The organism is Microbacterium istanbulense (genome assembly GCF_037204145.1).
Classification (GTDB): domain Bacteria; phylum Actinomycetota; class Actinomycetes; order Actinomycetales; family Microbacteriaceae; genus Microbacterium; species Microbacterium istanbulense.
In genome coordinates this window covers 1-113,087 of sequence record NZ_JBBDGN010000009.1, presented here as the reverse complement: position 1 = coordinate 113,087, position 113,087 = coordinate 1, and the positions used below count along the sequence as shown (strand labels likewise).

109 protein-coding genes and 7 tRNA genes (1 of these 116 running past the window's edge) are annotated in these 113,087 nt (G+C 69.0%); 42 read left to right on the top strand and 74 right to left on the bottom strand.

What is annotated here, in order from left to right; all coding sequences use genetic code 11:
- Positions 1–167, bottom strand: partial view of a hypothetical protein gene (locus WDU93_RS10690; protein WP_337320421.1) — the 5' portion only. 607 nt of this gene lie to the left of the window's left edge; only the first 167 of its 774 coding nucleotides appear in the window; its start codon is at positions 165–167; its stop codon lies beyond the left edge, outside the window.
- A gap of 112 nt (positions 168–279) precedes the next feature.
- Here WDU93_RS10690 and WDU93_RS10685 point away from each other — a divergent pair, with 112 nt between their 5' ends.
- Positions 280–1,470: a hypothetical protein gene (locus WDU93_RS10685; RefSeq protein WP_337320419.1), complete on the top strand. Its 1,191-nt coding sequence runs from the start codon at positions 280–282 to the stop codon at positions 1,468–1,470.
- A 34-nt stretch (positions 1,471–1,504) separates the two neighbouring features.
- Here the strand turns inward: WDU93_RS10685 and WDU93_RS10680 are convergent, their stop codons facing one another.
- From WDU93_RS10680 to nadE, 3 genes are read right to left on the bottom strand one after another with little or no spacing between them, the layout of a single operon-like run.
- On the bottom strand, positions 1,505–2,407 hold the full coding sequence (locus WDU93_RS10680; protein ID WP_337320417.1) for a polysaccharide pyruvyl transferase family protein: 903 nt from the start codon (positions 2,405–2,407) through the stop codon (positions 1,505–1,507).
- Positions 2,408–2,454: 47 nt separating this feature from the next.
- Positions 2,455–5,958 carry a TM0106 family RecB-like putative nuclease gene (locus WDU93_RS10675; RefSeq protein WP_337320416.1) on the bottom strand — a complete coding sequence of 1,168 codons (3,504 nt, stop codon included), beginning with the start codon at positions 5,956–5,958 and terminating at the stop codon, positions 2,455–2,457.
- Between the two features lie 55 nt (positions 5,959–6,013).
- On the bottom strand, positions 6,014–6,838 hold the full coding sequence (nadE, locus tag WDU93_RS10670) for an ammonia-dependent NAD(+) synthetase (protein ID WP_337320414.1): 825 nt from the start codon (positions 6,836–6,838) through the stop codon (positions 6,014–6,016).
- Between the two features lie 43 nt (positions 6,839–6,881).
- Between nadE and WDU93_RS10665 the strand changes: the two genes are divergently transcribed.
- On the top strand, positions 6,882–7,439 hold the full coding sequence (locus WDU93_RS10665) for a phosphorylase family protein (RefSeq protein ID WP_337320412.1): 558 nt from the start codon (positions 6,882–6,884) through the stop codon (positions 7,437–7,439).
- Between the two features lie 9 nt (positions 7,440–7,448).
- On the opposite strand, the gene WDU93_RS10660 is transcribed toward WDU93_RS10665, so the two are convergent.
- The 3 genes from WDU93_RS10660 to WDU93_RS10650 are packed head-to-tail and all read right to left on the bottom strand — an operon-like array spanning position 7,449 to position 12,087.
- Positions 7,449–10,559, bottom strand: coding sequence for an AAA family ATPase (locus WDU93_RS10660; protein WP_337320411.1), 3,111 nt, complete (start codon positions 10,557–10,559; stop codon positions 7,449–7,451).
- Positions 10,559–11,728, bottom strand: a complete 1,170-nt coding sequence (locus WDU93_RS10655; RefSeq protein WP_337320410.1) for an exonuclease SbcCD subunit D — start codon at positions 11,726–11,728, stop codon at positions 10,559–10,561. The genes WDU93_RS10660 and WDU93_RS10655 overlap by 1 nt, the downstream gene beginning before the upstream one ends.
- Before the next feature lie 50 nt (positions 11,729–11,778).
- The gene (locus WDU93_RS10650; protein ID WP_337320408.1) at positions 11,779–12,087 is read right to left on the bottom strand and encodes a GNAT family N-acetyltransferase; all 309 of its coding nucleotides are present in this window, start codon (positions 12,085–12,087) and stop codon (positions 11,779–11,781) included.
- A gap of 335 nt (positions 12,088–12,422) precedes the next feature.
- Here WDU93_RS10650 and WDU93_RS10645 point away from each other — a divergent pair, with 335 nt between their 5' ends.
- The 3 genes from WDU93_RS10645 to WDU93_RS10635 all read left to right on the top strand — a co-directional run bounded on the left by WDU93_RS10645 (position 12,423) and on the right by WDU93_RS10635 (position 14,473).
- Positions 12,423–13,124 carry a winged helix-turn-helix domain-containing protein gene (locus WDU93_RS10645; RefSeq protein WP_337320406.1) on the top strand — a complete coding sequence of 234 codons (702 nt, stop codon included), beginning with the start codon at positions 12,423–12,425 and terminating at the stop codon, positions 13,122–13,124.
- A 168-nt stretch (positions 13,125–13,292) separates the two neighbouring features.
- Positions 13,293–14,237 (top strand): DNA-3-methyladenine glycosylase family protein, encoded by a 945-nt coding sequence (locus tag WDU93_RS10640; protein ID WP_337320405.1) that lies wholly within the window; start codon positions 13,293–13,295, stop codon positions 14,235–14,237.
- A gap of 17 nt (positions 14,238–14,254) precedes the next feature.
- Entirely contained in the window at positions 14,255–14,473 is a 219-nt protein-coding gene (locus tag WDU93_RS10635; RefSeq protein ID WP_337320403.1) for a hypothetical protein, read from the top strand.
- A gap of 22 nt (positions 14,474–14,495) precedes the next feature.
- Here WDU93_RS10635 and WDU93_RS10630 read toward each other — a convergent pair whose 3' ends face one another.
- The 4 genes from WDU93_RS10630 to WDU93_RS10615 all read right to left on the bottom strand — a co-directional run bounded on the left by WDU93_RS10630 (position 14,496) and on the right by WDU93_RS10615 (position 18,326).
- Complete coding sequence (locus WDU93_RS10630) at positions 14,496–15,251, bottom strand: iron ABC transporter ATP-binding protein (RefSeq protein WP_337320401.1); 756 nt, start codon at positions 15,249–15,251, stop codon at positions 14,496–14,498.
- On the bottom strand, positions 15,248–16,264 hold the full coding sequence (locus tag WDU93_RS10625; RefSeq protein WP_337320465.1) for an iron chelate uptake ABC transporter family permease subunit: 1,017 nt from the start codon (positions 16,262–16,264) through the stop codon (positions 15,248–15,250). Before WDU93_RS10625 ends, WDU93_RS10630 begins: the two co-directional genes overlap by 4 nt.
- A gap of 16 nt (positions 16,265–16,280) precedes the next feature.
- A complete protein-coding gene (locus tag WDU93_RS10620) occupies positions 16,281–17,270 on the bottom strand; it encodes an ABC transporter permease (RefSeq protein ID WP_337320462.1) in 990 nt (329 codons plus the stop codon).
- 63 nt (positions 17,271–17,333) lie between these two features.
- On the bottom strand, positions 17,334–18,326 hold the full coding sequence (locus WDU93_RS10615; protein ID WP_337320399.1) for a siderophore ABC transporter substrate-binding protein: 993 nt from the start codon (positions 18,324–18,326) through the stop codon (positions 17,334–17,336).
- A 102-nt stretch (positions 18,327–18,428) separates the two neighbouring features.
- Between WDU93_RS10615 and WDU93_RS10610 the strand changes: the two genes are divergently transcribed.
- The 4 genes from WDU93_RS10610 to WDU93_RS10595 all read left to right on the top strand — a co-directional run bounded on the left by WDU93_RS10610 (position 18,429) and on the right by WDU93_RS10595 (position 20,980).
- Positions 18,429–19,196 carry a siderophore-interacting protein gene (locus tag WDU93_RS10610; protein WP_337320397.1) on the top strand — a complete coding sequence of 256 codons (768 nt, stop codon included), beginning with the start codon at positions 18,429–18,431 and terminating at the stop codon, positions 19,194–19,196.
- 72 nt (positions 19,197–19,268) lie between these two features.
- Complete coding sequence (locus tag WDU93_RS10605; protein ID WP_337320395.1) at positions 19,269–19,679, top strand: VOC family protein; 411 nt, start codon at positions 19,269–19,271, stop codon at positions 19,677–19,679.
- Positions 19,676–20,476, top strand: coding sequence for an alpha/beta fold hydrolase (locus tag WDU93_RS10600; protein ID WP_337320393.1), 801 nt, complete (start codon positions 19,676–19,678; stop codon positions 20,474–20,476). The genes WDU93_RS10605 and WDU93_RS10600 overlap by 4 nt, the downstream gene beginning before the upstream one ends.
- Positions 20,477–20,569: 93 nt before the next feature.
- Positions 20,570–20,980 carry a VOC family protein gene (locus WDU93_RS10595; RefSeq protein ID WP_337320391.1) on the top strand — a complete coding sequence of 137 codons (411 nt, stop codon included), beginning with the start codon at positions 20,570–20,572 and terminating at the stop codon, positions 20,978–20,980.
- 282 nt (positions 20,981–21,262) lie between these two features.
- On the opposite strand, the gene WDU93_RS10590 is transcribed toward WDU93_RS10595, so the two are convergent.
- From WDU93_RS10590 to thrC, 7 genes are all read right to left on the bottom strand, one after another.
- On the bottom strand, positions 21,263–22,780 hold the full coding sequence (locus tag WDU93_RS10590) for a PucR family transcriptional regulator (RefSeq protein ID WP_337320390.1): 1,518 nt from the start codon (positions 22,778–22,780) through the stop codon (positions 21,263–21,265).
- Complete coding sequence (locus tag WDU93_RS10585) at positions 22,777–23,826, bottom strand: S-methyl thiohydantoin desulfurase domain-containing protein (protein WP_337320388.1); 1,050 nt, start codon at positions 23,824–23,826, stop codon at positions 22,777–22,779. The genes WDU93_RS10590 and WDU93_RS10585 overlap by 4 nt, the downstream gene beginning before the upstream one ends.
- A gap of 25 nt (positions 23,827–23,851) precedes the next feature.
- Positions 23,852–24,952, bottom strand: coding sequence for a DUF917 domain-containing protein (locus WDU93_RS10580; RefSeq protein ID WP_337320386.1), 1,101 nt, complete (start codon positions 24,950–24,952; stop codon positions 23,852–23,854).
- The gene (locus WDU93_RS10575; RefSeq protein WP_337320384.1) at positions 24,949–26,043 is read right to left on the bottom strand and encodes a DUF917 domain-containing protein; all 1,095 of its coding nucleotides are present in this window, start codon (positions 26,041–26,043) and stop codon (positions 24,949–24,951) included. The genes WDU93_RS10580 and WDU93_RS10575 overlap by 4 nt, the downstream gene beginning before the upstream one ends.
- Before the next feature lies 1 nt (position 26,044).
- Positions 26,045–27,592 carry a hydantoinase/oxoprolinase family protein gene (locus WDU93_RS10570; protein ID WP_337320382.1) on the bottom strand — a complete coding sequence of 516 codons (1,548 nt, stop codon included), beginning with the start codon at positions 27,590–27,592 and terminating at the stop codon, positions 26,045–26,047.
- Between the two features lie 35 nt (positions 27,593–27,627).
- Positions 27,628–28,965 carry a purine-cytosine permease family protein gene (locus tag WDU93_RS10565; protein ID WP_337320380.1) on the bottom strand — a complete coding sequence of 446 codons (1,338 nt, stop codon included), beginning with the start codon at positions 28,963–28,965 and terminating at the stop codon, positions 27,628–27,630.
- A gap of 323 nt (positions 28,966–29,288) precedes the next feature.
- Positions 29,289–30,692: a threonine synthase gene (gene thrC / locus WDU93_RS10560; protein WP_337320379.1), complete on the bottom strand. Its 1,404-nt coding sequence runs from the start codon at positions 30,690–30,692 to the stop codon at positions 29,289–29,291.
- 277 nt (positions 30,693–30,969) lie between these two features.
- Between thrC and WDU93_RS10555 the strand changes: the two genes are divergently transcribed.
- The 3 genes from WDU93_RS10555 to WDU93_RS10545 are packed head-to-tail and all read left to right on the top strand — an operon-like array spanning position 30,970 to position 33,088.
- Positions 30,970–31,134 carry a hypothetical protein gene (locus WDU93_RS10555; RefSeq protein WP_337320378.1) on the top strand — a complete coding sequence of 55 codons (165 nt, stop codon included), beginning with the start codon at positions 30,970–30,972 and terminating at the stop codon, positions 31,132–31,134.
- A gap of 5 nt (positions 31,135–31,139) precedes the next feature.
- The gene (locus WDU93_RS10550) at positions 31,140–32,807 is read left to right on the top strand and encodes an FAD-dependent oxidoreductase (RefSeq protein WP_337320376.1); all 1,668 of its coding nucleotides are present in this window, start codon (positions 31,140–31,142) and stop codon (positions 32,805–32,807) included.
- Positions 32,804–33,088 (top strand): metal-sensitive transcriptional regulator, encoded by a 285-nt coding sequence (locus WDU93_RS10545; RefSeq protein ID WP_337320374.1) that lies wholly within the window; start codon positions 32,804–32,806, stop codon positions 33,086–33,088. Before WDU93_RS10550 ends, WDU93_RS10545 begins: the two co-directional genes overlap by 4 nt.
- A 196-nt stretch (positions 33,089–33,284) precedes the next feature.
- On the opposite strand, the gene WDU93_RS10540 is transcribed toward WDU93_RS10545, so the two are convergent.
- From WDU93_RS10540 to WDU93_RS10530, 3 genes are all read right to left on the bottom strand, one after another.
- Positions 33,285–35,366: an MMPL family transporter gene (locus tag WDU93_RS10540; RefSeq protein WP_337320372.1), complete on the bottom strand. Its 2,082-nt coding sequence runs from the start codon at positions 35,364–35,366 to the stop codon at positions 33,285–33,287.
- Positions 35,367–35,639: 273 nt separating this feature from the next.
- A complete protein-coding gene (locus WDU93_RS10535; RefSeq protein ID WP_337320370.1) occupies positions 35,640–36,242 on the bottom strand; it encodes a response regulator transcription factor in 603 nt (200 codons plus the stop codon).
- A complete protein-coding gene (locus WDU93_RS10530) occupies positions 36,239–37,441 on the bottom strand; it encodes a sensor histidine kinase (protein WP_337320368.1) in 1,203 nt (400 codons plus the stop codon). Before WDU93_RS10530 ends, WDU93_RS10535 begins: the two co-directional genes overlap by 4 nt.
- 177 nt (positions 37,442–37,618) lie before the next feature.
- Between WDU93_RS10530 and WDU93_RS10525 the strand changes: the two genes are divergently transcribed.
- Together WDU93_RS10525 and WDU93_RS10520 are read left to right on the top strand one after the other, a co-directional pair.
- Complete coding sequence (locus WDU93_RS10525; RefSeq protein WP_337320366.1) at positions 37,619–38,185, top strand: small multidrug efflux protein; 567 nt, start codon at positions 37,619–37,621, stop codon at positions 38,183–38,185.
- Between the two features lie 96 nt (positions 38,186–38,281).
- Complete coding sequence (locus WDU93_RS10520) at positions 38,282–39,115, top strand: oxidoreductase (RefSeq protein WP_337320364.1); 834 nt, start codon at positions 38,282–38,284, stop codon at positions 39,113–39,115.
- Between the two features lie 67 nt (positions 39,116–39,182).
- On the opposite strand, the gene WDU93_RS10515 is transcribed toward WDU93_RS10520, so the two are convergent.
- Complete coding sequence (locus tag WDU93_RS10515; RefSeq protein WP_337320362.1) at positions 39,183–39,779, bottom strand: TetR/AcrR family transcriptional regulator; 597 nt, start codon at positions 39,777–39,779, stop codon at positions 39,183–39,185.
- Between the two features lie 114 nt (positions 39,780–39,893).
- Here WDU93_RS10515 and WDU93_RS10510 point away from each other — a divergent pair, with 114 nt between their 5' ends.
- Entirely contained in the window at positions 39,894–40,247 is a 354-nt protein-coding gene (locus tag WDU93_RS10510; RefSeq protein WP_337320360.1) for a DsrE family protein, read from the top strand.
- A gap of 105 nt (positions 40,248–40,352) precedes the next feature.
- On the opposite strand, the gene WDU93_RS10505 is transcribed toward WDU93_RS10510, so the two are convergent.
- Both WDU93_RS10505 and WDU93_RS10500 read right to left on the bottom strand, forming a co-directional pair.
- A complete protein-coding gene (locus tag WDU93_RS10505; RefSeq protein ID WP_337320359.1) occupies positions 40,353–40,829 on the bottom strand; it encodes a MauE/DoxX family redox-associated membrane protein in 477 nt (158 codons plus the stop codon).
- Positions 40,826–41,302: a DM13 domain-containing protein gene (locus WDU93_RS10500; protein WP_337320357.1), complete on the bottom strand. Its 477-nt coding sequence runs from the start codon at positions 41,300–41,302 to the stop codon at positions 40,826–40,828. Before WDU93_RS10500 ends, WDU93_RS10505 begins: the two co-directional genes overlap by 4 nt.
- A gap of 132 nt (positions 41,303–41,434) precedes the next feature.
- Here WDU93_RS10500 and WDU93_RS10495 point away from each other — a divergent pair, with 132 nt between their 5' ends.
- From WDU93_RS10495 to WDU93_RS10485, 3 genes are all read left to right on the top strand, one after another.
- Positions 41,435–42,127 carry a response regulator transcription factor gene (locus tag WDU93_RS10495; RefSeq protein WP_337320355.1) on the top strand — a complete coding sequence of 231 codons (693 nt, stop codon included), beginning with the start codon at positions 41,435–41,437 and terminating at the stop codon, positions 42,125–42,127.
- Positions 42,124–43,311 (top strand): sensor histidine kinase, encoded by a 1,188-nt coding sequence (locus WDU93_RS10490; protein WP_337320353.1) that lies wholly within the window; start codon positions 42,124–42,126, stop codon positions 43,309–43,311. Before WDU93_RS10495 ends, WDU93_RS10490 begins: the two co-directional genes overlap by 4 nt.
- A 73-nt stretch (positions 43,312–43,384) precedes the next feature.
- Positions 43,385–44,851, top strand: a complete 1,467-nt coding sequence (locus WDU93_RS10485) for an alanine/glycine:cation symporter family protein (RefSeq protein WP_337320351.1) — start codon at positions 43,385–43,387, stop codon at positions 44,849–44,851.
- Positions 44,852–45,397: 546 nt separating this feature from the next.
- Here the strand turns inward: WDU93_RS10485 and WDU93_RS10480 are convergent.
- Entirely contained in the window at positions 45,398–45,802 is a 405-nt protein-coding gene (locus WDU93_RS10480) for an arsenate reductase ArsC (RefSeq protein WP_337320350.1), read from the bottom strand.
- A 109-nt stretch (positions 45,803–45,911) separates the two neighbouring features.
- Here WDU93_RS10480 and WDU93_RS10475 point away from each other — a divergent pair, with 109 nt between their 5' ends.
- A complete protein-coding gene (locus WDU93_RS10475; protein ID WP_337320348.1) occupies positions 45,912–46,595 on the top strand; it encodes a type 1 glutamine amidotransferase domain-containing protein in 684 nt (227 codons plus the stop codon).
- Between the two features lie 18 nt (positions 46,596–46,613).
- Here WDU93_RS10475 and WDU93_RS10470 read toward each other — a convergent pair whose 3' ends face one another.
- Complete coding sequence (locus tag WDU93_RS10470) at positions 46,614–47,402, bottom strand: aspartate dehydrogenase domain-containing protein (RefSeq protein ID WP_337320346.1); 789 nt, start codon at positions 47,400–47,402, stop codon at positions 46,614–46,616.
- A gap of 100 nt (positions 47,403–47,502) precedes the next feature.
- On the opposite strand from WDU93_RS10470, the gene WDU93_RS10465 reads away from it, so the two are divergent.
- The gene (locus tag WDU93_RS10465; protein ID WP_337320344.1) at positions 47,503–47,901 is read left to right on the top strand and encodes a hypothetical protein; all 399 of its coding nucleotides are present in this window, start codon (positions 47,503–47,505) and stop codon (positions 47,899–47,901) included.
- 13 nt (positions 47,902–47,914) lie between these two features.
- Here WDU93_RS10465 and WDU93_RS10460 read toward each other — a convergent pair whose 3' ends face one another.
- Entirely contained in the window at positions 47,915–48,496 is a 582-nt protein-coding gene (locus tag WDU93_RS10460; protein ID WP_337320342.1) for a TetR/AcrR family transcriptional regulator, read from the bottom strand.
- A gap of 114 nt (positions 48,497–48,610) precedes the next feature.
- Between WDU93_RS10460 and WDU93_RS10455 the strand changes: the two genes are divergently transcribed.
- Complete coding sequence (locus WDU93_RS10455; RefSeq protein WP_337320340.1) at positions 48,611–49,537, top strand: NAD-dependent epimerase/dehydratase family protein; 927 nt, start codon at positions 48,611–48,613, stop codon at positions 49,535–49,537.
- A gap of 12 nt (positions 49,538–49,549) precedes the next feature.
- Here WDU93_RS10455 and WDU93_RS10450 read toward each other — a convergent pair whose 3' ends face one another.
- Both WDU93_RS10450 and WDU93_RS10445 read right to left on the bottom strand, forming a co-directional pair.
- Positions 49,550–50,317 (bottom strand): GNAT family N-acetyltransferase, encoded by a 768-nt coding sequence (locus WDU93_RS10450; protein WP_337320338.1) that lies wholly within the window; start codon positions 50,315–50,317, stop codon positions 49,550–49,552.
- 226 nt (positions 50,318–50,543) lie between these two features.
- Entirely contained in the window at positions 50,544–51,338 is a 795-nt protein-coding gene (locus WDU93_RS10445; RefSeq protein ID WP_337320336.1) for an inositol monophosphatase family protein, read from the bottom strand.
- 146 nt (positions 51,339–51,484) lie between these two features.
- On the opposite strand from WDU93_RS10445, the gene WDU93_RS10440 reads away from it, so the two are divergent.
- The 4 genes from WDU93_RS10440 (at position 51,485) to WDU93_RS10425 (ending at position 55,214) form a co-directional block, all read left to right on the top strand.
- On the top strand, positions 51,485–52,231 hold the full coding sequence (locus WDU93_RS10440; protein WP_337320334.1) for a DUF3626 domain-containing protein: 747 nt from the start codon (positions 51,485–51,487) through the stop codon (positions 52,229–52,231).
- Positions 52,232–52,505: 274 nt separating this feature from the next.
- Complete coding sequence (locus tag WDU93_RS10435) at positions 52,506–53,030, top strand: P-loop nucleotide/nucleoside kinase family protein (protein ID WP_337320332.1); 525 nt, start codon at positions 52,506–52,508, stop codon at positions 53,028–53,030.
- Between the two features lie 48 nt (positions 53,031–53,078).
- Positions 53,079–53,507: a MarR family winged helix-turn-helix transcriptional regulator gene (locus tag WDU93_RS10430; protein ID WP_337320331.1), complete on the top strand. Its 429-nt coding sequence runs from the start codon at positions 53,079–53,081 to the stop codon at positions 53,505–53,507.
- A gap of 102 nt (positions 53,508–53,609) precedes the next feature.
- Positions 53,610–55,214 (top strand): SPFH domain-containing protein, encoded by a 1,605-nt coding sequence (locus tag WDU93_RS10425; protein WP_337320329.1) that lies wholly within the window; start codon positions 53,610–53,612, stop codon positions 55,212–55,214.
- 66 nt (positions 55,215–55,280) lie between these two features.
- Here WDU93_RS10425 and WDU93_RS10420 read toward each other — a convergent pair whose 3' ends face one another.
- The 8 genes from WDU93_RS10420 to WDU93_RS10385 all read right to left on the bottom strand — a co-directional run bounded on the left by WDU93_RS10420 (position 55,281) and on the right by WDU93_RS10385 (position 61,719).
- Positions 55,281–56,015, bottom strand: coding sequence for an ABC transporter permease (locus WDU93_RS10420; RefSeq protein ID WP_337320327.1), 735 nt, complete (start codon positions 56,013–56,015; stop codon positions 55,281–55,283).
- A complete protein-coding gene (locus WDU93_RS10415; protein ID WP_337320326.1) occupies positions 56,012–56,782 on the bottom strand; it encodes an ABC transporter ATP-binding protein in 771 nt (256 codons plus the stop codon). The genes WDU93_RS10420 and WDU93_RS10415 overlap by 4 nt, the downstream gene beginning before the upstream one ends.
- 78 nt (positions 56,783–56,860) lie before the next feature.
- The gene (locus WDU93_RS10410) at positions 56,861–58,354 is read right to left on the bottom strand and encodes an L-serine ammonia-lyase, iron-sulfur-dependent, subunit alpha (protein WP_337320325.1); all 1,494 of its coding nucleotides are present in this window, start codon (positions 58,352–58,354) and stop codon (positions 56,861–56,863) included.
- A 90-nt stretch (positions 58,355–58,444) separates the two neighbouring features.
- Positions 58,445–58,517, bottom strand: a tRNA-Arg gene (locus WDU93_RS10405).
- Between the two features lie 74 nt (positions 58,518–58,591).
- A complete protein-coding gene (locus WDU93_RS10400) occupies positions 58,592–59,212 on the bottom strand; it encodes an asparagine synthase (protein WP_337320322.1) in 621 nt (206 codons plus the stop codon).
- 54 nt (positions 59,213–59,266) lie between these two features.
- Positions 59,267–59,926: a GntR family transcriptional regulator gene (locus tag WDU93_RS10395; protein WP_337320320.1), complete on the bottom strand. Its 660-nt coding sequence runs from the start codon at positions 59,924–59,926 to the stop codon at positions 59,267–59,269.
- Between the two features lie 61 nt (positions 59,927–59,987).
- A complete protein-coding gene (locus WDU93_RS10390; RefSeq protein ID WP_337320318.1) occupies positions 59,988–60,827 on the bottom strand; it encodes a universal stress protein in 840 nt (279 codons plus the stop codon).
- 88 nt (positions 60,828–60,915) lie between these two features.
- On the bottom strand, positions 60,916–61,719 hold the full coding sequence (locus tag WDU93_RS10385; RefSeq protein ID WP_337320316.1) for a phytanoyl-CoA dioxygenase family protein: 804 nt from the start codon (positions 61,717–61,719) through the stop codon (positions 60,916–60,918).
- Between the two features lie 98 nt (positions 61,720–61,817).
- Here WDU93_RS10385 and WDU93_RS10380 point away from each other — a divergent pair, with 98 nt between their 5' ends.
- On the top strand, positions 61,818–62,678 hold the full coding sequence (locus WDU93_RS10380) for a helix-turn-helix transcriptional regulator (RefSeq protein ID WP_337320314.1): 861 nt from the start codon (positions 61,818–61,820) through the stop codon (positions 62,676–62,678).
- Between the two features lie 22 nt (positions 62,679–62,700).
- Here the strand turns inward: WDU93_RS10380 and WDU93_RS10375 are convergent, their stop codons facing one another.
- Genes WDU93_RS10375 through WDU93_RS10350 form a run of 6 tightly spaced genes read right to left on the bottom strand, consistent with a single transcriptional unit; the run spans position 62,701 to position 68,908 of the window.
- Positions 62,701–64,182, bottom strand: a complete 1,482-nt coding sequence (locus WDU93_RS10375; RefSeq protein ID WP_337320313.1) for an NAD-dependent succinate-semialdehyde dehydrogenase — start codon at positions 64,180–64,182, stop codon at positions 62,701–62,703.
- Positions 64,179–64,976, bottom strand: coding sequence for an N-acyl homoserine lactonase family protein (locus WDU93_RS10370; protein ID WP_337320312.1), 798 nt, complete (start codon positions 64,974–64,976; stop codon positions 64,179–64,181). Before WDU93_RS10370 ends, WDU93_RS10375 begins: the two co-directional genes overlap by 4 nt.
- A 3-nt stretch (positions 64,977–64,979) precedes the next feature.
- Positions 64,980–65,387 (bottom strand): carboxymuconolactone decarboxylase family protein, encoded by a 408-nt coding sequence (locus WDU93_RS10365; protein WP_337320310.1) that lies wholly within the window; start codon positions 65,385–65,387, stop codon positions 64,980–64,982.
- 44 nt (positions 65,388–65,431) lie between these two features.
- Positions 65,432–66,319, bottom strand: coding sequence for an NAD(P)-dependent oxidoreductase (locus WDU93_RS10360; protein ID WP_337320307.1), 888 nt, complete (start codon positions 66,317–66,319; stop codon positions 65,432–65,434).
- Entirely contained in the window at positions 66,319–67,578 is a 1,260-nt protein-coding gene (locus WDU93_RS10355; RefSeq protein ID WP_337320305.1) for an alpha/beta fold hydrolase, read from the bottom strand. Before WDU93_RS10355 ends, WDU93_RS10360 begins: the two co-directional genes overlap by 1 nt.
- On the bottom strand, positions 67,571–68,908 hold the full coding sequence (locus tag WDU93_RS10350) for an MFS transporter (protein WP_337320303.1): 1,338 nt from the start codon (positions 68,906–68,908) through the stop codon (positions 67,571–67,573). Before WDU93_RS10350 ends, WDU93_RS10355 begins: the two co-directional genes overlap by 8 nt.
- Positions 68,909–68,987: 79 nt before the next feature.
- Between WDU93_RS10350 and WDU93_RS10345 the strand changes: the two genes are divergently transcribed.
- Positions 68,988–69,917 (top strand): LysR family transcriptional regulator, encoded by a 930-nt coding sequence (locus tag WDU93_RS10345; RefSeq protein ID WP_337320301.1) that lies wholly within the window; start codon positions 68,988–68,990, stop codon positions 69,915–69,917.
- Here WDU93_RS10345 and WDU93_RS10340 read toward each other — a convergent pair.
- Positions 69,825–71,204: a hypothetical protein gene (locus WDU93_RS10340; RefSeq protein WP_337320299.1), complete on the bottom strand. Its 1,380-nt coding sequence runs from the start codon at positions 71,202–71,204 to the stop codon at positions 69,825–69,827. The two genes, WDU93_RS10345 and WDU93_RS10340, sit on opposite strands and share 93 nt — an antisense overlap.
- Before the next feature lie 314 nt (positions 71,205–71,518).
- Here WDU93_RS10340 and WDU93_RS10335 point away from each other — a divergent pair, with 314 nt between their 5' ends.
- On the top strand, positions 71,519–72,553 hold the full coding sequence (locus WDU93_RS10335) for a tocopherol cyclase family protein (RefSeq protein WP_337320297.1): 1,035 nt from the start codon (positions 71,519–71,521) through the stop codon (positions 72,551–72,553).
- Positions 72,554–72,574: 21 nt separating this feature from the next.
- Here WDU93_RS10335 and WDU93_RS10330 read toward each other — a convergent pair whose 3' ends face one another.
- From WDU93_RS10330 to WDU93_RS10320, 3 genes are all read right to left on the bottom strand, one after another.
- On the bottom strand, positions 72,575–72,940 hold the full coding sequence (locus WDU93_RS10330; RefSeq protein ID WP_337320295.1) for a DUF1801 domain-containing protein: 366 nt from the start codon (positions 72,938–72,940) through the stop codon (positions 72,575–72,577).
- A gap of 46 nt (positions 72,941–72,986) precedes the next feature.
- Positions 72,987–73,301: a YciI family protein gene (locus tag WDU93_RS10325; protein WP_337320294.1), complete on the bottom strand. Its 315-nt coding sequence runs from the start codon at positions 73,299–73,301 to the stop codon at positions 72,987–72,989.
- 181 nt (positions 73,302–73,482) lie between these two features.
- Positions 73,483–73,574: transfer RNA gene (locus WDU93_RS10320), tRNA-Ser, on the bottom strand.
- Between the two features lie 323 nt (positions 73,575–73,897).
- Between WDU93_RS10320 and WDU93_RS10315 the strand changes: the two genes are divergently transcribed.
- Genes WDU93_RS10315 through WDU93_RS10305 form a run of 3 tightly spaced genes read left to right on the top strand, consistent with a single transcriptional unit; the run spans position 73,898 to position 75,198 of the window.
- A complete protein-coding gene (locus tag WDU93_RS10315; protein WP_337320292.1) occupies positions 73,898–74,152 on the top strand; it encodes a FitA-like ribbon-helix-helix domain-containing protein in 255 nt (84 codons plus the stop codon).
- Positions 74,149–74,568: a type II toxin-antitoxin system VapC family toxin gene (locus WDU93_RS10310; protein ID WP_337320290.1), complete on the top strand. Its 420-nt coding sequence runs from the start codon at positions 74,149–74,151 to the stop codon at positions 74,566–74,568. The genes WDU93_RS10315 and WDU93_RS10310 overlap by 4 nt, the downstream gene beginning before the upstream one ends.
- 21 nt (positions 74,569–74,589) lie before the next feature.
- Positions 74,590–75,198, top strand: coding sequence for a class I SAM-dependent methyltransferase (locus tag WDU93_RS10305; protein WP_337320288.1), 609 nt, complete (start codon positions 74,590–74,592; stop codon positions 75,196–75,198).
- A 47-nt stretch (positions 75,199–75,245) separates the two neighbouring features.
- On the opposite strand, the gene mobF is transcribed toward WDU93_RS10305, so the two are convergent.
- The 5 genes from mobF to WDU93_RS10280 form a co-directional block, all read right to left on the bottom strand.
- Positions 75,246–78,677, bottom strand: coding sequence for a MobF family relaxase (mobF, locus tag WDU93_RS10300; protein WP_337320286.1), 3,432 nt, complete (start codon positions 78,675–78,677; stop codon positions 75,246–75,248).
- Positions 78,678–79,213: 536 nt separating this feature from the next.
- Positions 79,214–80,464, bottom strand: a complete 1,251-nt coding sequence (locus WDU93_RS10295; RefSeq protein ID WP_337320284.1) for an alpha-hydroxy acid oxidase — start codon at positions 80,462–80,464, stop codon at positions 79,214–79,216.
- Between the two features lie 13 nt (positions 80,465–80,477).
- Positions 80,478–81,815: an MFS transporter gene (locus WDU93_RS10290; protein WP_337320282.1), complete on the bottom strand. Its 1,338-nt coding sequence runs from the start codon at positions 81,813–81,815 to the stop codon at positions 80,478–80,480.
- A gap of 190 nt (positions 81,816–82,005) precedes the next feature.
- Complete coding sequence (locus WDU93_RS10285; RefSeq protein WP_337320280.1) at positions 82,006–82,713, bottom strand: FadR/GntR family transcriptional regulator; 708 nt, start codon at positions 82,711–82,713, stop codon at positions 82,006–82,008.
- 356 nt (positions 82,714–83,069) lie between these two features.
- Entirely contained in the window at positions 83,070–83,780 is a 711-nt protein-coding gene (locus WDU93_RS10280) for a hypothetical protein (protein ID WP_337320278.1), read from the bottom strand.
- 106 nt (positions 83,781–83,886) lie between these two features.
- On the opposite strand from WDU93_RS10280, the gene WDU93_RS10275 reads away from it, so the two are divergent.
- Together WDU93_RS10275 and WDU93_RS10270 are read left to right on the top strand one after the other, a co-directional pair.
- Complete coding sequence (locus WDU93_RS10275) at positions 83,887–84,099, top strand: helix-turn-helix transcriptional regulator (protein ID WP_337320276.1); 213 nt, start codon at positions 83,887–83,889, stop codon at positions 84,097–84,099.
- Positions 84,096–85,211 (top strand): tyrosine-type recombinase/integrase, encoded by a 1,116-nt coding sequence (locus WDU93_RS10270; protein WP_337320274.1) that lies wholly within the window; start codon positions 84,096–84,098, stop codon positions 85,209–85,211. The genes WDU93_RS10275 and WDU93_RS10270 overlap by 4 nt, the downstream gene beginning before the upstream one ends.
- A gap of 55 nt (positions 85,212–85,266) precedes the next feature.
- Here the strand turns inward: WDU93_RS10270 and WDU93_RS10265 are convergent.
- The 5 genes from WDU93_RS10265 to serS all read right to left on the bottom strand — a co-directional run bounded on the left by WDU93_RS10265 (position 85,267) and on the right by serS (position 89,126).
- A tRNA-Ser gene (locus WDU93_RS10265) sits at positions 85,267–85,355 on the bottom strand.
- 72 nt (positions 85,356–85,427) lie between these two features.
- Positions 85,428–86,690 carry an LCP family protein gene (locus tag WDU93_RS10260; protein WP_337320272.1) on the bottom strand — a complete coding sequence of 421 codons (1,263 nt, stop codon included), beginning with the start codon at positions 86,688–86,690 and terminating at the stop codon, positions 85,428–85,430.
- Between the two features lie 21 nt (positions 86,691–86,711).
- Positions 86,712–86,796, bottom strand: a tRNA-Ser gene (locus WDU93_RS10255).
- 261 nt (positions 86,797–87,057) lie between these two features.
- The gene (locus tag WDU93_RS10250; RefSeq protein ID WP_337320270.1) at positions 87,058–87,858 is read right to left on the bottom strand and encodes an HAD family hydrolase; all 801 of its coding nucleotides are present in this window, start codon (positions 87,856–87,858) and stop codon (positions 87,058–87,060) included.
- On the bottom strand, positions 87,855–89,126 hold the full coding sequence (gene serS, locus WDU93_RS10245) for a serine--tRNA ligase (RefSeq protein WP_337320269.1): 1,272 nt from the start codon (positions 89,124–89,126) through the stop codon (positions 87,855–87,857). The genes WDU93_RS10250 and serS overlap by 4 nt, the downstream gene beginning before the upstream one ends.
- Before the next feature lie 63 nt (positions 89,127–89,189).
- Here serS and WDU93_RS10240 point away from each other — a divergent pair, with 63 nt between their 5' ends.
- Positions 89,190–90,188, top strand: coding sequence for a diacylglycerol/lipid kinase family protein (locus WDU93_RS10240; protein ID WP_337320267.1), 999 nt, complete (start codon positions 89,190–89,192; stop codon positions 90,186–90,188).
- Positions 90,189–90,219: 31 nt separating this feature from the next.
- On the opposite strand, the gene WDU93_RS10235 is transcribed toward WDU93_RS10240, so the two are convergent.
- From WDU93_RS10235 to WDU93_RS10220, 4 genes are read right to left on the bottom strand one after another with little or no spacing between them, the layout of a single operon-like run.
- The gene (locus WDU93_RS10235) at positions 90,220–91,716 is read right to left on the bottom strand and encodes a glutamate-cysteine ligase family protein (RefSeq protein WP_337320265.1); all 1,497 of its coding nucleotides are present in this window, start codon (positions 91,714–91,716) and stop codon (positions 90,220–90,222) included.
- Between the two features lie 54 nt (positions 91,717–91,770).
- Entirely contained in the window at positions 91,771–92,493 is a 723-nt protein-coding gene (locus WDU93_RS10230; protein ID WP_337320263.1) for a hypothetical protein, read from the bottom strand.
- A 44-nt stretch (positions 92,494–92,537) separates the two neighbouring features.
- The gene (gene cls / locus WDU93_RS10225) at positions 92,538–94,055 is read right to left on the bottom strand and encodes a cardiolipin synthase (protein ID WP_337320261.1); all 1,518 of its coding nucleotides are present in this window, start codon (positions 94,053–94,055) and stop codon (positions 92,538–92,540) included.
- Between the two features lie 58 nt (positions 94,056–94,113).
- Positions 94,114–94,290: a hypothetical protein gene (locus WDU93_RS10220; protein WP_337320259.1), complete on the bottom strand. Its 177-nt coding sequence runs from the start codon at positions 94,288–94,290 to the stop codon at positions 94,114–94,116.
- 153 nt (positions 94,291–94,443) lie between these two features.
- On the opposite strand from WDU93_RS10220, the gene WDU93_RS10215 reads away from it, so the two are divergent.
- Complete coding sequence (locus WDU93_RS10215) at positions 94,444–95,541, top strand: DUF4192 family protein (RefSeq protein ID WP_337320257.1); 1,098 nt, start codon at positions 94,444–94,446, stop codon at positions 95,539–95,541.
- 12 nt (positions 95,542–95,553) lie between these two features.
- Here the strand turns inward: WDU93_RS10215 and lysS are convergent, their stop codons facing one another.
- Entirely contained in the window at positions 95,554–97,080 is a 1,527-nt protein-coding gene (gene lysS / locus WDU93_RS10210) for a lysine--tRNA ligase (protein WP_337320254.1), read from the bottom strand.
- Positions 97,081–97,298: 218 nt separating this feature from the next.
- Here lysS and WDU93_RS10205 point away from each other — a divergent pair, with 218 nt between their 5' ends.
- Positions 97,299–99,107 (top strand): DUF2207 domain-containing protein, encoded by a 1,809-nt coding sequence (locus tag WDU93_RS10205; protein ID WP_337320252.1) that lies wholly within the window; start codon positions 97,299–97,301, stop codon positions 99,105–99,107.
- 134 nt (positions 99,108–99,241) lie between these two features.
- Here the strand turns inward: WDU93_RS10205 and WDU93_RS10200 are convergent, their stop codons facing one another.
- From WDU93_RS10200 to hpt, 10 genes are all read right to left on the bottom strand, one after another.
- Complete coding sequence (locus WDU93_RS10200; RefSeq protein ID WP_337320460.1) at positions 99,242–99,943, bottom strand: DUF2520 domain-containing protein; 702 nt, start codon at positions 99,941–99,943, stop codon at positions 99,242–99,244.
- Positions 99,943–101,772, bottom strand: coding sequence for a PH domain-containing protein (locus WDU93_RS10195; protein ID WP_337320249.1), 1,830 nt, complete (start codon positions 101,770–101,772; stop codon positions 99,943–99,945). Before WDU93_RS10195 ends, WDU93_RS10200 begins: the two co-directional genes overlap by 1 nt.
- Before the next feature lie 20 nt (positions 101,773–101,792).
- Positions 101,793–102,335: a PH domain-containing protein gene (locus WDU93_RS10190; RefSeq protein WP_420064065.1), complete on the bottom strand. Its 543-nt coding sequence runs from the start codon at positions 102,333–102,335 to the stop codon at positions 101,793–101,795.
- Between the two features lie 109 nt (positions 102,336–102,444).
- A complete protein-coding gene (locus WDU93_RS10185) occupies positions 102,445–102,909 on the bottom strand; it encodes a DUF3180 domain-containing protein (RefSeq protein WP_337320242.1) in 465 nt (154 codons plus the stop codon).
- Complete coding sequence (gene folK, locus WDU93_RS10180; protein WP_337320239.1) at positions 102,909–103,457, bottom strand: 2-amino-4-hydroxy-6-hydroxymethyldihydropteridine diphosphokinase; 549 nt, start codon at positions 103,455–103,457, stop codon at positions 102,909–102,911. Before folK ends, WDU93_RS10185 begins: the two co-directional genes overlap by 1 nt.
- The gene (folB, locus tag WDU93_RS10175) at positions 103,457–103,822 is read right to left on the bottom strand and encodes a dihydroneopterin aldolase (protein WP_337320237.1); all 366 of its coding nucleotides are present in this window, start codon (positions 103,820–103,822) and stop codon (positions 103,457–103,459) included. The genes folK and folB overlap by 1 nt, the downstream gene beginning before the upstream one ends.
- On the bottom strand, positions 103,822–104,625 hold the full coding sequence (folP, locus tag WDU93_RS10170) for a dihydropteroate synthase (protein ID WP_337320234.1): 804 nt from the start codon (positions 104,623–104,625) through the stop codon (positions 103,822–103,824). The genes folB and folP overlap by 1 nt, the downstream gene beginning before the upstream one ends.
- Positions 104,622–105,221 (bottom strand): GTP cyclohydrolase I, encoded by a 600-nt coding sequence (gene folE / locus WDU93_RS10165; protein ID WP_337320231.1) that lies wholly within the window; start codon positions 105,219–105,221, stop codon positions 104,622–104,624. The genes folP and folE overlap by 4 nt, the downstream gene beginning before the upstream one ends.
- 1 nt (position 105,222) lies before the next feature.
- Positions 105,223–107,235 carry an ATP-dependent zinc metalloprotease FtsH gene (ftsH, locus tag WDU93_RS10160; RefSeq protein ID WP_337320228.1) on the bottom strand — a complete coding sequence of 671 codons (2,013 nt, stop codon included), beginning with the start codon at positions 107,233–107,235 and terminating at the stop codon, positions 105,223–105,225.
- A gap of 131 nt (positions 107,236–107,366) precedes the next feature.
- Positions 107,367–107,918, bottom strand: coding sequence for a hypoxanthine phosphoribosyltransferase (gene hpt / locus WDU93_RS10155; RefSeq protein ID WP_337320226.1), 552 nt, complete (start codon positions 107,916–107,918; stop codon positions 107,367–107,369).
- 110 nt (positions 107,919–108,028) lie between these two features.
- Between hpt and WDU93_RS10150 the strand changes: the two genes are divergently transcribed.
- Positions 108,029–108,652, top strand: a complete 624-nt coding sequence (locus tag WDU93_RS10150) for a DUF937 domain-containing protein (protein WP_337320223.1) — start codon at positions 108,029–108,031, stop codon at positions 108,650–108,652.
- 214 nt (positions 108,653–108,866) lie between these two features.
- On the opposite strand, the gene tilS is transcribed toward WDU93_RS10150, so the two are convergent.
- Positions 108,867–109,847 (bottom strand): tRNA lysidine(34) synthetase TilS, encoded by a 981-nt coding sequence (gene tilS, locus WDU93_RS10145; protein WP_337320221.1) that lies wholly within the window; start codon positions 109,845–109,847, stop codon positions 108,867–108,869.
- 87 nt (positions 109,848–109,934) lie between these two features.
- Here tilS and ppa point away from each other — a divergent pair, with 87 nt between their 5' ends.
- A complete protein-coding gene (gene ppa, locus WDU93_RS10140) occupies positions 109,935–110,426 on the top strand; it encodes an inorganic diphosphatase (protein ID WP_337320218.1) in 492 nt (163 codons plus the stop codon).
- A 73-nt stretch (positions 110,427–110,499) separates the two neighbouring features.
- On the opposite strand, the gene WDU93_RS10135 is transcribed toward ppa, so the two are convergent.
- Positions 110,500–111,930: a M23 family metallopeptidase gene (locus tag WDU93_RS10135; protein ID WP_337320216.1), complete on the bottom strand. Its 1,431-nt coding sequence runs from the start codon at positions 111,928–111,930 to the stop codon at positions 110,500–110,502.
- Between the two features lie 244 nt (positions 111,931–112,174).
- On the opposite strand from WDU93_RS10135, the gene WDU93_RS10130 reads away from it, so the two are divergent.
- The 4 genes from WDU93_RS10130 to WDU93_RS10115 all read left to right on the top strand — a co-directional run.
- Positions 112,175–112,247, top strand: a tRNA-Glu gene (locus WDU93_RS10130).
- A gap of 27 nt (positions 112,248–112,274) precedes the next feature.
- A tRNA-Asp gene (locus WDU93_RS10125) sits at positions 112,275–112,348 on the top strand.
- Positions 112,349–112,415: 67 nt separating this feature from the next.
- A tRNA-Phe gene (locus WDU93_RS10120) sits at positions 112,416–112,488 on the top strand.
- Between the two features lie 469 nt (positions 112,489–112,957).
- On the top strand, positions 112,958–113,087 hold a 130-nt coding region (locus WDU93_RS10115; RefSeq protein ID WP_337320458.1), incomplete at its 3' end, for a type IV toxin-antitoxin system AbiEi family antitoxin domain-containing protein.

The window sequence follows — 113,087 nt, the reverse complement described above, 5'->3', positions numbered from 1 at the left end:
ACGGTGGCAGCATCCGCATCAGAGGCGACCTGCGAGCCTCTCACTCCCCCGCCGAGGCGCTCCGGGTAGCGCACGAGCTGCAGGTGCCGGCGATCTTCGTCGCTGTCGCGCGGGAACCAGACCCAGGCCGCGGCAGCGCGCAGGATGTCGTCACGAGAGTGGGGCATATCCGGATGCTACCGCCGCGCACCGAGTCGACATTCCGGTTGCACCCCTGCTATCCAGGGATGGGACACGGAAGGCGACCACGCCGCCGACCGTGAGAACTGGGGAGAGATCGTGGCAGAACTGCGCACGTCGGCGCCGCGCAGGGAACGCGGCACCGGCACACGCGTGATCGTCGACGTCGATGGGCAGGAACCGCTCTGGTTCAGCGTCGCGCACGAGCACTCCGCACTGTTGAGTGACCGAGCGGATCATGTCGCCCTGGCGATGCTGATGCCCGCGATGAAAGCCGGCCGCGACCTGCATATCGGCGGTGTCATGACCGACGTGCTGCTGCACCAGATCAACACCGACCTGCAACCTCTGCTGCAGGCGATCCACCCCGAGTTCACGATGATCCGTGTGGATGCCGAGGAGCTCGCCCCCGCCGGACCGCCCCGACCGGGCGTGGGGACCGGGTTCTCGGGCGGAGTCGACTCGCTGGCCGCTGTGCGCACCTACTTCCTCGATGCGGACGTACCCGAGGCGCTGCGCCTGACGCACCTGGTGAACTACAACGTCGGCGCACACGGCACCGACGGCCGGGGCCTTTGGCACGCGCGCTGCGCGCCACTGGCCGAGGCTGCGGCCGACTGGGCGCTGCCGTTCGTGCGCGTCGACAGCAATCTGGATGTGCACTATCCGCAGATCGGCTTCCTCGAATCGGTGTCGATGCGCAACGCCGCGGCCGCACATGTCCTCGCGGGCGGGTTGGGCCGGATGCATGTCGCGTCGGCCAAACAATGGGCGTTCGCCGGCGTGGACAGCGGTGGGGACATCGCCAGGGCGGATGCGATGTTACTGCCCGCCGTGTCGACGCCGGCGCTGACCCTGTCGTCGGCGAACTCGGGCATGACCCGCGTCGAGAAGACACTGGCGCTCGTCGGTCGACCTGAAGCCCGCTATCTCGACGTCTGCGTGAGCTTCGACACCAACGGGCGCCGCAACTGCGGGGAGTGCGACAAATGTCTCCGCGCCGTGGCCACCTTCGAGATCGCAGGACACCTGCACGACGTCGTGCCGCGCATCTTCCCCGCCGAGCCCTACGCCCGCAGGCGGGCTGCTTTTCTCGCCGGAGTGCTCGCCTCGGATGATCCGTTCGCGCTCGAGATGCGCACCCTGGCCAGAGCCAGGGGGTGGCGCTGGGGTGTACCCACACGCACCCGTGCGGTGATCGAGCGCGCGCGGCGTGGAGGAGATGTGAACCTGCGCCGCGCCGCTCGGACACGGCCGGGCATGGCTCTGCGACGGATGCTGCGCGGCTGAGTCGCCCCACTGATCGGATACGCGACTCGCTGGATCAGCGGCGCCGCACCGCGCGCACAATCCCTCGCGGAAACGGCACCTGACCGACATCCATCGACGCCAGCCGGGCGAGGGATGACTCCAACGCATCGCCGAGCTGCGCGATCCGCGCGGGATCCGCTGCCCAGGCATCCGCCGTCAGCTCATCGAGGGTCGCCCCGTCCGCGAAGGCGCGGAAGCGGGTGCGCCCCGGGGTGACCGCCGCCTCGTAGTCGCGGAACTTGAAGTCGCCGCCATCCAAGGCGGGTTCGAGGGTGGTCCACACGGCGGGGATGCCGAACGCGTCGGCAGTGATCAGCCCGTGCAGTGAGGTCGTCAGGATGACCGAGCCGGCGGCGATCTGACGCAGGGCCGGTGCGGCACGCTGGTGCACGTTGACCACGCGCAGCGCGTCACCGGAGCGATGGATCAGGCGGGCGAGCGCCGGACTCGATCGGTGGTGCCCGTGCGGGACGAGCACTGGCATGCCGCTCGGACGCGGCTGGGGAAGATGGCGGGCCACAAGGATGCCCGGGTCGCCGTAGGCGGGCTCCGCACTCAGGCCGATCCGCTCCGCGGTGAGCGGTCCGCGCACCGCGAGCGCGGTCACGTACGAAAGGCGATGGGCGTGGTCTTCCATCAACCCCGCACCCCAGACGACACCCGTGTGGTCGGGGGCGAGGAACTCCAGCAGACTCCCGACGCCAATCAGGCGCGCCTGTCGGGGCTCACTGTACAGCGGCATGACACCGTAGCGCGGCAGCAGCCAGGGGGTCAGATCGTCGCCGAAGTTCGGATGCCCATCCCACCAAAAAGTCGGCACGATCACCCCGCCCTGCCGGGCTGCGGGGACGGCGGATGCCGCGACGAAACGCCGAAGCTGCCGGCTTCGGCGGCGAAGGGTGCCCTCGTATCTCATGTACGGCGCCGTCGGGTTGGCAACGGCATCACCGACACCGTATCGGATCAGTCCCGGTCAGCGCCGACCAATCTCGCAAAGGCACTCAGCCGGGCGACACCCTCGGGCGTGTACGGCAGATCGTCGAGCAGGGCCGGCGAATGCACGAGATACGCCACCGCCTTCGCCCGCGAGACCGCGACGTTCAACCGGTTCTGCAACAGGAGGAAGTCGGAGCCACGCGGCGCATCCTTACCACTGGAGGCGGCCAGCGAAGTGATCGAGACCACCGCCTCTTTGCCCTGGAAGTTGTCGACCGTGCCGACCGCCACGTCGCCGAACCCCGCGGCGGTCAGCTCGTCGTGGATCAGCTGCTTCTGGGCGTTGTAGGGCGCGACGACGATGATGTCAGACGGCGCGAGCGGGCGCGCCGCAGCGTCGTCCATGCCATCGACATAGGGACGACCCACGAGGTCACGCACGATCTCGACCACCTCGGCGGCCTCTTCCGGCGACTGGGTGCTGTTGCCCTGGTGGCGGACCGCGCGGATGTGCAGCCCCGGCTCGATACCTTCGACGACGCGGCGTTCGGTGCCCGGTGCCGAGGCGAGCCGGCCCGCATACGCCAGGGTCGACACCGGTGCCGCGACAGCCGGATGCATCCGCCACGAATCGCGCAGGAAATACCCGTGTGCGGGGTCGATGACCGCTGTGCCCTGCATCACCCAGCCGAGCGCCGACGTGTTGACGGGTTCGGGGTGGGTGCCCTGGCTGACCTGCGGCAGCTGCTGCGGATCGCCGAGCAGCAGCAGCCGTTGCGCGCCGGCCGCGACCGCGATGGTCGAGGCGAGCGAGAACTGCCCGGCCTCGTCGATCACGAGCAGATCGAGGCCGCCGCGATCCACCCGACGCGTGTTGCTGAAGTCCCAGGCGGTGCCGCCGACGACAACACCTCGGCCCGTGTTCTCGGCGAGGAACCCGGCCATGCCGTCCTTGCGGATCACGGTATAGCTGGGTTCGGCGTCGGCATCCTTCGGTGCCTTCGCGACCTGCGCCGCCGGGACGCCGTCGGCGACGACGCGTTCGAGCAGGTTCTCGACGATGGCATGCGACTGCGCCACCACACCGACGCGGAACCCGTGGTCGCGCACAAGGCGCGCGATCACCTGCGAGCCGGTGTAGGTCTTGCCGGTGCCCGGAGGTCCCTGCACCGCGAGATAGCTGTGGTCCAGATCGAGGATGCCGCGGACGATGGCGTCGATCGTGTCGTCGCCTACCGGAAGCCCGGCCCCCGAGAGGGTGCGCGGCACGGCGCGCAGCAGGATGTCGGTCGCCGCATCGTGCGGGAACGCGGGCGCCGCATCGTGCACGGTCTGCGCCCACTGCTCGATCGCACCCTGCTGCGAACCGACGCTAGGAGGAGCGGCGGGGGCGAGCGCGAGCGGCAGCTCGCTCCAGGTCTGTCCCTGCACGGTGCGCTCACGCACCACGTACCCGTCGTCGAGCACCTCGAGAACCTCGACCTCATGGGGCACGTGGATCACCCGCGAGGGAGCATCGACCTCGAACGGCGTGGGTACGGCGTACAGCGCGAAGGGGCGGGCTCCGACCCCGATGGTGCTGCCGGGGGCTACTTCGCCGCGCAGACGAACGGTGCGGGTCTGTGCCCGGCGCCCCTCATCGATGGCCCAGTCGCCCTCGACGCGGCTGCGCGCCGCATCCACACGCAGCACATCTCGTGTGGACTCCCAGACCGAGACCGGCTCGCGCAGGCGCTGATAGTGGCCGACCCAGAAGCTCTTCGCCTCACGTGGGTAGTAGTCGATCGCCGCAGCCGCGACGCGGAACGGCTCGCCGTCGCGGCCCTCGTGCTCGGCGTGCAGCGCCTCGGCCTGCAGGGCCAGTGATAGCGGCGACGGTTCGTAGGTGCGCGTCTCGGGGTCGTCCGGCGGCGCGGGCAACACACCCTCGGCGCGGGCGATGCCGATCAGCCAGTCACGCAGCCCGCGGGTAGAGACGCAGTCGTAACGGTTGTAGTCGGCGAGGTCGTCGAGGATCTCCTGCGCCTCGGCATCCTGCCCGGCGGCAGCCAGCGCCCGCGCCTGCACGTACTGGACGATGGAGTCATCACCCTTCTGCACGTCGCTCTCGCGTACCTCGTCGCCCATGTACAGCGGCTCGAGCTTCTTGATCGAGTACGACCGCGAACCCACCCGCACCGATCGCAACACGATCGGGTAGAGGTCGACGAACACACCCTCGCGCAGCAGCCGGTCGACGTCGGCCTCGCCGACACCGTGCCGGGCTGCCATGGCTGACAGATGCGAGGTCTCATAGGGGGCGTAATGGTAGATGTGCATGTCGGGATGCGTCTGCCTGCGCAGGGTCACGAAAGCCAGAAAATCGAGCAGCGCCTGCTTCTCATCGGCGAAGTTATGGGCCCACAGCGCCGAGTACTGGTCACTGTTGTCGGTCCATCCGAACAGGTAGTCGATCCCCCACAGGGGCGTCTCGCCGCCCTCCGTGTAGAGCGGGTCGCCCTCGAAATCGAAGAAGATGTCGCCGCGGCTGGGCCGAGGCATCATGCCGATGGCGTTCGCCGAGACCAGTTCGAACGGCGGCACCTCGCCGGGTTCGACGGGGGCGTCGACCTGCAGGCGTGCCTGAGCGCGCAGCGCCGTGAACGTGTCGCTGTTCATGCCGGCCGGGGTCTCGGTTGCGGTGACGAGCTCGTCGATCGTGCGGATGCCGGCTGCTCGGAGCCGCTGCCGCTGCACGGGCCGCATGCGCGCGACGAGCAGCAGGTCTCGGTGTGCCGCGACCTGCTCTTCGCAGGTGGCGCAGCGCCCGTCGGCACTGATCTGCAGGTCTCCCCTGTCATCGCCCCAGGCGAGTGGTTCCCCCGCCGCGCCCAGGTCGATACGACGATCGGCGATGATCGCGCGCAGCCGCGCACGCCGCACCCGGAACAGGGGCAGCAGGTCATCGACCGCATGCGTGCTGAGCGTGCCGTCGCCGAGGATCAGATCGACCTCATCCGAGCGAGGGATGCCGAGCTGATCGAGCTGATCGACATATGCCGCCAACTGCATCAACGCGGTGGAGCGGGCAGTGCGGGCGAGCTTGCTGTCTTGCACGCGCCAGCGGCCCACCGCCTCACCGGGCAGCGGCTCATCACGCAGCAGGAAGTCGGCGAAGCCGACGAACTCCGGCGTCGCGAACGCGGCCTGAAAGACGACATCGGCATCAGAGAGCAGCGCAGCGCGGGTGGCGCGGACGGCATCCGCCAATGCCTGGGGATCTGCCGACGACACCTTCGGCAGCACGGCGACGCCTCGCCCGGCATCCTGCTGTTCCCCGAACCGGTCGAGGTAGGCACCCAGCACGGCCTCCTCGTGCGCATCGCCGAGGCGGGCCGCACGGGCGAGCGTGGCGTCTTCAGGATCTTCGACAGCAGGTACTCGGCCGAGTTTCGCGTCGAGGGCGCGCGCCCAGGCGAACTCGCATTCGGCCGCAGCCTTCAGGTCGCTGGCACTCCAGATGACGCGCTGCGCGTCGGGATCGAACCGCACGGATGCTCCTGCCTTGTCGGTGCTTCGACCCTAGCCGCGCCCTCCGACATGCCGGTCAGCGCCACCAGTCGTCGCCGGGCGTGACCGGGAGGTGCCTCTTGTGCCTGGTGGCGCGGTACTTGGCCTCGATGCGCTCGGCCGCGGCGGGATCGATCTGCTTGCCCTCGAGGTAGTCGTCGATCTGCTCATAGGTCAGCCCCAGCTCGTCTTCATCAGCGCGGCCGGGCTGCCCGTCGAGCAGGTCGGCGGTCGGCACCTTGTATGCGAGCCGGTCCGGGGCTCCCAGAGCGAGAAGCATCGACCGCCCCTGTCGCTTGTTCAGCCCCGACAGCGGCAGCAGATCGGCGGCACCGTCGCCGAACTTCGTATAGAAGCCGGTGACCGCTTCGGCCGCATGATCCGTGCCGATCACGAGCAAACCGTCGTGGCCGGCGAGCGCGTACTGGGTGACCATGCGCAGACGCGCCTTGATGTTGCCGCGGTTGAAGTCGCTGATGTCGCTGCCGAAGGCCTGCTCGATGTCCTGCTCGACTCCGTCGACACCGTGTTGGATGTTGACCTCGACCGCGCGGTCGGCGGCGATGAACGCCAGAGCGGCATCCGCGTCGGCGGCATCCTGCTGCACCTTGTAGGGCAGGCGCACGGCCAGGAACGTCGCCGCGCCGCCGTTCGCGCGCACGCGCTCGACCGCAAGCTGCGCGAGCCGCCCGGCGAGCGTCGAGTCCTGCCCGCCGGAGATGCCCAGAACGAAGCCCTTCGCGCCCGTGGCCGCGAGATAGTCGATGAGGAACTGCACCCTCGACTCGATCTCGGCTGCCGGGTCGATCTGGGGGCGCACCTCCAGGGCCTCGATGATCTCCTGCTGCATGCTCACGGGCATCCTCCTTCGCTCGCCTCCAGTCTCCACCTGAGAGGATGGATGCGTGAAACTTCTCGTCGCCGCTCTCGAGTCCGAACTGCAGGCCTTCCCGGCTGAGATCCCCGGGTTCGCCCGCCTCGTGACCGGACCGGGCAAGCTCAACGCCGCCGTGCGACTGGCCAGGGCGCTAGATGCCGCGCACTACGACGAAATCGTCGTCGTCGGCACGGCGGGCGCGGTGGACGATGCGCTCGATGCCGACGTGTACGAGGTGACGGCCGCGATCCAGCACGATGTGCAGGACCTGGACGGCGTCGTGGGGCAGCACGTGTCGTTGCCGGCGCGGGTAGACACGGGGCGAGATGGACTGGTCATCGCGACCGGTGACAGCTTTGTCGACGATGCGGATGCGGTCGCTCGCATCCGCTCGCTGGGTGGCGTGCTCGTCGACATGGAGACGTTCGCGTTGATCTGGGTGGCGCAGGAGTTCGGTGTGCCGATCCGCGTGCTGCGCGCGGTGTCGGATCGCGCACAGGATGGCGCGACGACCCTGTGGGACGACATGGTCGCCGCGTGCAGCGCACAGCTGTGGGCGCGGTTCCAGACCGAGTACCCGGCCTGAGCCGGGGTATCAGCGCCCGCTGACGCGCGGGCTTTCGATGACGCTCGGCCCGTCGGGGAGCGCCCGCACGGTGAGTTGCGCAGGAATCTGCTCTTGCATGGCTTCGACGTGGCTGATGATGCCGACCGTCCGGCCGCCCTGGCGCAGTTCGTCGAGCGTGCGCATGGCGATCTCGAGGGTGTCGCCGTCGAGCGAACCGAACCCCTCGTCGATGAACAGGGTGTCGAGCTGGATGCCACCGGCGCGGGCGGTGACGACTTCGGCGAGACCGAGAGCAAGGGCGAGGGAGCTGAGGAAGGTCTCGCCGCCGGAGAGTGAGCGGGCGGGGCGGGTCTGGCCGGTGAAGGCGTCGAAGACGACGATGCCGAGCCCGGATGCGGCTCCGCGCGCGACGAGCGCGTCGGAGTGCCGCAGCTGGTAGCGACCGCTTGACATGTCGGCGAGGCGCAGGTTGGCGGCGGCGACGATCTCTTCGAGCTCGGCGGCGAGCACGAAGGTCTCGAGGTTCATCTTGTGCGTGTTGCCGGCACGGCCGGCGAGTGCGTCGGCGAGGGCACGGATGCTGTCGTACGCGGCGTGGTCTTCGGCGGATGCCTCCTGTTCGGCAGCGGCGCTGCGCACCGCGGCAGCGAGAGCGTCGCGCACGCTCTCGGCTCTGGTCGCGGCGTCGACGGCCGCGCGCCACGCACTCCGGGCGGTGCCCGCGACCTCGGTGCTGACGGCGAGGTCGATGGGTTCCTCGGGCAGGGTGCGCAGTTCGAGGTCGAGCAGGATCGCCCGTTCCTTCTCGCGTTGCACAGCGTGGGCGGTGACGCGGTCGTCGAGTGCGGCGACCTCGGCAGCAGGCAGGAGTGCCGCGGCGGCGGCGTCCGCAGTCTCGAACGGTGAGCCGTCGAGCGTGTCGTCGAGATCGGCCCGCGCCTCCTGCGCCGTGCGGATACGGCTGGCGTGCTCATCGATGGCGTCCGCTGCAGCGGTGGCCAGGGCGATGCGTTCCGTCGCCTCTCGGAGCCGATCGGCGACCGTCTGGTGTTCGCCCCTCGCGGCGGCGACCTGCTTGTCAGCGGACGCGACACTTGCCTCGACACGCGCGAGGTGTTCCCGTGAAGAGGCGACCTGGGCGATGGCGGCGTCAAGCCGGGCGGTGAGCTCTCGGTGCTGGCGCTCGCGTTCGGCGATGGCGCTGGCGGTGTCTGCGGCGCGGGCTTCGGCGGTCTGCGCGGCCGCGAGCTCGGCCTGCGCCTGGGCGATCGCGGCGGAGGCTTGGTCTGTGGTGAGCCCGCCGGCGCGGACGGTGGCGGCGGCGAGGTCGGCGTCGAGCCGTGCCTGCGCGGTGGAGGCGGCCTTCTCTCGTTCGGCGGCGAGATCGCGGGCCGCCTCGGCGGCGACGACGTCGTCGGCGGAGACCGGATCGACGTGCTCGGCCGGTGCGGGGTGCGCGGTGGAACCGCAGACCGCGCACGGTTCGCCATCGACGAGAGCGGTCGCCAACTCGCCGGCGAAGCCGTCCAGGCGGCGGCGACGCAGTCGCGCGAGGTCGGTCTGGGCCCGCTGGTGAGCGTCGGTGCGGTCGGCGAGCAACCGTGCGGCGGCGGCGAGCTCGGCAGTCAGGCGATCGACGTCTGCCGCGCCCTTCTCATGATCCTGCGCTGCCTCGAGGGTGCGGGCGAGGTCACCGATGCGGACCGCCGTCTGCAGGTCGGCGTCGCGCTCGGCGGTGAGCTTCTCGATCTCGGCGGGGATCGCGACGCGGTCCTTTTCGAGGTCGGCGACATGGGCGGTGGCCGTCGCGACCGCGGTCTGCGCGTCGGCGAGGTCGCGCTCGCGTTGGGGCGCGGACTTCTCGAGTGCGGCGGCGCTGTGCCAGGCGCCGCTCGCCTGGGTCTGTTCGGTGACCCAGGCACGGAGGCGGGTGGCCGAGGTGGACGGGGAGGCTTCGACAGGCTCAGCGACCCAAGACGACTCGGGGCCAGGAGGCGGGGACGCTTCGACAGGCTCAGCGACCCAAGAAGACTCGGGACCGGCGACCCAGGAGGGGGCGGGCTCCGCGCCCCACGGGAGGGCAGACCAGGCGGCGAGGGCGGCATCACGCGCCCGTGTCGCCGTGGTGACGGCGGCATCCGCTTTGGTCGCCGCGGTGATCACCGCTCGCACCGATTCAGCTGCCCGGGCGTCGTCCCGCCGCTGGACGGCGGCCGCGATCTCATCGGCAGCGGCATCGAGGGCGGCGAGCGCCGCACGGGCGCGATCCCGCTCCCCTTGCGCCTGGCGCATCTCGCGTGCGGTCGCGAGCGCGGCATCCGCCTCGGCCAACCTCTTCTCGGCGTCGTCGCGTTCGGCACCCAGACGTTCCTGACGATAATCCGCGCGCGCCGACGCGCGGGTGAGTGCGTCGATGCGCTCCGCGGTCGTCGCCTCATCGGCTGTGGGCGCCTCTCCCGCGAGGTCGGCATCGGCGACGAGCCGCTCGGCTTCGTCGAGCCGAGCGTCGATGCGCGCCAGACGTCCGCTGAGCGCCTCGTGCGCGGCACGGCGACGCTCGTCGAACCGCGCCTGGATGTCTTCGAAGCGTTCGGTGTCGAACAGCCGGCGCAGCAGCTTCTGTCGTTCCCGGCTGTCGGCGAGCAGGAAGTCGGCGAAGCGGTTCTGCGCCAGCAGGATAACCTGCAGGAACTGCTCTTGCGTGAGCTGCAGGATGTCGGCGAGCAGGTTCCCCACGTCGACAGCCCGCGCCCCGCGCCCCACCCAGCCGTTCTCGGTGAGCTCTTCGAGCATCGCGGAAGCGGCTTGTGTCGTCATGCCGCTGCCGCGCTTGGCCGGGCGCTCATACGCGGGCGACCGCGTCACGCGGAAGCGCCCCGCGGTCGTGCTGAACTCCACGGTCACCGCGGTGGCGTCATCGGGCTCGCTGTGGTCGCTGCGCAGCCGCTTATCGCCGGAGTCGTAGCGCGGCACGCCGCCGTAGAGCCCGAAGCAGACGGCATCCAGGATGCTCGACTTGCCCGCACCCGTGCGCCCGGCGATGAGGAAGATGCCGTCGTCGGCGAAACGGTCGAAGTCGACCTCCTGCCGGTCTCGGAACGGACCGAACCCCTCGACCGTGAGACGGTGCAGACGCATCAGACGAGCGCCTCGGCCCGGACACGGTCATCGAGCACCTCACGGATGAGTTCGCTCTCACGCTCGGTCGGTCCGTGACCTGCCCGCACGTGCACGAGGAACGCCTCGATCCGGTCGGTATCGGTCACGGCCGTACGGAGCCGCTGCGCGTAGGAGTGCTCGGCCGCGTCGGTACGCTCAGCCGGCGCGTGCTGCACCATGGCGCAGAACGGGAAGCGCTCGCGCAGGCGGCGCATCGGCTCGTGCTGCGGCACAGCGTCGGTGTAGACGGCGCACACCCAGCTCTCGGCGTACTGCGCCGCATCGGGGTGCGCGAGGATCTCGTCGAGCGTTCCGGTGAGGGTCACCAGCGGGCGCGGCACCGGCAGCGCGATCCACTCCGTGCTCACCAGGCCCTCGGCGTCGAGCTCGACCAACCACGAGCCGCGCTCCTTGTGCTGCTCGCCGAAGCTGTAGTGCAGCGGCGCACCCGAGTACCGCACCCGATCGCTGAGCTGCTGGCGCCCATGGATGTGCCCCAGCGCCACATAGTCGGGGCCGTCGAAAGTCGTCAGCGGCACGACATCGAGGCCGCCCTGACGTACCTCACGCTCGAGGCCGACCGTGGCGTCGACGCCGGCGGCGAAGCAGTGCGCCACCGCGACGGAGCGGCCAGGGTGCGCATCCATACCCGCACGCACCAGATCCATTGCGTGAGCCATCGTCTGCGCCTGCGTGCGCAGCGTGGGGCCGGCGCCGTCAGCATCCACCCAGTGCTGACGCACGATCGCCGGCTCGAGGTAGGGGATGCCGAAGAACTGCACGGGACCGTGCTCGTCGTGCACCGTGACCGGTGTGGCGATCGCGCGGGGATCGGTGAGCACGTGGATGCCGTCGCGCAGCAGCCGGGAATGGAATCCCAGGCGGGCAGCCGAGTCGTGGTTGCCGCTGGTGACGATGACCGTGGCGCCGGTCGCGTGCAGGGCCAGCAGGGCCTCGTCGAGCAGCGTGTAGGCCGAGGCGGCGGGTGTGGCCGAGTCGAAGACGTCACCGGCGACGATCACCACGTCGACCTCGTGCTCGCGCACCTGCGCCACCAACGCGTGCAGCACCTCGGCGAGCGCGTCGAGCGTGGAGTGCCCGTGGAACGTGCGGCCGATGTGCCAGTCGGAGGTGTGCAGGATTCGCATACCCTCACGCTACGGAGGGCCTCCGACATCGGCGCCGAGGCGTGCCGTGATCAGCGTCGACGCAGCAAGTGCGCGTGTTCGGGGTGGGCGTCAAACCAGTCGGCCACGTACCAGCACACCGCATCCACCTTGCGATCGCCGCGTGCGGCGAGATCGGCAACCGCACCCTCGACGATCTGGGCCGCATAGCCATGGCCGCGATAGGTCGGCACCGTGTACGCGCGGGTCATCGCGATGGTGCTGCCGTCATCGCGATAGTCGAGTGCGCTGACAAGGTTTCCGTCCCTCATCAGGGTGTACCGCGAGGCATCCTTCTCGTCGGTGATGACGAATCCACTGCTGTTCAACGACGTGGTCACGCTCCAAAGTTACGTCAGATGACGACGTCCGCACCTGACACGTTTTGACATAGGGCGACACGGTCGGACATAATCCCCCCATGACCACCAACGCAAGCCCCTTGTCCGCCCAGGAGGCGAACGGGACTACCGGGATGATGATGCCCGGTCGCGTTGGCATGTGTTGCCGAATGTGTTGCTAAGGCGCAACCGAACCCTCTGACCGGATATTCCACGATCTGTGGCATCCGTGTCCTGAGCACCGCACCCGTGTGCTCCCCCTTTCCGGCTCCGCCCGGTCTTTCGTGCAACGCGTTCAGAGCCTCAGGCTCGCCTCCCCGCAAGGACCCATCATCATGTCGAACTCCGCACTCCTCGAGCGTCCCGTCGCCGCCGCCACCCGCACCGTTCCGGTCCGGCCCATCGCCGACCCGACCGCTGCCGACCTGCCCTCCGTCCGCTCGCCGCGCGGCTTCGCCCTCTACGTCGGCCTCGACGAGATCAAGGCGGCCGCTGCCGGTGTGAGCCTGCCGCTGCTGGTCGACGCGCTGCGTCGCACGCTGGCCGAGCTGGCCCCCGGCGCTGAGACCCACGCCACCGTCGCCCTCGCCCCGCACGGCTCCGGTGGCCGCGACCTCGACGTCGTGCGCCTCGCCCTGCAGGAGCCCGGCGCGATCGCCCGCTCCAAGGCGGCTACGGAAGAGACCGACAGCGACGAGGAGTCTGGCGTCGTCGTCGACATCTCTCGCAAGCGTGTGCTGCTCGACGGCGAGTCCGCCGCCTTCACCTACAAGGAGTTCGAGCTGCTGCAGTATCTCGTGCTGCGCGAGGGCCGCACGATCGAGCGCTCCGAGCTGGTGGGCGCCCTGTGGCAGGCATCCGACGACGAGGCTCCGGGTGAGCGCACGATCGACGTGCACGTGCGTCGTCTGCGCGCCAAGCTCGGCCGCCACGAAGACATCGTGCGCACCGTGCGCGGCGTCGGCTACCGCTTCGACCGGCACGCAGACGTCGTCATCCGCTACGGCGTCGGCACCCCCTCGCCCGACCGCTTCTGACGCTCGCTCCTTCTCGCTCCTTCTCGCTCCTCGCCTCTGCTTCGCCGAGACCCCGTCTTCGCGTCGACACCCCGTGCTGCGGGCGTCGATAGCGCGGGGTGTGGGCGACAGCCCGGGGTGTCGGCGAAGGAGGGGAGCTCTGTCAGACCCTGCACGTAGGGTGAGCGCATGACCTTGACGGATGCCGCACCCCCTGGTGCGCCGGCGCGCGAGAGCGTGTATCGCCCGCAGCATCCGCTCGACCTGCACGCGACGGTGGGCATACTGCGCCGCGGCGGCACCGATCCGACGATGGTGATCGATGCCGGCCGCATCTGGATCGCGCTGCGGACGGATGCCGGCATCGCCACGCTCTGCCTACGACCCTCTACCGACGGCGTACACATCACCGCCTGGGGGCCCGGCGCCGCCGAGGCCACCGACCAGGTGCCCCGGCTGTGCGGCGCCGACGACGACGCGAGCGGATTCGACGTGTCGCAGCATCCGGCGCTCGCCGAGGTCGCTCGCCGCAATCCCGGCATCCGGCTCGCCCGCACCGACCGCGTCTTCGACGCCCTCGCGTCATCGATCCTCGAGCAGAAGGTCACCGCGATGCAGGCGTTCGGCGCCTGGCGCTACCTTGTCATCCGGTACGGCGAGCGGGCACCGGGGCCGACCCCCCGACCGATGTTCGTCGCCCCGACTGCCGCGCAGTGGCACCGCATCCCGTCCTGGGCGTGGCACCGCGCCGGGGTGCAGCCGCCGCAGTCACGCACGCTCGTACGCGCCGCCGAGCGGGCGCCCTCGATCGCGCGAGCACTCGCGCGCAGCACCGACGGCGCAGGCCGCGACCGGGTGCTCACCAGCCTCCCCGGAATCGGACTCTGGACCTCAGCCGAGACCCGCATTCGCGCCCTCGGCGACCCGGATGCCGTCAGCGTCGGCGACTTCCACCTCGCGCACGAGGTCGGCTTCGCCCTCACCGGCAGCCGCACCGACGACGACGGGATGCTGGAACTCCTCGCCCCGTGGGCCGGTCACCGGCAGCGGATCATCCGCCTCATCTTCGCGTCGGGTGCGCGCGAGCCACGGCGCGGCGCGCGCTTGGCGCCCGAAGACCACCGCGACCGCTGATCGCCTAGGGTGGGGCCATGCCTTTCCCTCAGCAGCGCCGCCGTCATCGCCTGATCTGGCTGGTCTCGTCGATCGGGTTGTACATCGTCGGCGCCATCGTCGGTGCGGCGCTGCAGAATGTGTGGCTGGGTCTGCTGCTCGCGACCATCGTGTCGCTGGTGTGGTTGATCGCGGTCGAGTCGCGCAAGGGCGGCAATGTGGGACTCGACGACCCCGACCGCGGCGTCGAACTCTGACCGCGCCGCTCACGCACGACGCTCAGTAATAGACGGCCAGCGGCCCGGAGGGCCCGTCGACCACCTGCACCTCGGTGTCGAAGACGCGGGTGAGCACGGCATCCGTCATGATCTCGGCGGGCGCACCGAACTCGACCACCTGACCGTCCTTCATCGCGCAGATGCGGTCGGCGTAGCGGGCGGCGAAGTTGATGTCATGCAGCACGATAACGATCGTGCGCCCGAGCTCGGCGGCCGCGCGGTGCAGGTGCTTCATCATCTGCACCGCGTGCTTCATATCGAGGTTGTTCAGCGGTTCATCCAGCAGCACCACCTCGGTGTCCTGCGCGAGCACCATCGCCACATACGCCCGCTGGCGCTGCCCGCCGGAGAGCTCATCGAGGTAACGGCCCTCTAGGGCGGTGAGGTCGAGGAATTCGATCGCGCGGGTGATGATCTGCTCGTCGGTGCGGTTGAGCCGCCCCTTCGAGTACGGGAAGCGCCCGAATCCGACCAGCTGGCGCACGGTCAGCCGGGTGATGAAGTGGTTCTCCTGTCGCAGGATCGAGACGATCTTCGCCAGGTCCGCCGATTTGGTCGACGACACGTCGTAGCCGGCGATCTCGATGCTGCCGGCATCCATCCCCATGAGCCGGCCGATCATCGTCAGCAGCGTGGATTTGCCCGCGCCGTTCGGTCCGATCAGGGCGGTCATGCCGCCCTCGGGGATGACGAGATCGACCGGGCCGATCGCGACCTCGTCGGTGTAGTCCCGGCGTACGCCGGAGATGGTGATCACAGTCGCCCCTTTCGAAGGATGACGATGAGAAAGACGACGCCGCCGACGAACTCGATGAGGATCGAGACGACGCCCTGCGCCGAGAAGATATGGCGCATCACGAAGTACGCGCCGGTGAGGATCGTGAACGCGGTCAGCACGGCGACGGGGAACACGAGGCGATGGTCGTACGTGTCGGCGAACTGGTACGCGAGGGTCGCGACGAGGAAACCGAGGAACGTCATCGGCCCGACGAGCGCGGTGGAGGTCGCCATCAGTACGGCGACGAGGAACAGCGTGATGAGCAGTTCCCGGCGGTGGTTCACGCCCAGCGAGTTCGCGGTGTCGGCGCCGAGCGCCATGACGTTCAGCCGCCGCGAACGCATCCACAGCAACGCCGCCGCGGCCGCGCACAGCGGGATCGCGAGAGGCAGGTAGCCGGCATCGGCATTGGAGACGTTGCCGAACAACCGCGCGGCGAGTACATCGAACTCACTCGGAGTGAGCAGGCGCTGCATGAACGTGGCGATCGCGCCGAGTCCCCCACCGATGATGATGCCCACCAGCAGCATGATCTGGAGGTTCGCGTAGCGTCCGGTCAGCAGCCAGCCGTACAGCAGCATGGCAAGGGCCACCATGATGACGATCTGCAGCCCGAACTGCCACAGCCCTTGGATGGCGATGAGGCCGGTCACCCCGAACAGGTACACCGATCCGGTCTGCACCACGCGGTACAGCGACTCGAAGCCCATGATCGAGGGGGTGATGATGCGGTTGTTCGTGACGGTCTGGAACGCGACGGTCGCCACCGCCTGCGCCACGGCGACCACCGCGATCACGGTGACATTGGTGACCCGCAGCTGGGCGATGCGCCAGAAGCCGTCCGATCCGACGGGCATCGGGTTGTCCCAGGCCAGCAGGCCGAAGGCGAACACGATAGAGAGCACGATGAGGATGCTGATCACGATGACGTAGCGTCGACGCGCCCGCGGGGTCGGCAACGCGCCGGCGTGACGCACGGCGGCATCCGGCATCCGGGTCTGCACCGCCTCAGCCACGGCGACGCTGCCTGAGCAGGAGCAGGATGAACACCACGGCGCCGACGATGCCGAGGATGAGGGAGACGGGCACCTCGAACGGCATGATGATGGTGCGCCCGATGATGTCGCAGACCGTGACGATCGCGATGCCGAGCAGGCAGACCCAGGGCAGGTTGCTGCGCAGATCGTCGCCGCGCACCATCGAGACGATGTTCGGCACGATGAGTCCGAGGAACGGCAGGTTGCCGACGACGACGGTGACAACACCCGTGACGACTGCGATCAGCGCGGTGCCGAGCAGGATCACTCGGTTGTAGTTCACGCCCACGTTGGTCGCGATCTCTTCACCGAGGCCGGCGACGGTCAGGCGGTCGGCGACGATGAAGATGAGGATGCCGACGATCGCGACGATCCACAGCAGCTCGTACTGGCCGCGCAGCACCGAGGTGAAGCTGCCGGCGAACCAGATGCCCAGGCTCTGCAGGCTGTCGGTGGCCAGGGCGATGTACGTCGACACCGAGCCGACCACGGCACCGAGCATGATGCCCACGATCGGCACGATGAGCGAGGAGCGCAGCGAGACGCGACGCAGAAAGAGGAAGAAGATCATCGTTCCGATGAACGCGGCGATGATGGCGCCCAGCATCCGGGCGGGGATCGGCGCCTGCGGAGCGAGGAGCATCACGGCGAGCAGGCCGAGCCCGGCCCATTCGGTGGTGCCGGTGGTGGTGGGTTCGACGAAGCGGTTCTGGGTGAGCAGCTGCATCACCAAGCCCGCCATGGCCATGGCGGCGCCGGCGAGCATGAGGGCGATCGTGCGGGGCACCCGGGTGATCTGGAACATCTCGGCGCCGTCGGGAGCGCCGGTGATGTCGTACACCCCGATGAAGAGCGAGGCGATGAGCAGGGCGGCGACGACGAGGATGCCGAGAAGGAGCTTGACGTCGAAGAGCCGCCCGGCGCGGCGGCGGGGCGGCGAGGTGGTCAGCGCGGAGGTCATGGCGATGGTGCGGACCGTGCGGCGACGGCATCCGATGGGGTCGGATGCCGTCGCCACCGGCTTTTACTTCGCTGCTGCCTCGAGCGCGTCGGCGAAGTCGTTGAAGAAGGTCGTGTACGTCTGGATGCCCTCGTTCAGGTACGTGTCGGTGGGCATGTAGACGATCTGGTCGTCCTTGACGGCGGTGACAGATGCCAGCGCCTCGGAGTTCTCGAGGACCTCGGCGGCCTGCACGTAGTCGGGGGTCTCGGCGGCGAAGACCGCGTCGCGGTCCATCACGACGATCCAGTCCGGGTTCGACTCGGCGATCGCCTCGACGGAGATGTCGTCGCCCTGGTGGTCGTCGGTGGCCTCGGGTACCTCGAGGGCCGGGGTGAGGCCGATGATGTCGAACACCGGGCCGAGCGTGCGGCCCACGGTCGGGGCGATGTAGCCGATCTCGCCGCCGGAGGTCGTGACGGCCATGACCGACTCGGCGTCGTCGTAGGCCTTCTGGGCGCGCTCGATGGCGGCCTCGAAGTCGTCGACGAGCTTCTGGGCTTCGTCCTGCTTGCCGAAGATCTCACCGAGCACGGTGGTCTGACGGATGAGCTCGGCGTCGAGAGCCTCGCCCTCGCGCGGGTCGAGCTCGAGCACCGTGGCGTCGGGCACGAGGCTCGTGAAGTCGTCGTGGTACTGGGCGAAGCGCTGACCGTTGATGATGAGGTCCGGCTGCACGGCGACGACGGCCTCGAGGTCGGGCTCGTTGTGGGTGCCGAGGTCGACGATCGTGTCGTCCTTCGTGTAGGGGTTGCCCTCGTCCATGAGCGAGACGGCAGCGGCGCTGAGTTCGATGCCCCAGTCGCTGAGGGTCTGGAAGGTGCGGTTGTCGGTGGCGACGACGGATGCCGGCGGAGTCGCGATCTCCTGCGTGCCGTTGTTGTCCTCGACCGTGACGGTGCTCGCCGCGGGCGTCGTCTTCTCGGGTTCGGCCGCGGCCTGGCCACTGCAACCGGCGAGCGAGAGGATGCCGACGAGGCCGAGCGCGGTGCCGCCGAGGATTCTGGGCATGGACATGGAGAGACTCCTGTTCTGCAAGGGAAGGATGCGCGAAAGCGCTGGTCGCTGCGTGGTTAGGATGCCCTAACCTGACCTCCAATGTAGGTTAGCCTTACTTTCATGGCAAACGCGAATCCGGGATTCATGATCGAACGCCGCGGGCTGGACCTGCGCTTCCGCACTGTCACGTTGGAGAGCCGGGAATGGCTCGCGCCGAACTACGTGAAGGTGCGGCTGCGCGGCGCGGAGCTCGAGGGTTTCGACTCCCCTGGGTCGGACGACCACATGCGGCTGTTCTTCCCCGACGGTCCCGTCTCGTCGGTTGACGAGCTGCGCTCGTACCCCAACCGCGAGTACACGCCGCTGTCGTGGGGCGGCGACTGGCTCGAGGTCGAGTTCGCGGTGCACGGCGACGAGGGTGTGGCCGCGCCGTGGGCGGCATCCGCTCCCCTCGGTTCAACGATCGGTGTCGGCGGCCCGCGCGGCGCGGGGGTGATCATCGGCCGGCCCGGGTCATGGTTGCTCGTCGGGGACGAGACCGCGATCCCGGCGATCCGCCGGTTCGCCGCGCTGATCCCCGAGGGGGTTCCGGCGCGGATCGTCATCGAGGTGGCATCCGAAGCCGACCGGGTCGAGATCGAGGCGCCGGTCGAGATCGAATGGTTGCATCGGGGTTCGGATGCCCCCGCTTCGCACCTCATCGCCTTCGTCGATGGGTTGGATGCTGCGGATACCGTCGGCGACGACCCGTTCTGCTTCATCGCCGCCGAGCAGCAGATCGTCAAGCCGGGCCGTGCGCTCCTGCAGCGCTGGGGCGTGGATGTCGCGAAGGCCGTGGTGAAGGGCTACTGGAAGCGCGGCGAGGCGGAATACCACGCCCCGCACTGAGCCTTTGGGTCCCTGAGCCTGTCGAAGGGCCCTGAGCCTGTCGAAGGGCCCTGAGCCTGTCAGACTGAGCCCGTGCCTCTCCTCGACCACCTCGGCCTCTCGGTGCTCGACGCCGCCCGCGGCAAGGAACAGTTCCACCCCGTGCTCACGGCTCTCGGCTACACCCTCGGCGCCGAGGCGCCACACGGAATCTCGTGGGACAAACACGGCGAGACCGAGTTGATCATGTTCGAGATCCGCGACGAGGCGGATGCCATCCCGCACCGCCACGGCGAGGCCGGTTGGCAGCACCTCGCGTTCGCGCTGGACTCCCGAGCCGAGGTCGATCGGCTGTACGCGCTCGCGAGGGATGCCGGCTGGACGGCGGTGCGCGAGCCCAAGTTGTATCCGCGCTTCAACGAGAACTACTACGCCGCCTTCGTCGAGGAGGACAGCGGCATCCGGCTGGAGTTCGTGCACAATCCCCCGCGCGAGGCGGAGTGACGGCACCCGCAGACGTCTACGACGCGCTCCCCGCGGAGCCGTCGGGCACGGCCGTGCTGCTGCTGGCCGGGTCGAGCGGGCGCCTCGAGCAGGGCCGCGCCGATCTGCTGGCGGCGCACGGCGCGCGGGTGCGGGCGATGCGCTGGTTCGGTGGGCTAGGCCAGCGTCCCGCACCGCACGAGGTGCCGCTCGAGCTGTTCCTCGCAGAGATGGACCGGTTGCGCGGCGACAGCGACCGCGTCGCCCTATTCGGCACTTCCTTCGGCGCCGAGGCGGTGCTGACGGTCGCATCCGTCGCCGAGGTCGACGCGACGATCGCGGTCGCCCCGAGCTCGGTCGTGTGGGCCGGCGAGACAGGCGGTGACTGGTCGTCGCACTGGACTCTCGACGGCATCCCGCTGCCGTTCGTGCCGTTCGAGCCGAGCTGGCGGCCATCCACCGACCCGCCCGAGTACCGGTCGCTGTACCTGCAGAGCCTGCGGCGCGACCCGGTGGTGACGGATGCCGGGCGCATCCCGGTCGAGCGGATCGGCGGCGAGGTGCTCCTCGTCGTCGGCGGCGACGACCGCGTGTGGCCGAGCGACGCGTTCGCCGAGCAGATCGTGCAGGCGCGGCAGGCGGCAGAGCTAGCGACGACCGTGGTGTCGCATCCGGATGCCGGTCATCGGATGCTCCTGCCCGGCGAGACGGCCATGCCCGGCGGCATCCGCATGGCGCGCGGCGGCGGCGCGACGGCCGACGCCGCGCTCGGCGCCCTCGCCTGGCCGGAGATCGTGCGGATGCTGCACCTGCGCTGAAACGGCGATCGCCCTTGTGCGGCGCGCCGGGACGGGACGACAATTTCCCTGCCACGGCGGATGCTGCGGCATCCACTTCCCGAAGGAGTCGCCGTGCCCATCCTCAACCCGTACCTGTCCTTCCGCGACACCGCCCGCCAGGCGCTCGAGTTCTACCACGGCGTGCTCGGTGGCTCGCTCGAGATCGACACGTTCGGCTCGTACCCCGACATGGGCTTCGAACCCGGCGAGGGCGATCTGGTGATGCACGGCCAGCTCACCACCGACGACGGCCTGACCCTGATGGCCTCAGACACGCCGAGCTCGATGGACTATCAGCCGGCACAGGGCATCTCGGTGTCGCTCAGCGGCAACGAGTCCGATCGCCTGCATGCGGTCTGGGATGGCCTGAGCGAGGGCGGCATGGCCATCATGCCGCTGGCCCCGGCTCCGTGGGGCGGCGAGTTCGGCATGCTCGTCGACCGATTCGGCATCACCTGGATGGTCAACGTCAACGGCGAGTGAGGCGCTCAGCCGCCACGCGGTGAGCAGAAACGCCTCTCCGCACGCGGATTCCGCAGCGTTTCTGCTCACCGCGTGACCGGCGGAAGCGCCCGCACCGGTTCGGGGGCGGCGGACGGTCCGGGAACCCCTGCTTCGGGTGCGCCCGCCGAGACCCCGTGCTGTCGCCGAGACCCCGTGCTCCGGGCGCCCACAGCACGGGGTGTCGACGGGTACCCGGGGTCTCGGCGAAGAGTGATGAGCGGGAGGGCGACGCAAGAGAGGGGATGCGACGGGCGGTGCATGTCACGCCCGCGGGCGCACCGCCCGGCAGGCCAGATGCAACGCGAGCCGCGCCTCGGGGTCGGTCATGTCGATGCCGAGGAGTTCCTGCACGCGGCGGATGCGGACGGCGATGGTGTTGCGGTGAAGCCCCAGCGCTTCGGCGGTCGCGGCGATGCCCGACTCGTGGTCGAGGTAGGCCGACAGGGTCGTGAGCAGCTCGCCGCCGCCGTCCTGCAGCGGGGCGAGCAGCGACTCCGCCGCCGGCACGAAGGTGTCATTGCCCGTCCAGGCCAGCAGCAGCTGCTCGAGCCCCAGGCTGTCCACGCGCACGAACCACCCGGTGGCCGAGCGCGCGGCCGCGATGCGCGCCGCGTCTCCGGCCTCGTCGAGCGTCGCGACCAGTCCCTCCGGACCGCTCTGGACGGACCCCACGCCGGTCGCGATCGCGAAGGCGCGCAGGGCGTTCGTGTGCAGGTCGCGCAACGCGGCGACCACCCGCTCGCCCTGTTCGGGTGAGGGGGCGACCGCGAACGACACCCACCCGCTCACCCCGCGGCCCGCCGTCGTCGCGTGCGCGTCGGCACCGACCATGCCGAGTCCGGCGCTCACCGTGCGCAGCAGTGAGAAGGGATCCAACCGGCCGCGGGCGACCATCCGGAAGCCGACGTGATGGCCCGACGAACGCCAGCCGCGCTCGGCCATGCGCCGCTCGACATCGGCATCCGCCACCCCGCGCACATCGAGAAAGTCGCGCAGCAGCGCCGACGAGACGGTCACCTCGTTGACGGCTGCGACCTCGTCGATGAGGATCCGCGCGGCGACCGCCGGCATCGCCACCTCTGCCGCGACCGACAGGGCCTGCAGTTGCGTCTCGCCGAGACCGCCACCGAACAGCACAAGCCGCAGCCCGCTGCGACCAGGGCTGTCCACCCGCACGGATGCCGCCGCGGCGTCGCCTGCGCGGGCATGGTCGATCCACGAGTCGAACCCGATCGCCGAGCGCAAGTCGGCGCTGAGCCGGCCACCGGCCTCGTGCAGCACCGATGTGGCGTCGATCAGCGCCACGCCCCAACCCAGATTCGCGGCGATGTGACGCAGCAGGTCGGGAAGATCATCGGCGGTGTACTCGAACGACTGCGCGACCTTGCGCACCTGACTCAGCGCGAGCGCGTCGCGCGCCTCGATCAGCATCCAGCACGCCCGCGAGAGTTGGATGGGCCGCAGCACGTCGAGCAGGGTCAACCCGATGCGGTCGGCCAGGCGGAACGCCCCGCGGTCGAGAGCAGCCGCCCCGGTCAGCGCCAGTCCGGTGTAGCCGCGGTCGCGCACACGACGCAGCATGGCGTCTTGCTGCCAGGTCGAGCGCGGAGCGGGACCGGTGAGGATCGCCAGTCGGTCAGCACCCTGCGCCGCCAGATCAGCCTCGTCGGATTCGATGACGACCTCGTCCCACGAGGCATCCGCCGGGCCCGCGACGTGCCGCAACCCGCCGTTGTCGGGTTCGGCGAGCAGCGCCCTCAGCGGCAGGCGGGCGCTCACGCGGCATCCTCTTCGCTCGGCGCGACATCCAGACCATCCAGGCCGTAGGCCGACGGCAGCACCCTCGCCCGCCGTTCGGCGCTGCGGTTCCACCAGGCGGGCGCCGGAATGGCCAGCACCGCGACGTTCTGCGCGGCGACGAGGTCGGCAGCCTCGAGCACCTCGCGCGAGATCGCATCGATCACGACCAGCACGGTGGGGGCCGACGCCACGAGCCGGCCGTCGCTGAGCAGCGCCAGCGTCTCGGATCGCATGACGAGGCGATGCACCGTGCCGTCCACGTCGCTGATCTCCGCGGTGCTCACATGCGGATCGGCCGGGTGCGTGGTGATCTGGGCGATCCGCCCCTCGGCGAGCAGCACGGCGTCCAGCGCGGCGGCCAGCTCCGGCAGCGGTGCGGATGCGGCGCGCAGAAACGCCCGGCCCAGGGCGAGCGCGTGCGCCAGGTGCCCACCGATGGCGTGCTCGCGCAGGTCGCCCACGGTGAAGCCGGCGAGCACGGCGCATCCGACTCCCCCGGCCTGCACGATCGCGGAGCGCACCACATGCTCGGCGTCGATACCGCGCGCCGCCTGCACGAGGGCGACGCCGCCGGCACCGGTCTCGCACGCGAAGACGAGATCGGGCACCTGATCGACGAACAGCGACATCTGGTCGAGGCCGGGCACGGCGCGTCCGGTGCAGTCCGCGTCCACGATGGTGTGCGTGCCAGCGAGGGTGAGCGGTACGAGACCGTTCATGCCTCCGCCTTCGAGCGAGCAGACGGCGGGCACCGGATGCCCGATCCAGCGCTCGACGGCCTCGAGCAGCGGACCGAACGGGTCGAGCCCCGGCATCCGCTCGCCGAGCAGCATCGTGGAGCCGACGAAGGCGACGCCCAGGCATGGGGTGTCGTCGGGGAGCGCGTCGATCGCGGTCACCTCGATCGGCCATCCGTCGTCGGCGGCGAGCATCAGCTCGAGCATGGTGGTCGATCCACCGCCACCCGACCCCAGCAGCGCGTATCCGCGGGCGAGCGCCGTCACGTCGTCGCGCTCGAGTCTCATGCGCTTCAGCCTAGGACGCGGCGGGCTACGACGCGGCGAGCACCTCGACAGGGACGAACTGCTCGTCGAGTCCGAAGGCCACCGGACCGAACGTCGCCAGCGCCTCAGGCGTGCGCATCATCTCGGGCGTGGAGATGCCCAGCACCCGCACCCGCTGTCCGTAGCGGAGTCCCTCGGTGGTAATCGGCTCGGCGGTCTCGTGATCGACGACGCAGATGAGGTCGGGCACGATCGCCACCAGTCGGCCATCGCGGTGTGCGGTGAGGTTCTCGTTCTGGAAGGCGATCTCCAGCGTCGCGCCGGATCCGTCGAGCCCCGCGATCGTGGCCCGGCCCTTGGCGAATCCATCCGTGGTGCGCCGCTCCACATCGACGACCTTGCCGACGAACAACTCCCGCAGGTGCGGGTAGAGGGTGGTGGCGAGCGTGTCGGCGATGGCCGTGAACGGCGAACGGTGCTCCTCGCGAGCCAACCGGATGGCGCGACCGAGTGCCAGCGCCATCGAGATGGTGCGGGGAACCGCGGTGCGGCGCACGTCGGCACCGCTCATGGCGTACTCGGCGATGTGCCCGACACCACCCAGGCGGATCGTGATGCCGCGCGCGAGCCACTCCATCTGCCGGTCGTCGTCACCGGTGTCGATGATGACCTGCTCGCCGCGCTCACCGGCCAGCGCCAGGGGCGACCCGTGCACGCCGTAGACGGCGAACGTCTCCATCGACAGCTCCGGGAATGCCCGCCCCATGCCATCGGCGTCGACCACGGGCAGGCCGGATTCCGCGGCCACGATGAGCGGGATCATCGAGTTGATGCCCCCGCACTCGATCGGCATCGTGGCGTCGGCGGAACGCCCGAGGTGTTCCTCAAGGGTGCGCAGGGCGAGCGAGGGCTCGGTACCGGCCGGGATCTTCTCGACCATCACCGTGGGGGCACCCATCTGCGCGGTCGGGATGACGAACAGGTCGTCGCGGATCTCGACGGGGTCGAGGATCGTGATCTCGCGATCGCCGAGCACCCGCTCGACCAGCATCTTGCCGATGTAGGGGTCGCCCCCGCCGCCGGTGCCGAGCAGGGTGGCGCCGCGCGCCAGATCGGGCAGGTCGGCGGCGGTGAGCTGCCAGCTCACCGGGCCACCGCCGCCGATGCCTCCGAGACCGTGCCGTCGTACCGGTACGCGGGCATGTCGTATCCGAAGTAACCGGGGCCGACCATGGCCAGCGCCTCCTCGGAGTGCCAGCGCTCATCGGCGGGGCCCGCGATCACGCGGACCCGCTGCCCGTAGCGCAGCGCCTCGGTGGTGATCGGCTCGCCGGATTCGGCATCCAGCACCATGATCAGATCCGGCGTGGTGGCCAGCACTTCGCCATCGGACTCGGCGACGAGGTGCTCGTTCTGGAAGCCCAGCGTGAGCGCCGCCCCGCCGTCGCCCTCGATCCGCGCACTGCCGCGCGCGAAGCCGGTCGTCGTGGCGCGCTGCACATCCACGACCTTGCCGCCGAACAGTTCACGACCACCCAGCAGTTCGACGGCAGCCGACACCGGGTCGGTCTTCGCGTCGCGCGCCTCGGTGATGCTCTGCCCGATGCGCACGCAGCGCGACAGCGAGCCCGACACGAGCGACTCGCGCGCCTGAGCGCCCGACATCGAGAAGCCGGCCATCATCACCGAGCAGCCCATCTCGACGAGAGCGACCCGGGCGATGCGCTCGGTCCACGAGTTGTCGATCGTGTTCAGCACGCCCGTGTTGCCCTTCTCGTCGGCGTACGCGAACGGCGATGCGGTGATGCCGTAGAGGGTGGGCAGCACCATCTGCAGCTCAGGGAACGCCCGACCCATGCCATCGGCATCCAACACCGGCAAACCGAGGGCGGCCGCCGCGACGACAGGGATGGTGGAGTTCACGCCCCCGACCTCGGCACACGCGATGTGCGTGACGGGGCGGCCGAGCTGCACACCGAGAGCGTGCACGGGCGCGATGACCTCGTCGAGGCTCGGCAGCTTCTCGACCATCACGGTCGGCGCGCCCATCATCGCCACGAACAGCACCAGCGCGTCATCGGGAACCTCGTCGAGGCCGACGACGGTGACTTCGCCGTCACCGAGTGCCTGGCGCGCGAGCAGCGATCCGATGTACGGGTCGCCACCTCCGCCGGTGCCCAGCACGGCGGCACCGCGGGCGAGACCCTCAATGTCAGAGGCAGTGATCGTCCAGCTCATCTCAGGCCCCCATGTCGAGGTCGCCGACGGCCTTCGCGCGGATGCGCGTGGCGTTGCCGGGCAGGTACGGGATCGGTACTTCGTCGAAGTCGATGATCGACACCGTCGACGGCTTCGCGCCGGCGGCGATGGCCTTGTCCACCGCCTCGGCACGCACCTCGGCGATCGTCTCGTCGCGCTGCCCGGGGGCGATCGCGTAGACCTTGTCGATCTCGCCGCCGACCTGGGCGATCGAGGCGCCGATGGCGTTGGCCACCGCATAGTTCTCGGGGCGGTGCACGGTGCCGAACAGCGGCAGCTCTTCGGGGAGCAGGATCGACCCGCCGCCGACGGCGACGACGGCGATCGGCTCAGGCGAGGTGCGCATGCGGTCGACGGCCTCGGAGACGCGCTCGGCGATGCGGTCGAGCACGCGGGCGACGAAGGCAGGGTCGAGGTGGGCCACCTTCGAGGCGTCACCGACGTCGGCGCGACCGGCGGCCACCGCGATGTCGGTCGCGGTGAGCGTGGATCCGCCGAAGACGAGAGCCTCGGTGGTGAGGCGGTACCCGACGGATGCCGGACCGACCTCGGCCGTCTCCTCATCGACGATGCTGCCGCCACCGATGCCGAGCGAGAGCACATCGGGCATCCGGAAGTTCGTGCGGATGCCGGCGACCTTGACCTCGTTCGCCGTCTCGCGCGGGAAGCCGCCGATGAGCAGGCCGATGTCAGCCGTGGTGCCGCCGACATCGATCACGGCGCAGTCGGTCAGGCCGCTGGTCGCGGCCGCACCGCGCATCGAGTTCGTCGGCCCCGAGGCGAAGGTGGCCACCGGGTAACGACGCACGTACTCGTCATCCATCAGCGTGCCGTCGTTCTGGCTGAGGAAGATCGGCGCCTCGATGCCCTGCGCACGCACGGCGGCGGTCAGGCCGTCGACGATCTCGGAGGCGAGCTCGCGCAGCGCCGCGTTGATGATCGTCGCGTTCTCACGCTCCAGCAGACCGATCCGGCCGATCTCGTGCGAGAGCGAGATCGCGACATCCGGCCCGAGCACGTCGCCGACGATCTCGGCGGCCTGGGTCTCGAGGTCGTGGTTGACAGGGCTGAACACCGACGAGATGGCGACCGAGCGGATGCCGTTGGCCTTCATGTCTTCGGCGGCGGCGCGCAGCTCGTCCGGGTCGATCGGCGAGATCGGACGGCCGTCGAACTCGTAGCCACCGTGCGCGAGGTAGCTGCGCGCCTTCGTCGCCTCGACGAGCACCTCGGGCCAGTCGATCAGCGGCGGCAGAGCGCGGGTGGCGGGCAGCCCGAGGCGCAGCGCGGCGGTCGGAGCGAGGCGGTTGGCCTGCACGAGCGCGTTGATGAAGTGGGTCGTGCCGATCATCACGGCGTCGATCTCCGACCCCTCGAACGGATGCCGCGCCCGGAGGTCCTCGATGGCCTGGACGATGCCGTCCGTGACGTCGGGGGTGGTGGAGTGCTTGACCCCGGCGAGGGTGCGGGTGCCGTCCATGAGGACGGCGTCGGTGTTGGTTCCGCCGACATCGATTCCGATGTGCATGGTTCTCGTTCCTGTCGTGGAGGTCGGGAGCTGGATCAGATCACGGCTGCAGAGTCGGCCGGGTCGGCCTGCCGGGTCGTGGCCTTGCCGACACCCCGCACCCAGCCGAGCTTGCCGGCGACGATGTACAGCGCCATCGAGAGGAACAGGCTCAGCAGCGACGGGATACCCCAGGTGACGAAGTAGCCCACGAGCGAGGAGACGGCCCAGATGATGAGCGTCGCGGGGACGATGCGCGGGGCGGTCGCGGGCAGCACACCGGCGTCGCGGGTGGCGTCGAGCTGGCCGCGCCAGTGGCGCACGATGTAGTACTCGGCGACCATGATGCCGGCGATCGGCGGGAAGGCCACCGAGAGCACGATGAGGAACTGGGTGAACTGGCCGAGGATGCCGACCGCGGCGAGGATCGAGCCGACGACGCCGAGCACGATCGTGGTGCTCACCCGGTGCAGGTTCTTGCCGAACGCGGTGGAGATGAAGTTCACCAGGCCCAGCGTCGAGGGGTACAGGTTCCAGTCGTTGATCTTCAGCGTGCCGGTGAGCACGATGAACAGGCCGATGAACCCTACCGACGAGGTGACGATGGCGACGATGTTGCCGCTGGCGGCGGCGTGGGCAAGGAGCACACCGGCCAGGCCGATGACGAACTCGCCGAGCGACACGCCGACGACGGTCTGCTTGATGACGTCGGCGCGGGAGCGGTTGAAGCGGGTCATGTCGCCGGTGATGATCGCGCCGACGATGAGGCCGCCGGCGACGATGCCGGTGCCCACCCAGACGCTCATGGTCGGGCCGGGGGCGGGGCCGGTGAGCAGTTCGCCGATGTCGTGGCGGGTGAGCTCGGTGATGACCGACCAGCCGACGAGGATGAGGAACAGCGGCACGGTGACGTTGGCCAGCCACTGCATGCCGACGAAGCCGAAGGCGACGATGCCGGTGACGATGAGGCCGAAGATGAGGCTCCAGGCCCACACCGGCAGGGCGCCGGGCATGAGGGCGTCGAGCGACTCGGCCGAGATCGCGGACTGGATGCCGAACCAGCCGATCAGACTGATGCCGATCGCGAGGCCGCCGAGCGAGGCTCCGATCTCGCCGAAGCCGGTCCAGCGGGCGAGCAGCGAGGTGTTCAGGCCCTCACGCTGACCGATGAAGCCGACCACGCACATGATCACTTCGAGGATGATCGAGCCGAACAGGAAGGCGAGGAAGGCCTCGCCGAAAGTCATGCTGTAGCCGAGGGTCGCGCCGAGGAGGAACTGCGAGAGGGCGGAGACCTGCCCGAATCGCTGCACGGCGATTCCGAACCAGGGCTTGCGCGCCTCGGGAGTGACTCGGGAGAGCGCGAAATCGTCTGCGTGCGCCATGCGTGCCATGTTGTTCCTTCGAGAGGAGGGGGACGGGTTGTGGCCACAGTAGCCACGCCCCGCGGCGCATGACATATGCAATCCGCATGAGATGGGCGCCTCATTGTGCAGAACGCACATTCATCCCGCATTCGCGCATCCGCGCATCCGCGCATCCACGCATCCACACCCTGCGCCCCCGCCACACTTCCGCCGAGACCCCGCCCTATCGCCGAGACCCCTGCCTATCGACGCCCACAGCGTGGGGTGTCGACGAAAGACAGGGGTCTCGGCGAAGGGTGACGCGGGTCACGCGGGGGCGCGGGGTGACGCGGAGCGCGACAACGCAGGGGTCAGTGCAGGGCGTTCTCCTCGATGAACGCGCGCAGTGCGGCCTCGTCGTCTGCCATCTCGACGACCCGCTGCGGGGCATCCAGCATCTGCTGCAGCTCATCGGAGTACGCGACCTCGACGCCGACCGCCTCCTGGATCGTCTCGGCGAACTTCTCGGGCTTGGCCGTCTCGAGCACGAGCATGGGCACGCCATCCTCGACGTACTCGCGGGCCACCTTCACGCCGTCGGCCGTGTGCGGGTCGATGAGCTCCCCGGTCGCCTCGTATACCGCGCGGATCGTCGCGAGCCGGTCGGCGTGGGTCGACGTGCCGCTGACGATGCCGAACTCGCTCTCGAAGCGCGGCTGCTCGGCGGAGAAGTCAAAGTACCCCTGCGCGTCGAGGTCAGCCCAGGCGCCTACGACGCCCACCGGGTCGCGGTCGACGAGGTCGAAGATGAAACGCTCGAGGTTCGACGCCTTCGAGATGTCCATCGACGGGCTCGAGGTCGCGAGGGTCTGCGCGGCCGAGCGCGGACGGTAGACACCCGTGCGGAAGAACTCATCGAGCACGTTGTTCTCGTTGGCGGCGAGCACGAGGCGACGGATCGGCAGCCCCATGCCCTTGGCGAAGTATCCGGACAGGATGTTGCCGAAGTTGCCGGAGGGCACCGTGAACGACACCGCCTGCGGTCCGGTGGTGTCGGTGGCGCGCAGCCACGCCCAGAAGTAGTACACCGTCTGCGCGGTGATGCGCGCGAGGTTGATGGAGTTGACGGCGCCGAGGTGCTGGGTGCGCTTGAAGTCGAGGTCGCCTGCGAGCTGCTTCACGAGGTTCTGGCAGTCGTCGAACACGCCCTCGACGGCGATGTTGTGCACGTTGGCATCCTGCAGCGAGAACATCTGCGCGCGCTGGAACCGGCTCATCCGCCCCTGGGGCGACAGCATGAACACCGAGACGCGATCCTTGCCGCGCAGGGCGTGCTCGGCGGCCGAACCGGTGTCGCCCGAGGTAGCGCCGAGGATGTTCAGCACCGACCCCTTCTTCTCGAGCGTGTACTCGAGCACCTGTCCCAGGAACTGCATGGCCATGTCCTTGAACGCCAGCGTGGGGCCCTCCGAGAGTCCGACGAGGGTGAGCCCGCCGTCGATCTCACGCAGCGGCACGACCGCCCCGGGGAAGTCGGCGTAGGCGGCATCCGTCATGCGCGCGAGATCTTCGCGGGGGATGTCGGTGGCGAACAGGCCGAGCACCTCGGCCGCGAGCTGCGGGTAGGTCAGTGCACGCCAACGCTCCAGCGTCTCGGCGTCGACCTGGGGCAGCTGCTCCGGCACGGCCAGGCCACCGTCGGGCGCGAGTCCCTCGAGCAGGGTCTCGCTGAACGGCTGCGGCTGCATGCCGCCGCGGGTGGAGATGTACTGCACGGGTGCTCCTCGGTTCGATCCGACGCGGGGATTCCATTCTCGCAGGCCGCCGCCTGCACATCCCCCCGATGACATCCCCCACCGCCCTCCCTCCCCCCCGCGTCCCACTTTTCGCAGACCGTGTCCCACTTTCTGCTGTCAACCACCGGTTTTGACAGCAGAAAGTGGGACATGGTTCGGCCGGGGGTGGGGCGGGAAGGGTGGATGCATGGCCCGAGGCATCCGCATGATTAAATACCCCTGGGGGTATTTTCCACCGACCCCAGAGGAGTACGGAATGTGTAGAGCAGTCGCCTGCAAGGAGTGCGGCAAGACGACGTGGGCCGGATGCGGGCAGCACGTGGACAGCGTGATGCGGGGCGTCGCTCCGAAGGATCGCTGCCAGGGCCACGAGCGCACCGCCCGCCCTGGTCTGTTCGGCCGACTGTTCGGGAAGGCCTGACGACCATGCGCGTGCTCATCATCGGTGGCGTCGCCGGCGGCATGTCCGCCGCCACGCGACTGCGGCGCCTCGACGAGACCGCCGAGATCGTCGTCTTCGAGCGCGGCCCCTATGTCAGCTTCGCGAACTGCGGCCTGCCGTACCACGTGGGCGGGGTGATCGCCGAGCGCGACGCCCTGCTGCTGCAGACCCCGGAGTCGCTGCGCTCGCGCTTCGCGCTCGATGTGCGCATCGGCACCGAGGTCACCACCATCGACCGCGCCGCGCAGACCGTCACGGTCCGAGAAGTAGCGACCGGTGAGACGACGACCGAGAACTACGACCGGCTGATCCTCGCGATGGGGGCCGACGACCGCTCGCGGCTCTCCCCCGCGCCCGAGGGGCCGGTCGTCTCGACCCTGCGCACCGTCGACGACGTCGACCGGATCGTCGCCGCCCTGCCGGCGGGCACGACAGATGCCCGCGCCGTCGTCGCCGGGGGTGGATTCATCGGGCTCGAGGCCGTCGAGAACCTCGTGCACCGCGGGCTGCAGGTCACGCTCGTGCAGCACGGCGCGCATCCGCTCAGCGGCCTGGATATCGAGATGGCCGCTCCCCTGCTCGACACCCTGCGCGCGCATGGTGTGCACGTGCGTACCGGCGCGACGGTCGCCGAGGTGGATGCCACGGGCGTCACCCTCGCCGACGGCACCCACATCGCCTGCGATCTCGTCATCGACGCCCGCGGCGTGACACCAGCGACCGGGCTCGCCCGCGACGCCGGACTCCAGATCGGGCCGGCCGGCGGCATCCGTGTCGACAAACACCAGCGCACGAGCGACCCGCACATCTTCGCCGTGGGCGACGGGGTGGAGAAGACGGATGCCGTCACCGGCGAGCCGGTGCTGGTCACCATGGCCGGCCTCGCGAACCGCCACGGCCGGCACATCGCCGACGTGATCGCGTCCGAACGCACGGGCGTCGATCCCGACGCGATACCCCCTGCCCTCGGCACCGGAATCATCCAGGTGTTCGAGACGACAGCGGCGATGACCGGGTGGAGCGAGCAACGCCTGCGTGCCGCCGGACTGCCGCACCGGGTCATCCACACGCACCCCTCACACCATGCGACCTACTACCCGGGGGCGGAGCGGATGTCGATGAAGCTGATGGTCGATCCCGAGAGCGATCGGATCCTCGGCGCACAGATCGTCGGCGGCCGCGGGGTCGACAAGCGCATCGATGTGATCGCCACGGCGATGCACGCGGGCATCACGGCGTCGGGACTGAGCCGGCTCGAGCTCGCCTACGCACCTCAGTTCGCCTCGGCCAAGGATCCCGTGAACCTCATCGGCTACGCGGCCGACAATCTGGTGACCGGGCTGACCGCGGGCATCCAGTGGCACGAGCTCGACGCCGCGCTGAGCGATGGGGCGACGCTGATCGACGTGCGCTCCGCCGAAGAGTATGCCGGCGGCGGCATCCCCGGCAGCGTCAACGTGCCGCTTGACGAACTGCGCGACCGACTCGGGGATCTTCCCACCGGAGAGCTGATCGTGCACTGCCAGGTCGGCCAGCGCGGGCACACCTCGGCGCGACTGCTGGCGCAGGCCGGCCGCGCGGTGCGCAATCTCGACGGCGGATATCTCACGTGGCGCGACGGCGCCCGGATGAGCGGACAGGAGCAGCGATGAGCGAGAAGAAGCGCCCCGATGAGGCCGAGCTGCGTAAGGTCGTCAACCGCCTCAAGCGCGCCCGCGGTCAGCTCACCGCCGTGATCGACGCGATGGAGACGGATGCCGACTGCCGTGACGTCATCATCCAGCTCGCCGCCGTCGGCAAGGCCATCGACCGGGCCGGTTTCGCCGTGATCAGCTCGGCGCTGCAGACCTGCCTCGCCGGCGACGACGCCGATGCCGGCGACGACCGCCCCACCGTCGCCGAACTGGAGAAGCTGTTCCTCACCCTGGCCTGAGACGACCGCCCCTCCCGGCGCCGCCTCCCCGCCCGGCATCCTTGTCCCACTTTCCGCAGAGCATGTCCCACTTTCCGCAGACCTTGTCCCAAAATCTGCTGTATATGGGCCGCTTTAACAGCAGAAAGTGGGACATGGTCGGGGGTGGGGGTACATAGTCGGGGGCGGGGTGGGACGAGCTGCAACAGGCGGCGCGTCAGGAGGGGACGGATGCTGAATCAGCCGCGGCGGCACCCACCCGCGGCACCCGCCCCGGCCACCAGATGCGATCGCCGAGCAGCCCGAACACGGCGGGCACGATGACCGTGCGCACCACCAGCGTGTCGACGATGACGCCGACGCCGACGATGAGCCCGAGCTGACCGAGCGTCACCAGGGGCAGCACGCCGAGCGCGGCGAAGACACCAGCCAGCACGATGCCGGCGCTCGTGATCACGCCACCGGTGTGCGCCACGGCTCGCACCATGCCCGTCCGAGTGCCATAAGTGTGCGCCTCGGCGCGGGCGCGGTGCACGAGGAAGATCGTGTAGTCGATCCCCAGTGCCACCAAGAACAGGAACGACAGCAGCGGCACCTGCAGATCCAGCGCATGCTGGTCGAACAGCATCCGACTCAGCCATGCCCCCGAGCCGATCGCGGCGAGCGCGCTGGCAATGTTCAGCGCGAGCAGCACCACCGGGGCGACCAGCGACCGCAACAGCACAAGCAGCACGATGAAGCTCACCGCCAGCACGAGCGGCGCGATCAGCCACAGGTCGTGGCCGTTACCCGCGCGGGCATCCACATCCGTCGCCGTGGCACCGCCGACGAGGGCATCCGCTCCCGGCACGGCGTGCACGGCATCGCGCAGCTCGACGATCTGCGCCAGGCTCTCCTCGCTGCCTGGCGCATACTCGCCGGTCACCATGATGGTCGTGAGCGTGCCGTCATCGGTCTGCGCGGTGGGGTGCGCGCGCAGGATGCCGTCGACACCGTCGACCGCGTCGATCACGGCATCCGTCTCATCCGTGTTCGCGACGACGAGAATCGGCTGCGCCTCCCCGGCCGGGAAGTGCGCGGAGAGCACCTCGAGCCCGGCCGCTGATTCGGACGGCACACGGAACTTCTCGAGCTGGTCGAGTCCGACGGTCGTGCCGATGAGCCCGGTCGCCATGACGGCAAGCAGAACGAGCCCCGCGACGAGGCTGCGGCCGGGGCGACGCATGACGCCGGCGGCCAGGCGGTGCCATAGGCCCGGGCCACGCTCGGGCTCGCCGGGTCGCGGGACGAACGGCCAGAAGATGCCGCGCCCGCACACGGCGAGCAGCGGGGGCAGCGCGAAGAGGACAGCGGCCAGAGCGACGAGCAGCCCGGCCGCTGCCGTGACGCCGAGGCCCCGAGTGCCGGGGATGACGGCGAAGACGAGGGTGAGCAGGGCGAGCACGACGGTGACGTTGGATGCCAGGATCGCCGGCGCCGTTCCCCGCCAGGCCGTGCTCAGCGCGCGGCGGTGGTCGTCGTCTCGGCGCAGCTCCTCGCGATAGCGGGAGATGAGCAGGAGGGCGTAGTTGGTGCCGGCGCCGAAGACGAGCACGCTGATGATCCCCGCGTCGAACTGCAGCTCGAAGGCCTGGCCGAGAGCGGATGCCACCTTGCCGGCGAGCTGATCGGCGAAGGCCACGACAGCGAGCGGGATGAGCCACAGCACGGGCGAGCGGTACGTGACGATGAGCAGCACCGCGACGATGAGGATCGTCACGAGCAGCAGGGTGAAGTCGGCGCCGTCGAAGGCTCCGGCGATGTCGGCTCCGAAGGCGGGCCCGCCCGTGACCTGCACCGTGAGCCCGTCCGGGGTGAGGCCGGCGAGGTCGGCGCGCAGCGCCTTCAGATCGTCGGCGGTCTCGCCATTGCTGTCGCCGACGGTGAGCGGGGCGACGATCACGGCTGCCTCGCCGTCGTCGCTGATCACCGGCGGGGCCGGCGTGCCGTCGTCGTCGAGTGCCGGGGTGAGATCGGCCAGTGCCGCGGCATCCGTCTCGGTGAGCTGTCCGCCGTCGTCACGGGTGACGACGACGAGAACCGATGAGGTGTCGGCGTTGGGGAACGTCTCGAGCAGTTCGGCGACCTGCGCGGATTCGGAATCCGCCGGCGCGGGGTCGACGCCCTCGGGTGCCTCCGCGCGCCCGAACAGGCCGAAGAGGATGGTGAAGCCGAGCAGCACGACGCCGAGGGCGATCCAGGCTCCTCGGCGTGAGGTGAGGCGGTCGGAGAAGCGGGTGCGCGGGCGTGGATCTGGCATGGTTCCAGTCCAGTGCGCGGATGCCGATCCCCCATCGCCAGAAGGATCGAACCTGGTCTCCACCTTTCGATGGATCCCTGCCCCCCCGGCCCCTTGTCCCACTTTCCGCTGACCGTGTCCCACTTTCTGCAGAGCTTGTCCCAAAATCTGCTGTCAAACCGGGTGGATAACAGCAGAATTTGGGACATGGTCGGGAGGGGTGCCGGCCAGGGGCGGGAGGTGTGCAGGCCAGAGGCCATCACCACATCCGGCCCACTCACCCGACCCGCCGTACTAGATCCAGCCGCGCTCCTCAGCGAGCAGCACCGCCTGCTGGCGCGTGGCCACGTGCAGCTTGGCGAGCACGGCAGAGATGTGGTTGCGCACCGTTCCCGGCGCGAGCGACAGCGCGCGGGCGATCTGTCCGGTCGTCTCGCCGCGCCGACCGGCCCGCAGCACATCGAGCTCACGGTCGGTGAGCGGGGAGCGCTCGTCGCTCAGGGCATCGGCCGCGATCTCCGGGTCGACATACCGCCCGCCGGATGCCACCCGCCGGATGACCTCCGCCACCTCATCGGCGCCGCGCGATTTCGGCAGAAACCCGGAGACGCCGGATGCCAGTGCACGCCGCAGCACCCCGGGGCGGGCGTGCCTGGTCACCACGACACACCGCGTCGCGATCTGCCGGTTCAGTCGCTCGGCGACCTGCACGCCGTCCAGGCCGGGCATCTCAAGGTCGAGCAGGCAGACGTCCGGCTGCACGCGCAGGGCCTCGGCCACCGCCTGCTCGCCGTCCTCGCACTCGGCGACGACCTCGATGTCGTCCTCCAGCCGCAGCAGCGCGGCCAGCGCAGAACGGATCATGCCCTCGTCATCGGCGATGAGCACCCGGATCATCGTTGCGGCCCCTCGCCGGCATCCGGAACCCGCACTTTGACGACGAACTCGCCCTCACCGCGGCGCACCTCGAGCGTCCCGCCGGCCTCAGCGATCCGACGCCCGATGCCCTCCAGGCCCGACCCGTCCGGGCTCGGCACGGTGCCAGCCGACACGTCGTTCGCGATCTCATACCGCCAGTCGGCACCCTCGTGGGCGAGCGTGAGCCGCACCTTGCCGCCATCGCCATGTCTCAGCACGTTCGTCGTCGTCTCGCGGATCACCGGCCCGAGAGCCGAGCCGGGCGCGGCAGCAGCATCCGGTGCGATGGCTGTCGTCACCGTGAGCCCCGCAGCCCGCAGCAGATCGGCAGCATTGGCCAACTCGTCACCGAGCGGCACCGAACGAAAGCGCGTGGCGAGGTCACGGGTGCCCTGGCGGGCCTCGTCGACGCTGGCCCGGGCAAGCCGCACCTGTTCCAGCGCGGCCTCGGGGTCACGGGCCATCAGCCGCTCGGCCAGCTCGAGCTGGAGGGCGATCACCTGCAGATGATGCCCCTGCAGGTCGTGCACATCTGTGGCGACCCGCAGTCGCTCCTGCGTCGCCGCCAGGCGCGCCTCGGATGCCCGTGCCCGGTCGAGCGTGACGAGCACGTCCCACCACCAGATCGAGCTGACCGTCGCGACCGGCAGGAACAGGCAGTAGATGGCGACCGCCCACCAATACTCCTCCGCCCCCTCGAACACGCCTCTCGCATCGACTACCCACGCCACGATGAGGGTCAGTTCGGCGCCGATCATCACCCGCAGGCGGATGCCACGCGGCCAGGTCAGCAGCACGAGTCCGAGCAGCAGCGGGGTGATGCTCAGCATCCAACTGCCCGAGACCAGACCCAGCGCCAGACCGTAGGCCGCGCACACGGCGAGCGGCACCATCCAGCTCGCCCGGCTCGGCGCCACATCGGCCCGCACCGACAGACGGTGCTGCAGGGTCAGCACGACGCAGGCGGTGACCCAGGCGAGACCGCCCAGGCCGCTGACGAGCAGCGTCGGTGTCGGCGCGCCGGTGCCGAACAGTGTCACCGTCCAGGCGAAGACGATCGCCACGGCGAAGAATGCCACCCCGCTGACCGTGTACCACCACGTGGCGCTGATGCCCCGGTTGAGCGCGCCCGCACCGGGGTGATCGGTCGGGACGAGCGGGGTGGGGGCAGCGGTCATGCGACCCACCATAGGGCCATGACAGATGTCACGGATGCCGCGTGCAAACCGCCCGGCAGCAGGTGACGCTCCGACACTGCCGCCGAAGAACGCCAGGCGGTGAACTGAATACATCGCGACGGACACACCGATCGCCGCACAGACCAAGACAGACCAAGACACCACCAAGGAGTAGCCATGAACCTCATCGAGATGTTCCAGAACCTCGTCGCCCAGGTGCCCGAGCTCGTGCAGCCGGTCATCGTCGCCCTCGCCGGGGCCGTGCCCTTCATCGAGGGTGAGGGGGCGGCGACCATCGGCATCGTCGGCGGCATCCACCCCGTGGTCGCGGCGCTGGCGGCCATGATCGGCAACTTCGCGTGCGTCACCATCCTCGTGCTGCTGAGCGCTCGGGCCCGCACCGCGATCGTCATGCACCGTGAGCGCACGCGGGAGCTGGCGCTGGTGGGCGCCGGCGGCGGCACTCTCGTCGAGACCACCGAGGCCGCGGCATCCGACCAGGCGCCGGAATCCAGCCGCAAGGCAGCCCGCCGTGAGAAGTTCCAGCGGGCGTTCACCCGCTACGGCGTTCCCGGTGTGAGCCTGCTCGGCCCGATGCTGCTGCCGACGCAGTTCACGGCGACCATGCTCGTCGCCGCGGGCATCAGCAAGGCCCGGGTGCTCGCTTGGCAGGGCGTCGCGATCTTCCTGTGGACCACGGTGCTCACCGTGGTGATCAGCACCGCCGTGCACATCGCACACTGACACCGCCGCTGCTCCGACTCGACGGAATCCCGTTCATGCTGAAACATGGACGGGATTCCGTCTGTCGCGTCCGCGACCCCCTGTGAGGAGCCGCCCATGCCCACCAAGACCGCCCTCGTCACCGGCGCCTCCTCCGGCATCGGAGAGGCCACCGCGCGACGCCTCTCGGCGCTCGGCTACACCGTCTACGGCGCGGCACGCCGGGTCGATCGGATGCGGGAGCTCGCGGCATCCGGCATCCGCACCCTCTCCCTCGATGTCACCGACGACACCTCGTTGCAGGCAGCGGTCGACCAGATCATCGCCGAGACCGGACGCATCGACGTGCTCGTGAACAACGCCGGCTACGGCTCATATGGCGCGATCGAGGACACGGCCATCGACGAGGCACGCCGCCAGTTCGATGTGAACGTCTTCGGTGCCATGCGACTCACGCAGCTCGTGCTGCCGCACATGCGCGCGCAGCGCGCGGGCACGATCGTGAACATCTCGTCGATGGGCGGCAAGATCTACACCCCGCTGGGCGGCTGGTACCACGGCACGAAGTTCGCCCTCGAGGCCCTCAGCGACGCGTTGCGCCTGGAAGTGCAGGGATTCGGTATCGACGTCGTGATCATCGAGCCGGGCGGCATCGCCACGGAGTGGGGCGGCATCGCGGCCGAGAATGTGCTGACGACCTCCGGCTCCGGCGCCTATGGTGCGCAGGCCGCTGCAGTGGCGAAGACGCTCGGTTCCCCGGCCGCGGCGCAGCGCGACTCGTCGCCGTGGGTGGTCGCGAATGCGATCGGCCGTGCCGTGACGGCGCGTCGTCCGAAGACCCGCTATGCGATCGGCTTCGGCGCGAAGCCGCTGATCGCGCTCCGCTGGTTGCTGCCCGACCGGGCATTCGACGCGCTCATCCGCTTGGCGACAGGCACGCCCCGACGGTGAGGCTGTGTGGCGCGCGGCGTGCGTGGCTGCGCGGGGACGCCGAGGGGCGGATGCCCCCGGGGCGATCTCACGCCGAGATCAGCCGGGCCAGCAGGTAGCGGCCCCCCGCCTCGGCAGTGGGGGCGTCATCGGTCTGGGCGGTGACGAGACTGGCGTCGTAGACCATGGCGAGCGCCTGCGGCAGCTGCGGATCGACAAATCGCGAGCCCCCACCCCTGAGCTGTTCACCGAGCATCGCGACGAAGTCGTGGCGGTGCTGCCGGACGAACTGCCGCACGGGATGCTCCGGATCGGGGTATTCGACGGCGGCGTTGATGAACGGGCAGCCGCGGAAGGAGTCCTCGGCCAGCCACGCCCACAGGTCGTCGAACACGACATGCACCCGCGCCTCGGCGGCCCCTTCCGGCAGGCGCTCGAGGGCCGCGGCGAGCCGGGTGGCCGCACGGTCGGCGCGTCGGTGCAGATGCGCGAGCACGAGGGCGTCCTTGCTCGCGAAGTGTGAGTACAGGCTGGCCTTGGCGACTCCGGCCTCGGCGATGACGCGATCGATGCCGACCGCCGAAGCGCCGTCGGCGTAGAAGAGCCGGTCGGCGGCGTCGAGGATGCGCTCGTGCACCTCGGTGGGGCGGGCACGCGTCCGAGGGGCGGTCGCGGAATCGGTCACCCTCTGAGCCTAATCCGCGGCATCCGAGCGCGAGAAGATTCACGGAATAGACAGACCGGTCTGTTCGTTGCAGTTTCCCACCGGCATCCGCCGGACCCAACGAGAGGAAACCTCATGAGCACTGCCGTCGCCATCGTCATCCTGACCGACATCGCCCACGACATGGCCGCCGTCTACCGCGGCCTGGACACCGCCCGCGAGTTCGCCGATGCCGGCGACGACGTGACCATCGTCTTCGACGGATCGGGCACCGAATCCCTCGCCGCCCTCAGCGCCCCGGATCACACCCTGCACCCGCTGCTCGAGGCGCTGCGCGACAAGGTGCGCGGCGCCTGCGGCTACTGCGCCAAGGCCCACAAGGTCGCCGACCCCATCGTCGCCGCCGGGTTCCCGCTGCTCACCGATAACCGCGGCCACGCCAGCATCCGCGCACTCGTCGTCGAGGGCCGGCAGGTGCTCACCTTCTGACCTGACCGACTCCCGTTTCCCGTCGCACGTGGCGGGAAACGGGAGCGGGGACGCGGATGCGGCGTGTCGCCACCCTCTGGTGGCCCGACACGCCGCATCCGTCTCTCACACCCGACGGGGCTCGGGCACCGACCTGTCGCGCCGACGCCGAGCGAGCGCCGGAAGCGACCACTCCCCTGACCGCGGAATCGCCAACACCACCGCCGCGAGCACGAGCATCAGCGGGTACTGCGCCGCGAGCTGATCGGCCGACCAGTACAGGGCGAGGGTGCCGATGCTCGCGAGCGCGGCGATGCGCGGGATCACCCCGATGATGAGCAGCACGCCGAGGGAGAGTTCGAGCAGGGGGATGCCGATGCCGAACAGCCCGGACAGGGCACGCATGAGCTCCCCCATCGGGGCGAAGTAGTCGGGCACCCGACTGTTGTTCGCGGCGCTGTCGGCGACGAGCAGGATGTCGGGAGCGCCGAACCCCGCGCGCAGCTTGATCACCCCTTCGATCAGCCAGAGCACACCGAGGGCGACCCTGGCCGCCCCACCGATCAGCGGGGCGGCCAGGGTACGGGGTGCAATGCCGGTCACATCAACTCCGCAGAACCGAACGAGACCTTCGCCTTGTCGCAGTAGATGACGACGTGCGAGTAGGCGGCGGCATCCACCCCGTCGAGGGCGAAGGTCTGGGAGGCCTGGTCGTAGGCGACGAGGTCGATCTCCTTGCCCGCGGCGATGGCGTCGGCGTCGTCGCCGTTGGCGAGGTAGACGTGCAGGTCGGGGCCCTCGCTCGACGAGAACTCGGTGAGCATGAGCTTGCCGTCGGCGATCGTGGCAGTGCCGGCGAGCGACTTCTCGCCCTGCCCCTTGAACACGCCCGTGCGCTCCTCGGCGGCGGCCTCGTCGCTGGGCTTGTCGGTCATCATGTCGTCGTCCATCTTCGAATCCGAGGACGACGATGAGGCGGCGGGCTTGTCGGCCATGGTGTCGGCGGCCGACGAGCATCCGGCCAGCGAGAGCATGACGGCGAGGCCGGCGGCGGCGATGAAGGGGACTTTGCGCATGATGACTCCTGAAGGGTGAAGGGACAGGTGCGGACTCTTCGACGCTAGGGAGGCGGATGCCCGCGAGCGGTACTCCTTTCAGGTCTGTAAGGAACCGGGCATGCACCGCATCCGCGCGGATACTCTCAAGGCATGGCTGATGGAGCGCGGGTGATCCTCGTCGAGGACGACCCCACAGTGCGCCGCCTCGTCGAGGCGTATCTCGACGCGCACGGCTACGAGACGGTCAGCTGCGCGAACGGCATCGAGGGGCGCGCGGCGTTCGCGCAGGCCGGCGCCGACCTGCTCATCGTCGATCGGATGCTGCCCGGGCTCAGCGGCGATGACCTCTGCCGCGAGGTGCGTGCCGCCTCACCCGTGCCGATCATCATGCTCACCGCGCTGCGCGATGAAGAACATCGCATCGGTGGCCTCGAGCTCGGCGTCGACGACTATCTCGGCAAGCCGTTCTCGATGAAGGAGCTGCTGTTGCGGGTCGAGGCCGTGCTGCGCCGCACCCGCCCGCATTCGGCCACACAGACTTTCACAGTCGGGCGCTTCACCGTCGATCCGACCCGGCGCCGGGTGTGGACGCGGGGGCAGGAGATCCAGCTCACCGCCCGCGAATACGAGCTGCTGGTGTTTCTGCTGCACAACCCTGGCGTGGTGCTCAGCCGCGACGAAATCCTCGCCGGGGTCTGGGACTGGGCCTTCGGCGACGGATCCACGGTGACCGTGCACGTGCGGCGCCTGCGCGAGAAGATCGAGACAGACCCCACCGACCCCGTCCACCTGCGCACCCAATGGGGCGCGGGATACATCTTCGACCCGGAGCCGCAGCCATGATGCCTCTCAGCGGTACCGACATCGCCATCGTCCTCGGCACGGTGCTCGCGGTCACCGTGGTCACCGCCGGGGCCGGGATGCTGCTGCTGCGACTGGCCCGTCGGCGGTCGCTCGGCGTGCAGATCAGCATCGTCACCGGTGCCGTGCTCGCCACACTCACCGGATCGACGCTGGCGATCGCCGCACAGATGTACATCTCAGAGCACGACCTCACCATCCTCGTGTGGGTGATCGCGGCGGCCGCGGTCGCCGGCATCCTGCTCGCGGTGCTGCTCGCGCGTACCCTGCGCCGCTCGCTGGCTGACCTCGGGGCGTCGCTGGATCAGGTCGCCGCGGGCGCCGTCGTGCCGGCATCCGCCCACGGCTCCCCCGAGGTGAGTGCCCTGTCGGCACAGCTGGCCGAGACCTCGCGCAAGCTCGCCGAGGCCCGTGAGGCGATCGAGCAGCTGGATGCCTCGCGTCGGCGCTTTCTCAGTTGGATTTCGCACGACCTGCGCACTCCGCTCACCGCGGTGCAGGCCCTGGCCGAGGCGACCGAGGACGGCTTGATCACCGATCCGACCGAACTCGCCCGGCAGGTGCGCGCGCAGTCGGATGCGATGAGTCGCATGATCGACGACATCTTCGACCTCTCCCGGCTCAGCAGCGGCGCCCTTCAGCTGCGTCCCAGCCGCGTGCCGCTCACCGAGCTCATCTCGGATGCCGTCACCGACGTGCAGCAGATCGCCGCGGGGCGCGGCATCCGCATCGTCCCCGCGGCGCTGGACGGCACGGTGATCCATGCCGACCCGCACGAGCTGACCCGTGCCGTCCGCAACCTGTTGACCAACGCGGTGCACTATGCGCCGGCGGGTTCGACGATCACCGTCTCAACGCTGCACCGGGTCACCGGCTCGGTCACGATCGCCGTCGACGACGAGGGCGCGGGGGCGGATGCCGACGAGCTCGACCTCATGTTCGACGCCGGGTGGCGCGGCGACCCGTCGCGCACGTCCGCCCGCGCGGACGGCGGGGCAGGGCTCGGGCTCGCGATCGTGAACAGCATCGCGCAGGCCCACGGCGGGTACGCCTCCGCCGAGCATCTGCCGGACGGATTCCGGGTGGCGATCACGGTGCCCGCGGCCGGCGATGGGGTGCCGAGCGTGACGGATGCCGCAGCGCCGAGCCGCCACGTCGGTGGCTGATCCGTCCCCTCCGACACGCAGGACCACGGCGTGGGCTCTGGCGGGCGGCAGGCCGGATCGACATACTTTCTGAATGGATGCTGTGAACGAGTGGCTGCTCACGTGGGGCGACAACCTGTGGACCTGGATCGTGCTGCCGGTGGTGATCGCCCTCGGACTGTACTTCACCCTGCGATCGGGGGTGGTGCAGTTCCGGATGATCCCCGAGATGTTCCGCACCCTGGGCGACCGCACCCCGCGCACCGAATCGGGTGAGCCGCAGTCGGTCTCCGCCTTCCAGGCGTTCACGATCTCGGCAGCCTCGCGCGTGGGCGTCGGCAACATCGCCGGCGTCGGCACGGCCATCGCGATCGGCGGCCCCGGCGCGATCTTCTGGATGTGGCTGATGGCGTTCATCGGCGGCGCCTCGTCGTTCATCGAGTCCTCGCTCGCGCAGCTGTACAAGACGCGCGACAAGGACGGCTTCCTGGGCGGGCCGGCGTACTACATGCAGCGCGGCCTCGGCGCCCGCTGGATGGGCATCCTCTTCGCGGTGATCCTCATCATCTGCTTCCCGATCGCGTTCAGCTCCCTGCAGGCGAACACGATTCAGGCGACCATCAAGGGCAGCTTCGGCGACGACGCCGTCGCCTGGCTGCCGTGGGTGACCGGCGCGGCGCTGGCCGTGCTGATGGCGCTGGTGATCTTCGGCGGCGTGCGCCGCATCGCCTCGGTCACGCAGACGCTCGTGCCGCTGATGGCGCTGCTGTACCTGCTGCTGGGTCTGGTGATCGTCGCGATCCACATCGAGCGCGTGCCCGAGGTGTTCGCCTCGATCTTCACGCAGGCGTTCGGGCCGAACGAGGTCGTCGGGGCCACGCTCGGCTACATCATCCTCACCGGCATCAAGCGCGGCATGTTCTCGAACGAGGCGGGGCTCGGTTCGGCGCCGAACGCCGGCGCGAGCGCCGCGGTCACGCACCCCGTCAAGCAGGGTCTCGTGCAGACCCTCGGCGTCTACTTCGACACGTTCCTGGTGTGCTCGATCACGGCGTTCATCATCCTGGTGTCGGTGCCGGATCTGGCCGGCGCGGAACGGGGCATCGGCCTCACGCAGGGCGCCATCGTCGACGGCCTCGGGCAGTGGGCGAACGTGCTGCTGGTCGTGATCATCTTCTTGCTGGCGTTCAGCTCGATCCTCGGCAACTACTACTACGGCCAGTCGAACATCGAGTTCATCACCAAGAGCTCGGCCGCCCTGCTCACCTACCGTCTGGTCGCGATCGCCGCGGTGTTCCTCGGCGCGCTGGTCTCGGCCGACGTCGTGTGGAACTTCGCCGACGGCGCGATGGGCTTCATGGCAATCGTGAACCTCGTGGCGATCGCGCTGCTCTCGGGCGTCGCGTTCAAGTTGCTCAAGGACTACAACGAGCAGCGCCGCGCCGGCCTCGACCCGGTGTTCACCCGTGCACGCCTGCCCGAGGTGAAGAACATCGAGGTGTGGGAAGACGAGCTGTCGGTCACCGGCCCGATCCCCGTGCAGAAGGGCCGTCGCCGCTGAGTTCGGTGGGGTGAGGCCCGCGGGGGCGGCTGCGCACCCCACGACCCTCGAAACGCCGCATCCGTCCCGACGCGCCGCCCCACAACAGGCGCGTCAGCGCAAAAGCGGCGCGTCGGCCTCACGAGACCCTCACCCCGCGCCGAAACCCCGGTTCCACGCCGAGACCGCTGTCGAGAACCTAGGTCTCGGCACAGGATGCCGGTCTCGGCACGACGACGGATGCGGGCGCGGATGCTCAGCGCCTCCAAGACCCTCGAGACGCCGCATCCATCCCGACGCGCCGCCGCACAACAGGCGCGCCGGCGCAGAACCGGCGCGTCGCCCCCTCACAAGACCCGCGCCACACTCCGAAACCCGGGTTCCGCGCCGAGACCGCTGTCGAGAACCTAGGTCTCGACGCAGGATGCCGGTCTCGACGCGACGGCGGATGCCGGGCGCGGACGCTCAACGCCCCAAGACCCTCGAAACGCCGCATCCATCCCCACACGCCGCCGCACAACAGGCGCGTCGGCGCAGAAGCGGCGCGCCGGCCGGACGGCGGCCCCCTCAGAGCATCTCGGCGACGAGCGCCTCGATCCGGGCTCGGATGTCGTCACGGATCGCACGCACGGCGTCGATGCCCTGGCTGGCCGGGTCGTCGAGCTTCCAGTCCTCGTAGCGCTTGCCGGGGAAGAACGGGCAGGCATCGCCGCACCCCATAGTGATCACCACATCCGACGCCTGCACGGCTTCAGTGGTGAGCACCTTGGGCTGCTCGGCAGTGATGTCGACGCCCACTTCGTGCATCGCCTCGACGGCGATCGGATTGATCTGATCGGCGGGCATGGATCCGGCCGAACGCACCTCGATGCGGTCGCCGGCGCTGGCGCGCAAGAACCCGGCCGCCATCTGCGAACGGCCGGCGTTGTGCACGCAGACGAAGAGCACGGAAGGGGTCGCGGTGTCAGTCATGGCGCTCCGGGAATATGGGGTGTCAGTCCATTGTCGATGACATGGAGCGGCAACGGCCGCCGACGACGCGTCACAATGACCAGACAAGAACTTCAAGGGAGCTCCATCTATGGCCAAGCGCATCCTCCAGGTCGTCACCAATGTCGGCGAGTACGCGGGTACCGATCACCCGACGGGCCTGTGGTTGTCTGAGCTCACCCACGCCTGGGAGGTGTTCCACGAGCACGGCTTCGAGCAGACGCTCGTCAGCCCGTCCGGTGGCCTCTCGCCGCTGGAGCCCCGCGCGCTGAAGTTCCCCAACTACGACAAGACGGCGAAAGCGTGGCGGGCCGACCCCGCGAAGATGGCGTTGCTGGAGCAGACCGCTCGCCCCGACGAGATCGACTCAGCCGACTTCGATGCGATCTACATCACCGGCGGGCATGGCGTGATGTTCGACTTTCCCGACAGCGAGGGGTTGCAGCGCATCACTCGCGAGATCTTCGAACGCGGTGGCGTCGTGGGTGCGGTGTGCCACGGATACTGCGGGCTGCTGAACACCACCCTCTCCGACGGCTCGTACCTGCTCGCCGGGCGCAACATCACCGGCTTCACGTGGCGCGAAGAAGAACTGGCGAAGGTCGACAAGCTCGTGCCTTACAACGCCGAGAAGGAATCGCAGGCCCGCGGCGCCCTCTTCCACAAGGCGAAGATCCCGTTCGTCTCGTACGCCGTCGTCGACGGCAACCTGGTGACCGGTCAGAACCCGGGCTCGGCGAAGGAGACGGCGACCAAGGTCGCCGCGCTGCTGTAAGGCATCCGGCCCGATCCGTCAGAGAAACGGGATGCCCTCGGGCGCCCGGAATCCGCGCGAGCGCGCATAGTCGTCGAGTGAACGCAGGGCCGCCCAGGCGACGACGGCGCTGGATCGCGGCCGCTCCGGCGACGGGGCGTTGGAGACCACGACGTCAATCGCGCCGAGGTCACCTTCCGCGTGAATCGTGTGCCGGGTCGTCGTCGCGGTGGGGTCGGCGATGATGCGGGCGGTCGCGTGATCCCAGGCGTCGGCGGCGAGCGCGAGCGAGGCGGCGATGTTGGCGGATGCCGGAAAGCGCCGGGCCACATCGGCGGCAAGCCCCTCGGCGAGCACGATCTCGCGGTCACCCGCGCGCAGCGCATCCTGCAGATCGGCGTCCATCCAGGGCTGAAGGAGAGTGGCCGGCAGCTTGCGGCTCTCGAGCGACACCCGCCGCAGGGGGCCGGCGGCCCGCAGGGCGCGGATCTGATCGATGCCGCCGATCGCTCCGGTGCAGGCGATGAGTGTTCCGGATGCCGGCTGCGCGGTATCCACTGTCAGGAGCGTCCGCAGTGCGGCATCCGCCAACGCACCGACCGACAGCAGGATGACGTCGATGCCGTCTGCGAGGAGGCCGGGTACCCGCTCCCGCACCGCGCGCTGGGTCGCGGCCTCGACGATGACGTCGACCTCACCGCGGGCGGGGACGGTGTCGTCGCGGCCGAAGGTGCCGACCACCCGGTAGGGGCGCGTCTCGTCGACGGCGCGGCGCAGCACACTCGTGATGTGGCCGCCGCCGAGGAAGCCGACTCGCAGATCCGTCATGGCACCGATGCTAGGCCACCGCCCGGGTACGGTTGGGCGGCCGAAGCGCGGTACTGTCAGCGGTGAGGGCCCTGGTGCGTGGCCTGGCGAGACGGGAATGATGATGGATGCGATCGCCGTGCTGGGCAGCGTCGGAGACGTGTTCGCGTGGATCGGGCTGGGGATTGGTCTTCCGCTGCTCGTGATCGCACTGATCGGCCGGGTCGCGGATGGACATTGGCGGGGCGCCGAGGTGACGCTGATCGAGCGTCCGGAGGGAACGCTCGCGCGGTGGTACACCGCCGGGCAGTTCTGGGAGCGCCCGCTGCGCGGGTGGGAGGCAGCACACTGGAGCGGCCACGAGTCGGCACCGGCGTACGTGAACGACCACAATCCGCAGCGGATGCGGTTCGACGCGCATCAACCCGCGCTGCGCGCGGTGCGGGGTCTCGGCATCACGCTCACCTCGGCCGGGCTCGTCGGTCTGCTGCTGTCGTTCGCGCCTGCTGTGCTCGGCTGAGTACGGCCGGCGTTCAGGTTGTCGCGGCGCCGAGGGCGCGGATGCCGAAGAACGCCGCCCGGACGCGTTCGGCGACCTCGTCATCGGTGGCGGCGGAGAACTTGCCGTCGAGGTGCAGGAAGGCGAGTCCGTGCGCGAGCGCCCAGACGCCCTGGGCGAGCGTCTGGTGATCGGCATCCGGATAGATCTGCGTCAGCGCATCTGCGACGAGGCCCTGCAGCGCGCCGGCAGCGACCACCCGCTCGTCGTTGCTGTCGTCGCACTCCTGTCCGAACATGAGGCGGAACAGGGCCGGGCGGCGCAGAGCGAAGCGCACGTAGGTGACGGCGAACTCAATGAGTTCGTCTTCGGTGGCGGGCAAGTCACCGCTAGGGGCGAGGTCATGGCGCAGGTCGCGAAACCCGCGCACGGCGAGGGCCGATTCGAGGGCTTCACGGTCGGCGAAGTGGCGATACGGGGCGGTCTGCGAGACTTCGGCCCGACGGGCGACTGCCCGCAGGGAGAAGGCTTCGCCGGCCTCGAGCATCTCGAGAGCGGCATCGATCAGCGCGGTGCGCAGGTCGCCGTGATGGTACGTGTCGCGTGCCGTGGACATGGCTCCTCCGCCTGGTGATGTATGCGTCGTAAACATACCATGTTGACACTGCACACTTGTGACCCTACACTCATGTGAGCAACGTAAACATCAAGACGAAGGCCAGGCGCAACAATGCAGACGATCCTCGGAGCGAACGGACAGATCGCCGTCGAGCTGGCGCGCGAACTGCACCGCGGGTTCACGACCGACATCCGTCTCGTGAGCCGCAATCCGCGCCGCGTGAACGACTCCGACGAGCTCGTGCAGGCCGACCTGCTCGACGCCCGGCAGACGGCCGCCGCTGTCGCCGGCAGCGACATCGTGTACTTCACCGCTGGCCTGCCCGCAGATGCTGAGCTGTGGGAGCGGCAGTTCCCCACCATGCTCCGCAACGCCCTCGATGCCGCGCGCGCGGCGGGGGCGGCCTTCGCCTACTTCGACAACACCTACATGTATCCGCAGAGCAACCAGGTGCAGACCGAGCAGATGGCGTTCGCACCGGTCGGGCGCAAGGGGCGCGTGCGGGCCCAGATGGCGACGATGGTGCTTGACGAGATGGCCCGCGGTGAGATCCCGGTGCTGATCGCTCGCGCGCCCGAGTTCTACGGCCCCGGCCGCACCCAGAGCTTCACGAACTCGCTCATCATCGACCGGATGCTGGCCGGCAAGCGCGCGCTGGTGCCGGTGCGAGCGAACACGAAGCGCACGCTCATCTGGACGCCGGATGCCAGCCGCGGGCTCGCCCTGCTCGGCAACACACCCGATGCGTATGGACAGAGCTGGCACCTGCCGGTGGACTCTCAGCGCCTCACCTACCGCGAGTTCGTGACGCTCGCCGCCGAGGTGTTCGGAACGGATGCCGGCTACACCGTCCTCCCGAAGTGGCTGCTCACCCTCGCCGGGCACTTCTCACCACAGGCCAAGGCGATCGAGGAACTGCTCACCCGGTACCGCTACGACAACGTCTTCGACTCGTCGAAGTTCGACGCGCGGTTCCCGGAGTTCGACGTGACGACCTATCGGCGTGGGCTCGAGATCATCGCCAGCGAGAGGCGCTGACTGCGCGTCACCTCATTCCTCGCGTTGCCACACCCACGGCACGGTCTCGGTGATCTTGACCAGCCCCGCACGCTCGAGGATCGGGCGTGAGTAGTCGGTGCAGTCGGCGTGGATCCACTGGACTCCGCGCGCCATCGCGGAGCGCACCCGCGCCGCCGTGAGGGCCCGGTAGATGCCTCGCCTGCGGAACTCTGGAAGGGTCGCACCACCCCAGATGCCGGCGAAGGGTGTGCCCGGAATCGGGTCGATTCGCCCCGCGCTGACGATGCGCCCGTTGACCTCGGCGCCCCACACTTCGACGGCACCATCGGCCTGCGGGGCGAGCAGCGTGGGCAGCATGGTGTCGACCATGGGAGCGCCTCCGAACACGGCATCCTGCATCTCAAGTGCCGCACGGATGTCGTCGGAGCCTGTGAGGCGCCGCACGGTGACGCCGTCAGGCGCGGAGGCGTCGATTAGAGTCGAGGCCTCGCCGAGCATCACCGACTCGGGCGGCTCCGGGGTGAAGCCGGCCGCGGTGAGCGCTTCCGTCAGCCCGGGCGCCTCGTCATGCGTGCGCGTCTTCCACTCGGCGTGGCGGATCGTTTCGTCCTCCGCGAGCAGCGAAACGATCTCAGACACATGCGCCGCGGGGTCGTCGAGCTCACGATAGGTGACGAACACGCGGCCGCCACCGACGCGTCCGATCCAGAGCGGTCCGCGGCGTTGCACATCGGGGACCCCGTGCACTTCTGCGGCGGTGCGAAGATGCGCGTCGTAGACAGCCAGCAGATCCGTCATGGTCGTAGCCTAGGGGCGCGCTTGTCCGATCGATCTAACAGCAGCGCGATCGGACGCCCGGCAGCACGCTTAGCCGGTCGTCAGGTCAGCCGCGTCAGCTTAGTAGACGAGCGGCGGCAGGCGAGAGGAGGGTGCCTGGAGTCGCCGCCCGAAGATGATGTGGCGGATGCCGTAGCCTCAGACAACGTTGGCTGGCCGGCATGCACCCGTCGCACATGACGCCGGGTCAGCGGGGCTGCGCAAGGTGAGGCGCGAGGTGCCTCAGCACTGCGGAGTGCACTTCCTCGTCGGCGCTGATGACGGCACCGTCGGCTTTGTGAAGCGGCTCCCCGTTCAGTGCCGTGATCACGCACCCGGCAGCCTCGGCGATAGCGATGCCGGCCGCAAAATGAAGGTCACCGAGGAGCGGTCCGTCGGTGACGTACGCAGCACGCCGACCGGCGGCCACCCACGCGACGACCAGTGTCGATGACAGGATGCGAGGTTCGAACTCGGCCCGAAACGCGAGATCGACAACAAGCTGCGCGCTGACTGAGTGATCGTTGCGAGGCCGGTCCGCATTGATTTCGACGAGTCGCGAACTGTTCGTCGGCTCGAGCGGGTGGTCAACACCGTCGCGCCGAGCAAAGGCTCCGCTCCCGTCGGTCCAAAACAGTTCGCCCGACACCGGTTCGGCTGATGCTGCCACCGAGGTCGCACCGTCAATGACGAGCGCGACATTCACAGCCGCGAGCGGCGTGTTGGCCGCGAAGTTCCGTGTCCCGCAAAGCGGATCAACGAGCCACAGCCGATCGGAACGATCTCGCGCATCGTGCCCGAGTTCCTCGCCGAGGACAGAGTCGCCCGGCCGATGCGCATCCAGGACGGCCCGAATGGCCCTCTCGGAATCGATATCTGCCTGGGTGGCGAAGTCCGTCCCCGACTTAGATATGCGGTTTGGTTCACGACCGTACGCCTTGCGGATAACCGCGGCACCGGCTTCCGTGGCCGCAAGGCAGGTCTCAACATCCGATAACCCCATGTCCCGAACGTAGTTCTCTGGTCAGATCAGCAACGTCGGACACAGCGTCGTCCGACATGTTCGACCGTTTCGGAACGAACATCAGACAGAGCTGAACTCGATCGGCGGGACTCCAACTGGCTTCCCTCGTTGCTAGTCTCAGCCCTGTGCCCGACCGCATACTCCTGCACTTTCACCCCGACTGGCCGTATCGCGGCGCAACGGTGATCGAGGCCATGGGGTCGACCGGGCGCTACTTTTCGCAGTTTTACACTGGTACATCGAACGGGGGTCTCACCGCCCAACCAGGCGGGGACCGCTGGAACTGGGAAAGCCGGCTCTTCAATCGCCGATACGACATCGCAGCCGCAGATGCGCGGCCGGTCTATGGTGCCGTCGACCTCGGGGACCCGCACGGCTCTGCTCCTCGCTTTGGATCAGCGTTTCTGCGGCTGCGGCGCGAGACGTCGGAACGTGCCACCTACTGCTACCCGGATTCTGTTTTCGAGCCCGAGAAGGTTGTGCAGCTCGAGGAAGTACCGATCCTCATCGAGAAGATGCGGTCCGCGGAACACGATCCGCTGGATCGCTATGTCGAAGCACATGTGCATGGAGGCATCAGTTTCGCAGCTGATGTCGAAGCGATCGTTCTCGACCCCTGCTATCGAGATACGTTCGTGCACGCCGCGGCGTCCACTCTGACTGAGGTCGAGTTTCACCCCGGTTTCAGGGTCGATACCGGAGAACTTGACCCGGCCTACCGCGGCGCGGAGTGTGTACATCTGGCCGAGCATTTGGCTGGGACGCTGACGCCTGACGTTCTCGGCTCTGCCGCACGATCCGGTCGATATGACCCGCAATCGCTCAAGCGAGTGTGGCACCTGCTCGCGAGGTACGGGCGGCAACCGACTTGACGGCTTCTCCGGCGGTTCGACGCTCGGTCACAGAAATGGAATGCGTGAAAGCTCCGTGATCAAACCGTTGCATTCGTTACCTCGCCGTTATACAGTGATCGCACGGTGAATGTTTGCTGTGGCATCCATCGCATGTGATTGCAGGACAACTCTTGGTGCAAAGGGACAAGGGCCGGTCGGGAGCCTCTCCGATCGGCCCTTACTGCGTCTCGGGTACGCTTCGACAAGCTCAGCGACCGCGCTCGAACGGGACGGAGACCGGATGTTGATCGTCATGGCAGGCCTCCCCGCCAGCGGAAAGAGCACCATCGCTGACGCCGCCGCACGACTTCTCGGCTGCGCCGTCATCTCCGTCGACCCGATCGAAGCCGCCCTCTGGACGGCGGGCATCGACCGCGACCAACCCACCGGCCTCGCCGCCTACGTCGCCGCCGAGGCCATCGCGGAGGCGCAGCTTCGCCTCGGTCACGACGTGATCATCGACGCTGTCAACGACGCCGAGGCCGCCCGGCAGCAGTGGCAGGATCTCGCAGATCGTGCCGGCGCTGGCATCCTCTTCGTCGAAGTCTTCACCACCGACATCGCCGAGCACCGCCGCCGTCTCGAGACGCGTGAGCGCGGCATCGCGGGCTTCCCCGAACCGACCTGGGAACAGATCCAGGGGCGACGAGCCGGTTTCGACGGGTGGGACACACCGCGACTGCGCCTCGACTCACGGGAACCGGTCGAGGTGCAGGCGCGCCGCATTGTGGATGCCGTCGCGGGGCGCTTCGACAAGCTCAGCGACCCAGGCGTGTGATCTGAACCGGCCCGCACCTCGGACGGGGCGATGAGTACGCTGGTAACCATGACTGACCGCCGGCTCGCCATGGAAGCGTGGGAGAGCCTCTTCCGCGCCCAGCACGAGCTGTTCGCCCTGATGATGAGCGATTTCGAAGGAACCGACGTCTCTCAGGCCGAGTACGACGTGCTGCTCACCACCGTGCGCTCCCCCGCGATGAGCGCCCGCCTGCGCGACATCACGGCCAACATGCTCATCAGCCAGCCCAGCGTCTCGCGCCTGATCGACCGCATGGTCACCCGGGGGCTCGTCACCAAGGCCCCCGACCCCAACGACGCCCGCAGCTCGATCGTCACCGCGACGGATGCCGGGGCGCGGGCCTTCCGCGCCGTCGCCACCGTGCACGGCCGGTCGATCGCCCGCTGCATGTCTCCTCTCACCGACGACGAACTGCGCGCCCTCCTCTCCCTCACCCAGAAGCTGCGCGGCATCTGACCCCGCGCCAGCGGCCCGCGCGCCGTTCTGGCAGGGTGGAACCAGCCCGCGCGACCGCGCCGGCACTCGGACCACCCCCGTGGGGGAATTGGGAGGTCATTCATGGAGTTCGCCGGAGCCATCGGCATCCTCATCATCATCGGCATCGCCGCCGTCGCCATCATCGTCGTGGGACTCATCGGGCTGCTGTTCGCCCGCAGCTGGATCAAGGTCGCCCGCGCCGACGAAGCGCTCGTCATCTCGGGACGCAAGCAGAAGGTGCAGAGCTCGGTCGTCGCCGCCGACGGCAGCACCCGCTCCGAACTGTCGGAGTCGCCGGTCACCGTCATCGTCAACGGCAAGTCGCTGGTCAACCCGATCACGCAGCGCTTCGAGATCATCTCGCTGCGCTCGCGTCAGGTCTCGCTGAACGCCGAGGCGCAGTCGCTCGACAACGTCACCCTCAACGTCGACGGCGTCGCGATCGTCAAGATCGGCTCCGACCCGCTGTACGTGCGCCGTGCGGCCGAGCGTTTCGCCTCGCAGGACAAGGCGATCGAGCAGTTCACCACCGAGCAGCTCGAAGGCGCCCTGCGCGGCATCGTCGCCACCCTCTCGGTCGTCGAGCTCATGCGGGAGCGCAAGAAGTTCTCCGACCAGATCGCCGCCGACGTCTCGCAGGAGCTCGCCGAGCAGGGACTCATCCTCGACTCGTTCCAGATCAAGGGCATCACCGACAAGGTCGGCTACATCCAGTCGCTCGGCGCCCCCGAGATCCAGGCGAAGCGCCAGGCGGCCGAGATCGCGCAGACCAACGCCGACCGCGCGATCAATCAGAAGAACATCGCCAACCAAGAGGCGAACCTCATCGAGCAGACCGCGCTCGACACCAACACGGCCAACGCGGATGCCGGCATCGGTCGTGCCCGCGCCGAGGCCGAGCAGGCCGAGCAGCTCGCCCGCGCCCAGGCCGAGCAGGCCGTGCTGCAGCAGCAGGCCGAGAACAAGCAGGCTCAGCTGGATGCCGACGTCAAGCGCGTCGCCGACGCCCAGCGTTATGAGGCCGAGACCCGCGCACAGGCTGAGCTGTACACGCGTGAGCGTGCCGCCGAGGCGGCCGCGATCGAGCAGGTCAAGCAGGCCGAGGCCCGCACCCGCATCGCCGAACAGCAGGCACAGGCCGACAAGGCACGCGCCGCCGGTGAGGCTGCTGCCGCCGAGGCGAAGGCAACCGGTGAGGCCAACGCGCTGCGCGCTCAGGCCGAGGCAGAGGCCGAGGCGCGCCGCCTGCGGGCATCCGCCGAGGCCGAGGCGATCCGCGCCGAGGGTGAAGCCCGCGCTGCCGCCGTCGAGGCGGAGGCCAAGGCCATCGCCTCGAACCAGGAGGCCTTCCTGTCGCAGCGCGTGCTCGAGACCCTGCCGTCGATCATGAGCGAGTTCGCCAAGGGCTACGCCGCGATCGGCAACGTCTCCATCGTCGGCGGCACCTCAGACGACGGAGCATCCAGCGTCGTCGGCGCTGACAACGCCCGCGCGCTGCGCTCGGTGTTCGACAGCGTCAGCTCGGCCACCGGGCTCGACCTCGCCGCGATCATCCAGGGCCAGGCCGTCGGTCGCGGTTTCGGGGCAGGAGTGGCGGATGCGGCGCCCGCGCCCGCGCCGGTCAAGCGCGAGCCGCACCCCACCACGCCGCCGCCCGCGGCACCCGCACCGGCCCCCGAGGCCTGAGCGCACGAGTGAAGCGGATGCCGCGGCCTTCGGGTCGCGGCATCCGTCTTTTCCCGCGTTTGCCAGCTAGGGCGTCCGCCGGCGCAGCGTCAGGGGTGCGAGCACCAGGAACGCGACGGCGAATGCCGCAACGATGAGCACGGGGCCGGCGACATCCGACCCCTCGTCGCCCGCCGCGACGGCCTGGATCGCGTCGATCGCGTGGCTCAGCGGCAGCCAGTCCGAGATCGCGTAGAGCACGTCGGGCATCTGATCGCGGGGCATGAACAGCCCGCCGAGGATGATCTGCGGGAACACCAGCAGCGGCATGAACTGCACCGCCTGGAACTCCGTGCGCGCGAACGCGCTAGCGAGCAGCCCGAGCGCGGTGCCCAGCAGCGCATCGACCACCGCGACCAGCCCCAGCTGCCACAGCGGCCCGTCGACGGTGAGGCCGCACACGTAGACGGCGAACGCGACCGTGATGACGGCCTGCAACACGGCCATCAGACCGAACGCCAGCGCGTAGCCGAGGATGAAGTCGACCTTGCCGAGCGGGGTGCTCATCAGTCGCTCGAGCGTGCCGGAGCGCCGTTCGCGCAGGGTCGTGATCGAGGTGAGCAGGAACATGACGATGAACGGGAACAGCGCGAGAATCGCCCCACCCACCCGGTCGAACACACCCTCCTGGTCGGAGAAGAGCCAAGCGAACAGGCCTACGAGCAGGCTCGGGGCGACGAGCATGAGTGCGATCGATCGCGGGTCGTGTCGCAGCTGGTGCAGCACCCGCCCGGCGGTGGCGAAGGCTCGGCGCAGGTTCATCGCCCCTCCTCCCTCAGCGATCGTCGTGTCTCGTGATGCGCGGACGTGTCGCGTTCGATGAGCGCCAAGAACGCGGCCTCCGCATCCGTCTCGCCCGTGTCGGCGAGCAACTGTGCCGGCGTCGTGTCGGCGATGACCCGTCCCTCACGCATGAGCAGCAGCCGATCGCAGCGCAGCGCCTCGTCCATCACGTGGCTCGACACCAGCAGCGTCGTGCCCTGGTCGGCGATCTGCCGGAACAGCGTCCACAGCTCCGCGCGCAGCACCGGATCCAAACCGACCGTCGGTTCATCGAGCACCACCAGCTCTGGGGAGCCGAGCAGCGCGACCGCGAGCGACACCCGGTTCAGCTGACCTCCGCTGAGCGAGCCCACCGACTGCTGCGCCCGATCGTGCAGGCCCACATCGGCGAGCACCCGATCGACATCAGATCGTGGGGCGCCCAGGATCGAGGCGAAATAGCGCAGGTTCTCCAGCACGCTGAGATCGGTGTACACGGCGGCACCCTGGGTGCCGTACGCAACCCGTCGCCGCAGCCCCGCTGAGCCGGCAGGCTCACCCAGCACGGTGACCGTGCCACCGGCGATCTTCTGCACCCCGACGACGGCGCGCATGAGGGTCGTCTTGCCGCACCCCGAAGGCCCGAGCAGACCGATCACCTCTCCGCGCGGGATCCGCAGCGAGAGGTCGTCAAACACCAGGTGATGCCCGCGGCGCACGGTGAGACCGTCGATCACCACAGCATCGGCTGCGTTACTGCCCGTCATACCGCGATCGTACGCCCGCGGACCCCGCACCGCTCAGCAGGAAAGGCGCCCCGATTCGTGCCGAGTTGGGCCCTGGGTTCAGCACTCGATGACGTTCACCGCGAGGCCGCCCTCGCTCGTCTCCTTGTACTTGGTCGACATGTCGAGACCGGTCTGCCGCATCGTCTCGACGACCGCGTCCAGCGACACGTAGTGCGAGCCGTCTCCGCGCAAGGCCAGGCGGGCAGCGGTGACCGCCGTCGATGCTGCGATGGCGTTGCGTTCGATGCAGGGGATCTGCACCAGCCCGCCGATCGGGTCGCAGGTGAGCCCGAGGTGGTGCTCCATCGCGATCTCGGCGGCGTTCTCGATCTGCCGGTTGGTGCCGCCCATGACAGCGGTGAGCCCGCCGGCGGCCATGGCGCACGCCGAGCCGACCTCGGCCTGGCATCCGCCCTCGGCACCCGAGATCGAGGCGTTGTTCTTGAACAGCGACCCGAGCGCGGTCGCCGTCAGCAGGAAGCGGCGGATGCCACGGCGCCGGTTCGCCTCGGCCCGCTCCTCCTCGCTCAGGTGTGCCTCGTCGAGGTGCGCGGCATCCTCGCCGAATCCAATCAGGGCACTGCCGACCAGTTCGCCGTACGGCGTCACCGCGTTGCCCGCGCCGAGCCCCGAGTCGGCGAGGAACCGCCACCAGTACATCGCCACGGCGGGAAGGATGCCGGCCGCGCCGTTCGTCGGCGCGGTCACCACACGCCCGCCCGCCGCGTTCTCTTCGTTCACGGCCAGCGCGAACGCTCCCAGCCACTCGCCGGGAAGCTCGCGGTGCCCGTCGGCCTCGGTCGCCTCGAGTTGCTCACGGATCGTCGCGGCCCGCCGCTTGACCTTGAGGATGCCGGGCAGTGTGCCCTCGCTATGCAACCCCGCGTCCACGCACGCCGACATGGCATCCCAGATGGCGTCGAGCCCCGCCGCGACCTCTTCTTCCGTGCGGGTGGCCGTCTCGTTGATCCGGGCGATCTCGGCGATCGACAGCCCGTGCTCATCACACAGCGACAGCAGTTCGGCTGCGTCACGGTAGGGGTACGGATGCACGCCACCGGCCACCGACGGCTCTTCACCCTCGCGCCGGATGAACCCGCCACCCACCGAGTAGTAGGTCTGCTCAGCGACGACCTCGCCGTCGGCATCGAGCGCCCGCAGCGTCATCGCGTTCGGATGCCCGGGCAGCCGAGTGCGGGGAGCGAAGACGATGTCGTCTTTCGCGAACGGCACAGGATGGATGCCGGCCAGGGCCAGGTCCTGCCCGGCGGGCCAGTCGGTCCACGCCGAGCGCACGGCCGACGGATCGGCGGTCTCGGGCTCGAGTCCCTGGAGGCCCGCGACGACGGCATCCGGCGTACCGTGCCCGATGCCGGTGGCACCCAACGAACCGAACAGATCGCAGGTGACCCGCGTGACCCGCTCGAGCGCGCCGCCTGCCCGCAGCCGTTGCGCGAACTCGAGCCCTGCCCTCATCGGCCCGACGGTGTGGGAGCTGGAGGGTCCTACACCGATGGAGAACAGGTCGAAAGCCGAGACGTACGCAGTCACCCCACCAGCCTACGTGCCTGAGCAGACCGATCGGTCGGTAACTCTGAAACGAAGAAATCCCCGCCGCTTTCGCGACGGGGATTTCAGCTGCGCGCCCCGAGGGACTCGAACCCCCAACCTTCTGATCCGTAGTCAGATGCTCTATCCATTGAGCTAGGGGCGCACTGCCCGCTCAGCGGGCCGAAGAACAGCCTACAACACGAATCGCGTGCGTACGAAATCGAGCAGTCGGCGCCGTCAGGCCGGGGGTGTCGAGCCCTTGCGCGCAGACTTGGCCGCCGCCTTCTCCGCGGCTTTCTCCGCCGCCCTCTCGCGCTTCTTGCGGGCGCGACGATCTGAGGCCAGCGCCTGCAGGTCGACGAGCTTCAGCGCCTGCATCCGCGCATCGCGCATGCGCTCGTAGTCGGGATCCTGATCGGGACGCATCGCCTCGACGCGCAGGCGGCGGTCGAGATTGCCGCGCACGTCGCTCCAGGCCGCCTCACGTGCCGACTCGACGAGCTCGCGCACGGCCTCCGGGTCGTCAGCGATCTCGCGCAGTTTGGTGGCGACGCCGATCGACTGCTTGGCACGCCGGCGCAGATTGCGCACGTCGCGGTCGCGGTAGTCGTGGGTGCCGGAAGGGTCGGAGTGGCGACCACGCGCCTTCTTGCGCAGTTCGGTGAGCAGCGCAGCGGCATCTTCCGATTCGGTGGCCATGGCCTCGAGCGCCTGCCGGGTGTCTTCGGTGTACTTGTCGAGGTCGAAGGTGCCGCCCTGGGCGATCGTGCCCACCAGAATGTGGTTCTTCACGGCGAGGCGTGCCGCGGCGGTGGCGATCGCGACGCCTTCGGCGATGGCATCCGCGTTACGTCCCAAGAGAACCTCCTGCATCGAGCGTACCCGTAGCACTGAGCGTGTCGACGGCATGGCTCAGATCGCCTGCGCGAGACGAGCACGCAGACGCTCCTCAGCCGCTGCGCGTCCCCGCAGCAGATGCCGCGGAATCAGCTCACGCAGCAGATCGGCGTCGCGAGCGACGAGTGCGTCGTAGATCTCACGATGTTCGTCCGCCATGTCGAAGAGCGCGTCGTGCTGCCCGAACAGCCACCGCAGGCGCGGGAGGAAGACCTGACTGAGCTCGTCCAGTCCGGCGTTGCCAGCGAGGGCGACGGCCGTCGCGTGGAACTCTGCCGCCGCCACCCTGGCCCTTTCGACCTCACCGTTGCGCGCCGCCTGTTCTTCGCGTTCGAGGATCACCGCGAGACGCTGGGCCCCCTCCTCGTCGTGCCGCTCGGCGGCGAGTACGAAGGCCAGGGTCTCGAACACCGTGCGCACCTCGCCGAAATCACGGATGTCCTTCATGCTGAACTCCCGCACAACCGCCCAGCTGCGTGGACGGGTCACGACGATGCCCTCGAGCATGAGCATCTTGATCGCCTCGCGCACCGGCAGGCGCGACACGTCGAGCGCGCGGGCGATGTCACGCTCGACCAGGCGTGATCCGGGCGGGCGGCGACCGAGCATGATGTCGTCGCGAAGGATCCGCGCGACGCGCGCTGATTCAAGCTCAGCGCGATACTCGATGACCATTCTCGGATCATCCCACCGGCCGCCGACACGCGCCACCCCCGCCGGGTGCGCTGCGGTGTGCTCAGCGCACGACGGCGGTGACGGTGGCCAGCCGCGCGAGCACCTCGTGGCTGATGGAGCCGAGCAGGAAGCGCGCGACCGCCCCGCGACCGTGTGAACCAACGACGATCATCCGGGCACCCGCGGCGATGTCGTTGATGACCTCCGAGGGGTACCCGCGCTCGACGCGCTCCTCGATCTGCAGGTCGGGGTAGTCCTGACGCAGCCCGCCGAGGGCGACGCCGAGCGTCTCGGCCGACACCGACTCCATCGATTCGATGTAGTCGGCCGGGTAGGCGCCGATGTGTCGAGGCAGCGGCACCGGCGTCCACACCGTCACCGCGATGAGCGGTTCGCCGAGCCGTTCTGCCTCCTGGGCGGCGAAGCGCGTCGCGGCCTCCGACACCTCCGACCCGTCCACTCCGACGACAACGCCGGAACGCCCCGCGAGGTCGATCTCGGGCACGACGATGACGGGACTGTGCGCGGCGGCGGCGATGCGCACCCCGTGGCTTCCCCGAGCCGGACCGTGGCCCGGTCCGCGGTAATCGCTGCCGATCACCAGCAGCGCGGCATCCTTCGACGCATCGATCAGCACACTCACCGGGTTGCCGGCGTGGGCCTGCACTTCGACGGTCAAGCCGCGCTCGCGCAGCGGTGCGGCCGTCGCGTCCAGCGCGGCCGTGGTCGCTTCAAGTGCGGCCTCGAGCACGGATGCCTCGCCGACTGCCCCGGTCGCTCCGCCGACGACGCCGATCAGACGCAGCGACTGCCGGTGCGACGCCGCGCGATCTGCGGCCCACTGCACTGCCCTGCGCCCCGCCTCGGTATCGGCTGCTCCGACCACGATCTCGTTCGCCACGACGGCCTCCTCTTTGTCGACGTGGTTCCAGGCTATCCACGGGCCCGGCGCCGGTACAGGGCGCCGGGCCGTGGTTATTCCGGGCAGGTCAGCGGACCGGAGCCGCACAGTCCTCGCGCCCCTCGAAGGGGAAGTCAATCCCCCGGCGGTACACCGGCCGAGGCTGGTAGACGTTCACGCCGGGTTCCCCGCGCAGCAGCATCGCACTGGCGAACGGTTGCTCGTCGCCCGTGATCTTCGTGGAGGTGGGGATGTAGCGGATCGTCAGCCCGCAGCGCCGGCGCGGCGAGGTGTTCGCGTTGGATCCGTGCACGATGTTCGGGTGGTGCACGTCGACGTCGCCCGGGCTCAGGATGAGGTCGTGCGCGAGGGACTCGTCGACCTCGGCATCCATCTCTGAACCCAGCACGTTGGGCACGTCGGAACGCTCGCGCAGCTGCTCCAGGGAGCGCTTGTGGCTGCCGGGGATGACCCGCAGGCATCCGTTCTCGGGAGTGGATTCGTCGACGGCGAGCCACATCGTCATCACGTTCATCGGCTCGAGATTCCAGTACGCGCCATCCTGGTGCCACAGCACGCGCTTGCCCGAGAACGGCGGCTTGCTGATGTAGTGCGAAGCGAACAGGGCGATGTCGGGGCCGACGAACGTCTCGGCGATGTCGAGCAAGCGAGGGTCGCTCACCAGACGCACCCAGAACGGATCCTTCGCGAGCAGCGTGTGCCCGAGGTCTTCGCCGGCGAGTTCGGGATGCCGCTCCTGCAACCAGAGCACATGCTCGGCCGCCTCGCCCATGAGGTCGGCGTCGAGGACGCTGCGGAAGATCGTGTAGCCGTTCTCGTCGTACTCGCGCAGCGCCGCTTCGGTGCGTTCCGCCGATGCCGTGGTGGTCATGTCGTCTCCTCCTGGGACGTGTCGTGGTGCTTCGATTCTGCGCGCGGGGCTGCGGGTACGACTATGCCGCCACTGTCTACTTTTGGTATTTTTTTGCTGTGTTGACCCTGTTTTTCAAGGATTTCGAACCGCAGTACTCGTACCATGCCGCCCTGATCTCGTTCCGCTCTTCGTCGGCACCCGAGAGCAGGCTGCACGATCACGCCGACTTCGCCGAGTTCATGCTTGTCACGGCGGGGGCCGGCACCCACGAGGTCAACGGCACGAGCGTGGGCATCGAGCGCGGCGCGCTGACCCTCGTGCGCCCTAGAGATCGCCACCTCGTACTGCCCGCGCCCGGCGGAGCGCTGGAGTTCATCAACATCGCCTTTCCGGTCGACCTCGCGATCGGCATCCTCGACGCGGCCGGGGTGAGTGCGGCGCGCTGGTTCTCGGCTGCCGACACTCCGCTCGTGCGGCTGTCTGAGAACGACATGGCCGAGCTGCACGCGGTCTATCTCGACATCCTGCATCGCCGCCTGCAGGGCCCTTCCCCTCTCGATCTGATGCGGCTGCTCGCCACATCCCTCGCCCGCTGGCCGGAAGCGCCATCGCCGGGCGCCGCCGCGACGCCGGTTTGGCTGCACTCGGCGCTGGTGCAGATGCGCGACGAGGAGAACCTGCGGCGCGGGATGGATGCCCTGCGCGAACTCACCCGCGTCAGCCCCTCCCACCTCTCCCGCGAGGTGCGACGGCACACCGGGCAGACACCGGGCCAGTGGCTCACGGCCGCGCGATTGCGCCTCGCCCGCACACTGCTGGCCACGACGACCGACCCGGTCGAGCGCATCGCCCGGCGCGTCGGCTTCGACAGCGCCTCATACTTCGGCAAGAGGTTCCGCGCCGCCACCGGGCTGAGCGCCTCGGAGTACCGCCGTCAGCGGGTAGCCGGCGTGCTCGGATCCGGTTCGGGGCGCTGACGTACCGAGCCGGATGCCGCGGTCACCAGCCTCCGTCGATGGCGACGTACGTCGTCTGCAGGTACTCGTCGATGCCGGTCACCCCTCCCTCACGGCCGTAACCGCTGTGCTTGACGCCGCCGAACGGTGCGGCGACGTTGGAGAGCACACCACGGTTGATGCCCACCATTCCGACCTCCAGTCGGGTGGCAAGCGCGAGTGCGCGGTCGAGGTCGGCTGTGAAGATGTAGGCCGCGAGACCGAACTCGTTCGCGTCGAGTAGTGCCAGCAGCTCGGCGTCATCCGCCCAGCTCACGATGGGCGCCACCGGGCCGAAGATCTCCTCCCGCACGATGCGTGCGCCAGGTGGCACGTCGATCAGCGCGGTCGGCGCCAGGTAGCTGCCGCCGGTGCCCGCGGGCGGGTCGATCCGGCTGAGCACCTGCGCCCCGTCGGCGACGGCGTCGTCGACCAGGGCATTGATCCGCTCGACGGCGCGCTCGTCGATGAGGGGACCGACGTCGCTGGCGGCATCCTTGCCCGCACCGACCACCAGCGCATCGAACCGGTCGCGCAGCGCGCGGGCGAACGCCGCGCTGACGCTCTCGTGCACGAAGAACACATTGGCCGCGGTGCACGCCTCGCCGTTGTTGCGCAGTTTCGCCTTCATGGCCTCATCGGCGGCGCGCGGGATGTCGGCATCCGCGCACACGATGAGCGGGGCATTGCCGCCGAGCTCCATCGAGAGGCGGAGCACCTGATCGGCGGACTGCCGGATGAGCTGTCGTCCCACGGTCGTCGACCCGGTGAAGGAGAGTTTGCGCAGCCGAGAGTCACGCATCAGCGCGGCGACGACGCCCTCCGAGTCGGAGGTCGGCAGCACCGAGAGCACACCCGCAGGGAGGCCTGCCTCGTGGAGGATGCCGGCGAGCGCGTTCATCGTGAGCGGTGTGTGCGTGGCCGGTTTGACGATGGCCGTGCACCCCGCGGCGAGCGCAGGACCGATCTTGCGCGTCCCCATCGCGAGCGGGAAGTTCCACGGTGTGACCAGGAGGCAGGGGCCGACCGGCATCCGCACCGTCATCATCCGGCTGCCGCCATCGGGGGCGACGCCGATGCTGCCGCCGATGCGCACCGCCTCCTCGGAGAACCAACGGAGGAAGTCTGCGGAGTAGTCGACCTCGGCCAACGATTCGCCGAGCGGCTTGCCCATCTCCAGGGTCATCAGCAGGGCGAGATCGTCGCGTCGCCCACGGACGAGTTCGTAGGCGCGCCGCAGGATGTCGGAACGCTGCTGTGGGGGTGTCGCCGCCCACCCGGTCTGGCTGGCATCGGCCACACCGAGCGCCTCGAGGGCGTCAGCGACAGAGGCATCGGCGACACGCGTCAGGACGGCCCCCGTGGCAGGGTCGATGACGTCGAACTCCGCGTCACCGGCGGCAGGGCGGAAGGTGTTCGCGACGAACAGGCCCGTCGGAGCGAGCTGCAGGGCGCGGCGCACCGCGTCGTCGGTCAGGGCGTTCATCCGATCACCCCGACATCGGTCGCGATCCGGGTCATGCCGTCGAGCGCGCCGGCATCGTGCCCTGGCACGAGACGGCTGCCCGCGGCCTCGTACGCACGAATGGTCTCGAAGGTGCGGTACGTCGCCGGAAGATCCATGCAAGAGCTAAACGGCATGTCTCGATCGAGCTCCTCACGAAAGTGCAGGGCGTCGGAGGTGAGCAGCACGGGCCCAGCGGAGGTGTGCACCTCGACCATGAGCTGCCCCGGCGTGTGTCCTCCGACGGGGATGAGCCGCACGCCCGGCGCGAGGTCGGTCGGCTCGACGACGGCGGTGATCCGGCCGGCGCGATCGAGGCTGTCGAGCAGATCGACCTCGGCCGGCTCGGAGAAGTGTCCGACCAGTTGGTGCGAAAGCGCCCCGCTGCGCACGAAGGCGAGCTCGGCGGCCGCGAGATGGACCTCAGCACGGGGAAAGCGCGAGAGGTTGCCGATGTGGTCGTAATGGCAGTGCGTCACGACCACATCGGTGACGTCGTCGGCATCCACTCCGAGGTGTTCAGCGAGCATCTCGATGGGATCGTGCAGCACGATCCGATCGCGGCGAGCTGCGACCTCGGAGGCGTAACCGGTGTCGACGACGATGATCCGGCCGGCGCTGCGAAGCGCCCAGAAGTAGTAGTCGACCGTGTGCGCGTCGTCCGGCTCACCGTACAGCGCATAGTCGAGGAAGACCTCCGACCGAAGTGATCGGCGCGTTCCATGACGGAAGGTGAACACCTGCCAGTTGGGCAGATCGCTGGACGACGCGCTCACCTGTCAGTCGCCCTTTCCGCTGTGCACCGCCACGGTCGGCTCGAGCACATCGGCACCGACGACCTCGTGCCAGGCCTCGACGCCCCACTGGAAGGCGACGATGCCGGCCTCGGGCAGCGAGATCTCGATGGCCTCGAGGATCTCCTCCGGGCTGAGCCCCAGGTCGAGGGCGACCTGGATGTGGCTCTTCAGCTGGGGCATCGGCGCACGCATCACCGTGAGGCTGAGGATGAACAGCAGCTCCTTGGTCTTGCGGTCGAGGCGGCGGGGCGCGAGGTAGGCGGCATTGACGACCCCGTTGGCGGCCTGCAGCACGGGGAAGTCTGCCGCGGCCATGATCTTGTGATAGTCGAGGACGTACCCGCGGGAGCGAGCCATGTCGTCGATGTACTTCTGCGCGTCTTCAGTCATGAGTGTCGATCCTTCTGTCGGTGGTGGTGTCGGTGATGGATGGGTCAGCGTCGCAAGAGCACGCCGTTGGCGCTCTCGTAGTACCGCGCGATCTCGGTGTGGTCCGGGGGCGTGTTCGCCACCTCGCGCGCCTGTCGGGCGACCTCTCCGGCGGAGTCGGTGACCGGGGTGTCCAGGCCGGCGCCGCTCGTGAGGGTGTGGGCGATGGCGAGGTCTTTGAGCATGAGGTCCATGCCGAATCCCGAATCGAACGTGCCGGTGAGAACGAACTTGGGGTACTTCACCTCGCTCGCCTGGCTGCGCCCGGTCGAGGCGTTGATCACGTCGAGCATCTTCTGGGGCGCAATGCCGAAGCGCGCGGCGGCGGAGATCACCTCGGCTATGGCGGCGATGTTCGTCGCCGAGAGCAGGTTGTTCAGCGCCTTGGCCGCGTCTCCGCTGCCGGGGCCGCCGACGTGGTGAACGCTGGCGCCCACGGAGGCGAGAAGTGTCTCGGCTCGGACGAGGTCGTCCGGTTCGGCGCCAACCATGATGGCCAGCTCGCCGGTCGTGGCCTTGGCGACGCCCCCGGAGACCGGTGCGTCGACATACGAGATGCCGCGGGAGCGGGCCAGGGCCGCGAGCTCGCTCGTGCTGCCGGGCTCCGACGAGCTCATATCGATGATCAGCGCTCCCTCGGGCAGTCGTTCGAGCAGCGCCGTGTCATCGCGCAGCAGCGCCTCGACGATGCGCGAGTTGGGCACCATCAGGATCACCGTGTCGATGTCGGCGGGCAGGTCATCGAGATCGCTGAGCGCGCGGATGCCGAGGTCGTCAGCCACGCGGGCTGCTGTCTGAGCGTTCACGTCGTAGACGACGAGGTCGACATCGGCGGCGAGGTTGCGGGCCATGGGTTCACCCATCGCCCCGAGTCCAATGAACAGAACGGTCATCATCTGCTCCTTTCAAGAGCGGTCTGAAGGACGGACGGATGCTGGTCGCGCACCCGAATCAGCGCAGCGTCGAGGTATTCCGCGAACAGGGCGGGGTTCTCGGCGTGCGGGAAGTGCCCGAGCTCCGGCATCTCGACGAAGGAGGAGTTCGGGATGCGCGCGGCAAGGCGCCGCGAGTCGTCCGGGGTCACCGTGGTGTCGTAGCTACCGCTGAGCACCGCGATGTGCGGGGTGCGCTCATCGAACGAGGCGACGACCTCGTCGAGGTCCCACTGCAGATACGACGCGATATCGGCGGCGTACGTGCCATGCCCTCCCCGCGAGTACCCCCACCACACGCGGGTGCGGAAATCGCGGGGCGATGCGGGATTCATCAGCCCGACGGTCCATTCCGGCACGAGCAGGGTCTGATCGATGTCTGTAGCGGCGAGCAGCTCGGAGGCCCGATTGCTTACGCGCTCGCCTGCCTGGCAGGCGACGGCACCGGCGAAGCGGGTGGGATGTGTGGCCACGGCGTGGACGACGGCTGCCCCGGCCATCGATGCGCCCACGAGTGTCGGACGTTCAAGGCCGATGGCATCCGCTGCCTCGACGATGAAGTCGGTGTAGTCGGCGGGTGTGAGGCGCCATTCGCCGGGGTACTCGCCGAAGGTGGGAGAGGATCGTCCGTGCCAGGGCAGGTCTACGGTGATCAGCTCGTACCGCTCGATGATGTCGGAGTCGGTCATGAGCCCGTGCCACTGCGTGGTGTCGCTGCCCGCGGTCGCGAGGGCAAGCAGCTGGGGCCCCTGCCCGCACCGCTCGACGTGGATGTCGGCGACGCCGAGCGCGGATGCGACCCGTAGATAGCTGCCGACGGCGGTGAGAGGGCGGGGGTGGGCGGATGCCTCGCTTCTGCCACCTCGTCCGCTCTCGATGAGAGCGCGGACCAGGTGCAGGTGGCGGTAGAAGGCACGCGTGTCGCCCTCGACGACGACCACTCCTGTGCGCACCAGGTGAAGAAGGCTCTGCCACCCCGGTTCGGGGCTGCTCTGCAGCAGGCGATCCCACACGGCATCCGGCGCGACCACGGTGAACGGCGCTGCGGCGGGAGCCGCGGTCGACGCACCAGCCGGGTCGAGGACGAGGGCGATCGCCCATCCGGAGCCGGCGAAGCCCGCCGTGACCTGGCCATCCGGGAGCAGCGCACGCACGGCGCGCGCATCGGCGCCGTGCGTGAGCTGCTGCGTGATTCCCGCAGAGGCGAGGGTGTCAGCCACGGGAGATGTCGATTCCCTTGGTCTCCGGCAGGGTCGGCAGCAGCACAGCTGTGGCGACGATTGCCACCGCGACTAGGTAGAACGCGGGCGAGACGAGGATGCCGGTGCTGGCGACGAGTGCGGCGGCGATCAGCGGACCGGGGCCGGCGAGCAACGCGTAAGCGACGTTGTAGCCGATGGCGGAGCCGGTTGCGCGGATGGATGCCGGGAACACCTCGACCAGCAGCACGTTGTTGACCACGGCGGTGCAGGCGACGAAGAAGGCGAACGGCACGAGGGCGATCAGCCCCAGCCAGGCGTTGCCGGAGGAAAGCAGCCAGAACGCGGGAAGGCTCCAGATGATGAGGCCGAAGAGCCCCGTGAAGAGCACCGGGCGACGACCCAAGCGGTCGACGAGCACACCGACGAGCGGGTTGAATCCGACGTAGATCGCCATGATGAAGCCGCACAGCACGAGTGCTTCGAGGCGGGGCATGCCGACCGGGCCGGAGAGGAAGTTGTTCACGTAGGTGATCAAGTAGTAGAGGCTCACGCCGAACACACCCGAGAAGGCGAGAGTCATCACGAAGGCCTTCACCTTTGCACTCGTCGGAGTGCGCTCCAGGGTGTTCGTCGCCCGGCGCCGCTCGACCTCCTCGAAGACCGGAGTGTCTTCGAGCTTGCGGCGGATGTAGATGGCGACGACGGCCATCACCAGCGAGGCGATGAACGGCAGACGCCATCCCCAGCTCTGGAGCGACTCTGCCGACATGGATGCGGTCAGCACGGCCGCGGTGATGGTGCCGATGAGGAAGGCGAGGCCGGCCGTGCCGGTGACCACGCTGGCGTAGACCGCGCGCTTCGCACCGGGTGCGCTTTCGCCGATGTAGGCGGCGGCGCTGGTCCACTCACTGCCCGCGAAACCGCCCTGCAGCAGGCGCAGCACGACGATGATGATCGGCGCCGCGATGCCGATGGCCGCGTACGACGGGGTGAGCCCGATGAGTGCGGTGACGACACCCATGCCGAGCACGGTGACGATGAGCACGCTGCGCCGACCGAGTCGGTCGCCGAGCGGGCCGAGGATGAGTGCGCCGAAGGGGCGTGAGATGAAGCCGACGGCGAAGACGGCCAGCGACGAGAGCATCTCTGCGGTGGCGTTACCCGACGGGAAGAACTGTGCGCCGATGATGGCTGCGAAGTAGCCATAGATGGCGAAGTCGAACCACTCCATGAAGTTGCCGATGCCGACGGCGACCATGCGCCGCGTCCGGTCCTTCTTGGTCAATGCGATCGATGCCGTCAGCGGCTGCTGCGGATCGCTCGTGGGCCGTGTACCCGAACTGTCCATCCGTGATCTCCCTTGGTCACTGTCGAATGTCGGTTCCACTGTGCGGGGCATCTAGACAACAGTCCAACGGATGTTTATCATGGCCGTTATCAATCCCATCGATTTACAGCGCGTCGATCTGAACCTCCTCGTCGTCTTCCAGGCCCTGATGCAGGAGGGCAGCGTGACGCGTGCCGGGTACAAGCTGAGCCTGTCCCAGAGCGCGGTCAGCGCGGCGCTGTCGCGCTTGCGCAAGCTCTTCGACGACCCCCTCTTCGAGCGCACGCGGTCGGGCATGGCCCCCACACCGAAGGCGCTTGCCCTGTCGTTGAGCCTGCGTCCGAGTCTGAGCACCATCGCGTCGGTGATTCTCGACGACGTCGAGTTCGAGCCGTGGCAGAGCGACCGCACCTTCCACCTGGCGATGTCGGACGACATCGAGATGCTCTTTGGACCGTGGGCCGCACGGCAGAAGTTGGATCATGACTGGAAGGTGAACTTCGCCATTCACCAAACGAATAGTCACCTCTGGCGAAGCTCGCTTGATGACCCATTCATCGATCTCGTGCTCACCACGACCCCCGCGTACAGCACGGCGGACTTCCGCAGTGAGCCGCTCTTCTCGGGCGACTATCGCTGCGTCTACAACCCCGCGCTGCTTCGACTGTCCGACCCGATCACCAGCAGGGAGTACATCGAGACCCGCCATGTGCGCGTCTCCTACGACCTTCAGCGTGGCTGGGTCGACGATGTGCTGGGAGCCATGGGGCACAAACGCAACACGCTGTGCACCATCAGCCACTTCAGCGGGCTGGGCGCGCTCCTGCCGGCGTTGCCCGTGATCGCGACCATCCCCGAGCACGTGGCGGTGCGGATCGCGGCCGCCCATGATCTGCGCATGTCGCCGGTGCCGATCCAGATGCCGCGTTTCACGATCTCAGCGCTCTGGCGCACCGAGGTCGACGGACTCATCGAGAACCAGTGGATCCGCGACCTCTGCAAGACCTTCGTCGGCGTCCACAACCTCTGACCCCTCGGGCCGGCGCAACACCTCCACGAGGAGCAGCACGACGGTCAGCGACACCAGGGCCGCCAGCACCGTGCCCACCGTGATCGGGCGCGCGAGCACGATCCACAGCAGCGCCAGCACCACGGCGGCGATGAGGATCGCCGACCGCCAGCGGTCGATCGTGCGGCCGAACGCGCCCGTGCCGATGCCGTTGCGGTCGGCGGCGGCACGCACGCGCACCATGCCGCGTTCGAGCACCGCACGCAGGTTGGTGGCGAACCGGCTGTCGCCCTCATACCAGGCCGACGCGGCAATGAGCGCCCCGGCGAGCGCGAGCGCGATCGTCGTGCCGAGCAGCAGATCGGTGATGCCCCCGAAGATCGCGTCTGCCGCATCCGCAGACATCAGCGAGGGGCTGACGGCGCCGATGAACAGCATCCGACCGATGCCGAGCCCGGCAGCGAGCAGCGCAAACGCCAGGGCGATGCCGAAACCGGTCCAGGCGCTCGCCCGGCGGCGGTCGCGGGCGAGCAGCACCCCGGTGATGAGCAGCGCGAGCGCGACCCAGGGCAGCCAGAAGCCGGCCGCCACGGCGACGGCATACAGGGTCTGGGTGAGCACCAAGGCATCGGAGTGCAGCACGGGGATGGTGCGGTCGATCACCGGAATGGCGTCGGCGAACCCGACGCCACGGTCGACGAGAGCCTGCTTGACCGATTCGATCACGGTGCTGAGCTCGATCGACAGGGTGCCGTCGCTGCCGATCGTGAGGGCTGTGTTCGGGTCTCCCTGGATCACCGCGATGGCCCGCTGGTGGGTCACGCGCAGGGTCTGCGCCCAGATGTCGGCGAACTGGGGCGAGGTGACCACGTCTTCGCTGACCGTGCCGATGATCGAGTGGATGCCGTCGACCGCGGGCCCCTGCAGCAGCGTGAGCGCGGAGTCGGCGCGGGGCGGCAGCCCCAGGTCGCGCACACCGTCGAAGACGGCGTCGACGAGCGACGGAACATCAAGGCTCTCCTCGATGGCCGTCGCCACCTGGGTCGCGACAAGGTCCTGCACGGCGGGGTCTTCCGCCAGCGGGGCGAAGGTCGACACGAAGCGGTCGGTGTCGACCAGTTGCATCCGCGCCCATCCGCTGATCGCGGCGATGGGCGCCAGTAACAGGGCAACCACGATGAGGATGCCCGAGATCACGCTCCGCCCCGAGACGCGACGCCGCGGGGTGGCGCGCAGGGCGGCGTTTTCGTCTTCCAGCTCGCGCAGGCGCGCGCGCAGGGCAGCCGGGTCATCGTCGATGGTCTCCATTGCTGTGCCTCTTCTCCTCACTGATGAGACTGGCACGCGCGATGCGGGCACGACAACAGACGCTCAGTGCGCTCTCATCTGCGCCGCCAGTGCGGGATTGCGCTCGCGCATCGAACCGGTGGACCCGCATCCGCAGCCCGACCGTGCCTGCAGCGTGCTGGCGCGCGTCGCGGGCTGAGCGCCGGGCGCTTCGCGCGGAGAAGTGCCGTTCACGCGGACGGATTCCCGCGAAGCATCCGCGGCAGGTGCACAACTCCGCGCGAAGCGCAGACGGCAGGCTGTCCGGAAGACCCCGCACGTGGTAGACATCGCTGGTGGGCGCATTGGCGTGGTACCGGTCGACGGGAGCGGATCTGCCGTTCCAGAGTCCGCTGCGCGCGCATCCGGGTGTGGCGATGGAAGGCTATTTCTGGCGCATCACGGATGCCGACAACGAGCGGGTCCTCATCGCCTTGAACGGCGTCAATCGCGGCCCGAGCGGGCCGTGGGCGACGCTCGGGTTCGCCGCAGAGCCGGGCGGTTTCCTGCAGGTGGCGGCGCATCCGGAAGCCTCCGCTGACCGAGGCGGTGTGGGTGCGCGCGCCGGGGATGCGTTCAGCGGCGATGCTCGCCAGCTGCGCGTGGACCTCGGCGCCGGGGCGCAGCTCGACGTGACGATCTCCGATCCTCTCCCCTGGCCCCATCGCGCCTTCGGCGGTTCCAGTGTCTTCCAGTCGGTTCCGGCGTTGAACCAGTACTGGCATCCCTGGCTTCTCGGCGGCCGTGTGAACGGCACCGCGACGGTCGGCGGCGAAACCTGGCAGCTCCGCGACGCGCAGGTGTACGCCGAGAAGAACTGGGGGCGCGAGGGCTTTCCCGATGCGTGGTGGTGGGGGCAGGCGCAGGGCTTCGCCGAGCGGGATGCCTGCGTGGCGTTCGCCGGTGGACAGGTGCATTCCGGGCCGATCCGCACCGAGGTCACCGGGCTCGTCGTGCGGCTTCCCGGCGGGCGTGTGGTCCGGCTGGGTAACCCGGGGATCAGCCCGGTGCGCGCCGAGGTCGACGACGAACGATGGATGCTGCGCGGCCGCGGCTACGGGTGGGCCATCGACGTCGACGCGGAAGCACCGCTTTCGGCATCCCATGTGCTGCCGGTGCCCCTGCCCTCGCAAGGACGCAACACAGCCGGCGCGCTCGAGCACCTCACCGGCACGCTGCAGGTGACGGTGCGTCGGCACGGACGAGAAGTCTGGTCCGGAAGTTCCGCACTGGCAGGGCTGGAACACGGCGGTCTCGAACGCGCACGCGCGGAGCTCATCCGTCGTGGCGCCGAGCCCTCTGCGACGCATGCGCCGCCGCTGCGCGGCTGACCTCGTGGAGCAGCGATAACGTCAGGTCTGTTGGGCGCCGTTGGTAGGCGGCTCATGATCGGCGATCCAGGTGCGGATCAGACCCTGCAGGGCGGGAGCCTTTCGCGCGAGGTCATCCTCATCGAGGAACCGGGCGACGCGTGAGGTGGCGCCGTCTCCTTCCAACAGGCCGTCCGGATCGGCGAGGGACGCGCCCGTGTGGAACATCAGCGCCACGTGCGCCCGCGACTTCGGAAAGAACGAGGCGATGTTGCCGCGGAACATGAACGTCGGCGCACTCCACTTGATGGCCTCGGAGACGCGGGGGTCCGCATCCAGGATGACCATCCGCACCGCACGGACGAGGTCTTTCTGCGGGTTGTCGTACGCGTCGAACCACGCGTCCACGGCGCCGGGGCCATCCTTACGCGCCGCGTGGGTCATCGCGCGGCGGTCACATTCCGGGGATCTCGAGGAGTTCGAGAACCTCGATCGTGCCACCCCAGCCGCGGTGCGGGTGGTCGGCGAGCACGGCCTGCAGCGCCTGCAGGTTGTCGGCCTGCATGATCGAGTAGCCACCGATGAACGATCCCGCCTCGCCGTCCGCGACCGTCTGCGTGGGCGTACCGAGGTCGACGATCGCGTCGCCGGCGCGCTGCGCCCAGTCCAACCAGGCCTGCATCGACGCGGCGCCCGACTCCGGGTCGCTGTTCGCCATCTGCTCCGCCGCACTCACGGCCGAGCGATACAGAATCAGGTACTTGGCCACGGGATCTCCAGCTCTCTTTGGTTGATGAGAACGCCATCACACCACTGCACGGATCATGCGCGCAAGAGTCTGGGGGCAGTGCGTCGAGCGTGGGCGAACGCGGGCGACGCGAGGATGCTCCGCGCCCGGCGGGGGCAAGCCTGGCGAAACGAAGAAATCCCCGCCTGAGCGGGGATTTCCATGGCGGAGACGAGGGGATTTGAACCCCTGGTCCCCGTAAGGGGACTCCACCTTAGCAGGGTGGTGCACTAGGCCGAACTATGCGACGACTCCCTAGTCCTTCCAGCCTAGCGGATGCCGGAATCCCTTGTGATTGCTGGGAAGTCGGGCGGTCGTGCCCGCCGCACGTCTTGCACTCGTCACACGCCAGAATCGGCCTGAAACGGCATCCTCGGGAGGCTCGGGGTCACTTGGGGGTCACTTGGCGCACATACCTGAGAACGGCGAGATGCCCGGAAGCACGGGCGAGGCAGGGGTATCGGTTCCTTCACCACGCTCCCATTCGCCCGCACCGCCAAGAGACGGATAAGGCGGCTGCGGATCGACCCGTGACTGCAATCGGATAGAATGCTGTCACCGATGCTGGAGGTGGAGCGATGGCAGTCCTGACCGTTCGGAACGTTCCCGACGAGGTACACCGTGCGCTGCGGGTGCGCGCGGCGGAGCACGGCCGCAGCGCGGAGGCCGAGGTGCGCGAGATTCTGAGCGCCGCGCTCGTCCCCTCCCAGCGACTCTTACTCGGCGACGCCCTCGTGTCGCTCGGCCGCGACCTCGCGCTCACCGACGACGACGTGGCCGCGCTAGACGCGGTGCGCGACCAGACCCCGGCGGAGCCGCTGACGCTGCCGTGATCGTCCTGGATACCAACGTCGTCTCCGAGGCGATGCGGCCCGAGCCGAGTCCGGTCGTGGTGGGCTGGCTCAACGCGCAGGCCGCGGACACCCTGTACCTGTCGAGCGTGACGCTCGCGGAGCTGCTGTTCGGTATCGGCGCCCTGCCCGCCGGGGCGAGGAAGGACCGGCTGGCGCGGGCGCTCGACCGGCTGCTGGCGCTGTTCCACGCCCGGGTGCTCCCGTTCGATCAGGAGGCCGCACGGCGCTACGCGGACATGGCCGTGACCGCTCGCGCGGTCGGCCGGCCCCTGCCGACCGCGGACGGCTACCTCGCCGCGACCGCGGCGGCGCACGGCTTCGCGGTCGCCACCCGGAACATCCAGCACTTCGGCGATACCGGCGTCGAGCTGATCGACCCCTGGCAGGGTCGCTGACTCGCGGGGCGGCTGACGTTCGTGACCGACTACTGGAACCACAACACGGCCTTTCATCCGGAAGCGCTCGCAGCCGTACCAACGAGGAACAGCGACGTGCTCGATATCGGGTGCGGGGACGGGCTTCTGCTCCAGAAGCTCGCACCGCGAGCGGGGCGCGTCACCGGCATCGACCCCGATGCGTCCGCAATCTCGCAAGCTCGGAGACGCCTGGCCGATACCCCGAACAGTCGCGCGATCGTGGGCGACTTCCTCACGTCGCCGGAGCTCGATGGTCAGAGCTTCGACCTCATCACCTGTGTAGCCACGCTCCATCACATGCCCCTCGGCTCTGCGCTCGAACGCATGGAGCAAGTGCTGAAACCAGGCGGCCGCCTCTACGTCGTCGGCCTATCCGCGAACAAGAGCACCCAGGACTGGATCATCTCGGGGGCGCTGCTGCTCCCGATCCGGCTGATGAGCAACCTGCGCCGCGAGTCGGGCTACGCGGACATGACGACCGCCCGCCCCAGCGAGTCGCTCACCGAAATCCGGCGCGTCGCCGCCACGGTGCTTCCCGATAGCCGAGTCCGACGACGCTTCTACTACCGCTACACCCTCACCTGGACCAAGCCGGCGCTTCCAGTCTGAACCGCGAAGCCACGCATCCGGTCGCAAGTGGCGAGCACGGGATACCCCTACAGACCGAGCCCGCGATCGGGCGGCGTCCGCCCGTGGTCGCCCGGGCGTCGAGTGAAGTCGTTGAGCTGGGCGGCGCGTGCCTCGCGTGCGGCTTGGGCGCGCTCGGCGGCCTGCCGTTCGGCCTCGGCTCGGGCGGCGAGGTCGCGGACGTACTGGACGGCCTCGGTGACGGGCAGCGCCTCGATCTGTGCGAGGTCGCGCCGGGCCAGCTCCGCCCGAGCGCGCCACCCGCTCGCGCGAGTGATCGCGGCGCTCGGGGTCGCGGAGCCGAGCACCTGCTGGCGCAGGATGGTGGACTCGCGTAGGTGCCGCTCTGCGAGGCGGGTCCGCTCGCGGTGGGCGTGTTCCGCCTCCTGCCGCGTCTCGGTCACTCGCGGGTCGGCGTCGGCCTGATTCCCGGCGACCTTCTCGGCCCACGGCTCCACACCGCTCGCGCCGGCCGGCAGGCTGCCCCAGCATCGCCGCACCGCGTCCTCCGTCGCGCGGTGCGTCTCCACCGCTTCGGTCGCCGCTCGGCCGGCGGCGCGCTTGCGCAGTCGCCCGGCCTGACCGTGCGCGGTCTGCGCCTCCCACATCCGCTCCCGCCCGGTGAGGTAGGCGGTGCCGTCGGCGGTGGCCTGCTCGATCAGCGGGGTCGCGACCTCGGCGCGGACCTCGGCGGCGCGGGCGTCCGCGGCGGCGACGGCCTCCTGCTGCTCGTCGGCCTCGGCACGCTGCTCGACCCGCTGCCGGTCGAGAGCGGTGACGGCCTGCTCCCACTTGGCCGCCTCCCGGTCGGCGCGCTCGATCTGCTCCGTCAGGCGAGCACGCGCGGTGTTCACCACGCGCACCGGCCCATCGGCGACGAGTCCGACGATCGCCTCGCGCGCCGCCTCGGTCGCGGCGACTAGCCCGCGGTCGGCGCGGTCACGCTCGAGCGCGGCCACGAACTGCTCCCGCGCATCGTCCACGTCGGCCGCGACGACGTGGAGCCGGTTCGTCTCCTGCCCGCGGGTCATGCCGACATAGACGCCGGAGGCGTCGAGCGCGTCGGACAGGACCGTATGCGAGGCGGGCACGGTCGCGCCCTGCACCCCGTAGGCGGTGGAGGCGTAGGCGAGGTGCGTGTGCTCGGCCACATACCCGGCCGGCAGCCGCACGGTGCGCTCGCGCAGCCGGCCGGTGCCGTTCTCCTTCGCCCACACCGCCCCGTCCTGCCCGACCGCTTGCACGGTCCAGGTCTGACGGTTCGCCACCTGCACATCCGAGTCGTTCCGTCTCGTCTGGATCACATCGCCGGCCCCAATGCTCAGACCGTCGCTGCCCGTCGCGGTGCGCGCATCGTCGACCACACCCGCCCGCACGCGCTCCTCGCGGATACGCTCGTTCAGCTCGCGCGCCTCGTCGTTCGTCGCGGTCGTGATCGCATCCCCCTCGCGCGCGTTGCGGGCGATCGCCTCCTGCACCGCCTCGGTACTCTCGTGGAGCACCACGAGGCCGAGGGCGTGCAGCCGGTCGAACAGCAGCGCCGGATGCTCACCCCGGCGCATCTGCACCGTGAGGGCCGCGTACTCCGGGGCGGCGAAGCGATGCACGGTCGTCATGTCGTAGACGCGCGGCGAGAGTTGCGCGGCCATGTCGAGCACGCCGCCGCGCCCGACCGCGGGGAGCTGCGCCCGGTCCCCGACGAGGGCGAGGGTCGCGCCGTGCTCGTCCGCGACGGTCAGCAGAGCGAGGGCGGTGTCCTGGTCGAGCATCCCGGCCTCATCGACCACGATGCGCTCGCCTCGGACGAGCTGCGCGGCGGCCGAGGGGCCGGTGTAGGTACTGCCGTTCTCGGGGTCGGTGTCGCCCACGGCGAGGCGGGTCCATACGCCGTCGGCGTTCCATCGCCAGCCGTGCTCGTGGACGAACTTCGCCACGCTGTCGGTGCTCACGCCGAGTTCCTGGGCGGCGACGTCGGCGGCCTTCTTCGTCGGCGTCACGACCCGCGTGCGCCGGCCCTGGCCGGCGGCCGCTTCGATCGCGGCGCCAAGCATGGTGGTCTTGCCCGCGCCGGCCGCGCCCTCGACCACCACGATCGGGTCGGTCCCCGCGACCGCGGCGGCGGCCTGCGCCTGCTCCGGGTCCAGGCCGGCATCGTGCGCCAGGCGCGTCACGTCCGGCGCATCCCGGGCGCGAGTGGTGGCGCGCACGGCGAGTCGGTCGCGCAGTTGCGTCTCGACCGCGACGACGTGCAGCGTCGTGAGGTGCGCGACGTGCTCGGGCTGCACGCTGTCGGGCGGCAGCACGGACAGGCAATCCTCGATCGCAAGCCGGGTCGTGATCGCAACGATGTCGCGCAACGCCTCCGGGGTTGCGCGCACGCCGGCTTCGGTGATGATGCGCGTGACGTGCTCCTGGACGGTGTGCACCGTCCAGGCTGATGCGCCGGCGGCACAGCGGTCGAGTGCGCGCGATGCGACCTGTTGCACGCTGAGGTCGTCCAGCGCCACCGGCGCGTTGCGGCGCACGCGCGGCGGGTTCGGCGTGTAGCCGGCTTCCGCCAACTCGACGCGCCAGGCGGCCTCGTCGCTGAGGGTGGTCGGCTTCTTGGCCGGGCGATCGTGGTCCCACGCCATTGCCTCCAGCCGGCCGCGGACGACCGGGCCGGGCTCCTGCCCCGGATGCGCCGCCTCCCATTCGGCGCGGAACCGGGCGAGGTTGCGCTGAACCTGCGCCGACCGCTTCGACATGAGCGCGTTGTAGGGCTCCAGCTCCGCGACCTCCCCGGTCACCGGGTCGAGTGTCAGGCCGTGTGCGTCGAGTGCGGCGGCGAGCTGGGGGTGCGCGGCGATGACGGCCGTGCCGAGGGCACGGATCGCGCCCTGCTGCCGGAACAGCGCGGCGGTGTCCAGGCCGCGCCAGCCGCCGGCCGCCCACACGCGCGTCCCGATCTGGAAGTGGATGTGCCGATGCGGATCGCCCGCGCGGGACGTGTGATGCACGACGGAGACGGTTTCGAGCTGCTGGACCGGCACGACCTCCTGCTTCCCGCGCGGGCCGATCCGGGTGACGCTGTGCTCGCCGAGCCAGCGCCGGATCTGCGCCACCGCGTCCTTCTGCGCCACGTCCAGCGCCGCCGACACCTCCGGGTGCAGGGCGGCGGCGATCGAGAGGGACTTCGGGGCGTTCACGACCATCTCGGCGAACCGCGGGGAGCCCTGCTTCGTGTCACCTGCGAGCCGGGGCTTGCCCATCGTCTCGCCGGTGAGCGGGTTGATCCAGTTCACCCAGGCCGCGTAATCCTCCGGGGTCAGCGCGCCCTCCCCGATCACGGTCCCCCGGCCGTCGACCACGGCGAACTCTGCGATCGCCGCGCCGCCCTCCAGGTAGTAGTCGTCGGCGCGGGAACGGTCGGACTGCAGATAGCGCAGCGCGGCCGCGCCCGTGCCCCGGAACAGGATCACGCCGCCCTTCATAGCCGCCTCACTCTTGTCTAAGGTTCTTGCAACTACCTACGGTAGCATTCGTGCATTCAGAAGAACATTCAGAAGAACAGGGTCGGAGGATGCGGGTTCGCTGGATCAATGAAGGGTGGAGCGCCGCGATCACCGTAGCGCGGGAGCGTTCCGACCGCGCGTGAAGGTTGCCGGACTGGATCCGTTTGCCGGGTACAAGAGCGCGATCGACTACAAGCGTCGAGGACGCCACTGCGGTGCTCGGTGCGTTCAACGCTGCGCAACTCGGAACCGACGCCGTCCGCGAGGTACACCACGGGGTGGAACAGAACACCACCGGGCATCGATGAGCTCACTGAGAAGCGGTGTGCTCTGTCAGCCGCGGCGATCGAGGCTGACTCCGCCCATGGCCTCTAACTACGCCCGCCCGTGGACCAGAACTGTTGCCCGCCCGAAGAAGCGGCGATCCCGACAAGGAGAGGATCTCGTCAACCTCCGAACTGAGAGGATCAGAGAGCGTGTGCCAGTTCGTGGACCGGCCTGCCCTAATGGTTGTGCATGCCCAGGACCCGCGGGGCGAGGTGTTGCAGTTGTGTGACGTGCTGCGGGCCGAGTTCGTCCAGGGAGGAGACTTGGATGAGTTTCATGGTGCGGGTGATCTGCTCGGTCAGGATCGCGATGGAGCGGTCGACGCCTGCTCTCCCGCCAGCCATGAGGCCGTAGAGGTAGGCGCGTCCGATGAGGGTGAATCGGGCGCCGAGGGCGATGGAGGCGACGATGTCGGCACCGTTCATGATGCCCGTGTCGATGGCGATCTCGACGTCGGCACCCACTTCGCGGGCGACGTCGGGAAGGAGGTGGAAGGGGATGGGGGCGCGGTCGAGTTGGCGGCCGCCGTGGTTGGAGAGGACGATGCCGTCGACGCCGAGGTCGGCCAGGCGGCGGGAGTCCTCGACGTTCTGCACGCCCTTGACCACGAGCTTCCCGGGGAACAGGTCGCGGATGATCTTCAGGTCCTCGAACGAGATCGTGGGGTCCATCGCCGAGTCCAGCAGCTCGCCGACGGTCCCACCGGTGGAGGACAGTGACGCGAACTCCAGCGGGGGTGTGGTGAGGAAGTCCCACCACCACCAGGGGCGGGGCAGTGCGTTCAGGACGGTGCCGAGGGTGAGTTGCGGGGGGATGGAGAACCCGTTGCGTTTGTCGCGCAGCCTGGCGCCGGCGACGGGGGTGTCGACGGTGAAGAACAGGGTGTCGAACCCAGCGGCAGCCGCGCGTTCGACGAGCCCGTAGGAGATCTCTCGCTGCCGCATTACGTACAGCTGGAACCAGTTCCGTCCCGTGGGGTTGGCGGCCTTGACGTCCTCGATGCTGGTGGTGCCGAGGGTGGAGAGGGTGAAGGGAATCCCCGCCGCCCCGGCTGCACTGGCGCCGGCGATCTCGCCTTCGGTCTGCATGAGGCGGGTGAACCCGGTCGGGGCGATCCCGAACGGCAACGCGGACAGCCCGCCGAACACGGTGACCGAGGTGTCGACCTCGGACACGTCGCGCAGGATCGAGGGATGGAACTCGACATCCTCGAACGCCTGCCGGGCGCGGTACAGGGACAGCTCGGCCTCCGCGGCACCGTCGGTATAGTCGAACGCCGCGGTCGGGGTGCGTCGCTTCGCGATCCGCCGGAGATCCTCGATCGTCAGCGCGGACTCCAGCCGCCGCTTCTTCCCGTTCAGCGTCGGGGCCTTAAAGCGGAGCAGCCCGAAGATGTCGCGGGGATTCGGGAACTGTCGTTTCACCATTGTGCGCGCCACCTCACGCGAAACTGTCGGACGACTCACGGTCTGCGACACTGTCGGACTCGCGGTGTGCGACGTGCTTGACGAAGAACGACGCGATCAGACCGAGGCTGGCGCAGAAGATGATGTAGAGGGCGATCGGCCACCACTGTCCGCCGGTGGCCTCGTTGAGCGCGGTGGCGATCAGCGGGGCAGTGCCGCCGAAGATGGCGGCACCGAGCTGGTAGCCGAGGGTCGCGCCGGAGTAGCGGATCTCGGGGCTAAAGCTCTCCGCGATGAGGGTGCCGAGGATCGCGTTGACGCTGCCCCAGAGCAGGCCGAACCCGATCACGGTCGCCAGGAAGATCGCCAGCGTCGATCCGGTGCCCAGCAGCAGGAAGTACGGGAACGCGTACAGGATCGTGATGATCGTGATCGTCCGGTACAGCACCGCGCGCGGGATGGAGTCGGAGATGCGGCCGAAGATCGGCATCCAGATCGTCGCGACAAGGGCTGCGACCGCGACCGCGGCCAGGACGATGTTGTTGCGGGCGTCGAGGATGTTCGTCGCGTAGGCGATGATGTAGACCCCGAAGATGTAGAACGGTCCGGTCTCGGCGGCCTTGGCGCCGATCGAGACCAGCACGGCACGCCAGTGCTTGCGGAACACCTCGGCGATCGGCAGCCGCACCACAGTGCCGGACTCCTGGACCTTCTTGAAGTCGGGGGTCTCATCCAGCTTCGCGCGGATCCACAGGCCGATGAGCACCAGCACTACGCTGGCCACGAACGGGATCCGCCACCCCCAGGTGAGGAAGTCCTCTTCGGGCATCAGCGTCAGCAGCGCCACCGCCCCGGCCGCGAGCAGCATGCCCAGGCTGATGCCCATCTGCGGGACCGCCCCATACAGTCCGCGCCGGTTCTTCGGCGCGTACTCGTAGGCCAGCAGCAGCGCGCCGCCCCACTCGCCGCCGATGCCGATCCCCTGCAGGATGCGGAACAGGATCAGCAGGATCGGTGCGGCGATGCCGATCGCGGCGTAGTCCGGGGTCAGGCCGATCGCGACCGTGCCGCCGCCCATCAGCATCAGGGTGATGAACAGGGTCTTCTTCCGGCCGATCCGGTCACCGATGTGGGCGAAGACGATGCCGCCGATGGGACGGAAGAAGAACGTCAGCGCGAACGACGCCATCGCGAACATCATCGACAGAAACTCGCTGTCGGTCACGAAGAACGTCCGGTTGAACACCAGCGCCGCGACTGTGCCATAGATGAGGAAGTCGAACCACTCGATCGTGCTGCCGCTCAGGCTGCCGATCAGCACCCGATAGTTCAGCCGCTCCCTCGATGGCTTCGCCGTCGTCGTCGTTGTCATCGTGCTCTCTCCTTTGAGAAAATCCCGCTCGCTAACCAGAGGGCGAAACGTATTTCGCCCTGCCTGCGGGTGCCAACCGATACAGGAATCTAGTGGCCCTACCGTGTGGTTGGACCACTAGTGCACGAAGCTAGCGCATGACCACGCGGAGGTCAACACCCCGTGCGAGATCGACGGTCCCGCTGCGGGTTCAGGCGTTCGGGCGGGACGCTTCTACCGCATGCTCGTCAGCGGTCGAATGTTCCGCGGTCTCCTGGTAGTACCCGCGGATATGGGTTTCGAGGAGATCGGCGGCCTCCTCGCCGCGGCCGTGTCGCAACGCGTCGAGGATCCCGCGGTGCTCCCTTCGCAGCCGGGCCGAGGTCGCACCCCAGTCCGGTAGGCGCTGCGCGCGAGACAGAGTGTGGTCGAAGATCGCGATCCGCAGCGCGTCCATCAGTGTGCTGATCAGCGGGTTGTCAGCCGCACGCGATGCCAGCACATGGAACTCCGCGTCGAGCCGGAGAAACTCCGCCACCTCCAGCGTCTCGTCGTCCATCCGATCCAAGATCCACTCGGGTTGCGCCCAGTCACCGCGCGCCGGATCGGAGTGGTTCGCAGCCCAAGCCTCCAGCAGCAACCGAACTTGCAGCACATCCTGCGGCTCCACCTGCCGCGTCGCCAACTGCAGGCTCAACGACAGACTCAGCGCCTGCTCCGGCGCTGCCGTCACAATCGTCCCCGACCTCGGGCCCGTCCCGGTGGAGGTGTGCAACGTCCCCAATGCCTCCAGGATCCGCAACGCCTCCCGCAACGAATTACGCGACACGCCCAGGGTCTCAGCCAACGTCCGCTCCCCCGGCAGATGGTCACCGATGTGCAGCCGACCACTGGCCAACTCCTCAGTCACCCACTGCATCACCGTCTCATGAACTCTCATCCCGCCAAGTATCCCACTGCGCGACACAGTCAGACACGCCCTACACCCGCACCCTCGCAGTCCTGGCACTCTCCACCATCGCTGAAGGCAAGAGGAGCCAGTACAAAGTACGCCGCCCCAGTGCTTACGACGGCCCTCACTGTTCTCACCACCGCACGCTTTGCGAAAGATGCGCTAAGAAAGTGCTAAGCGACCCGCTGGTCGGGTCTCGCACGGAAGTTGCCACAAACCACATGCCACAGATCGTTGGCCTTGAGCGGCAGAAGGCTAGGTCAAGATCCACGACGCGACGGGGCCGAGTGCAGTTCAACTCCCCTGCCGCCAAGACGAACGAACTACCCGGCTCGGCCCTGGCGTCCGGGTGGAAGGAGCCCGCGAGCGCGAGCGCGGGTGACCCAGCCCTGCGCGGTGGAGAGCGCGACGCCGCTGATGTCGGCCATCGTCGCTGACGGGTTCGGGTCGCCTCGGCCGGCGAGCCGACCGTGCTGGAGGGCGACGAGTTCGTAGAAGTCCGGGGTCTGCCTCGGATCGCCCAGCGGCTTGAGCAAGTCGCGCTCGGCCACCTTGCGGCCGGACGGCAGGACGATCTTGCCGCCGGTGATCGTCTCGGTGCGCGCCATGGCGAACAGCCGCTTGTTGATCGCCGCCTCGATCCGGGCGGTCGGCAGCTCTCGGAGCAGTTGGCTGGTGATCGGGTCGCCCGGTCGCCACGGCAGGTAGATGACGCCGGTGATCCGTACCTCCTCGGGCACGGCGAACATCTGCCGTTGGAGCCGGATGAGCACGCGGGTCGCCGTAGCGGTGTGCTCGATGTAGCGCCAGCGACCGTCGATCGTCTCGTTCGCCTCGGAGTCGAGCTGCGCCTGCCGCTGCCCCTCGGTGACCACATGGTCGTTGTAGCCCAGGATCGCATCAATCTGCGCGCTCGCGTCGTCGTCCCGTTCGCCGGGGAACCGGCTCGGCAGATGCCACCCGTCGGGCAGGTCGGCAGAGACGATCAGGCCGTCATAGGACTGATCGCCGGGGCGACGCGGTGATGCGGGCATGGCCCGAGTCTAGCGAACCTGGGAGTTATCTCATGTAGTTGCGGTTATCTGCGTGGCTGTGTAATCTCAAATATCCGCAAGTATCTGATGCGTGAAGGAGGCGAGGGTGGGCGAGAGCGCGGAGGGCGTCGTGCAGACCGGGCCAGCGCCACTGTTCTACTCCGAGGAGGAGACGGCGGCACTGCTGGGCATCCACCGCACGACCCTTCGTGCCCTCGCCGTGTCCGGCCAGGCTCCGGTGGAGCCGATTCGGCTCACTCAGCACAAGCGCGTGTACCGGCGCATCGACGTGGAGCGCCTGGCAGGGGTGGTCGAGTGATCGAGCCGCGCACGACCAAGGCAGGTAAGACCTGCTACCTCGTCCGTGTGAAGTCCGGGCGCAAGCTCGTGGCGTCAAAGTCGTTCGACACCAAGCGCGAAGCCGAGACTTGGGAGCGCAAGCAGAAGCACCTCATCGAGACCGGCCGACCCCTGGCCCCCAAGCGGTCGTTCACGCTGCAAGAGTTGGTGACGATGTTCCTCGCCGCGCGGCAGGGCGGCAACCCGCACACCGTGGACACCGACCGCAACAACCTCGACGCTCTCCCCGCGAAGATGCTCACCCGGCCCCTCGCGTCGATCCAGGCAGACGACATCCGCTCCCATCTGCTCGCGGAGCTGCGCGGCGGCAAGGCCGCCTCGACCGTCGCCCGGGCCAAGACGACCCTGAGCGCACTGTTCACCTACGCCGACGAGCAAGGGCTTCTGCACCAGCCGCACCCGGTGCGGACGATGAAGAAGATTCCCGAGCTAGGCACCGTCGCCCTGCGCGCGGTGAACCCGAACGAGATCCCCTCCCCCGGCCGAGTCGCCGCCGCGCTCGCCACACTGCGGCAGCGGCGCAGCGACATCGCCGACGTGTTCGAGTTCATGTCGCTGACCGGCGTGCGCTGGGGCGAGCTGCGCGCGATCCGCGTCCACTGGCTCTCCGAAGTTCCGCTCCCCCAGCTCAACGTCGAGCGGTCGCACTCCGACCGCTACGAGGAGAAGGCGCCGAAGTCCTGGCGCGGCACCCGTCCGGTGCCGCTGTCGCCGCGGGCGCTGGCGATCTTCCGGCACTACGCGACGGGCAAGGCCGCCGACGACTACCTGTTCACCAACCGGCAGGGCGGGCAGCTCTCCGTCGGGGTCGCACGCAAGTTCCCACTCGGGTTCCGCCGCCACGCACTCCGACACTTCGCCGCCTCGACCTGGCTACGCCTCGGCACCCCGGTCCACGAGGTCGCGGAGTACCTGGGCGACGAGGCCCGCACCGTACTCGCGGTCTATGCGCACGTCCTCGGCGAAGGGCAACGCCGCGATCATGTGCGTCGCCTCGCGGGCGCCGAGGAGTTCGGCCACAGCGGGGGTCACCTGGGGGTCACCTCGAAGGGTCCGAGCCTCGGACTCTGACCGCCAATACCCAACAGTCGAGCCACGAAAACGGCTTCTGACCTGGGCAAATGGGCGGAGACGGAGGGATTTGAACCCTCGGTCCCCTTGCGAGGACTCCACCTTAGCAGGGTGGTGCACTAGGCCGGACTATGCGACGTCTCCGTGAATCCGACCTTGCGGGCGGACGCACTATGTCATCATAACTGCTCGCGCCCGAGGGAACGAATCCAGCGGTCAGCCCACGTTGCCGTTGGAGCAGGTCTGCTGTGCAGCGGAGGTGCCCTTGATCGAATTCGGCAGCGCGACCACGTCGGGGTTCGCCGATTCGGTGGGCGCCGGCGTCGCACCCTCGCTCGGCGCGGGGCTGGGCTCGGCGGTCGCGTTGGGGTCTTCCTTCACGACCACGCCGTCGGCCTCGGTGTTCTCGTGCGTGACCTGCAGCTGCTTGTTTTCGTTGATCGCCGCCCACAGGAGATCGGCGTTCTCGACGTCGGGTACCACGCGGTTGCGGTCGTACGGGTCATCCACGACCGGGTACTGGAGGAAGACGATGTCTTCGTAGGCGACATCCTTCACGGCCATACCGATCTGCACGATCTTCATGGGGTCAGCCAGTGAGGTGCTGGCCTCGACGTTGTTCAAGCCCGTGTCGGCGAGCTTGAGCATGACGGGCACGTTGCTGAGGGTGTCGCTGCTGAGCAGCTTGCGCACCAGGCTCGACATGTACTGCTGCTGGTTGCCGATACGGCCCAGGTCGCTGCCATCGCCGACGCCGTGCCGGGTGCGGAGGAACTGCAGCGCCTGCACGCCCTGGATGGTGTGGTTGCCCGCCTTCATGTCGAGACCCGTGTAACGGTCCTTGATGGGAGACGCCAGGCAGACCTCGACGCCGCCGATCGCGTTGGTGATCTCGATCACGCCGCCGAAGGTGACGGATGCCGCGAACTCGATGTCTTGCCCGGTGAGCTCGGAGATGGTCTTGGCGACGCAGTTCAGGCCGCCGTCGCCGTAGGCGACGTTCAGCTGCTGCTTGCTCATGGCGGAGTGGACGTTGCCCTCTTCATCGATGCACTCGGGAATCGGCACCATCAGGTCACGCGGGAAGCTCACCGCGGTGATGCGCCGCGGCTCATCCGAGACATGCACGAGCAGGTTCACGTCGTTGAGCGTGCCGCCCGCATCCGGGCCGGTGCAGCGCTCACCGAAGAGGTCTTTGTACTTCTCTTCGCAGGTGTCGACACCCGTCAGCAGGATGTCGAAACCGCCCTCGAGTGCGGCGATGTCGGGCGGCAGCTCTTCCGTGCCCTCGAGCTCGACGGCGTTCGCGTTGACGGTCGTGAGCCAGCCGGCGGCGACGTAGCCGACCACGCCGAGACCTGAGACGAGAAGCACCGAGAGTCCGATGCCGATGAGCTTCAGCAGCTGCGAGGTGGCGCCGGGCGAGCTCTGCTGGCCGTGACGGGCGAGGGGATGCCGCTGCCGGGTCGACTTTCTCACTCGGTGCCTTTCACTCTTCTGCGGAGGGTGTGGGATTCGAACCCACGAGACATCTCTGCCCACTGGTTTTCAAGACCAGCTCCATCGGCCGCTCGGACAACCCTCCTCGACCGGTCTGCACCGGGCGAACAGGAGCGAGTCTATCTGGATTCCTCGGGAACCCCGGGCAGATGGAACCCCTCCATTGTCGCGCTGACACCTGGGCAAGCCCTGTCAGCGCGGTCAGACCCTTCGTCTCGCTCCGCTCGCTCAGGGACCAAAGCCGGATCCTGAGCGAGGAGCGCTGCGACGAGACGAAGGACGCTCGCTCAGGGACCAAAGCCGGTTCCTGAGCGAGGAGCGCAGCGACAAGACGAAGGACGCTCGCTCAGGGACCGAGGAGGGTGCGCAGAGCCGTGGCGAGGCCGCCGTCGTCGACGTGACCGGTGAGCTCGCCCGCGGCATCCTGCACTTCATCGGGCGCCTGCCCCATCGCGACCGCGCGACCGCCCCCGGCGAGCGCCCACGCGAACATGCCGACGTCGTTGCGGCCGTCACCGGCGACAAGCACCCGATCACGAGGGATGCCGAGCCGTTCGCGCACCCGCTCCAGCGCGGTTCCCTTGTCAACGCCCTGCGGGGCGATGTCAAGCCACGCGGTCCAGCCGATCGCGTACGAGACCTCGTTCAGGCCCGCCTCGGCCACGAGCCGCTGGAAGTCCGCCTCGTCGTGCTGCGGAGAGACGACGACCACACGCGACACCTCTTCGGCGCTCAGCTCAGCGAAACTCACTTCACGTCCGCCGTCGAGCGTCCAGTCGTCGATCTCCCCCGTGTACAGTCGCTGCCCCGAGCCCAGCTCGACCATGTACCGTGCCTCGGGCAGCCGGTCGCCCAGCAGCCCCAGCACGGTGCGCGGGTCGAAGGTCTCGACGTGCCAGCGCTCCCAGTCGTCGCCGTCGCGGCGCATCGTGACCGCCCCGTTCGAGCACACCGCGTAGTCGGCCGTCAGCCCCAGCTGCTCCACGTAGCGGCGGGTCGCCATCCAGCTGCGTCCGGTAGCGAGCATGACCTCGTATCCGGCATCCCGCACCTCGGCCACCGCCTCGATGACGCCCGGGCTCAGCGTCTCGTCCTGCAGCAGGATGGTGCCGTCGATGTCGAGGCCGACGAGCCCGCGGCGCGTCACGCGCTGGCCACCGGCGTGAGCACCTCGAGGCCGCCGAGATAGGAACGTAGCACCTCGGGCACTCGCACCGAACCATCGGCCTGCTGGTGCGTCTCTAGGATCGCGACGATCCAGCGAGTCGTGGCCAGCGTGCCGTTCAGCGTCGCCACCGGCTGCGTCTTCCCGCCCTCGGGGCGGTAGCGCACATCGAGGCGACGCGCCTGGTACGTGGTGCAGTTCGACGTCGAGGTCAGTTCGCGGAATGCGCCCTGGGTGGGCACCCAGGCCTCGATGTCGTACTTGCGGGCCGCACTCGAACCGAGGTCGCCGGCGGCCACGTCGATCACGCGGAACGCCAGCCCGAGGTCGGTGAGCATCTGCTCCTGCAGCTCGACCAGACGCAGGTGCTCGGCCTCGGCATCCTCGGGGTTCGTGTAGACGAACATCTCGAGCTTGTTGAACTGGTGCACACGAATGATGCCGCGGGTGTCCTTACCATACGAGCCCGCCTCGCTGCGGTAGCAGGTCGACCAGCCCGCGTAGCGGAGGGCGCCGCGGTCGAGGTCGACGATCTCATCCTTGTGGTAGCCGGCAAGCGGCACCTCGCTCGTGCCGACCAGGTAGAGGTCTTCCTTGTCGAGGTGGTAGACCTCGTCGGCGTGCTCGCCGAGGAACCCGGTGCCCTGCATGATCTCGGGACGCACGAGCGTCGGCACGATCATCGGGGTGAAACCGTTCTGCAGCGCTCGATCGAGCGCGAGGTTCATCAGCGCGATCTCGAGGCGCGCGCCGACGCCCTTGAGGAAGTAGAACCGTGCGCCCGACACCTTCGCGCCGCGCTCCATGTCGATCGCGTCGAGCATCTCACCGAGTTCCAGGTGATCGCGCGGCTCGAAATCGAAGGTGGGCACCTCGCCCACCCGCCGCAGCTCGACGAAGTTCTCCTCGCCGCCGGCGGGCACACCGGCGATCACGATGTTCTCGATGCGTGCGAGAGCGGATGCCGCGGCATCCCCGGCCTCGTTGGCCAGCTGCTGCGCCTGCTTGACACGCTCTGCGAGATCCTTCGCCTGCGCGACCAGCGCCGCCTTCTCGTCCTTCGGGGCCTTGGCGACGAGCTTGCCGAAGGCGTTCTGCTCTGCCCGCAGATCTTCGAACGCCGTCAGAGCGGCCCGGCGGGCCCGGTCGGCCTCGATCGCCGCATCCACGGTCTCGGGCGCGTTTCCCCGCGCGATCTGTGAGCGGCGGACGAGCTCGGGGTCATCGCGGAGCAGGGCGAGATCGATCATTGTGCAAGTCTAACGAGCGCCTCGTGGCGCTTGAGCGGCGCGGACGCGTCGTAGAGTGGCGGCATGGTCGGAGGGGCACACAAGCGAGCGCACGCGGCGCTCGTGTACAACCCCGTCAAGTGCGATGGCAAGCGCCTGCGCACGACCGTGCTCGCCCGCTCCGCTCAGCACGGCTGGGCCTCGCCGCGTTTCTACGAGACGACCGTCGAAGATCCCGGCCAAGATGTCACGCGCAGAGCACTGGCTGAGGGCGCGGCGGTCGTGCTCGTCGCCGGCGGCGACGGCACCGTCCGGGCGGTCGCCGAGGCTGTGGCCGGCACGGGCATCCCCCTAGCGATCGTGCCCAGCGGCACCGGCAATCTCTTCGCGCTGAACCTGCGGCTGCCGCAGGCGAGCCCGGAGAGCATGATCGACGCCGTATTCACCGGCTTCACCTACCCGGTCGACATCGGCTGGGCCTTGCTCACCCGCGAAGACGAATCCGAGGACGAACACGCCTTCGTCGTGCTGGCCGGCATGGGGCTGGATGCGCACATGATCGCCCGCACCAACCCGCAGCTGAAGAAGTCAGTCGGCTGGGTGGCGTACGTCGACGGCGCCGCGCGTTCTCTGCCCGGCGCCAAGCCCTTCCGCACCGTCTACCAACTGGACGAGGGGCGTCTGCACTCCGCCAAGGTGCACAGCGTGCTGTTCGCCAACTGCGGCCTGCTGCCGGCAGGCATCTCGCTGGTGCCGGATGCGTCGGTCGATGACGGCACGCTCGATGTCGCGGTGATCCAGCCCGGCGGGCCGCTCGGGTGGGTGGCCCTGTGGCGCAAGATCTGGTGGGACAACTCCGTGCTCCGTCGCAGTCGTGCGGGACGTCGCGTGCTCGAACGTCGCGGCAGAAGCACCTCGATCCGCTACCTGCGCGGCGGCGCCGCCGAAGCGGCGATGACCGGGCCCACGCCGATCGAGCTCGACGGCGACGAGTTCGGGGATGCCGTGCGCATCACCTGCCGCATCGCGCCGGGCGCCCTCACGGTCGTGCTGCCGGATGGGCATGACGTCAGCGCCCTGTGACAGGGCCGCGCTCTCGAGCCGGCCGGCGCGGTCAGGGCTCCCACGTGTGCACGGGGTCGCCCGCGTGCATCCGTTCGAGGTAGTCGGCCAGCATGCCGTGCAGCGCCTGCGACCGTGATTCACCCGCCCGCTCCCGCGCGGCGACATTCTCGCGCTGCCAGGTGGCGCCGTTGCGGCCCGTGAGGCAGCGCTGCTCGATGATCCCGAGGTAGCGGTCGCGGGATGCGGCATCCACCCCGAACGCATCCAGCCCCTCCACGGCGGCGGGCAACAGCCGTCGCAGCACCAGTTCCCGCGGCCCGATCGAGCCGAGCCCTGGCCAGTACAGCCGGGACTCGATGCCCTCGCGCGCCGCCGCGTGCAGGTTCTCTTCGGCGGCGTCGAACGTCATCTGCGTCCACAGCGGGCGGTCGGCCTCGGCGAGCGACCGCACGAGCCCGTAGTACAGCGCCGCATCGGCGAGCACGTCCACGATGCTGGGGCCCGCAGGCAGCACCCGGTTCTCGAGACGCAGGTGGTACTGGCCGTCGTGCACGTCGTAGATCGGACGGTTCCAGCGGTAGACCGTGCCGTTGTGCATCCGCAGCTCGGCAAGTGACGGCGCCTTGCCCGCCGCCAGCATCTCGAAGGGATCCTCGTCGGTGACGACGGGCAGCAGCGCGGGGAAATAGCGCGAGTTCTCTTCGAACAGGTCGAAGATCGAGGTGACCCAGCGCTCACCGAACCAGACCCGCGGCCGCACGCCCTGATTCTTCAGCTCGACCGATCGCGTGTCGGTGGCCTGCTCGAACATCGGGATGCGAGTCTCGTGCCACAGCGCGCGCCCGGCGAAGAACGGCGAGTTGGCGGCCAGGGCGACCTGCACCCCGGCGATCGCCTGCGCCGAGTTCCAGTACGCGGCGAACATCTCCGGAGCCACTTGCAGGTGCAGCTGCGTGGAGGTGCAGGCAGCCTCGGGAAGGATCGTGTCGCAGACCAGGTCGAGATTCTCGCGGCCCATCCCGTCGCCGAGGGGCAGGCCGTCGAGGCGGAGTTCGATGTCCTCCCCGCGCGCGGCGAGGATCTGCTGGCCCAGCAACGCATAGCGGGGGTCTGCCGAGATCCACTCCTCGGTGAAGTGGTGCTCGTCGAGCGTCGGCAGCATCCCGATCATGGCCAGACCCGATCCGGTCGTACGCGCACGCTCATCTGCGTGGTTCAGCGAGTCGCGCAACGCGGCTTCGAGGTCGGTGATGCGCCCCTCGGCGAGCGGCCTCGGGTCGACGTTGATCTCGATATTGAACTGGCCGAGCTCCGTCTGAAAGGCGGGGTCGGCGATCGCCTCGAGCACTTGAGCGTTCGCCATCGCCGGGTCGCACTGAGCATCGACGAGGTTGAGTTCGATCTCGATACCGATCTTCGGTTCGGAGAACTCGAACTGCCCGTCAGCGAGCATGCTCGCCAGCGCATCCAGGCACCTGGCGCTCTTCGCGCGGAACTGTGTGCGGTCCTGCCGTGTGAACGATCGAGCGTCGACGCTGTCACCCATGAGCAGAAGCTACCGGCGCCGACCTCCGCCGTCTACTCTCCGAACGCCCGACTCTCAGCCGAGCACAGAGAGGGTGGCATCGAGCCCGCCGCCCGTGAGCACCAGCTCGAGCGGGGTGTCGCCCTCATGCTCGCTGGGCATGCCGAGGATCGTCAGCCGCGGCGCCATGTCCATGGTGCAGACCTGATCGGTCGTGAAGAACGTCGCCGTCGCGGTGGTCGCGGTCTGGTCGATCTTCTCGAGCTGCGGTGGGCATCCCGACGAACCCCAGGTCAACAGCACGATCCCCTGGTCGTCGAACCAGCCGGCCGAGGGTGCGTAGTCAGTCTCCGACTCGGGGTCGGCGGGGTCGCTCAGTCCGTCGAGATCGGTGTCGGCGACGAGATCACCGTAGGTGACCTTGAGTTCGACGTCCTTCGCGGGATCGACGCCCGAAGGAAGCCCGACCGACGCGGCTCGTGGCACGAGATCCTTCGCGCACGCCGTGGCCGTATCCGGATCGGCGAGGATGACCGAGACGGTCTGCCCCTCGGCCGAGATGTTCTCGACGAGCGGCAGGCAGGTCGATGACCCCCACGTGACGACCGCGAAACCGCGCCCGCCGTCGATCCACGCGGCCTCGACGTCCTGCGCGTCGGGCGTATCGGGCTCGTCGGGGCTCGTCGACGCGGTGCTGGTCGGCGAGGGGGATGCCGGTTGCGCCGTGCATCCGGCGGTCAGCAGCGCCGCAGCGAGGAGCGGCAGTGCGAACAGGGCGGAGCGACGGCGCGTGATCATGGGGGCAGGCTAACCGACCAGGCTGGCACCCGGCCGAGCGTGGGTCACTGCAGGGCCGAGGTGAGCCGGGCGAGGTTGTCGAGCACGGTCGACCGCAACGGCTGCTGCATCCACTCGTGCAGGGTGAGCTCGCGGCTGAGGCGCCGGTACTCGTCTTCGACGCCGCGCAGTTCTTTGACGAACTCCTCGCCGCGCACGAGCATCGAGATCTCCATGTTCAGACCGAACGAGCGCATGTCCATGTTGCTCGACCCGATCACCGCGACCTGGTCGTCGATCGTGAGGCTCTTGGTGTGCAGGATGTACGGCTTGGGGTACATCCAGATGCGCACGCCCGCCCGCAGCAGCGCCTCGTAGTAGCTGCGCTGGGCGTGGTAGACGACCGCCTGGTCGCCCTCTTCCGACACGAACAGCTGCACGTCGACGCCGCGATCACAGGCCGCCGTGACGGCCTGCAGCAGCGACTCGTCGGGCACGAAGTAGGGGCTGACCATCATGATCTTGTCCGTGGCCGCGTACAGCAGCACGAGGAACAGCCGCAGGTTGTTCTCGACCTCGAATCCCGGGCCGGAGGGCACGACCTGGCAGTCGAGGTCGCCGCTGCCGGGCAGGGCGAGCGTGAGGTCGACGCCTTCGGGCACGGTCTCGGGAACCTGGCTGCGGTCAGTGATCTCGGCCGGGTAGCCGGCGAACGAATCGGTCTCGGCGTAGTAGTCGGCGAGGAAGATCGCGTTGATACTCGCGACGACGGGGCCGTCGACCTTGGCCATGAGGTCGACCCAGTGCAGCCCGCGTTTGATGTTCTTGGGCAGGTTGTACGACGAGTCGGTGACGTTCTGCGACCCCACGAAACCGACAGCACCGTCGACGACGAGCAGCTTGCGGTGGTTGCGCAGATCGGGGCGCTGGATGCGGCCACGCAGCGGCTGCACGGGCAACATGAGGTGCCAGTCGGCGCCCATCGCCTCGAGCCGGGCGAGGGTCTTCTTGTAGCGGGGCTTCCACCGGTTGGCCCAGTAGTCCAGCAGCACACGCACCGGCACGCCGCGCGCGGCAGCATCCTCCATCGCGGCGAAGATACCCTCGGTCGAATCGTCGCTCTGCAGGATGTAGAACTCGATGTGCACGTAGGTCTGCGCCCCGCGGATCGCCTCGGCCATGGCATCCAGCGATTCCTGATAATTCGAGATCAGGTGGGCACCGTTGTCACCCGAGAGCGGCAACGCGCCCAGGCGTGAGTTCATCTCGATCAGCGGGGGCCACCACGCGGGCGCGTTCGGGCGCAGGCTGCCGAAGTGCAGGCTTTCGGCCGTCTCGGCGATGTACTCGTTCACGCGCTGCTGCTTGCGGCGCCGTGCGCGCGGAAGCTTCGGATTTCCGATGATGAGGAACAGCAGCACCCCGAGCACAGGGATGAAGAAGATCGCCAGCAACCACGCCATCGCGGCCGTGGGACGCCGGTTGCGCGGGACGACGATCACCGCGATCACGCGCACGGTGATGTCGATGATCAGGTAAAGGGTGACGACCCACCAGGGCCAGTTCTCGAGAGAGAAGAACACGCCGCATCCTCCTCTGTCGGGCAGCTGCCTGGCATCAGCGTACCGGCAGCCACCGACGTCAGGACGACTTGGGGGGCAGACCGCGCGCCGCGCGCTCCTCCGCCTCGATCTGCGCGTGCACCTTGCGTTCGGTGCGGTCGAAACGCAGGATGCCGCGGATCACGATGACGAACACGATCGACACGACGATCGTCGGCAGGATCGACCAGAGCGCCGCCATCCAGAAACTGTCCACACCTCGATGGTACGCGGTGCGGCTGTGTGCCGCCCGACGACAGGTCTTCCTGGGCGTTCGAGGTTCATCCGCACACTGCCCTGTGGACGGATTTTCCGTCCACGATCCGGCGATCGCGCCCCACGGCGATCCCGCGGTGAGCAGGCTTCGGGCATGACAACGATCATCCGTGCCACCGATTCCGCTGAGTTCCTCAGCCTCGTCCCGCAGATCGCGGGCTTCACGCCGCGGCAGAGCCTGGTGCTGCTGCCCTTCCACGGCAAACGCACACACGGCGCGATGCGCGTCGACCTGCCACCGGCCGACGTCGATCCCGTGCAATTCGCGAACAGCATGTGCGCACTCGTCGCGCAGTTGGGTGGGGTGGATGCCGTCGCCATCGTGATCTACACCGACGAGGCACCCCAGCCGACCCACGATGGGTTGCTGCTCCCGCACCTTGCCCTGGAAGACGCGGTGGCCACGACCCTGCATGACGACGGCTTCCACATCGTCGAGTCGCTCTGCGTCACTCCTGCCGGCTGGGCCGACTACTTCGACGACGAGCCGCGCCTGCGCCCACTGAAAGCCATCCCGAAGGCGCCAGCGGTGATCGGCATCGGCGACGTGAGCGGCGACCAGCTGGCTGGGGCTACCCTGCCGCACAGCGACCTGGCCGAACGTGAGCGCGTTGGCCGGGCACTGCGCGATCTTGGTGCCGTCCTCGCCGGCGACGCGCAGGGCGCAGACCCGTCGGTGATCCTCATGGCCGCCTCGACGCTGGACGATCTGCCGAGCTTCTTCGAGGAGCTGCTCGACCACCCCGACGACCTGCTGCCGCTCGAGTCTGCCGCGCTGCTGTGGTGCCTGAACCGGCCGACGCTGCGCGATGCCGCGCTGGTGCAGTGGGCGACGGACATCGACCGCGGCACGGAGGCACTCGAAGCGCAGCTGTCGTTCAGCGAGTCGGGCGCCCCGGTGCCGGATGCCGTCGGCGATGTCTTCCTGGGGCAGGGCGCGCGGCCGGATGCCGATCGGCTCGGCTGCGCGCTGACGATCGCGCGGCATGCGGCATCCCGCGCGCCCCGCGGCGCCAAGCCGGGCGCACTCACGGCGGCGGCCTGGCTGTCGTGGGCGCTGGGACGTTCCTCTCACGCGGGCGCGTACGTCGATCAGGTGCTCGAGATCGACCCGCAGCACAGCATGGCTGCGCTGCTGAACACGATGCTGGGCGCGGCGATGCTGCCCGAGTGGCTTATGCGACGGCCGTGATGGCCGCGCAGATCACTTCACCAGCGGGAAGAGGATCATCTCGCGGATGCCGAGACCCGTGATGGCCATCAGCAGGCGGTCGATGCCCATGCCCATGCCGCCCGAGGGCGGCATGCCGTGCTCGAGCGCCCGCAGGAACTCGTCGTCGACGGGCATGGCCTCGGCGTCGCCGCGGGCGGCGAGCTTGGCCTGCTCGACGAACCGCTCACGCTGGATGACCGGGTCGACGAGCTCGGAGTAGCCGGTGGCCAGCTCGAAGCCGCGGATGTAGAGGTCCCACTTCTCGACGACGCCGTCGATCGACCGGTGCTCGCGCACCAGCGGCGAGGTGTCGACGGGGAAGTCCATCACGAACGTCGGGCGCTCAAGGCCACCCTTGACGTAGTGCTCCCACAGCTCTTCGATGAGCTTGCCGTGGGTGGCGTGCTCGGGAACCTCGACCTCATTCGCCTCGGCGAAGGCGATGAGGTCGGCGACAGCATCCTGCGGAGTGAAGGCGCGTCCGGCCGCGGCCGACAGCGAGTCGTACATCGAGATGCGGTCCCACTCGCCGCCGAGGTCGTACACGGTGCCGTCGGCCCAGGTGACGGTCGTCGAGCCGCTCACCGCGATCGCTGCCTTCTGCACGAGTTCCTGGGTGAGGTTCGCCATCTGGTTGTAGTCGCCGTAGGCCTGGTAGGCCTCGAGCATGGCGAACTCGGGGCTGTGCGTGGAGTCGGCACCTTCGTTGCGGAAGTTGCGGTTGATCTCGAATACTCGCTCGATGCCGCCGACGACCGCGCGCTTGAGGTACAGCTCAGGGGCGATGCGCAGGTACAGCTCGGTGTCGAAGGCGTTGGAGTGCGTGATGAACGGGCGGGCGGATGCACCGCCGTGCTGCACCTGCAGCATCGGGGTCTCGACCTCGAGGTAGCCGTGCTCGGTGAAGGTGGCGCGCAGGCTGGCGTTCACCGCGGCGCGGGCGCGCACGTTGGCACGGGCCTGGTCGCGGACGATGAGGTCGAGGAAGCGGCTGCGCACCCGCGTCTCCTCGCTGAGCTCGCCGTAGACGTTCGGCAGGGGCAGGATCGCCTTCGAGGCGATCGCCCAGTCGTCGGCCATGATCGACAGCTCGCCGCGGCGGCTGGAGATCACCTCGCCGTGCACGAACACGTGGTCGCCCAGGTCGACGAGTTCCTTCCATGCCGCGAGCGACTCCTCGCCGACATTCGCGAGCGAGATCATCGCCTGGATGCGCGAGCCGTCACCGGCCTGCAGGGTGGCGAAGCACAGCTTGCCGGTGTTGCGGTTGAACACGACGCGGCCCGCGACGCCGACGATGAGGCCGGTCTGGGTGTCGGGCTCGAGGTCGCCGTACTCGGCGCGCAGCGCCGGGATGCCATGGGTCACGGGCACACCGACGGGGAACGCACCGCCACCGGCATCCGTGCGCTCGGCGATCAGCTTCTCGCGCTTGGCGAGGCGAACCGCCTTCTGCTCGAAGACGTCCTCTTCGGCGATGGCAGGGGTGTTCTCGGGCGCGGCAGACGCGTCAGTCATTCAGGGCTCCTCGGAAGTCCCCACCAGTTTACCGGCGCGCCGTCCTTGCCGGGTTTGGGGCGCATTCTCGCGTTCGGGGCGCGCCAGTGCCGCCCCAAGCGCAGAAACCCGCCCCAAACCCGGCGGACGTGAGAGGGATGAGAGGGGAACGAGAGGAGGAGACGGGATCCGTCGTGCGGGGGATGCCGGGGCGGGGCGGCCTGCCTAGGCTCGACGGCATGAGGTCCAGAACGCGCGCGCTCCTGCTCACTGCTCTGGCCGGCGTGATGCTGCTCGGAGCGGCACCACTCGCGGCATCGGCCGACGTCGACGATGCGGATGTCAACGACTTCGACTACTCGTCGTGGCACTCCCGGGTCGAACTCGGCATGGACGCAGAGGGGCGCAGCACCGCTCACGTGACCGAGACCCTGGTGGCCGAGTTTCCCACCACCGATCAGAACCGCGGCATCGTGCGCGGGTATCCGGAGCGCTACGAAGGCGCCGGCCTGAGCCTCGACATCGTCTCGGTGACCGACGCTGACGGTGAACCTGTGCCCCACGAGGTCGACGCAGGCGAGAACGGCGTGACCTATGTGCTCACCGGGGACGACGACTTCGTGCACGGCCCGACCACCTACGTGATCGAGTACACGATGCGCGATGTACTCCTGGCGGCCGAGGGCAGTGGACTGGACGAGTTCTATTGGGATCTGCTGCCGTTGGACAGCACGCAGGACATCGGCCAGTTCAGCGCCGACATCGTGCTCTCCCCCGCGCTGGCCGACGCCTATACCGGCGAGAGCGCCTGCTATCAGGGTGCGCAGGGCGAGACTCAGACCTGCGCGCTCGAAGGCCCGTCGACCGACGGCGACCTGTTCGTCGTGCGATCGGCCGGGCTCCCGGCCGGTGACGGCATCACCGTGGCGCTGGGCTTCGACGCGGGCACGGTCGTGCAGCCGCCAGGACGCGTAGCTGACCCCGCCGCCGATTTCGGCGCCGCCATCGCCGCCGGCGGCACCATGGTGCTCTCCGCCGCGAGCTGGATCGCCTGGGCGCTGTTCGTGCGCGGCCGGCGGCGGGCCGGCGGGTTCATCGTCGCCCAATACGACGTGCCGACGGATCTGCCCCCGCTGCTCGCGGCCGCACTGCTGGCGACGCCGTCCGACGTGATTCCCGCGCAGATCGCGCACCTCGCCGTGCGGGGAGCGCTGCGTATCGAAGATGCGCCCGACGGCGGCAGGGCAGTCCTCCTCCTGCAGAACCGCGCCGCGGCATCCACCGACCTCGACCGCCGCACGCTGAGCGTGCTGTTCCCCGACGACGACTCGCCCACGATCACACTGACCGGCGTCGACGAGGCCCTCGCCACCCAGCTCACCGCCCTCGTCGCCGGCGGCAAGAAGGAGGCCGCGCGGCGCGGCTGGACTGAAAAGGCCCGTAGCCCGATCGCGGTCGCCCTCTGCCTGGCCGCGATCATCGCCCTCGTCTGCACGCTCGGATTCATGGTGTGGAGCATCGTCCGTGACCGCGATCTCATCGCGCTGTCGATCCTCGCGGCATCCCTCGCCGGCGCCGCGGTGCTCGTCACCGCGATCATCGCCTCCTCCCGCCCCGTCGTCCTCACCGCCGCCGGAGCCGAACGCCACGCCTATCTGATGGGCGTGCGGGAGTTCATCCGAGTCGCCGAAAGCGACCGCATCCGGATGCTGCAATCCACGACCGGCGCCGAACGGCGCCCAGATCGCGAGGCCGACGTGGTCGTGCTCTATGAGCGCCTGCTGCCGTACGCGATGCTGTTCGGCGAAGAGAAGTCCTGGGCGCGCGTGCTCGAGGTCGCCTATGCGGATGCTCTCGCCCAACCGACCTGGATCACCGGCGGGCATGGCATCGGGTTCGCGGTGGCGATGTCGTCGTTCTCGCACTCCACGGAAGCGGCGGCGACCTACAGCGCCCCGAGCGCGAGCGGATCCTCATCGTTCGGGGGTTCGATGGGCGGAGGGTTCTCCGGCGGTGGCGGCGGAGGCGGATTCTCGGGAGGACGCTGACCGGCGCCTCCCCGCCAGTTCGGCCTCTCCTCGCCGGGTTTGGGGCGGATTCTCGCGTTCGGGGCGCGCCAGTACCGCCCCAAACGCAGAAACCCGCCCCAAACCCGGCAGGAAAAGGGGGGGCGGGGCGGGGGCTAGGTGGTTGGGGGGTCGAGGGGGCCGGGGGCGGCGCGCAGCGCCTGCTCGACCGTAGACGTCACGAGTGCCGACAGATAGCCGCCCGGATTCTCGACTCCCACCTGGCTGAGCAGTGCGGTGGCCTGCCCGACGATGGCCCGGGAGAACTCGGATGCCGTGGCGATCGCCTCCGCGTAAGCGGCACGATCGGCCTCGGCGATGACGACGGGTTCCGCCCCCAGCTCGACGGCGAGCGCCTGCGCGATCGGCAGCACGGCCGCGGGAGCTGTCACAGCGGCGAACGACGCCTGCAGCTGGCGCAGATCCATCGACGTGCCGGTGAACGCGATGGCCGGATGCACCGCGAGCGGAATCGCTCCGCGCTCAGCCGCGGGCCGCAGCACCTCGATGCCGTACGCAGGGTCGGTGTGCAGCACCAGCTGGCCGAGCTGCCACCCCCCGGCATCGGCGATGCCCTGCACGAGGCCCGGCAGCTCATCGTGCGGCACAGCGATCACGACCAACTCACTACGGCGGATCACTTCCAGCGCATCGAGCACCGGCGCACCCGGCAGCACGGCCGAGGCGCGCTCGTCATCCGAACCCGAGGTGATGCCGGTGATCGCGTGGCCTGCGCCCGCCAGCGCCGCGCCGATGACCGGGCCCACACGGCCCGCGCCGATGATGCCGACGCCGAGGCGTCCGTCTCGACGCGCCATCACGCGGCCGGCCCCGATGGCCCCGCCGGCGGAGCAGCAGGAGGTGCAGATGGAGCAGCAGGTGCAGCAGGCGGAGCAGGCGGAGCATCCGTCACCCCGTACCCCGGAGGCGGCGGCAACGGCGCGCCCGCGACACCAGGTACCGGCGGCGCAGGAGTCACCGCAGGCTCGACTTCGGCCAACCACTCCCCCCAGCGATGCGTGTGATCCTGCGACGCGGCCCGGACGGCTGCTGCCGTCACGCCCTCGAGCAGGGCGATCGCGTCGGCACGTTCGATGCCCGACACCGAGCCGGTCACGGGCCCCGGCACCGTGTGCGCCTGACCCTCGGCGACGTTCTGCGCACGGTCGATCGGCCCCTGCGAGATCGAGACGCCCTGCAGCCGCGCCAGCGGGAAGATCGCGAGCTTGCGCCACACGATACCGCGCCGCAGCAGCAGCCCGAACTCGGTGAGCGCATAGCCGTGCCGCTTCCACGACAGCGGACGCCGCCACCACGCGCGCCGCGGGATCGTCTTGTACGGGTCGCCGTCGACCGGACCCAGGATGCCGTGCTCCCACACCAGGGGCAGGTCGGCGACCGGTGCATCCGGCAGAATCACCGCGAGCACCCGCTCGACATCGGCGCGCTTGCCGACCGGCAGCACGACGTTGAACTGCTGCGCCGAGCTCGACGACTGTTCGACGATGCTCTTGCCACTCATCCGGTTGATCCGGATGGTCCACCAGCCGAACGGGCGCCACAGCAGCGACTGCGACACCTCGACCGCGAAGATACGCCCCGGCGGGAGGGTCTCGGTGACGGTCGTGAAGAGTCCGTAGGTGATGCGCACGCCGTCGGGCGTCGCAGCGATCGAGTACCGCAGCGACCGCGAGATCTGCGCCCAGGTGACCGCGACCGTTGTCAGGATCAGCGGGATGCCCATCGCCAGGGCCACACCGGTGATCGCGACGCCGGTGAGCGGATCGTCCGCCGCATTGCTCGACACGAACATGCCGATGAGCACACCAACGAACACGATGCCGAAGGCGACGACCCACACGAGCGCCGAGACGAGCTGCGAACCGATCAGTCGCCCGGTCGGGATCTTCACCAGGCTCTCGGGTTCGACGTCGGCAATGTCGACGCCCTCGATGAGACCCGTGACCCCGGCGTTCATCGAGTTCACCAGGCGCGCACGCGCGGTGGCGGGCGGGGCTCCGGGGGCGGCGGATGCCGCCTGCCGTGCCGCCCGCGCGCCGGATGCCAGGCGCAGGATGTCAGCGCGCACCGACTCGGCGAGCGGGATCGACAGGTATTCCAGATCGACGTTCGCGTCGGTTCCTGCGCCGACGACCTCCAGCTTGGCGAGGCCGAAGATGCGGGCGGGGAACGGCCGGGTGAGGTTCACGCCCTGCACCCGGTCGAGCGGCGCGCGCCGGTGCGAACGGAACACGATGCCCTTGCGCACCTCGACGTGCTCGCCCGTGATGCGGAACTGCTGGAAACGCCAGACCAGCCAGAACCCGATGACGACGACGATCAGCAGCGCCAGCAGACCCAGCAGCGCCAGCAGGATGAAGTTGTTCTCGAGCACCCAGTCGACGGGGTCGCCGCCGTACTCGCCGTACTCCGCCTCTTGCGGCGCGAACAGTTCGACGAACCAGGCGATCACCCGGTCGCGCATGTTCGCTATGACGAATCCGGCCACGATGAGCAGCACCAGGCCGCCCTTGAAGAGCGGGGTGAGGGGATGCATCCGGTGCCAGGCACCATCGGCGACCGATGAGCTGCCGCCCTGCGGCAGCACGTTCGGCGAGGCCGCCTCGGGTGCGGCGGCGCTCGGCACGGAGGGAGGCTGTGGCTCGCTCACAGGCCGGTCCGGCGCGTCTCGGCGACCTCGATCAGGGTGTCGCGCAGGGCTTCGGCTGCCGCCTGAGTGAGGCCGGGGATCTGCACGCCGCTGGTCGCCGCGGCGGTGACCATCTTCAGCTGCGAGATGCCGAAGGCGCGATCGAGCGGACCCTGGGTGATGTCGACGAGCTGCATGCGCCCGTAGGGCACGGCGACCATTCGCTGCCACAGGATGCCCTTGCGGAAGACGATGTCGTCCTCCCGCAGCATGTAGCCGATCGCGCGGGCCTGCCGCGGCAGGATGACCAGCGTGATCAGGGTGACGACGATGATCACGCCCGCGGGGATCCACGTCCAGGTCTGGTCGAAGGCCATGGTGAGCACGGCCGCCGCGACGGCGATCACCACGATGAACAGCACGTTCTGCAGGACCTGCGAGGTGACGTAGCGCGGCGAGATCTGGTGCCAGGTGCCGTCGAGAGCGAGCGCGTTGGCGCTGCGAGCGGTGCGCAGCTGCGTGTAGGTGCCCGCGTCGAGCGCGGGGGATGCCGGCGGCACCGGAGCGGACGCGGGCGGCGCGACCGCAGGCGGCGCGGGGACGGATGCCGGCGGCGCTGGCGGCGCAGGGACGGATGCTGGCGGCTGCGGCACGCCCTGACCGTGCGGGTCAGTCGGCGGGGTCGTCTGGCTCTCGGTCATCGGAATCCTTCGGCAGCGTGCAGAACTGTTCGGCGACCAGCGCCGCCCCGATCAGCACGAGAGCGCTGACCATGAGGGCGACCATCGCCACAGTCGACCCTACCGGCGGGGGCACCGGACGCGAGGTGAGGAACACGAGCAGCCCGGCTCCGAATCCGCCGAGGATCGCCCCGAGCAGACTCGACGCCCGCGCGAGCGTCACGGCGCGCAGCGCACGGAAGGGCTCGATCCGCTCACCGCCGCGCAGGCTGCGGCGCACCGGCCACGCGAGCCCGAGCACCGCGACGGCGAGCAGCACGAGCAGCACAGGGAGGAAGCCGGAGGGCGTGAAGGTGGCACGCCCGTTGATCGTCAGCAGGTGATCAAGTCCGTACCCGACGCCCGCGCCGATTAACGCGAGCAGAGCCAGCAGCCCCGCGCTCGTGCGCTTCATCAGGTGGCCTCGCCTGCGGCATCCGCGTGCAGTGCCTGCACGAGTTCGGCGACCCGGCCCTGGCCAGGCAACACGGCATCGGCGTCGAGACTCAGCCACGGTTCGAGCACGAACAGGCGCTCCCCCGCACGCGGGTGCGGCACCTGCAGGCGCGGCTCATCACTGCGGAAGTCGCCGTAGGCGATGAGGTCAAGGTCGAGCGTGCGGTCACCCCAGCGTTCGCGACGCAGACGGCCCTGCTCTTCTTCGATCGCGTGCAGCATGCCGAGCAGCACCTGCGGTGCCAGGCGCGTCGTCACCAGCGCGACGGCGTTGAGGTAGCGGGGCGCATCGGGGTCGGGGCCGTCGAGCCGCACGGCCACCGTCTCGATCGCATCCGACATGCGCACCTCGTCGACGAGCGGGAGGCGGCGCAGACGTTCCGCAGCGGCGGCGAGCATCTCGCCCCGGTCGCCCTCGTTCGAGCCGAGCGCGACGACGGCGACCTCGGGCTCGCGTCCGGGACGCGGATCAGGAAACGAGGGCAGATGCGTGAGCCGACGATCCATCAGTGCCTCCCCCGGCGCAGAGTCACGGCGACGTCGGAGAAGGTCTGCGCGATCGGCGCGTGCGGTTTGTGCACGGTGACGGTGACCGTCTGCACGCGCGCATCGGCGAGAGCGACGTCGGCGATGCGCTGGGCGAGGGTCTCGATGAGGTCGACGGGCTCACCGGCGACGACCGCAGCGACCTTCTCGGCCAACTCGCCGTAGTGCACGGTGTCGGCGACGTCATCGGATGCTGCGGCCGCGGCCAGCGACAGCCCCAGCGTCAGGTCGATCGTGAACTCCTGCCCCTCACGGCGTTCGTGCTCGTAGACGCCGTGGTACCCGAAGACGGTGAGTCCGGTGAGGGTGATCTCGTCCAGTGCCATCAGCGTCCGTCCCAGGCTGTGAGCACGCGCAGTGCGTCACGCGTGCCGGCCACATCGTGCACACGCACGGCCCAGGCGCCGGCCCGGGCGGCGAGCACGCTGGTCACGGCCGTGCCGAGGTCGCGACGCTGTTCGGTCACCTCGGCGTCAGCATCCGCCAGGGTCTCGGCGAGGAACCGCTTGCGTGAGGTGCCGACCAGCACACGCAGCCCGATCGAGGTGATCTCGTCGAGCCCGCGCAGCACCTCCCAGTTCTGCTCGCCGGACTTCGCGAATCCGATACCCGGGTCGAGGATGATGCGCGAGGGGGCGATGCCGGCGGCAGCCGCCGCTTCGACCCGGCCGCGCAGTTCGGATGCCACCTCGCGGGCCGCCCGGCGGTACTGCGCCTGGGCGTACATGTCGTCCGAGGGCCCGCGCCAGTGGCCGATGGCGATGTCGGCGCCGGTGGCGGCCACGGCCGGCAGCATCCGCTCGTCGGCGAGACCACCCGAGACGTCGTTGACGATCCGGGCCCCGGCCTGCACGGCGGCGACAGCGGTGTCGGCGTTGAGCGTGTCGATCGAGACGGGGATGCCGTCGGTGGCGAGCGCTGCGATGACCGGAAGCACGCGGGCCTGCTCCTCAGCGACGCTCACCCGGGTGGCGCCGGGCCGGGTCGACTCGCCGCCCACATCGATCACGGTCGCGCCCTGAGCGCGCAGCGCGCGGGCGTGCGCGAGGGCGGTGTCGCGGTCGAGGTAGCGTCCACCGTCACTGAACGAGTCGGGGGTGATGTTGAGGATGCCCCAGATACCGGTCACAGTGCACCTCCGGCCGGACGCCCGATGAGGGTGATGAGCTCGGCGCGCGCGACCGGATCGGTGAACGCGCCGCGTGCGGCGATGGTGAGGGTGGATGCCTCGGATTGCCGACCGCCGCGCATCGTGACGCAGCCGTGTACGGCATCCAGCACCACGAGCACACCGCGGGTGTCGAGCTTCTGGTCGATCGCGTCGGCGATCTGCTCACCGAGACGCTCCTGCACCTGCGGGCGAGCGGCAAGCACCTCCACGACCTTGACCAGCGCGCCGAGGCCGACGACCTGCTCACCCGGCAGGTACGCCAGGTGCGCGTGACCGGCGAAGGGCAGCAGGTGATGCTCGCATACCGAGCGGAACCGGATGTCGCGCAGCAGCACCGCACCCGACGGCAGGGTGTCGGGCGCCGGGCCCTGCGAGACGCTGATGGTGCGTTCGAGGGGGGCCGCGGCATCCTCACCGACTCCGGCGAAGAACTCGGCGTACAGCTCGGCCATGCGCGCAGGGGTCTGCTTCAGGCCGGGGCGTTCCGGGTCTTCCCCGATCGCCTCGAGCAGCTCACGGGTGAGCCGTTCGATGCGGGGCTTGTCGACCGACACGTCAGGCCGTCGCGGGACGGTGACCGGTCTGCGGGCTGGCCGGCGCGGTGCCGGATGCCGAAGCGGAGGGCGCCTGCGCCGGGGTCTGCGCGGCGATCGCCTCTTCGGTGCGGCGGCGCGGCACGTCGACCGGCGGCTGGGCCGAGACGGGACGCTCGTCGCTGGAGAGCCACTGCGGGCGCTGCGGCAGCTTGCGGATGTCGGTGAAGATCTCGGCGATCTGGTTGTGGTCGAGCGTCTCGTGCTCGAGCAGCGCCAGGGCCAGGCGGTCGAGAATGTCGCGGTTGTCGCTGATCACCTGGTAGGCCTCGTTGTGAGCCTGTTCGATGAGTTCGCGCACCTGCGCGTCGACAGTCTCGGCGACCTTGTCGGAGTAGTCGCGGCCACGGTTCATGTCGCGGGCGACGAACATCTCGCCGCCTTCGGAACCGAGCTTCACGGGGCCGACCTGGGTGGTCATGCCGTACTCGGTGACCATCTTGCGCGCGATGCCGGTGGCCTTCTCGATGTCGTTCGAGGCGCCGGTGGTGGGGTCGTGGAATACGATCTCCTCGGCGACGCGACCGCCCATGGCGTAGGTGAGCTGGTCCTGCAGCTCGTTGCGGGTGACCGAGTACTTGTCATCCAGCGGCATCACCATCGTGTAGCCGAGGGCCTTGCCGCGCGGCAGGATCGTGATCTTGGTGACCGGGTCGGTGTGGTTCATCGCCGCGGCGGCGAGGGCGTGCCCACCCTCGTGGTACGCGGTGATGAGCTTCTCCTTGTCCTTCATCACGCGGGTGCGGCGCTGCGGGCCGGCGATCACACGGTCGACGGCCTCGTCGAGGGCGCGGTTGTCGATCAGCTGTGCGTTCGAGCGCGCGGTGAGCAGGGCCGCCTCGTTGAGCACGTTGGCGAGGTCTGCTCCGGTGAAGCCGGGCGTCTTGCGGGCGAGCACCTCGAGGTCGACCGACTGCGCGAGCGGCTTGCCCTTGGCGTGCACCTCGAGGATGCGCTGGCGGCCCTTGAGGTCGGGGGCGTCGACACCGATCTGGCGGTCGAAACGGCCCGGGCGCAGCAGCGCAGGGTCGAGGATGTCGGGACGGTTGGTCGCCGCGATGACGATGACGTTGGCGTTCGGGTCGAAGCCGTCCATCTCGACGAGCATCTGGTTGAGCGTCTGCTCGCGCTCGTCGTTTCCGCCGCCCAGGCCCGCACCACGGTGACGGCCGACGGCGTCGATCTCGTCGATGAAGATGATCGCCGGGGCGTTCTCCTTGGCCTGGTTGAACAGGTCGCGCACCCGGGAAGCACCCACACCGACGAACATCTCGACGAAGTCAGAACCCGAGATCGAGTAGAACGGGGCGCCCGCCTCGCCGGCGACCGCGCGGGCGAGCAGGGTCTTGCCGGTTCCGGGAGGGCCGTACAGCAGCACGCCCTTGGGGATGCGGGCGCCGATGGCCTGGAACTTCGCCGGATCCTGCAGGAACTCCTTGATCTCGTGGAGCTCTTCGATGGCCTCGTCGGCACCGGCGACGTCGGCGAAGGTGACCGTGGGGGTCTCCTTGCTGACGAGCTTGGCCTTGGACTTGCCGAACTGCATGACCTTGCTTCCGCCGCCCTGCATCGACGACAGCAGCCACCAGAACAGCAGACCGAGCAGCACGAGCGGCAGCAGCAGCGAGATGAACCCGTCGAACCAGGTGGCGCGGGGCACGGCGTCGTTGAAGCCGTCCTTCGGGGCGGCCTCGTCGATCGCGGCGACGACCTCGTCGGCGCGGGCCTCGACGTAGTAGAACTGCACGTTCTTGCTGCCCTCGAACTCCTTCGAGAGCGTCATGTCGACGCGCTGGTCGCCGTCGGTGGTGACCACCTCGGTGACGGTGTCGCCGGCGAGCAGCTTCAGACCCTGCTGGGTGGTGATCTGCGCCGGAGCGGTGAGGTTCGAGATCAGCAGGAAACCGCCGAACAGCAACAGGCCGATGACCGCGACGTAGATCAGCGGATTCCGGGAGATCTTCTTGACATCCATGATCGAATCAGCGTATCGCGGGTGTCCTACGCGCCTGCTGTGCGTTCACCCACGGCGTACCGCGCGACTCGGCCCCTGAGCCTGTCGAAGGCCCCTGATCAGGCTTGGGTCCCTGAGCCTGTCGAAGGGTCTCAGCTGTAGACGTGCGGCGCGAGCACGGCGACGTCGCGCAGGTTGCGGTAGCGCTCGGCGTAGTCGAGACCGTAGCCGACGACGAACTCGGTGGGGATGTCGAAGCCGACGTACTTGCAGTCGATGTGCACCTTGGCGGCATCCGGCTTGCGCAGCAGCGCGAGCACTTCGAGCGACTCCGCGCCGCGGCTGGCGAAGTTCTCCAGCAGCCAGCTGAGCGTCAGCCCCGAGTCGATGATGTCCTCGACGATGAGCACGTGCTTGCCGTGCAGGTCGGTGTCGAGGTCCTTGCGGATCTGCACGACACCGCTCGACTTCGTGCTGGCGCCATAGCTCGAGACGGCCATCCAGTCCATCGGCGCGTGGAACGGCAGGGCCCGCGCGAAGTCGGCCATGACCATGACGGCACCCTTGAGCACGCCGACGAGCAGCAGGTCCTTGCCTTCGTAATCCGCGGCGACCTGCACGGCGAGCTCGTCGAGCTTGGCGCGGATCTCCTCCTCGGTGACGAGGATCTGGTTGAGGTCTTCGGCAATGTCCGCTGCACGCATGTGTCGATTTTAGGCGACGGATCGGATCCCCGATCCCGGTGCCGCTCGCGCAGCATCCGCACTACTGTGAGCGGTGGAGCGGGCAGGTGCCCGCGAAGGGAAGGAACCCCATGGACCTCGATGCGATCCTCCGGCAGTTGCCGATCGACGACATCGCCCAGCAGTTCGGTGTCAGCACCGATGTGGCCCGTCAGGCTGCCGAAGAAGGCAGCGCCGCCCTCGTAGGCGGACTGGCCAAGAACGCCGAGACGCCGGAAGGCTCGGATGCCATCGAGAAGGCGCTGCAGCGTCACGAAGGCTTCTCGGGCGCGACGAAGATCGACGACGTCGATCAGGTCGACGGCGGCAAGATCGTCAAGCACGTCTTCGGCGACAACGAGAAGGACGTCGCCGAGACGCTGAACAAGTCGGAGAAGACGGCGGGCGGCATCGACTTCGGCAAGCTGCTGCCGATCCTCGCCCCGATCGTGCTCGGCCTGATCGCGAACGCGAACAAGGGCAAGTCGACCGGCGGCGCTCAGGACGGCGAGTCCGGTGGTGGCCTCGGCGACATCCTCGGCGGCCTGCTCGGCGGCGGCCAGGGCGGTGCGGCATCCGGTGGCGGCGGCCTCGGCGACATCCTCGGCGGCCTGGGCGGTCTGCTCGGCGGCGGGTCGTCGTCCTCGACGTCGAGCCAGGGTGGCGGCAACGTCATCACCGATCTGCTCGGTGGCCTCTTCGGCGGCAAGCGCTGATTTTCGCGGCGCCGGCCCTGCCCCTCCCCCCAGGCCCCGGCGCCCTCTCACCCATGTCCCACTTTCCGTGAGGCATGTCCCACTTTCTGCAGACCTTGTCCCACTTTCTGCTGCTAACCACCCGGGTTAACAGCAGAAAGTGGGACACGGGTGGGGGGGTGGATGCCGGATGCCGGATGGTGGATGCCGGATGCCGGATGCCGGATGCCGGTGATCAGCGGGCGGTGAAGATCACCCGTCCGCCGTGGCGCCGGGCCGTGCATCCGGGCAGGTCGATCGGGCCCTGGCCTGTCCAGTCCGTGGCGAGGCGGGCGACCTCGAGCGTCTGCGTGCGGGTCAGGCTGACCCCGAATTCGCTGTCGACGACGAGGCGGATGATGCGGTTGCGCAGCGCCGCCGGGTTCGCCGCGAGGGCGGCGACGCTCACCGAGATGCCCGCCTCGGCGTGCTCGACGATGTCTTCGATCGTCTCGTGGATCATCTCGTCGAATGCCTCTGCGTCTTCACGCAGCTGCTCGGCCGTGCGGGCCAGGGCCTCGGCGATGCCGGGGCCGAGTTCGGCCTCGAGCACGGGGAGCACGCGCTCGCGCACCCGCACCCGGGCGAAACGGGGGTCGATGTTGTGCGGGTCATCCCAGACGTCGAGACCGGCGGCCGCGGCCCGGGTCGTCTCGCGGCGCACGCCCAGCAGGGGGCGCATCCAGCGCAGTCCCTCCTCGTCCGTGCGCGCCGGTGCCATGCCCTGCAGGCTGGCCGCGCCCGACCCCCGGGCGAGACCGAGCAGCACCGTCTCGGCCTGGTCATCGAGGGTGTGCCCGAGCAGCACGGCGGTAGCGCGGGCATCCGTCGCGGCATCGCGCAGCGCCGCGTAGCGGGCATCCCTCGCGGCGGCCTCTGGGCCCCCCGCCCCGGCGACGTCCACGCGTGCGATGCGCGCGTCGAAACCGAGGGCGGCGGCGCGCTCGCGCACGGCGGATGCCACAGCATCCGACCCCGTCTGCAGTCCATGATCAACCGTCAGCGACAGCATCCGGATGTCGCCTTTGGGTGCCTCGAAGGCGACGGCCGCGGCCAGGGCGAGCGAGTCGGCACCGCCGGAGAGGGCGACGAGCACCGTCGCTCCCGGCGGCAGGTCAGCAAGCGCGGTGCGCACTGCGAGGCGGATCTCGGCGACGGCAGGTGAGAGCGAGGGCACGCCTCCACGCTAGAACACAGGCGGCGGGCGGCGTCACACGCCAGTAGGCTGGTCGGCGGCATCCAACCGAACTTGAGGAGCACACGCATGGGCGCACACGACGCCGTCATCGAGATCCCGCGCGGTAGCCGCGTGAAGTACGAGGTCGACCACGAGACCGGGCGAGTGCACCTCGACCGCGTGCTCTACACGACCTTCGGCTACCCGGCCGACTACGGCTACTTCGACAACACGCTCGGCGAAGACGGCGACCCGCTCGACGTGCTCGTGCTGCTCGACCACGCCATCTACCCCGGTGTCGTCGTGAACGTGCGCCCCGTGGCCGTGCTGAAGATGAGCGACGAGGCTGGCGGCGACGACAAGCTCGTGGCCGTGCTGTCGAAGGATCCGCGCTGGGCGCACATCCAGGACATCGGAGACCTGCCCGAGTACACCAAGAAGGAGATCGAGCACTTCTTCGAGCACTACAAGGACCTCGAGCCCAACAAGTGGGTCAAGGTCGACGCGTGGGGCGACGTCACCGAGGCGCAGCGCATTCTCGACGAGGCGATCGAGCGCTTCGGCGCCGAGGGTCACTGACCTTCTGCGCACGTAGACAGACGAAACCCCCGGTCTTTCGGCCGGGGGTTTCGCTGTAGATCGGATGCCGGGGTCAGAGGGCTCCACGGGCGGAAAGCCAGGTGTACGGGTTGGTCGTGCCGCCGTAGGCGTACACCTCGAAGTGCAGGTGGCAGCCGAGCGAGTTGCCGGTGTTGCCCGCGTAGGCGATGACCTGCCCTGCGCTCACGCGCGTGCCGCGACGGACCGCGTAGCTGGAGATGTGCGCGTAGCCGGTGGCGACGCCGTCGGCGTGGGCGATGCGGATGTAGTTGCCGTAGCCGCCGTACCAGCCGGCGTAGGTGACGGTGCCGGATGCTGCCGCGAAGATCGGGGCACCGCAACCGTTGGCGAAGTCGAGTCCGCGGTGGTAGCCGGAACCGCACTTGCCGTTGCTGCACACCACGGGACGGGGGCCGTAGCCGGAGGCGATGCGTCCGCCGTGCGGGCGACGCCAGGCGCCACCACCACCACCACCGGATGACGATCCCCCGCCACCGGAGCTGGATCCGCCGCCACCGCCACCGTTGTTCCCGGCGTTGGCTGCGGCTTCGGCAGCGGCCTTCGCGGCGGCCTCGGCCTCGCGGCGACGACGCTCTTCTTCGGCCTTGCGGCGGCGCTCTTCCTCTTCCTTGCGGATGCGCTCGCCCTCTTGATAGGCGGCGACCGTCTTGGCGGTGTTGTCCTTGAGAGCCGCAAGCTGCGCCTGCAGGGTGCCGAGGTAGGCCTGCTTCTCGTCGAGCGCGGCCTGCGCGGCATCCGCTGCCTGCTGCGCCTTGATCATCTTCTCTTCGGCGATCTTCTGCAGGCGGTCACGCTCGTCGCGGGCGGTCTTGGCCTGGTCGCTGAGGGCCTGGGCAGAGTCGCGGGCGGCGGTGGCGTTGTCGTAGACCGTGCGGTTGTACTCGAGGAGCTTGTCCATCGTGCCGAGCCGCGCGAGCAGGTCGTCGGCGTTGCCGGCGGATCCGGAGAAGAACAGCTGCAGGGCGGCGTCGTCGCCCCCGTTGCGGTAGAGCTTGGTGGCGACCTGGCCGGCCTTGCGGGCGCTCTCGTCGGCGAGCTTGGACTGCGCGTCGGCCTGCGCCTGCAGATCGTCGGCCTTGGCTGCCTGGTCGAAGTAGGCCTGCTGGGCCTCGTAGAACTCGTCACCGGCGACCTGTGCCGCCTGCTCGGCGGCGATCGCGTTCTGGGTGAGGGTCTGGATCAGCCCTTCGATGCGGGTGATCTCACCGGCCTTGGCGGCTTCGCTCTTCTTGGCCTTCTGGACGTCGTCCCAGCTGGGGTAGCTGGCGGCGAAGGCGGCGTTCACACCGGCAGAGACACCGAGCGCGCTGAGGGCGACCGCGCTGAGGGCACCGATGGTGAGCGCGTTGCGGCGCGTGACTCTCGGCCCCTGCCGCTTCGCGAATGGCTGCACGAACTCGGGTGTGCAGCAAGATTCCTCGGATGCCGTGGGGGCAGCACCCTTGTTGGCTTCGTCGTTCACTCGGCCCCTTCCGCCGGTTTCACAGCTGTCACACTAACAACATTCGTCACATTCACACCAGGGGGGAGGCACAATCCGGGACAGACTGCTGTGTCTATGGTGCCCCTTTTGGAGGGTGCTGTGGGGTGCGTCTTGAGGGCCGCTGCTGGGTGCGACGCTCCCGGGATCCGAGGCCGATTGGCGGATCGGGCAGTCCATCCCTTATGCTTGAGCGTCGGCAAGGGAAACCCCCGGGAATCCCTTCGGCCCCATCGTTTAGCGGCCTAGGACGCCGCCCTTTCACGGCGGTAGCACGGGTTCGAATCCCGTTGGGGTCACGCAACACGATACAATTTCATAATCATGGCCCTGTAGCGCAGTTGGTTAGCGTGCCGCCCTGTCACGGCGGAGGTCGCGGGTTCAAGTCCCGTCAGGGTCGCTCCAAGCGACGAGCCTTCTTTCGAGGAGGCTCTTCGTCTAGGACGCGACAGGTTCGCCGGTCGCGCGGCTCTGTAGCTCAGTTGGTAGAGCGTTCGACTGAAAATCGAAAGGTCACCGGATCGATGCCGGTCGGAGCCACACGGATCATCATTACAGTGATCCCAGAAACCCTCGCGTAGCTTCTACATCGCGGGGGTTTTGTTTTGCCCTGATGAGCGGCGATTTCCTCGCTGACGGTGCAGGCCGGTTCCTGAGCGAGCGCAGCGAGACGAAGGACCCGGTCGTTGAGCGAGCGAAGCGAGACGAAACGCGCCGCCCCCGAGGCTTGTGCCGGTTTTGTGCCGGTAGCCGTGACGAACCGCCGCGATGCAGTCGCTGCCCCGCGACCTCGAGGTCAATCTTGGAGGCAGTCCAGCAACCTGCTGGACAAATTTCCAACGGTCCGTTGGAGAATTCGCCGCAGTAGTCCAACGACTCATTGGACCATTTGTGCAACGACTCGTTGCACCGAAGGCTTGCAGCTTTTGTGGCCGATTCAGGGCACAAAAGCTGCATGAGCAATTCCACCATCGCGTGACTCGGCTCGATCGCCGTCGAGCGATGGGGCATGTTCACGACGGCGCAGGCAACTGCGGCTGGCGTCGCGCGCAAGAGTCTGTCCGGACTCGCCAATGCGGGAGCCATCGAACGCGTTGCACAAGGGGTCTACCGCATGGCCGGCTCTCCTGCCGCCGCGA

Coding starts and splice junctions, on each gene's coding strand:
- WDU93_RS10395 (WP_337320320.1), bottom strand. CDS start 59,926: ATGGTCATCGAGTATCGCGCTGAGCTTGAATCAGCGCGCGTCGCGCGG.
- WDU93_RS10415 (WP_337320326.1), bottom strand. CDS start 56,782: ATGACGGGCAGTAACGCAGCCGATGCTGTGGTGATCGACGGTCTCACC.
- WDU93_RS10470 (WP_337320346.1), bottom strand. CDS start 47,402: ATGACGGATCTGCGAGTCGGCTTCCTCGGCGGCGGCCACATCACGAGT.
- WDU93_RS10610 (WP_337320397.1), top strand. CDS start 18,429: ATGGCAAACGCGAATCCGGGATTCATGATCGAACGCCGCGGGCTGGAC.
- WDU93_RS10615 (WP_337320399.1), bottom strand. CDS start 18,326: ATGTCCATGCCCAGAATCCTCGGCGGCACCGCGCTCGGCCTCGTCGGC.
- WDU93_RS10150 (WP_337320223.1), top strand. CDS start 108,029: ATGGACCTCGATGCGATCCTCCGGCAGTTGCCGATCGACGACATCGCC.
- WDU93_RS10465 (WP_337320344.1), top strand. CDS start 47,503: ATGATGGATGCGATCGCCGTGCTGGGCAGCGTCGGAGACGTGTTCGCG.
- WDU93_RS10530 (WP_337320368.1), bottom strand. CDS start 37,441: ATGACCGCTGCCCCCACCCCGCTCGTCCCGACCGATCACCCCGGTGCG.
- WDU93_RS10315 (WP_337320292.1), top strand. CDS start 73,898: ATGGCAGTCCTGACCGTTCGGAACGTTCCCGACGAGGTACACCGTGCG.
- WDU93_RS10280 (WP_337320278.1), bottom strand. CDS start 83,780: ATGCCCGCATCACCGCGTCGCCCCGGCGATCAGTCCTATGACGGCCTG.
- WDU93_RS10295 (WP_337320284.1), bottom strand. CDS start 80,464: ATGGTGAAACGACAGTTCCCGAATCCCCGCGACATCTTCGGGCTGCTC.
- WDU93_RS10375 (WP_337320313.1), bottom strand. CDS start 64,182: ATGAACGCCCTGACCGACGACGCGGTGCGCCGCGCCCTGCAGCTCGCT.
- WDU93_RS10200 (WP_337320460.1), bottom strand. CDS start 99,943: ATGGCGCGTCGAGACGGACGCCTCGGCGTCGGCATCATCGGCGCGGGC.
- WDU93_RS10455 (WP_337320340.1), top strand. CDS start 48,611: ATGCAGACGATCCTCGGAGCGAACGGACAGATCGCCGTCGAGCTGGCG.
- WDU93_RS10585 (WP_337320388.1), bottom strand. CDS start 23,826: ATGAGACTCGAGCGCGACGACGTGACGGCGCTCGCCCGCGGATACGCG.
- WDU93_RS10460 (WP_337320342.1), bottom strand. CDS start 48,496: ATGTCCACGGCACGCGACACGTACCATCACGGCGACCTGCGCACCGCG.
- ppa (WP_337320218.1), top strand. CDS start 109,935: ATGGGCGCACACGACGCCGTCATCGAGATCCCGCGCGGTAGCCGCGTG.
- WDU93_RS10365 (WP_337320310.1), bottom strand. CDS start 65,387: ATGACTGAAGACGCGCAGAAGTACATCGACGACATGGCTCGCTCCCGC.
- lysS (WP_337320254.1), bottom strand. CDS start 97,080: ATGACTGACGCGTCTGCCGCGCCCGAGAACACCCCTGCCATCGCCGAA.
- WDU93_RS10525 (WP_337320366.1), top strand. CDS start 37,619: ATGAACCTCATCGAGATGTTCCAGAACCTCGTCGCCCAGGTGCCCGAG.
- WDU93_RS10205 (WP_337320252.1), top strand. CDS start 97,299: ATGAGGTCCAGAACGCGCGCGCTCCTGCTCACTGCTCTGGCCGGCGTG.
- WDU93_RS10645 (WP_337320406.1), top strand. CDS start 12,423: ATGTCGAACTCCGCACTCCTCGAGCGTCCCGTCGCCGCCGCCACCCGC.
- WDU93_RS10490 (WP_337320353.1), top strand. CDS start 42,124: ATGATGCCTCTCAGCGGTACCGACATCGCCATCGTCCTCGGCACGGTG.
- WDU93_RS10510 (WP_337320360.1), top strand. CDS start 39,894: ATGAGCACTGCCGTCGCCATCGTCATCCTGACCGACATCGCCCACGAC.
- WDU93_RS10545 (WP_337320374.1), top strand. CDS start 32,804: ATGAGCGAGAAGAAGCGCCCCGATGAGGCCGAGCTGCGTAAGGTCGTC.
- WDU93_RS10485 (WP_337320351.1), top strand. CDS start 43,385: ATGGATGCTGTGAACGAGTGGCTGCTCACGTGGGGCGACAACCTGTGG.
- serS (WP_337320269.1), bottom strand. CDS start 89,126: ATGATCGATCTCGCCCTGCTCCGCGATGACCCCGAGCTCGTCCGCCGC.
- WDU93_RS10640 (WP_337320405.1), top strand. CDS start 13,293: ATGACCTTGACGGATGCCGCACCCCCTGGTGCGCCGGCGCGCGAGAGC.
- WDU93_RS10550 (WP_337320376.1), top strand. CDS start 31,140: ATGCGCGTGCTCATCATCGGTGGCGTCGCCGGCGGCATGTCCGCCGCC.
- WDU93_RS10555 (WP_337320378.1), top strand. CDS start 30,970: ATGTGTAGAGCAGTCGCCTGCAAGGAGTGCGGCAAGACGACGTGGGCC.
- WDU93_RS10575 (WP_337320384.1), bottom strand. CDS start 26,043: ATGAGCTGGACGATCACTGCCTCTGACATTGAGGGTCTCGCCCGCGGT.
- WDU93_RS10350 (WP_337320303.1), bottom strand. CDS start 68,908: ATGGACAGTTCGGGTACACGGCCCACGAGCGATCCGCAGCAGCCGCTG.
- WDU93_RS10290 (WP_337320282.1), bottom strand. CDS start 81,815: ATGACAACGACGACGACGGCGAAGCCATCGAGGGAGCGGCTGAACTAT.
- WDU93_RS10385 (WP_337320316.1), bottom strand. CDS start 61,719: ATGACCACCACGGCATCGGCGGAACGCACCGAAGCGGCGCTGCGCGAG.
- WDU93_RS10500 (WP_337320357.1), bottom strand. CDS start 41,302: ATGCGCAAAGTCCCCTTCATCGCCGCCGCCGGCCTCGCCGTCATGCTC.
- WDU93_RS10445 (WP_337320336.1), bottom strand. CDS start 51,338: ATGGGGTTATCGGATGTTGAGACCTGCCTTGCGGCCACGGAAGCCGGT.
- folB (WP_337320237.1), bottom strand. CDS start 103,822: ATGGCACTGGACGAGATCACCCTCACCGGACTCACCGTCTTCGGGTAC.
- WDU93_RS10495 (WP_337320355.1), top strand. CDS start 41,435: ATGGCTGATGGAGCGCGGGTGATCCTCGTCGAGGACGACCCCACAGTG.
- WDU93_RS10480 (WP_337320350.1), bottom strand. CDS start 45,802: ATGACTGACACCGCGACCCCTTCCGTGCTCTTCGTCTGCGTGCACAAC.
- WDU93_RS10360 (WP_337320307.1), bottom strand. CDS start 66,319: ATGACCGTTCTGTTCATTGGACTCGGGGCGATGGGTGAACCCATGGCC.
- nadE (WP_337320414.1), bottom strand. CDS start 6,838: ATGCCCGTGAGCATGCAGCAGGAGATCATCGAGGCCCTGGAGGTGCGC.
- WDU93_RS10565 (WP_337320380.1), bottom strand. CDS start 28,965: ATGGCACGCATGGCGCACGCAGACGATTTCGCGCTCTCCCGAGTCACT.
- WDU93_RS10570 (WP_337320382.1), bottom strand. CDS start 27,592: ATGCACATCGGAATCGATGTCGGCGGAACCAACACCGACGCCGTCCTC.
- WDU93_RS10520 (WP_337320364.1), top strand. CDS start 38,282: ATGCCCACCAAGACCGCCCTCGTCACCGGCGCCTCCTCCGGCATCGGA.
- WDU93_RS10235 (WP_337320265.1), bottom strand. CDS start 91,716: ATGGGTGACAGCGTCGACGCTCGATCGTTCACACGGCAGGACCGCACA.
- WDU93_RS10345 (WP_337320301.1), top strand. CDS start 68,988: ATGGCCGTTATCAATCCCATCGATTTACAGCGCGTCGATCTGAACCTC.
- WDU93_RS10680 (WP_337320417.1), bottom strand. CDS start 2,407: ATGAGATACGAGGGCACCCTTCGCCGCCGAAGCCGGCAGCTTCGGCGT.
- WDU93_RS10425 (WP_337320329.1), top strand. CDS start 53,610: ATGGAGTTCGCCGGAGCCATCGGCATCCTCATCATCATCGGCATCGCC.
- WDU93_RS10660 (WP_337320411.1), bottom strand. CDS start 10,559: ATGCGTCTGCACCGTCTCACGGTCGAGGGGTTCGGTCCGTTCCGAGAC.
- WDU93_RS10540 (WP_337320372.1), bottom strand. CDS start 35,366: ATGCCAGATCCACGCCCGCGCACCCGCTTCTCCGACCGCCTCACCTCA.
- WDU93_RS10185 (WP_337320242.1), bottom strand. CDS start 102,909: ATGAAGCGCACGAGCGCGGGGCTGCTGGCTCTGCTCGCGTTAATCGGC.
- WDU93_RS10625 (WP_337320465.1), bottom strand. CDS start 16,264: ATGCCGGATGCCGCCGTGCGTCACGCCGGCGCGTTGCCGACCCCGCGG.
- WDU93_RS10475 (WP_337320348.1), top strand. CDS start 45,912: ATGGCCAAGCGCATCCTCCAGGTCGTCACCAATGTCGGCGAGTACGCG.
- folK (WP_337320239.1), bottom strand. CDS start 103,457: ATGGATCGTCGGCTCACGCATCTGCCCTCGTTTCCTGATCCGCGTCCC.
- hpt (WP_337320226.1), bottom strand. CDS start 107,918: ATGCGTGCAGCGGACATTGCCGAAGACCTCAACCAGATCCTCGTCACC.
- WDU93_RS10535 (WP_337320370.1), bottom strand. CDS start 36,242: ATGATCCGGGTGCTCATCGCCGATGACGAGGGCATGATCCGTTCTGCG.
- WDU93_RS10635 (WP_337320403.1), top strand. CDS start 14,255: ATGCCTTTCCCTCAGCAGCGCCGCCGTCATCGCCTGATCTGGCTGGTC.
- WDU93_RS10285 (WP_337320280.1), bottom strand. CDS start 82,713: ATGCAGTGGGTGACTGAGGAGTTGGCCAGTGGTCGGCTGCACATCGGT.
- WDU93_RS10215 (WP_337320257.1), top strand. CDS start 94,444: ATGACAACGATCATCCGTGCCACCGATTCCGCTGAGTTCCTCAGCCTC.
- WDU93_RS10655 (WP_337320410.1), bottom strand. CDS start 11,728: ATGCGAATCCTGCACACCTCCGACTGGCACATCGGCCGCACGTTCCAC.
- WDU93_RS10240 (WP_337320267.1), top strand. CDS start 89,190: ATGGTCGGAGGGGCACACAAGCGAGCGCACGCGGCGCTCGTGTACAAC.
- WDU93_RS10340 (WP_337320299.1), bottom strand. CDS start 71,204: ATGGAGACCATCGACGATGACCCGGCTGCCCTGCGCGCGCGCCTGCGC.
- WDU93_RS10450 (WP_337320338.1), bottom strand. CDS start 50,317: ATGACGGATCTGCTGGCTGTCTACGACGCGCATCTTCGCACCGCCGCA.
- WDU93_RS10230 (WP_337320263.1), bottom strand. CDS start 92,493: ATGATCACGCGCCGTCGCTCCGCCCTGTTCGCACTGCCGCTCCTCGCT.
- WDU93_RS10420 (WP_337320327.1), bottom strand. CDS start 56,015: ATGAACCTGCGCCGAGCCTTCGCCACCGCCGGGCGGGTGCTGCACCAG.
- ftsH (WP_337320228.1), bottom strand. CDS start 107,235: ATGGATGTCAAGAAGATCTCCCGGAATCCGCTGATCTACGTCGCGGTC.
- WDU93_RS10620 (WP_337320462.1), bottom strand. CDS start 17,270: ATGACCTCCGCGCTGACCACCTCGCCGCCCCGCCGCCGCGCCGGGCGG.
- WDU93_RS10435 (WP_337320332.1), top strand. CDS start 52,506: ATGGCAGGCCTCCCCGCCAGCGGAAAGAGCACCATCGCTGACGCCGCC.
- WDU93_RS10430 (WP_337320331.1), top strand. CDS start 53,079: ATGACTGACCGCCGGCTCGCCATGGAAGCGTGGGAGAGCCTCTTCCGC.